Origin of the sequence: Solibacillus sp. FSL W8-0474 (genome assembly GCF_038004065.1) — a bacterium.
In the GTDB taxonomy this organism is placed as follows: Bacteria; Bacillota; Bacilli; order Bacillales_A; family Planococcaceae; genus Solibacillus; species Solibacillus faecavium.
In genome coordinates this window covers 573,527-688,869 of the sequence record NZ_JBBOQJ010000001.1, presented here as the reverse complement: position 1 = coordinate 688,869, position 115,343 = coordinate 573,527, and the positions used below count along the sequence as shown (strand labels likewise).

Annotated in this window: 95 protein-coding genes and 3 pseudogenes (1 of these 98 cut by a window edge); 12 read left to right on the top strand and 86 right to left on the bottom strand. The window is 35.9% G+C overall.

Annotation, left to right across the window (positions count from 1 at the left end):
• From NYE67_RS03420 to NYE67_RS03380, 9 genes are all read right to left on the bottom strand, one after another.
• A protein-coding gene (locus NYE67_RS03420) for an S-layer homology domain-containing protein (protein ID WP_340729183.1) crosses the window boundary here: on the bottom strand, window positions 1–65 show its 5' end (the start). It extends 598 nt beyond the left edge of the window; only the first 65 of its 663 coding nucleotides appear in the window; its start codon is at window positions 63–65; its stop codon lies off the left edge, out of view.
• A gap of 186 nt (window positions 66–251) precedes the next feature.
• Entirely contained in the window at window positions 252–3,170 is a 2,919-nt protein-coding gene (locus NYE67_RS03415) for an Ig-like domain-containing protein (protein ID WP_340729182.1), read from the bottom strand.
• 185 nt (window positions 3,171–3,355) lie between these two features.
• Complete coding sequence (locus NYE67_RS03410; RefSeq protein WP_340729181.1) at window positions 3,356–6,151, bottom strand: S-layer homology domain-containing protein; 2,796 nt, start codon at window positions 6,149–6,151, stop codon at window positions 3,356–3,358.
• A 31-nt stretch (window positions 6,152–6,182) separates the two neighbouring features.
• Window positions 6,183–6,431 carry a hypothetical protein gene (locus NYE67_RS03405; RefSeq protein WP_340729180.1) on the bottom strand — a complete coding sequence of 83 codons (249 nt, stop codon included), beginning with the start codon at window positions 6,429–6,431 and terminating at the stop codon, window positions 6,183–6,185.
• Window positions 6,432–6,575: 144 nt separating this feature from the next.
• A complete protein-coding gene (ltrA, locus tag NYE67_RS03400) occupies window positions 6,576–7,835 on the bottom strand; it encodes a group II intron reverse transcriptase/maturase (RefSeq protein WP_340729179.1) in 1,260 nt (419 codons plus the stop codon).
• A 666-nt stretch (window positions 7,836–8,501) separates the two neighbouring features.
• Window positions 8,502–9,851: an IS1182 family transposase gene (locus NYE67_RS03395; RefSeq protein WP_340729178.1), complete on the bottom strand. Its 1,350-nt coding sequence runs from the start codon at window positions 9,849–9,851 to the stop codon at window positions 8,502–8,504.
• A 251-nt stretch (window positions 9,852–10,102) separates the two neighbouring features.
• On the bottom strand, window positions 10,103–11,311 hold the full coding sequence (locus NYE67_RS03390; protein WP_340729177.1) for an ISL3 family transposase: 1,209 nt from the start codon (window positions 11,309–11,311) through the stop codon (window positions 10,103–10,105).
• A gap of 225 nt (window positions 11,312–11,536) precedes the next feature.
• Entirely contained in the window at window positions 11,537–14,242 is a 2,706-nt protein-coding gene (locus tag NYE67_RS03385; RefSeq protein ID WP_340729176.1) for an S-layer homology domain-containing protein, read from the bottom strand.
• Window positions 14,243–14,625: 383 nt separating this feature from the next.
• Window positions 14,626–16,473 carry an SH3 domain-containing protein gene (locus NYE67_RS03380; RefSeq protein WP_340729175.1) on the bottom strand — a complete coding sequence of 616 codons (1,848 nt, stop codon included), beginning with the start codon at window positions 16,471–16,473 and terminating at the stop codon, window positions 14,626–14,628.
• A gap of 266 nt (window positions 16,474–16,739) precedes the next feature.
• On the opposite strand from NYE67_RS03380, the gene NYE67_RS03375 reads away from it, so the two are divergent.
• From NYE67_RS03375 to NYE67_RS03365, 3 genes are all read left to right on the top strand, one after another.
• Window positions 16,740–17,420, top strand: coding sequence for an amino acid transporter (locus NYE67_RS03375; RefSeq protein ID WP_340729174.1), 681 nt, complete (start codon window positions 16,740–16,742; stop codon window positions 17,418–17,420).
• Window positions 17,421–17,437: 17 nt separating this feature from the next.
• Complete coding sequence (locus tag NYE67_RS03370) at window positions 17,438–18,832, top strand: HlyD family secretion protein (protein ID WP_340729173.1); 1,395 nt, start codon at window positions 17,438–17,440, stop codon at window positions 18,830–18,832.
• A 118-nt stretch (window positions 18,833–18,950) separates the two neighbouring features.
• Window positions 18,951–20,429 (top strand): S-layer homology domain-containing protein, encoded by a 1,479-nt coding sequence (locus tag NYE67_RS03365; protein WP_340729172.1) that lies wholly within the window; start codon window positions 18,951–18,953, stop codon window positions 20,427–20,429.
• Window positions 20,430–20,512: 83 nt separating this feature from the next.
• Here NYE67_RS03365 and NYE67_RS03360 read toward each other — a convergent pair whose 3' ends face one another.
• From NYE67_RS03360 to NYE67_RS03345, 4 genes are all read right to left on the bottom strand, one after another.
• Window positions 20,513–21,760 (bottom strand): hypothetical protein, encoded by a 1,248-nt coding sequence (locus NYE67_RS03360; RefSeq protein WP_340729171.1) that lies wholly within the window; start codon window positions 21,758–21,760, stop codon window positions 20,513–20,515.
• Between the two features lie 88 nt (window positions 21,761–21,848).
• Complete coding sequence (locus NYE67_RS03355; protein WP_340729170.1) at window positions 21,849–22,676, bottom strand: hypothetical protein; 828 nt, start codon at window positions 22,674–22,676, stop codon at window positions 21,849–21,851.
• A 173-nt stretch (window positions 22,677–22,849) separates the two neighbouring features.
• Entirely contained in the window at window positions 22,850–23,755 is a 906-nt protein-coding gene (locus tag NYE67_RS03350) for a helix-turn-helix domain-containing protein (RefSeq protein ID WP_340729169.1), read from the bottom strand.
• A gap of 225 nt (window positions 23,756–23,980) precedes the next feature.
• Window positions 23,981–27,280 (bottom strand): DUF6359 domain-containing protein, encoded by a 3,300-nt coding sequence (locus NYE67_RS03345; protein WP_340729168.1) that lies wholly within the window; start codon window positions 27,278–27,280, stop codon window positions 23,981–23,983.
• 454 nt (window positions 27,281–27,734) lie between these two features.
• On the opposite strand from NYE67_RS03345, the gene NYE67_RS03340 reads away from it, so the two are divergent.
• Both NYE67_RS03340 and NYE67_RS03335 read left to right on the top strand, forming a co-directional pair.
• Window positions 27,735–27,887 carry a hypothetical protein gene (locus NYE67_RS03340; protein WP_340729167.1) on the top strand — a complete coding sequence of 51 codons (153 nt, stop codon included), beginning with the start codon at window positions 27,735–27,737 and terminating at the stop codon, window positions 27,885–27,887.
• Window positions 27,888–28,255: 368 nt separating this feature from the next.
• Window positions 28,256–29,146 (top strand): sulfurtransferase, encoded by an 891-nt coding sequence (locus NYE67_RS03335; protein ID WP_340729166.1) that lies wholly within the window; start codon window positions 28,256–28,258, stop codon window positions 29,144–29,146.
• Window positions 29,147–29,233: 87 nt separating this feature from the next.
• On the opposite strand, the gene NYE67_RS03330 is transcribed toward NYE67_RS03335, so the two are convergent.
• The 4 genes from NYE67_RS03330 to istA (NYE67_RS03315) form a co-directional block, all read right to left on the bottom strand.
• Window positions 29,234–30,097: a polysaccharide deacetylase family protein gene (locus tag NYE67_RS03330; protein ID WP_340729165.1), complete on the bottom strand. Its 864-nt coding sequence runs from the start codon at window positions 30,095–30,097 to the stop codon at window positions 29,234–29,236.
• A 1,612-nt stretch (window positions 30,098–31,709) separates the two neighbouring features.
• Window positions 31,710–34,490: an S-layer homology domain-containing protein gene (locus NYE67_RS03325; RefSeq protein ID WP_340729164.1), complete on the bottom strand. Its 2,781-nt coding sequence runs from the start codon at window positions 34,488–34,490 to the stop codon at window positions 31,710–31,712.
• Window positions 34,491–34,599: 109 nt separating this feature from the next.
• Entirely contained in the window at window positions 34,600–35,322 is a 723-nt protein-coding gene (istB, locus tag NYE67_RS03320; RefSeq protein WP_340729163.1) for an IS21-like element helper ATPase IstB, read from the bottom strand.
• Window positions 35,315–36,745: an IS21 family transposase gene (istA, locus tag NYE67_RS03315; RefSeq protein WP_340729162.1), complete on the bottom strand. Its 1,431-nt coding sequence runs from the start codon at window positions 36,743–36,745 to the stop codon at window positions 35,315–35,317. The genes istB (NYE67_RS03320) and istA (NYE67_RS03315) overlap by 8 nt, the downstream gene beginning before the upstream one ends.
• A gap of 325 nt (window positions 36,746–37,070) precedes the next feature.
• Between istA (NYE67_RS03315) and istA (NYE67_RS03310) the strand changes: the two genes are divergently transcribed.
• Both istA (NYE67_RS03310) and istB (NYE67_RS03305) read left to right on the top strand, forming a co-directional pair.
• A complete protein-coding gene (gene istA / locus NYE67_RS03310; RefSeq protein ID WP_340730878.1) occupies window positions 37,071–38,600 on the top strand; it encodes an IS21 family transposase in 1,530 nt (509 codons plus the stop codon).
• Window positions 38,593–39,354: an IS21-like element helper ATPase IstB gene (istB, locus tag NYE67_RS03305; RefSeq protein WP_340729161.1), complete on the top strand. Its 762-nt coding sequence runs from the start codon at window positions 38,593–38,595 to the stop codon at window positions 39,352–39,354. Before istA (NYE67_RS03310) ends, istB (NYE67_RS03305) begins: the two co-directional genes overlap by 8 nt.
• Before the next feature lie 216 nt (window positions 39,355–39,570).
• On the opposite strand, the gene NYE67_RS03300 is transcribed toward istB (NYE67_RS03305), so the two are convergent.
• The 10 genes and pseudogenes from NYE67_RS03300 to NYE67_RS03255 form a co-directional block, all read right to left on the bottom strand.
• Window positions 39,571–41,265 carry a phospho-sugar mutase gene (locus NYE67_RS03300; protein ID WP_340729160.1) on the bottom strand — a complete coding sequence of 565 codons (1,695 nt, stop codon included), beginning with the start codon at window positions 41,263–41,265 and terminating at the stop codon, window positions 39,571–39,573.
• A 5-nt stretch (window positions 41,266–41,270) separates the two neighbouring features.
• Window positions 41,271–42,545 (bottom strand): glucose-6-phosphate isomerase, encoded by a 1,275-nt coding sequence (locus NYE67_RS03295; protein ID WP_340729158.1) that lies wholly within the window; start codon window positions 42,543–42,545, stop codon window positions 41,271–41,273.
• Window positions 42,546–42,622: 77 nt separating this feature from the next.
• The gene (gene galE, locus NYE67_RS03290) at window positions 42,623–43,609 is read right to left on the bottom strand and encodes a UDP-glucose 4-epimerase GalE (protein WP_340729157.1); all 987 of its coding nucleotides are present in this window, start codon (window positions 43,607–43,609) and stop codon (window positions 42,623–42,625) included.
• The gene (gene galU / locus NYE67_RS03285) at window positions 43,606–44,490 is read right to left on the bottom strand and encodes a UTP--glucose-1-phosphate uridylyltransferase GalU (RefSeq protein ID WP_340729156.1); all 885 of its coding nucleotides are present in this window, start codon (window positions 44,488–44,490) and stop codon (window positions 43,606–43,608) included. The genes galE and galU overlap by 4 nt, the downstream gene beginning before the upstream one ends.
• A 47-nt stretch (window positions 44,491–44,537) precedes the next feature.
• Complete coding sequence (locus NYE67_RS03280; RefSeq protein ID WP_340729155.1) at window positions 44,538–45,917, bottom strand: sugar phosphate nucleotidyltransferase; 1,380 nt, start codon at window positions 45,915–45,917, stop codon at window positions 44,538–44,540.
• Between the two features lie 31 nt (window positions 45,918–45,948).
• Window positions 45,949–47,355: an undecaprenyl-phosphate glucose phosphotransferase gene (locus NYE67_RS03275; protein ID WP_340729154.1), complete on the bottom strand. Its 1,407-nt coding sequence runs from the start codon at window positions 47,353–47,355 to the stop codon at window positions 45,949–45,951.
• Window positions 47,356–47,466: 111 nt separating this feature from the next.
• Entirely contained in the window at window positions 47,467–48,576 is a 1,110-nt protein-coding gene (locus NYE67_RS03270) for a glycosyltransferase (RefSeq protein WP_340729153.1), read from the bottom strand.
• A 2-nt stretch (window positions 48,577–48,578) separates the two neighbouring features.
• Complete coding sequence (locus NYE67_RS03265) at window positions 48,579–49,667, bottom strand: glycosyltransferase family 4 protein (protein WP_340729152.1); 1,089 nt, start codon at window positions 49,665–49,667, stop codon at window positions 48,579–48,581.
• A 5-nt stretch (window positions 49,668–49,672) separates the two neighbouring features.
• Window positions 49,673–50,821 (bottom strand): glycosyltransferase family 4 protein, encoded by a 1,149-nt coding sequence (locus NYE67_RS03260; protein WP_340729150.1) that lies wholly within the window; start codon window positions 50,819–50,821, stop codon window positions 49,673–49,675.
• Window positions 50,822–50,977: 156 nt separating this feature from the next.
• Window positions 50,978–51,319 (bottom strand): annotated as a pseudogene (locus NYE67_RS03255) (transposase); the annotation flags it as partial.
• A 541-nt stretch (window positions 51,320–51,860) separates the two neighbouring features.
• Between NYE67_RS03255 and NYE67_RS20770 the strand changes: the two are divergent.
• Window positions 51,861–52,034, top strand: a pseudogene (locus tag NYE67_RS20770) (transposase); the annotation flags it as partial.
• A gap of 189 nt (window positions 52,035–52,223) precedes the next feature.
• On the opposite strand, the gene NYE67_RS03250 reads toward NYE67_RS20770, so the two are convergent.
• The 12 genes from NYE67_RS03250 to NYE67_RS03195 form a co-directional block, all read right to left on the bottom strand.
• Window positions 52,224–54,722, bottom strand: a complete 2,499-nt coding sequence (locus NYE67_RS03250) for a glycosyltransferase (protein ID WP_340729149.1) — start codon at window positions 54,720–54,722, stop codon at window positions 52,224–52,226.
• 7 nt (window positions 54,723–54,729) lie between these two features.
• On the bottom strand, window positions 54,730–56,019 hold the full coding sequence (locus NYE67_RS03245) for an FkbM family methyltransferase (RefSeq protein WP_340729148.1): 1,290 nt from the start codon (window positions 56,017–56,019) through the stop codon (window positions 54,730–54,732).
• Between the two features lie 16 nt (window positions 56,020–56,035).
• Entirely contained in the window at window positions 56,036–57,325 is a 1,290-nt protein-coding gene (locus tag NYE67_RS03240; RefSeq protein ID WP_340729147.1) for an ABC transporter ATP-binding protein, read from the bottom strand.
• A gap of 1 nt (window position 57,326) precedes the next feature.
• Complete coding sequence (locus NYE67_RS03235) at window positions 57,327–58,103, bottom strand: ABC transporter permease (protein ID WP_340729146.1); 777 nt, start codon at window positions 58,101–58,103, stop codon at window positions 57,327–57,329.
• A gap of 36 nt (window positions 58,104–58,139) precedes the next feature.
• Window positions 58,140–59,090, bottom strand: a complete 951-nt coding sequence (locus NYE67_RS03230; RefSeq protein WP_340729145.1) for a GDP-mannose 4,6-dehydratase — start codon at window positions 59,088–59,090, stop codon at window positions 58,140–58,142.
• A 15-nt stretch (window positions 59,091–59,105) separates the two neighbouring features.
• Complete coding sequence (gene gmd, locus NYE67_RS03225) at window positions 59,106–60,074, bottom strand: GDP-mannose 4,6-dehydratase (protein WP_340729144.1); 969 nt, start codon at window positions 60,072–60,074, stop codon at window positions 59,106–59,108.
• Window positions 60,075–60,120: 46 nt separating this feature from the next.
• Window positions 60,121–61,698 (bottom strand): O-antigen ligase family protein, encoded by a 1,578-nt coding sequence (locus tag NYE67_RS03220; RefSeq protein WP_340729143.1) that lies wholly within the window; start codon window positions 61,696–61,698, stop codon window positions 60,121–60,123.
• Window positions 61,699–61,716: 18 nt separating this feature from the next.
• On the bottom strand, window positions 61,717–62,211 hold the full coding sequence (locus tag NYE67_RS03215; protein WP_340729142.1) for a tetratricopeptide repeat protein: 495 nt from the start codon (window positions 62,209–62,211) through the stop codon (window positions 61,717–61,719).
• A gap of 404 nt (window positions 62,212–62,615) precedes the next feature.
• On the bottom strand, window positions 62,616–66,026 hold the full coding sequence (locus NYE67_RS03210) for an S-layer homology domain-containing protein (protein ID WP_340729141.1): 3,411 nt from the start codon (window positions 66,024–66,026) through the stop codon (window positions 62,616–62,618).
• 695 nt (window positions 66,027–66,721) lie between these two features.
• Entirely contained in the window at window positions 66,722–67,444 is a 723-nt protein-coding gene (locus NYE67_RS03205; protein WP_340729140.1) for a WecB/TagA/CpsF family glycosyltransferase, read from the bottom strand.
• Between the two features lie 80 nt (window positions 67,445–67,524).
• Complete coding sequence (locus NYE67_RS03200; RefSeq protein ID WP_340729139.1) at window positions 67,525–68,793, bottom strand: nucleotide sugar dehydrogenase; 1,269 nt, start codon at window positions 68,791–68,793, stop codon at window positions 67,525–67,527.
• Between the two features lie 885 nt (window positions 68,794–69,678).
• The gene (locus NYE67_RS03195; RefSeq protein ID WP_340729138.1) at window positions 69,679–70,158 is read right to left on the bottom strand and encodes an IDEAL domain-containing protein; all 480 of its coding nucleotides are present in this window, start codon (window positions 70,156–70,158) and stop codon (window positions 69,679–69,681) included.
• Between the two features lie 448 nt (window positions 70,159–70,606).
• Between NYE67_RS03195 and NYE67_RS03190 the strand changes: the two genes are divergently transcribed.
• Together NYE67_RS03190 and NYE67_RS03185 are read left to right on the top strand one after the other, a co-directional pair.
• Window positions 70,607–72,181 (top strand): SWIM zinc finger family protein, encoded by a 1,575-nt coding sequence (locus tag NYE67_RS03190; protein ID WP_340729137.1) that lies wholly within the window; start codon window positions 70,607–70,609, stop codon window positions 72,179–72,181.
• A 51-nt stretch (window positions 72,182–72,232) separates the two neighbouring features.
• Window positions 72,233–74,986, top strand: coding sequence for a DEAD/DEAH box helicase (locus tag NYE67_RS03185; RefSeq protein WP_340729136.1), 2,754 nt, complete (start codon window positions 72,233–72,235; stop codon window positions 74,984–74,986).
• 170 nt (window positions 74,987–75,156) lie between these two features.
• Here NYE67_RS03185 and NYE67_RS03180 read toward each other — a convergent pair whose 3' ends face one another.
• On the bottom strand, window positions 75,157–75,567 hold the full coding sequence (locus NYE67_RS03180; RefSeq protein WP_340729135.1) for a single-stranded DNA-binding protein: 411 nt from the start codon (window positions 75,565–75,567) through the stop codon (window positions 75,157–75,159).
• 256 nt (window positions 75,568–75,823) lie between these two features.
• Here NYE67_RS03180 and NYE67_RS03175 point away from each other — a divergent pair, with 256 nt between their 5' ends.
• Together NYE67_RS03175 and NYE67_RS03170 are read left to right on the top strand one after the other, a co-directional pair.
• Entirely contained in the window at window positions 75,824–76,252 is a 429-nt protein-coding gene (locus NYE67_RS03175; RefSeq protein WP_191700828.1) for a YwpF-like family protein, read from the top strand.
• A gap of 164 nt (window positions 76,253–76,416) precedes the next feature.
• A complete protein-coding gene (locus NYE67_RS03170; protein WP_340729134.1) occupies window positions 76,417–77,391 on the top strand; it encodes a nuclease-related domain-containing protein in 975 nt (324 codons plus the stop codon).
• A gap of 149 nt (window positions 77,392–77,540) precedes the next feature.
• Here the strand turns inward: NYE67_RS03170 and NYE67_RS20765 are convergent.
• The 46 genes and pseudogenes from NYE67_RS20765 to rho form a co-directional block, all read right to left on the bottom strand.
• Window positions 77,541–78,089: pseudogene (locus tag NYE67_RS20765) on the bottom strand (IS66 family transposase); the annotation flags it as partial.
• Between the two features lie 132 nt (window positions 78,090–78,221).
• The gene (locus NYE67_RS03155) at window positions 78,222–79,244 is read right to left on the bottom strand and encodes a tyrosine-type recombinase/integrase (protein ID WP_340729133.1); all 1,023 of its coding nucleotides are present in this window, start codon (window positions 79,242–79,244) and stop codon (window positions 78,222–78,224) included.
• Window positions 79,237–80,217, bottom strand: coding sequence for a tyrosine-type recombinase/integrase (locus NYE67_RS03150; RefSeq protein ID WP_340729132.1), 981 nt, complete (start codon window positions 80,215–80,217; stop codon window positions 79,237–79,239). The genes NYE67_RS03155 and NYE67_RS03150 overlap by 8 nt, the downstream gene beginning before the upstream one ends.
• Window positions 80,207–80,761 carry a tyrosine-type recombinase/integrase gene (locus NYE67_RS03145; RefSeq protein WP_340730876.1) on the bottom strand — a complete coding sequence of 185 codons (555 nt, stop codon included), beginning with the start codon at window positions 80,759–80,761 and terminating at the stop codon, window positions 80,207–80,209. Before NYE67_RS03145 ends, NYE67_RS03150 begins: the two co-directional genes overlap by 11 nt.
• A gap of 122 nt (window positions 80,762–80,883) precedes the next feature.
• On the bottom strand, window positions 80,884–81,441 hold the full coding sequence (locus tag NYE67_RS03140; protein ID WP_340729131.1) for a hypothetical protein: 558 nt from the start codon (window positions 81,439–81,441) through the stop codon (window positions 80,884–80,886).
• Window positions 81,442–81,551: 110 nt separating this feature from the next.
• Entirely contained in the window at window positions 81,552–82,601 is a 1,050-nt protein-coding gene (tnpC, locus tag NYE67_RS03135; RefSeq protein WP_340729130.1) for an IS66 family transposase, read from the bottom strand.
• A gap of 49 nt (window positions 82,602–82,650) precedes the next feature.
• Complete coding sequence (gene tnpB, locus NYE67_RS03130) at window positions 82,651–83,004, bottom strand: IS66 family insertion sequence element accessory protein TnpB (RefSeq protein ID WP_340729129.1); 354 nt, start codon at window positions 83,002–83,004, stop codon at window positions 82,651–82,653.
• Window positions 82,994–83,188 (bottom strand): hypothetical protein, encoded by a 195-nt coding sequence (locus tag NYE67_RS03125; protein ID WP_340729128.1) that lies wholly within the window; start codon window positions 83,186–83,188, stop codon window positions 82,994–82,996. Before NYE67_RS03125 ends, tnpB begins: the two co-directional genes overlap by 11 nt.
• Window positions 83,189–83,360: 172 nt before the next feature.
• A complete protein-coding gene (locus NYE67_RS03120) occupies window positions 83,361–83,558 on the bottom strand; it encodes a hypothetical protein (protein ID WP_340729127.1) in 198 nt (65 codons plus the stop codon).
• Between the two features lie 382 nt (window positions 83,559–83,940).
• On the bottom strand, window positions 83,941–84,303 hold the full coding sequence (locus NYE67_RS03115; RefSeq protein WP_340729126.1) for a hypothetical protein: 363 nt from the start codon (window positions 84,301–84,303) through the stop codon (window positions 83,941–83,943).
• Window positions 84,304–84,415: 112 nt separating this feature from the next.
• Window positions 84,416–84,799: a hypothetical protein gene (locus NYE67_RS03110; protein WP_340729125.1), complete on the bottom strand. Its 384-nt coding sequence runs from the start codon at window positions 84,797–84,799 to the stop codon at window positions 84,416–84,418.
• Between the two features lie 191 nt (window positions 84,800–84,990).
• Complete coding sequence (gene fabZ, locus NYE67_RS03105; protein ID WP_340729124.1) at window positions 84,991–85,428, bottom strand: 3-hydroxyacyl-ACP dehydratase FabZ; 438 nt, start codon at window positions 85,426–85,428, stop codon at window positions 84,991–84,993.
• Window positions 85,429–85,602: 174 nt separating this feature from the next.
• Window positions 85,603–85,896 (bottom strand): DNA-directed RNA polymerase subunit beta, encoded by a 294-nt coding sequence (locus tag NYE67_RS03100; RefSeq protein ID WP_340729123.1) that lies wholly within the window; start codon window positions 85,894–85,896, stop codon window positions 85,603–85,605.
• Window positions 85,897–85,921: 25 nt separating this feature from the next.
• Window positions 85,922–86,761, bottom strand: coding sequence for a flagellar hook-basal body protein (locus NYE67_RS03095; RefSeq protein ID WP_340729122.1), 840 nt, complete (start codon window positions 86,759–86,761; stop codon window positions 85,922–85,924).
• A gap of 66 nt (window positions 86,762–86,827) precedes the next feature.
• Window positions 86,828–87,670: a flagellar hook-basal body protein gene (locus NYE67_RS03090; protein WP_340729121.1), complete on the bottom strand. Its 843-nt coding sequence runs from the start codon at window positions 87,668–87,670 to the stop codon at window positions 86,828–86,830.
• Window positions 87,671–87,741: 71 nt separating this feature from the next.
• Window positions 87,742–88,734 carry a rod shape-determining protein gene (locus NYE67_RS03085; RefSeq protein ID WP_340727316.1) on the bottom strand — a complete coding sequence of 331 codons (993 nt, stop codon included), beginning with the start codon at window positions 88,732–88,734 and terminating at the stop codon, window positions 87,742–87,744.
• Window positions 88,735–88,925: 191 nt separating this feature from the next.
• Window positions 88,926–89,192: a sporulation transcriptional regulator SpoIIID gene (locus NYE67_RS03080; RefSeq protein WP_340729120.1), complete on the bottom strand. Its 267-nt coding sequence runs from the start codon at window positions 89,190–89,192 to the stop codon at window positions 88,926–88,928.
• Between the two features lie 150 nt (window positions 89,193–89,342).
• Entirely contained in the window at window positions 89,343–89,993 is a 651-nt protein-coding gene (locus NYE67_RS03075) for a M23 family metallopeptidase (RefSeq protein ID WP_340729119.1), read from the bottom strand.
• 49 nt (window positions 89,994–90,042) lie between these two features.
• A complete protein-coding gene (gene spoIID / locus NYE67_RS03070) occupies window positions 90,043–90,951 on the bottom strand; it encodes a stage II sporulation protein D (protein ID WP_340729118.1) in 909 nt (302 codons plus the stop codon).
• Between the two features lie 230 nt (window positions 90,952–91,181).
• Window positions 91,182–92,483, bottom strand: a complete 1,302-nt coding sequence (murA, locus tag NYE67_RS03065; RefSeq protein ID WP_191700815.1) for a UDP-N-acetylglucosamine 1-carboxyvinyltransferase — start codon at window positions 92,481–92,483, stop codon at window positions 91,182–91,184.
• A gap of 364 nt (window positions 92,484–92,847) precedes the next feature.
• Window positions 92,848–93,090, bottom strand: coding sequence for a DUF1146 family protein (locus tag NYE67_RS03060; protein WP_340729117.1), 243 nt, complete (start codon window positions 93,088–93,090; stop codon window positions 92,848–92,850).
• A 141-nt stretch (window positions 93,091–93,231) separates the two neighbouring features.
• Window positions 93,232–93,639 (bottom strand): F0F1 ATP synthase subunit epsilon, encoded by a 408-nt coding sequence (locus NYE67_RS03055; protein WP_340729116.1) that lies wholly within the window; start codon window positions 93,637–93,639, stop codon window positions 93,232–93,234.
• Between the two features lie 23 nt (window positions 93,640–93,662).
• Complete coding sequence (gene atpD, locus NYE67_RS03050; RefSeq protein ID WP_191700812.1) at window positions 93,663–95,078, bottom strand: F0F1 ATP synthase subunit beta; 1,416 nt, start codon at window positions 95,076–95,078, stop codon at window positions 93,663–93,665.
• A 48-nt stretch (window positions 95,079–95,126) separates the two neighbouring features.
• On the bottom strand, window positions 95,127–95,984 hold the full coding sequence (gene atpG / locus NYE67_RS03045) for an ATP synthase F1 subunit gamma (protein ID WP_340729115.1): 858 nt from the start codon (window positions 95,982–95,984) through the stop codon (window positions 95,127–95,129).
• 103 nt (window positions 95,985–96,087) lie between these two features.
• Window positions 96,088–97,596: a F0F1 ATP synthase subunit alpha gene (atpA, locus tag NYE67_RS03040; RefSeq protein WP_191700810.1), complete on the bottom strand. Its 1,509-nt coding sequence runs from the start codon at window positions 97,594–97,596 to the stop codon at window positions 96,088–96,090.
• Window positions 97,597–97,625: 29 nt separating this feature from the next.
• Window positions 97,626–98,162, bottom strand: coding sequence for a F0F1 ATP synthase subunit delta (locus NYE67_RS03035; RefSeq protein WP_340729114.1), 537 nt, complete (start codon window positions 98,160–98,162; stop codon window positions 97,626–97,628).
• The gene (gene atpF / locus NYE67_RS03030; protein WP_340729113.1) at window positions 98,159–98,680 is read right to left on the bottom strand and encodes a F0F1 ATP synthase subunit B; all 522 of its coding nucleotides are present in this window, start codon (window positions 98,678–98,680) and stop codon (window positions 98,159–98,161) included. The genes NYE67_RS03035 and atpF overlap by 4 nt, the downstream gene beginning before the upstream one ends.
• A gap of 180 nt (window positions 98,681–98,860) precedes the next feature.
• Window positions 98,861–99,085 (bottom strand): F0F1 ATP synthase subunit C, encoded by a 225-nt coding sequence (atpE, locus tag NYE67_RS03025; RefSeq protein WP_191700807.1) that lies wholly within the window; start codon window positions 99,083–99,085, stop codon window positions 98,861–98,863.
• A 77-nt stretch (window positions 99,086–99,162) separates the two neighbouring features.
• A complete protein-coding gene (gene atpB, locus NYE67_RS03020; protein WP_340729112.1) occupies window positions 99,163–99,903 on the bottom strand; it encodes a F0F1 ATP synthase subunit A in 741 nt (246 codons plus the stop codon).
• Between the two features lie 30 nt (window positions 99,904–99,933).
• A complete protein-coding gene (locus tag NYE67_RS03015) occupies window positions 99,934–100,305 on the bottom strand; it encodes an ATP synthase subunit I (protein WP_340729111.1) in 372 nt (123 codons plus the stop codon).
• A gap of 611 nt (window positions 100,306–100,916) precedes the next feature.
• A complete protein-coding gene (gene wecB / locus NYE67_RS03010) occupies window positions 100,917–102,071 on the bottom strand; it encodes a non-hydrolyzing UDP-N-acetylglucosamine 2-epimerase (protein ID WP_340729109.1) in 1,155 nt (384 codons plus the stop codon).
• A gap of 119 nt (window positions 102,072–102,190) precedes the next feature.
• Entirely contained in the window at window positions 102,191–102,820 is a 630-nt protein-coding gene (gene upp, locus NYE67_RS03005) for a uracil phosphoribosyltransferase (RefSeq protein WP_191700803.1), read from the bottom strand.
• Window positions 102,821–103,121: 301 nt separating this feature from the next.
• A complete protein-coding gene (glyA, locus tag NYE67_RS03000; RefSeq protein WP_340729108.1) occupies window positions 103,122–104,366 on the bottom strand; it encodes a serine hydroxymethyltransferase in 1,245 nt (414 codons plus the stop codon).
• A gap of 76 nt (window positions 104,367–104,442) precedes the next feature.
• A complete protein-coding gene (locus NYE67_RS02995; RefSeq protein ID WP_340729107.1) occupies window positions 104,443–104,988 on the bottom strand; it encodes a TIGR01440 family protein in 546 nt (181 codons plus the stop codon).
• 14 nt (window positions 104,989–105,002) lie between these two features.
• The gene (gene rpiB / locus NYE67_RS02990) at window positions 105,003–105,440 is read right to left on the bottom strand and encodes a ribose 5-phosphate isomerase B (protein WP_340729106.1); all 438 of its coding nucleotides are present in this window, start codon (window positions 105,438–105,440) and stop codon (window positions 105,003–105,005) included.
• 216 nt (window positions 105,441–105,656) lie between these two features.
• A complete protein-coding gene (locus tag NYE67_RS02985; protein WP_340729105.1) occupies window positions 105,657–106,010 on the bottom strand; it encodes a c-type cytochrome in 354 nt (117 codons plus the stop codon).
• A 170-nt stretch (window positions 106,011–106,180) separates the two neighbouring features.
• Window positions 106,181–107,473, bottom strand: coding sequence for a methyl-accepting chemotaxis protein (locus NYE67_RS02980; protein WP_340729103.1), 1,293 nt, complete (start codon window positions 107,471–107,473; stop codon window positions 106,181–106,183).
• A gap of 1 nt (window position 107,474) precedes the next feature.
• Window positions 107,475–107,933, bottom strand: coding sequence for a low molecular weight protein arginine phosphatase (locus tag NYE67_RS02975; RefSeq protein ID WP_445682994.1), 459 nt, complete (start codon window positions 107,931–107,933; stop codon window positions 107,475–107,477).
• 10 nt (window positions 107,934–107,943) lie between these two features.
• Window positions 107,944–108,441 carry a manganese efflux pump gene (locus NYE67_RS02970; protein ID WP_191700798.1) on the bottom strand — a complete coding sequence of 166 codons (498 nt, stop codon included), beginning with the start codon at window positions 108,439–108,441 and terminating at the stop codon, window positions 107,944–107,946.
• 122 nt (window positions 108,442–108,563) lie between these two features.
• Window positions 108,564–109,598 carry an L-threonylcarbamoyladenylate synthase gene (locus NYE67_RS02965; RefSeq protein WP_340729102.1) on the bottom strand — a complete coding sequence of 345 codons (1,035 nt, stop codon included), beginning with the start codon at window positions 109,596–109,598 and terminating at the stop codon, window positions 108,564–108,566.
• Window positions 109,599–109,647: 49 nt separating this feature from the next.
• Window positions 109,648–110,244: a stage II sporulation protein R gene (locus NYE67_RS02960; protein ID WP_340729101.1), complete on the bottom strand. Its 597-nt coding sequence runs from the start codon at window positions 110,242–110,244 to the stop codon at window positions 109,648–109,650.
• Between the two features lie 44 nt (window positions 110,245–110,288).
• A complete protein-coding gene (prmC, locus tag NYE67_RS02955; RefSeq protein WP_340729100.1) occupies window positions 110,289–111,152 on the bottom strand; it encodes a peptide chain release factor N(5)-glutamine methyltransferase in 864 nt (287 codons plus the stop codon).
• A complete protein-coding gene (gene prfA, locus NYE67_RS02950; RefSeq protein WP_340729099.1) occupies window positions 111,139–112,215 on the bottom strand; it encodes a peptide chain release factor 1 in 1,077 nt (358 codons plus the stop codon). Before prfA ends, prmC begins: the two co-directional genes overlap by 14 nt.
• A 208-nt stretch (window positions 112,216–112,423) precedes the next feature.
• Window positions 112,424–112,996 carry a thymidine kinase gene (locus NYE67_RS02945; protein WP_340729098.1) on the bottom strand — a complete coding sequence of 191 codons (573 nt, stop codon included), beginning with the start codon at window positions 112,994–112,996 and terminating at the stop codon, window positions 112,424–112,426.
• Window positions 112,997–113,387: 391 nt separating this feature from the next.
• A complete protein-coding gene (gene rpmE / locus NYE67_RS02940; protein WP_191700793.1) occupies window positions 113,388–113,588 on the bottom strand; it encodes a 50S ribosomal protein L31 in 201 nt (66 codons plus the stop codon).
• Window positions 113,589–113,961: 373 nt separating this feature from the next.
• Window positions 113,962–115,245: a transcription termination factor Rho gene (rho, locus tag NYE67_RS02935; protein WP_191700792.1), complete on the bottom strand. Its 1,284-nt coding sequence runs from the start codon at window positions 115,243–115,245 to the stop codon at window positions 113,962–113,964.
• Window positions 115,246–115,343: the final 98 nt, after the last annotated feature.

Below are 115,343 nucleotides of genomic sequence, written 5' to 3'. Positions count from 1 at the left end.
ATCGGAAGAATTGTAGCGACTATGAAAGCCAGAGTAATAATGGATGTGTAAAATATTCTTTTCATCTCTAATATTTTCCTTTCTATTAAGGCATTAGCGCAATTATACAATACATTTCCCTGTAAATGTATGTTGTATTTCCTTTACTTTTCCCATGTATTAACAATATGGCTAGTACAAAAAAGAAAAACCAATTTTCTATGAGGAAAATGGTTTTTCTAGTTGGGACTTTATCACATTCTATAAAAACATTAATTGCTTAATAAGGATGCTTTTAAATCAATAGTATCAACTACCGAATTACCCGCTTCATCTTTTACAGTTCCCACTGCAGCACCTTTTTTAACAGTTACGGTAGTACCTGCTGTAAGGTTATCCGTTAATGTAACCGTTACTTTATTGCCTGTTGTCGATGAAGCCACTGATGCTATGCCTATTGCTGTACCTGAAGCATTTTCAACTACAAATGAATCAGTACCCAGTCCGCTTACATTTTCGCTAAATGTCAGTTCAATTTGGTTGGCTGATAGGAATGTTGCTGCATTTAGTACTGGGCGAATGTTTTCTTTTAAATTTACTTCTGCTGTTAAAGATGGTTGTGTTGCAACTGAATTTTTCGCCTTTACACCCCTAATAAGTAATTCACGTGGTCCAGATGATGTTGTTTCATTAGGTGCTAGAGTTAAAGTGACTGTATTTAATGCTCCACTTGATACTTGAGCATGCGTTACTCTAGCATTTGGGATAGAATAATTGCTTACTATAGCAGCTGTATTCGCGTCAAGATCGTGATTAAACACTAATCTTACTTGATTGTTAGTTAATGTTGAATCTGTCGTTGATGTTGTGACAGCTGGTGTTTCTAGTACATTATTATTGTTTGCATAATCTGTTGTACGTTGGAAAGTCACAGCCTTATTTCCAGCATTGATACCATATGCACTTTTCAATTCTGTAAATGATAATGTTACATTATAAGTAGCATTATCGGCATCGCCAGCACCTAATAAGTCGTCTAACTTCACACGCAATACTGATCGATTATTATTGTCTCTATAGGCAAGGTTTGTTGCTGTTCCGTTGAATGTATGTGTAACGCCACCTTTTACATAGTTACCTGTGGCAGTTACGCGTGATGCTGTTACTAAATCAACCTCTCTATTTAATGTAATATCCAAATATTCGAAGTTTCCATCTCGCGTTACTGTTGTAGCTGTTACTTCCGGTGCAGCACTATCAATTGTGAATGAATGTGTATTGGCAAATGTATTCGTTTCCCCTGAAATATCTGTAATTGTTCTGCCAGGAGCTGTTCCAATATTGTATACGCCATTCAAATCAGATGTGGCAGTAATCGTAAAGGAACGATTGTCACCAGGAACCTCATCAATAGCAGTAATAGCATTAATAGAAGTACCTAACCGTAATTCTAAATCTGCAATTGCCGGCTTACGGATGCGCTCTGAAAATGTCAGTTTGAACGTTCTAGGCCCTGTTTGTGAAATGCTTGTAAGTGTCGGCTTCACACCATCAGCCCCACCCATTGTAAAACTAGTAGTTAATGGATTCGGTGAACTGAAATTTCCTGCTATATCGCGTAAACCTGCAAATGTTACAGTAATTGGCGTATTGGCAGCTAATGGTTGGCCGTTTACCATAGCATTCGACAAATCAAAATCTGCATACCAGTTTCCTGTTCCAATATCTCCGGTAATACCCGTTACATTCGTTCCATTCGCCAGTCTAAATGTAATACTACTATTACTAAATGAACGTAATGGTTCCGAGAATGTGACGCGTACTGTTTTTGCATCTCTATTGACTGTGCTTATCAATGTAGGCGCAACCGTATCTGTTGCGAAGTTGATTATTTCATCATATGGTGTGACCGATGTCCCTGCCGCATTTTTCACATCTTTTACTTTTACGACATAGCGACCTGATAATGCTGCCACTCCATTTGTTGAAATCGTTAAAGTACGACCATCCTCACTTAATTGCCCCTGTGTAAAAGCAATCGGATTTGAATTATCCACACCTGTTATAGTGATGTAGTTCGCTATTTGTGCTTGTGTTAAGCTAGCTGGGAGATTTACTCTTTGGTTAAATTTAATTTCTACTTGACCGCCATTTAGCGCTTTTGCTGAAGACACTTTCACTTCTGTCACGGTATACGTTACTTTTGCAGAATAATCTTTTCCACCAATTTTAAACGAGACTGTTGTTTCCTCATTTTCAGGCAGGTTGTTTTCCAGCGTAACGTTATGCTCGGAATTATCACTTAATATTACTTTTAAAGTGTTGGCTCCTGTCACCTCAGCAGTTTTTACTGTTAAGTTTGCTTTGTAAGTTACAGTAGCCGTATATTTTTTTCCTGCAATATCAAAAGTAACGGTTGTCTCTTTACCTTCCTCTAGAGCTGTATCTAATTTCACTGTATGAACAGTATCATCTTCAAGCGTAACTCTTAATGTAGAGGCATCTACTACTTCTACTGCTTTGAAATTTGATTCTGGTGCTTCTACTTGCAACAATTTAAATAAGAATGATGAAAACTGACCGCGTGTAGTGAAACCTTTTGGATTAAAGTTTGGTACACCTGTCACATTATAGTAATCCAATACTCTAATAGCTGAGCGAGCCTCTGCTTTCGCCGCATTATAATCGACAACATCTTCTTTAAAATTTTGCTTCTGTACATGCCCTACATAGTCAAAACCATTAATGTTTGTATAGGCACGCACTAAAACAACTGCCATATTTTCACGTGTAATAGAATCGTTTGGTAGTAATCTGCCGTTACTTCCATTAAATACACCATTATCTTTCACTAATGCAGCATACTGTAAAAGCTCATCCTGTGATGTGCTGCGTAAATCGGTAAAACGCATATTTGTTTTATAGTCAGCGGGTACCTTATACCCTTGTGATACTAAGTATTTACCTAATAATTTCACCACGTCTGATCTAGTTAACGTACGATTAGGCTTAAATGTCCCGTCCGGGTATCCTGAAATAATTCCTTGACTGACAAGGGACTCAATGGCTAATTCATGTGTATTTCCTGCTGTATCGGAAAAGCTGGCTGCACTAACTGCTGGAACAATTGCTGAGGCAACTAAAGTGGCCGTTGCGGCTGATGCTACAAATTTTCGGTACTTTTTCTTCATAGTAATTAACCTCCTAGTATTCTAACACAGTAAAATTACTGTAATTTTACTAAAACGCTTACAAAGTATGCGATTCCACTAATTGTTAGAAAATAAACTATTTTTAAATAAGTTAGTTCTAAAGGATTAAAAAATCAAAAAGGGAGCATATCTATCGAAATAGATATGCTCCATATATTAGAAATTTAATATTGATACCAAACAGGGACAGAATAAGGAGTTAACAGTTCTAATTTGTTACCTGATTTATCAGAAATCACTGAGTTATTCGACAAATATACCGTAACACTATCAGTAGTATTTAGCTTAGTTTGAAGTACGACCATATACTCCATATTATTATTATTTATTGGATAAATGGCAATATTGCTTGCAATAGTTCCATTTATATTAATATTAAATGCATTATTATTTACATTTTCAACTGGCTCACTAAATGAAATTAAAAGTGTATGTGTATTCGTATTTACATTTGCATTCGCTGTAATACTTGAAATTGTAGGTGCTATATTTTCTTTAAATCCAACTAACTGTGTATAAGGGGCCATCTGTACAGTTGAGTTAGCTGCACGTAAATTATTAATAATTAAATACTCTGAATAATCTACAGCAATTGTACCTGGTTGTATTTCTAAATACACTTTATTTTGCTCATTAACGCGTACATCCGCACTTTTAATCGGAATGCCTCCAAGACTATAGTTCGAAATATTTCGTGCCAATGCTGGATCTACATTCGTATTGAAAGTTATAACCATTGTATTTTTTGGAATACTGTTATTTAAATTGGGAAACGTTGATGTTTCAACACTTCTTACCGTTAATATTTCCTGTGTCTGTACTGAATCATAACCACGTGTAAATGTGAAATTATTAACATTATTTACGATTTGCCCATGCTCACTACGAACACCAGCAAAATTGGCATTTACCGAAAATATATAATTTGTATAGTTTTTTAAGTCCGTTTCATTTAATAAGTTGCTTAGTTTAACACGAGCTACATTATCTTGCTTTGATGACTTTTGGACATCCGCAATAAAGTTTTCTTTAATAGGGTGCGATAAATTACTTAAAATATAGCTTCCCGTAATTGATACTTTTGATCCGACTGGTGTTTCAATATTACGATCAAATGTAAATTCTAAATACTCTATCCCTTGATCTTTCACTACGTTTGTTGCAATAACTGTCGGTACTGTAGTATCAACGGTAAAATTAAAAGCTGTCGAGAACGTATTTACTTCACCTGATAAATCCGTAATATAATATCCAGGTTTCGTTGAAATTGTTACAGAACCAGTTAAAGCATTTTTCGTTGTGACAATGACACTTTTTGCATCGGAAGTATCTTGTTCAATTTTATCAATTGCATTATTAATATTTCCTTGAACAACAGCAAGTTCATTACTTAAAGGTAGGCGAATTTCTTCAGTAAATGTTAATTTGAATTTTTTCGCACCGAGTTGAGTAACGTTTGCAATCGTAGGTACGATACCATCTTTATTTCCTTTTGTAATTTGTGCTGTTAATGGATTCGGTGACGATAAGTTATTTGTTATATCTAAAATTGTCGGGAATGTTACATGCACCGTTGTTCCAGGATCTAAAATACGTCCATTAGCAGTAGCAGCCGATAAATCAAATGTCACTTCTGTTACATTATCAAGAGATCCTTCTTTTACATTTAATACTGGTGTTCCATTAGCTAATTTATATATTGCTGTCCCATAGGACTTTTTAATTGGTTCACTAAAAATAACCTTTGCTTTCGTCGCAGAAATATTTTCTGATTTTAATACTGCTGGAGCTGTTTTATCCGCCACAAGTGTTGCAATATCATCATATTTTATAAGTTTTTTAGCTGTAGCTGACTCTACACCATCTACAACAACACGATAGCGACCTTCCAGCCCCGTTGTCGCATTAATAGTCACAGTTAATGTACGTTTATCTTCACTTAACTGTCCTTTTAATAATTGAACTTGGCCAAGCCGGTCAATGCCTGTTACTGCAACAAGCTTATTTATAGCCGCTGTATTTATCTCTGTATCCATCTTCACCGGCTGATTAAATGTTATTGCGATTTGTCCACCGTTCGGATTTGTAACAGAAGAGATTTTTAAATCCGGTACTTCAAATTTCACCTTTGTTGTAAAACTTTGTTCTTCCACTTCAAATGTCACTTCAGTTTCAACATTTTCCACTAAAGGAGTTTTTAAGCTTACAATATAAGCTTTGTCATCTGATAACACAACACGCAGTTTATCTACTGCCTGGACTTCCACTGTTTTAATTGTTAGGACCGGTTTTTCTGGCTCAGGCTTCGGTACTTCAATTTGCAGCATATTATATAAGAACGTAGCGAACTGACCACGTTTTGTTGGATCTTTCGGATTAAATGTCTTTTGTTTAGTTACACCATAGTAAGCAAGTGTCTCAATCGACTCCTGATGTTCTACAGTTGTTCGATGTAAATCACTAATATTTGATTTATATTCGGAATCAAGCATTGGTGCTACATAGTCATATTCATTAATTACTTTAAAAGCACGCACTAAAACAGTCGCCATCTGGTCACGACGCAGTTGATCACGATGCATAAGCGCACCATTACTCCCCTGGAATACCCCAACATCTTTTACTAATGCCGCATATTGCAGAAGTTCATCCTGAGATTTTGCCGTTAAATCGGTAAAGCGCATTTTTGTTTTATAATCTTCTGGTACCTTATGACCTAAAGAAACTAAATATTTCCCTAATAATTTTACAACATCTGAACGCGTCAAGTTTTGATTCGGCTTGAATGTGCCATCCGGATACCCTCCGATAATGCCCTGCTCGGATAATGAAGTAATCGCATTTTCATGACCACTACCTTTTATATCTGAAAATGATGCTGCACTAGCTACCGGAACAATTGCTGTAGATGCTAGAACAACAGCTGTTGCTGATGCTAGAAATCTAGTATTTTTCTTCATATGTAACTCCCCCAATAATTAAATGATAGTTTTATATATGTAACAACTTTATTTGATTATGACTAACTTCAGAGATTACTAGATTTGAATGATCAGAGTAAACGGTCTTATCGTTATCCATTAAAACGAACTCTTCCACAACTACTTCTTCATATTTCAAATTTTTAAACAGCGGTATCATTTCTTTACAATGAATTTCCAGGACGTTCATTTTTGATTGAAAATACCCTTGAACTTCCAACAGAAGCCCATTTATTTTCAATTGACTAAAAAAATGCATAATAATCCCTCCATAGTAAATATTGTATAGAATTATACTATATTTTACAAATTTTCTCAATCGAGTAGGAGACTAGCCATTAATTGGCTAGTCGACCTCTCACACCACCGTACGTACGGTTCCGTATACGGCGGTTCAAAAGTTTTATGTTGGATTTATGATTGTAGCGAGGTTCTTCAACTTGAGTTTTAACCAATATTTATTGTTTAATGCTCGATTGACGATTGGATTGTTCGAGGAGCGCCAGTACCCTTTGCGGGTATTGGCCATTTTATAGGCATCATTATGGCTGATTCCTAATCTTTTGAGGTTTCTATATTTTGAGATGGTTCTTTTCCATTCTTTCCATCGACATGCCCTTAATCTTCTTCGAATATGGCCATCTATTTCCTTTGCGTAGGACTGTATGTCGGCAACTTTGAAATAGTTTCCCCATCCTTGAATTAAGTAGTTGATTTTCTGAATGCGCGATTCCATATCAATTGAATAATTACGATTTGTAATATACTTAAGCTTTTCTTCGAATCGCTTCTTGGATTTCTTTGGCACGTATACCCTGATTACACCTCTGGCGTTATAGAAGCTCACACCTAAAAATACACGTGCTATCGGCTTTCCCACTGCTGATTTCTCTTCATTCACTTTTAATTTTAGTTTCTTTTCGATAAATGCTGTAACGCCTTCTTTAACTCGTTCTCCTGCTTTTTCGCTTTTGACATAGATGTTGCAGTCATCTGCGTAACGAACGAATTTATGATTACGTTTCTCCAGTTCTTTATCAAGTTCATGAAGAATAACGTTACTCAATAATGGACTTAAGGGTCCACCTTGCGGTGTACCTTCTTTAGAGTAAATAAAAGTTCCATCTATCATGGTACCAGCGTTTAAGAAACTTCTTATTAGCTTTAATGTGGGTTTACATAAAATATATTTCGCCATGAGTGACATCAGCTTATCATGCTGAACTCTATCGAAGAATTTCTCTAAGTCTATGTCTACGACAAACTTATAACCGTCCTCAATGTAACTTCTTGCTTGTTCAATAGCTTGATGAGCACTTTTATTTGGGCGAAACCCATAACTATAATTACTAAACATTGGGTCTAGTATTGGGGTTAACACTTGTACAACCGCTTGTTGAATGACACGGTCTGTGACCGTAGGAATTCCTAAAAGTCTTTTCCCTCCATCTGGTTTGGGAATTTCGACTCTTCTAACCGGTTGCGGTTTATACTTACCTATTTTAATCATTTCGATAATCTGAGTATTGTTCTCTTTTAAGTATTGGCGGGTTGCCTCTATATCTTTCGCATCGACACCGGCTGCACCTTTATTTTTACGCACCTTCTCAAAAGCTTTGTTTAAATTATCTCTATTTACTATAACGTTGATTAATCCTTCCATATGTTCGCGTGTGGGTAAGGAATGCACATGCAAAATTCCACGCTATTCCTATTCTTAGGGTATTCCGTACCTTTTCTTAGGATAGACTTTTCAGTTCTGTGTCTTCATTCGCATGTAATACCCTTATACACGTTCACTCCTTTCGTTCAGCCCTTCCCATTACTGGTACTATGGCTTCTGCTGACTTCTGACGATTCAGTTGTACATCACTGCACAGGTTCCTCTTCGGGTATTCATCAGATCTCCCGGGGTAAGTCTGCCCACTTTCCTCTCATCTATCTGCCGCATCTATTGATTCATCTTCCGAGGATATTTGGGACTTCAGTTTGTTTGGCAACCTTATCCAGAAAAATCAACCTCATGCGATTCGTATTCCTCAGACCAAGATTTTGCCTACGACTTCCTTCAGATTCCGCGTCGCCACGGACACCCTTGTCTTCAGCTAGTGGTTCGCATATCCTGACGCCCACAGTGAACTTTCATCACCTAGTTGACAAACATGCCCGGCACACCAAAAAAACTCTCTCTATAAAAATAGAGAGAGTTTCAGATTGTCGACAAAAGGCCTCGAGAGTTCGTCTCTCGATGCCTTTTGTCTTTTCTTTCCCCAAATTAATGGATAAGATTTGGGGAACGTATCTCCTCTTCGAGGGAAGATGCCCTCATCTAAGCTCCTTGCCAAGTCCATGTGGCAAGTTTCTTCAAGTTCATGGCAGCAAAAGTAAGCATCGCCTGCATGGACAATTTTTTAAGGCCTCTTAGCGTTGTCCATCGCATACCATGCTTTTCTTTCGCATCCGCAAAGACACGTTCAACCGTCTCTTTTCGTTTTGCATAAATGGATTTAATTTCATGATGATGACGAAGATGTTCGGCTTCTTCTAGATAATCTGCCCAAATATGTCGCTGAATCATTTTCGTATGATTTTTACTTTCCGTACATTGTGCTAGAAATGGGCAATCCGCACAAACCGCTGGATTCGATTTGTATTGGCGATAGCCTTCTTTCGTCGTCGTTGTATAGCGCAACATCTGGTCATTCGGGCAAATATAGCAATCATAGTGCTCATCATAGACATACTCATGTTTACGGAAGAAGCCATCTTTCGTTTTCGGTCTTGTATAAGGAAGAACAGGCAACATTTGATTTTCTAATAAAAAGTTCGTAATCGCAGGTGTTTTATAAGCCGCATCCGCAGCAACAGCCACAGGCTTTTTCACACGATGAATGACCTTTTCAACAAGCGGTTGCAGTATATGACTATCATGTATATTGCCAGGTGTCACAATCGTTCCTAATACAAAGCCACGTTCATCTGTCGCTGCATGAAATGAATAGGCAAATTGTTTTGTTCGTTCGTCCTTCACATAGTAACCACTTTCAGGGTCCGTTGTGCTCTCTTTGATTTCTTTCCATTCTTCCTTTTCAAACTTCTCCGGTGGAAATGGCTTTATTCCGTTCTTTTCACGGTCTATGTTTAGTTCTTCCTGTAGCTTTTCTTCATAAGCACATGTCTCTTTTCGAACCATTTTTTTATCAAATTTTCGTTTATTCGCACTTGCCTTAACATGCGTGGAATCAATAAAGATATGGTCAGCTGATAATAAACCTGCATTAACAATTTCTTTCAAGATGCGATAGAAAATCTGTTCAAATACATCTGTATCCTCAAAACGCCGTGTATAATTTTTGCCAAACGTCGAGAAGTGAGGAACTTCTGTATGAAAACCGAAACCTAAAAACCAGCGATACGCTACATTCGTTTCAATTTCCTTAATCGTTTGGCGCATAGAACTAATACCAAAAACGTATTGAATTATTGTCATTTTAAATAAGACAACAGGATCAATACTTGGTCTACCGAAAGGTGAATATAAGTTTTCAACTAATGGATATACAAACGAAAAGTCAATGGCTGCCTCTAATTTACGTACGAGATGATTTTCTGGAACAAGCTGTTCAATCGTCAACATTTCTAATTGATTACGTTCATTCATTTGGTTATTAGTCATCATATCGGGACACCTCTTTGATTTAGATAAACTATATAAGAAAGGATATATCAAGTTGATTGGAATGGAAGGGGCGACTTCTGCGGGAAAAGCGGGACTGCCGATACACCGCAGGAGCGTAGCGACGAGGAGGATTGGCACCCGCCCGCGAAACGCGTCCCCTGGAATGGAAATCAACGGTTTCATTAGTTAACTTTATTTTAAAACAAAGGTTCTAAGTCAAATGTTGGGGTGAAATCATTTTCAAACCGATTTCATCCCACATGATCACCCAAATTTTTATACTTCAAATTGAATAAAATCTTTACCTTAAAGTGATCGAAACGTCTGAATCCATATGCATTTCGTTTCATCACTTTTGTTTTATTATTAATGCCTTCTAAGAAGCCATTTGAATAACCAAATGTAAAGCTATTTAAAATTTCTGTCTGCCAATTTTTAAATGTCTGAATCGCACGTTTAAATGCAGGAATCCCTGATTCTTCAACTTGTTTGTAGAACTGAATGAGTCCCTCTTTAATCTTTGATACATCGCTTTCTTTTTTTGCCTGATCAAACCATTCACAGTAGGCTTGTTTTAGTTGATACGCTGCTTTTAATAAAGGGGACATCCCTGTATAGCGGGTTAAATAAAATCGATCCGTTTCTTTCAGCTTTTCAGGACGTTTATAGAGTACATGGCGCATTCGCTTGCACTTTTTTCGGTCGTATTCGTGCCATTCCTTTTGAACTTCTCGACGAACCGAATCTAATGCCCAATAAATATAACGGCAGTAATGAAAGCGGTCTGCCACAATAACCGGTCTTCCTAAAGCCTGACGGACCGCGGATTTAAAGGCAGGACTCATATCCATCACCACGATTTCCACTTCACTTCCGTAACGCTTTAAATAATCTTTAATCGTTTCTTTACGGCGATTTGGCAAAATATCGATTGGTTCTTTGGTTTCGGCATTCGCTATAATTAATTGATATTTCCCTGCATCTGTATCGCCTTTATATTCATCAATCGCTATCGCTTTTGGCAATTGAACCCCTTGGACCATTTCTTTTTGAGCGATTTTCTTAAAGCGACGAATCACGGTTGTACTGGAGGTACCCGTAACTTCCGCTGCTTCTTTAAAAGTTTTCGCTTTAATCGCACGAATACTTAACGCCTGATTCGCTTCTTTCGTAAAACGTTGATAACGCTCAATAAAGGATGCTTTTTCAGCGAACCGTTTTCCACATGCGCATACATAACGACGGCGTTTGTAAAATAGGACCGTCATGCGTTCAAACCATTTTAAATGCTTAATTTTTTGAATACGATAATCGTGTACTTTCGTTGTCCATTGTTGGCAGGCAGGACATTGATGTGCCTGACGTGGCAGTTCAACCGAAATCGCCACGCCCGTCTCCAGCTCTTCAATTTTCGTAATGTCTACACCTTTTAATCCTGGGAAATTCATGTTAAAATTCATACAGCACAAATCACCTTTCTATTGCTTGTTTCTCGACAATTCAAGTATATAAAAAAGTGTGAATTTGTGCCTTTTTTTATTGCGAAATTGTTTGAATACCCCAACAAATATTATAGAACCAAAACAAAAAAGACTGTAGGCAAACTCGAATTTCCTCGAGTTTGTCTACAGTCTGAAACTCTCTCTATAAAAATAGAGAGAGTTTTTTTTGAATATTTACTAATATTACTTAGCTTTTACTTCAATGTTTAATTTTTGAGCGTTTTTACGTTCAGCTTTATCTGTAACAGATGCGTTACCGATAACTTTTACAGTTACTGTATCTACTAATGAGAAGTTAACTTCTTTAGAAAGAGTTACACGGATAGTGTTTTCTTTACCAGCAACTGGTGTAGCAGTAGCTAAAGTAGCTTCAGCTACTTGACCATCTACGATTAATGAGAAGTCAGAAGCGAATGAAGTTCCTGGTAGAACTCCTTCATTATATGTTAATTCGATTGTTTCGTTATCAACGATAACAGCAGAAGTTAATTCTGGAGCTTTCGTATCTTGTACAGCAATTGTTTGCTCATAAGCTTTAACAGTTTTTGTACCTGCTAAGTTTTGAACGTTAGAAACTTTCATTACAGCTGTTTTGTTGTCAGCAGTAATTGTACCTTCAGCTAATTTAATTGTTGCTACTTTATTATCAGCATCGATAGTAATTGTTGCACCAGTTAATGCTTTACCGTCTAAAGTATAGTTAGCTAAATCAGTTGCAGAACCTGCTACTGCGCCACCTTTAACAGCTTCTGGGAAGTTAACAGTAATAGTATCATTTGAAGTTGTGATTGCACCTGCAGCCATTTCAAAGTCAGTTGAAGTTTTAGCAGTTCCAAAGTCAAACGTCATGTTGAATGTATCTGATTTGTTAGCAGCTAATGCTAAGTCTGTTACTAATTCTTTGTTGAATGTTACCGCTAATTTACCTTCAACTAAAACTGGAGTAGCAAACTTGAATGTTACTTTCTTAGAACCTTTTTCAACTGAACCAGTTAATGTATCTAGCTTATCATCAACTTTACCTTCAGCGTTTACAACAGTAGCAATATCTTTAAAATCAATTTTATCGTTAGCAGCTAATGCTTCGTTGAATTCTACAACGATTTCTTCTACTTTGCCATCTTCATCAACAATGATGTCATAGCCAGTTGCTACTGGTTTAACAGCGTCTTTTGTTAATGTTACAGATTTTGTAGTAGCAGCAAACTTGTTGCCTAAAGCATCAGTCATAGTTCCGCCTAATACTACAGTGAATGTACGAGAATCTTTGTTAGCGAAAACTGCGTTGTCTTTTAATTCTACTAAGAATTGTTTGTTGTCAGATTTTTCTACAACTGTTGCAGTGTCACTTGTTACTGCACCAAGTAATTCGTCTTTAACAATACCGTTAACTAATGCAGCTTTTACAGAATCAACGTTCATTGCTTTGTCGAAAGTTACTAAAATAGCGTTGTCGCCAGCAGCTTCGATTGTAGCAGTTGGAGCTACAGTATCTACAGTTACTTCAAATGCTTTTGAAGCTTTTACTGATTTGTTACCAGCAGTATCTACAACATTGAATAATTCAACAGTGTGAGTTTTACCAGCTTCAACTGTAACGCCTTCTAAAGTAACAGTTTTACCTTCAACTTTAATTTTACCAGCAGCCACATCTACGCCATTAATTTTTGCAGAACCGATTGTTGATTTTTCAGATAAAGTAACTACTACAGTTTCAGTAACTTTACCTTTTGTTACAGCTTTAACTGAAACGATTGATGGAGCAACTTCATCTTTGTAAGTTACTACAGAAACGAATTTAGCAGTTTTTACCAAACGATCTTTAGCAGTACGGATTGGTTCTACTACTACAGCAGCATCTTTAACGTTGATTGCTTTATCTGAAGTCAATGTTAATGTTTTACCATCTTCAGATAATGCAGCTGTATCTAAAGTTGTACCTTGAATTGATACTTTTTTATTGATATCAGATTTTAATACTGCTTCACTGAATTTAACTTCTACAGTTACGCCGTCAACAATGTTAACTGACATTACTTTTGGAGCTTCAACTTTGAAAGTTACTGTTGCAGTATATTCTTTACCGTCGATTGTGAAAGTTACTTCAGTTGCTTCGTTAGCTTCTAAAGCTTTTTCTAAAGTTACTACGTGAGTAGAATCATCAGATAAAGTTACGTTTAAAGTTTTTGCATCTACAGCTACTACTTCTTTAACTGTTAACTCAACAGATGTGTTGATTGTTTTGTTTAAGAATGAAGCGAATTGTCCACGAGTTACTGTGTTTTTAGGATTGAAGTTTTCAACTACAGAAATACCTAAATCACGTAATGATTGGATAGCTTCACGAGCTTCTGCTTTAGCAGTAGCTAAGTCAGCAACTTTAACGTCTTCGATTTTAGTAGCTAATTCTACTAAAGAAGTTTCGTTGATTGCTTTGAAAGCGCGGTCTAAAACTAGAGCCATGTTTTCACGAGTGATTTTGCCAGAAGCATTTAATGCACCGTTAGAACCGTTGAATACGCCAGTATCAGCTACTAATGCAGCATACTTTACTAATTCTTGGTCTTTAGCGTCTACAGCTACGTCAGTGAAACGAGCTTTAGTAGCGAAGTCAGCTGGGATTTCAATACCTTGTTTTTCTACCCATTTACCTAACATTTTCACAACTTGGCCACGAGTTAATTCTTGGCCTGGCTTGAATGTACCATCTTCAAATCCTTTAATGATACCTGCTTCAACTAATGCTTCAATGTTTACAGCGTGTGAGTTAGTTTCAGCAACGTCCTTGAATGATGCAGCAGAAGCTACAGGAACGATTGCAGATGCTACAAGAGTAGCTGTAGCAGCAGTTGCTACGAATTTAGTATATTTCTTTGGTTGGTTAGCCATAGAATGATTTCCTCCAATAAAACAATTTTTTATCATTTCTAAAAATGTTGTCTCGTATATTACGATAACAATTTTAAGTATATTAGTAAGATTTTTTTATGTCAATGTTATTTTACTAAATATCAACAAAACCTATTAAACATTGGAAAACCAATGTTTTTCATTTATGATTACTAAGTATTATTATTTTCCAATATTTATTTCATGTGGTAATAATTAGTTTTATAGTATAATTATATAAAAATTTAATTCAGTATATAATTGCATTTTTTTGATTTCCATTAAAGTATTTTTATTCCTTATTTTGTTTAATTGAAAATTACTTTGCTTGTAAAGGCACATAAAAAAAGCCGCCTCTATATAATTAGAGACAGCTGCGATTCTTATACTTTATTAACTTTTATTTTCCTGTTGTAAAATAAATATGCCCCGCCAAATAAACTAAATACTAAAGCTATCACAATTACTATAAAGCTCCACGATGCAGCTTTTTCTTTCTCTTCCATCCTTACACTTGCTTCCCCGGTGGCAGCTGAGGCAACAAGTGGTTCTTGTTTTCGATCCAGCCTAATTTCCTCTGGAATTTGCTGCTCTGCGATTAAGCTTTGCAATAGTGGTAATGTATTTTCATAAACTTGATACTTTTTTGTATCGATTAAATCAAGGTTTGAAATAGTGTCAATATATACCCATTTCATTCCGGATTTAAATGGGAGGCGCTTGAACACGACATAACCTTCGTGCAATTGTTCACCCGCAATTAACATATTCTCGTTTGATTCTGTTACGGTTACATCAATAGGCATTTGATAATCAGCAAAACCAAGTACATCATATGCATTTTCGAACTGCTCCACGCTTAATAACTGGCGATAAACATAATTGTCATATACTTCTGCTTCCTCATCTAACGGGAATTGGTAAACCGATTCATCGAGAAAACTCCCATCGGCCGATGCCAATGCATTGAACTCATCCGAATTAATCGTGGTACCATAAAAATCTCGAATTACATTTTCGATTTGCGAACGATCAATATATTGCATATTTGGCTGCAGAGAGTTCTCGTTACCTTTAGGAAATTGACTTGCTCCATACCCTGGCAAACCACATTTCATTCCTTCTTCTACATTTTTTATCATTGTATATACATTACGCGAAACAGCCTTTTCATATGGCATTTCTAGGAATACTGATTGGGCAAGCTTTAATTTCAGCGTTTCTATTTCTCCGGATAGCATTTCGGTATTTTTTTTGGAGGTAGCATTTGATGCTAAGTTCAGCAATTCATTTTTGACCCGATTTAAATCGAATGAAAACTTATTTGAAAGCGATGCTGAATTATAATCATCCCTATAGATTATTTTTGTACCCTTAGCCTTTTCGTACTTCGCAAAAAATTCCTTATACTCTTTTTCTGAAACTCCCCTTGTTTTATCACCATTTGATAAATGGAATTTTTCTAAATAGACCGTTTCATCATATTCATTCTTTTTTTCTCCGCCATAGAAATCTTTTGAGGTTACTTGTTCATGTGTAAAGGTAAGCTCAGAAGGTTTTCCATTACTTGATTGCACAATAAAATAAGTATGCAAATATGTATTAGCAACTATTTCATATGAACTTTTCCCTTCACTTACTTCATAATAATCCGTTATCGCCTGATCATTTAATTCCGATAATTTAAATTTCTTTACGGAGTTTGCCTGTGTATGGTGGAATATATAATAATCTGTCGTATCTTTCAAAACGGTTAAACCATGTTTTAAGTTTTTTTGATATATGACTGTATTACCACTGTAAATCTTTTCAATATATTGTCCATTTGAAGGATCCGCATCAGTAACAATATACAAATCTTCTATACCATCTTGCGTAAAATCATTTACTAATGCATAAACGAGATGCTCTGTCTCCTCGAGCAATTTATAATATATCGAGTAATAAGGAAGTAAGTCTTCTGCAAATGGCGTAATGACTTCATTACGAACCCAGCCAATCCGACCATTATATTCAACTTTCGACCAACTATCCTCCTGACGTATTAGCTTCACTCGCCCGCCCGGCTTCAATACCGCAACTTTCATACCATCCGGATTTGCTGTAGCTGTCATGTTGACCCCTTGCTCAGCAGAAATAATGGCAAACTTTACTTCTTCTGCAGGTACATTGTCTGCAAACCCTAACACACCGAATAAAACTATAATCAACAGCATAAAGCTCTTTTTCATTAAAATTTACCACTCATTCCTTTAATATCCTTACCATGTAATTTTAACAAAAATATAGATTAAAAATGTGGATAATTTATGTTTCTTTCTCGGTTTACTTATTACTTTATACTGCATTAAAAATACTAGTATGTGTCTATCAGTTCATTTTCTTCACAATAAAGACTTATAATGGATTTAGTCAGCTATTAGATTGTAAATATATGTGTAAAACCCTATAACTTAGGGTACTTATCATATGTTATTAAAATTATTGAGGTGAATTTATGTACGAATTCAAATTTTGGCAGCAGCTTTCTCACCCCTCACAACTCATACATAACCTGGAAAGTAGCGAAGATCATAAACTTAAAGGGTATTTAACAAGTGTTTGGGTAATTTTTGGCTTTACGTTACTTTTCTTTATTGTACGCAACTTTTGGGGGATGAACACTGCGGATTTAACCGCTCTACTTGTAAATGGTGAAGGTCATTTATATAGTTTTGCCCGCATTATGTCTTTAATTGGGGCCATTTTAGCAGGCGTTTTATTTTTTGTTTTCCATTATTATGTCATTACATACGTTATTTACTTACTTACGAAAATTCCTTATCGTTGGATTCAAAAAATTCAACTTTATACGTTATTTTTCATTGTCCTTGAGAAAACACTGACAATCATCATTTTTGCAGTTGCTGGTTTTTCCACTCCATTCACATTGTTCTCTTTGGCTCCGGCTATGGCATACGTGTATTATCAAGATTATTTATTGTTTTTCCTTAACCAATTAACACTCGCAACGATTATTACAGTATGGATACAATACATATTTTTATCGAATTGGTTCGAGCGTCCAAAAACCTTACTTTTAAAATTAATATTGATTCAAGTTGTTTTTGCCGCGCTAGTCGCGCTATTTAGCATTCTTCCTGTTTTAACTTGGATTGAAGGGTGGCTTGGTCTGTAATGCGTATAACGAGAAATGTGAAATTGTTCAGTATAATAGCCACATTATTTGTACTGGCAAATGGCTATTTACTATTAAAGGACAACGATATTATTTTAAAGAAATACTACATTAATAATGTTCAATTTGCCGTAGCGGAAAATCATGAAAAAGTTTTCGAAACCGAGGCAGTAGTATCATCTAAGTACGAGCATTTCATCGCAGCACCTGTACAGTCCATTAACGAAGTGCTTGTTTCAGAAGGACAAAGTATTAGTGCACTGAGTGAACTCGCGATTTATAAGCCCGAAGAAGCAGAACGTGAAATCACACGTCTTCAAACTGATCGGGAAGCCTATGCAAATGAATTAGCTGAATTAGAAAGAATTGTTTCCGATTTACAGTATGAAAGTGGTAGTTCTACACCAAGTACTGCTACAGATTCAACAACTCTAGGGGATAATGAAAACTGGAATATCAATTTAACTTTAGAACTTGGCATTGAGCAAAATACACCAACAGCAGAAGGTATCGCAGTTATCCAGCGCTCCATTGCAGAAACCGAGCGCCAGCTTAGTATATTAGATAGTATGATTTCTCAATTAAGCAGTAATAACTCTCTTACTTCTCCAGTTGACGGTGTTGTAAAAGAGATTGTACTCGAGGGCGATTCTATAACCTTTAAAATTCAGTCTCAAGAAAAGAAAGTTGTTGCCTATGTTACATACAAAGATTGGCAGGAAATCGAAATTGGTCAGTCGGCTACAATTACATTTGATGATAAAGATGAATATAGCGTTGAGGGTCATGTATTGGAAAAGCAGCAAATTCCAGCACGTAATTCCATCGCATTTAATGAAATGATCAAAAAGAAAAAAGTCAATCGTGATGAAACAGTTTATGAAGTTAGCATTGAACCTACGGATTTGTTATTGGAAAAACCTATAGGTACTCTAGCTACAGCAAAAATTACAACAGTAGAAGCTAATGATAGTTTCCAAGTACGGGATCATTGGCTTGTTCAATATATGGAAGGTGATGAAGAAAATCTGATCTATACTGTTGGGGACGATGGAAAAACGAAGCTTGAGCCTGTCGATGTCGTATTTAAGCATAAAGCAGAAATCAATCAAAAGGACTTTATGTATGAAGAATCGGTTGAAGAAAACTCTGAAGAGACAAAGATACCTGCTGAACCGCGTATTCAGACGGTTCAACTAAAAGATCCTGACGAAAAAGAAAATGAGCCTACTAAGCACGATTTGGAAAATACAGCCGTCTTCACAGCACCTATTGCCCCAAACCAGATTTTTATAGACGGAGATGAAAAAAACCTGTTTGCGCCGACATTCAGACCTTATCCATTACAAACTTTTGACTGGGACTATGTAGATGTCACATGGAGAGAAACGTTATGGTATTTAATAAAATAGCGAGTGTTTGAGAATAAAGCGAGCGGGTAAAGTCAGAAATAAATAATGACTCCCGCTCTTTTTACGTAAATATAATGCATTCACGAAAATAAATAGAAATAAAAAGGAGTAGAAACGAATGACAAAAAGAATGACAAAAACTTTCCTGGCCGCTACTTTCTTCGCTTCTGCATTATTCATTGCCGGCGATGACGCTTCTGCCAAAAAGGCATTTTATGATGTAGAAAATAGCCGAAATTCCCACACGGAAGCTATTCAATATTTAAATAATCTTGACGTTTATGACTATAAATCCGGCAATCAATTTAATTTTAGCCGACCAGTTTCCCGAGCAGAGGCCTCGAAAATTCTTCATACTATATTGTCAAATGATTCAAGTTTGTCTATTCCGAAAGTACGCTCTTATAATAATCAGTTAAAGGATTTAAGAAATTCAACCACTTTCTCTAAAGAAATTATTTGGGCATATGAAGCAGGTATTTTTGACGGAGATGAATATGGAAACTTCAATCCGGATCAGGCAGTAAAACGTTCACACCTATCAAAAATTTTAGTAGAAAGCTTTAAACTAAAAGGAAAAGATACTTATAGTTTTAGAGATGTTTCAAAATCAAGCTGGTATTACGAGTATGTCAATATTTTGGCAAGTCAAGGGATTACAACAGGTAATGAATCGAATCGTTTTTTACCGAACAATAATGTAACGAGTGCGCAAATGGCTACTTTTTTATATCGTACACTTAACTATAAAAATACTGGACAAGTAGGAGGAAACACTCCTCCCCCACCAGCTGCTGAAAAACCAGATACTGCCACAGAAACATACAATAGCGAATATGACTTTGCTTGGAAACAGACCGGGAAAAATATAGAATTTGAATTAGAAGGCGTTGATAACAATAAAATTGTGGCACGTTATATGACGAAAGAGGGTAAAAGTTTCTTCGGTGCACAAGAGTTAAAAATCGGTACCGCTACAGCTTCACAAGTCAAGGCAAAATACGGAACAAAAAATGCCTCAGTTCGTCGCGGAAACGTTAACTTTAATACCGCATCGTCCAATGAATACAATTTCTATTTGATTGATGATTATTACGTGACATTCTTTTATGATTTGCATAAAAAGAATGTGATCCGTTCGATTTTATATGTACAAAAAGATTATGAAGTGAAAAAGGATGGCTTCTACGGAAGTATTTCCGATACGCAAAAACATTCCGAGCAATTAATGGTCGAACTCATGAATCAAGCACGTGCTGCTGAAGGCGTTCAGCCATTAACCCATTCACCGCAATGGGCCGCAATTGCCCGAAAGCATAGTAAGGACATGATTGATAACAACTATTTCTCTCATACGAGTCTTTCAGGTGCCTCTCCCTATGACCGCATGCTTAGCGGTGGAATGAGTAAAGCCGAACTTAGAACATGGGGCGAAAATATTTCCTATGGTCACTATAATGTAATTTATGCCCATGAAGGCTTTATGAACAGTAAAGGACACCGCGATAACCTATTACAATCCCGCTTCAACCATGCGATTGTAGGGTTGGAGTATAGTAGTCAGAAAGCACCTTACTTTACGATTAATTTTTATTAAATAATATTAGAACACATTTCGCTCATCTTTTCAGTGAAATGTGTTCTTTATTATTTTGAACGAGTTATATAAAATTTTTAAATTTACTCCTCCCACCAGTTAAATTGCTCATACCAATTTAAGATGTTTTCATCATGGGCGTATATTAGTTTTTCAACTGGAAAAAGCTCTTCATGTATTTCTCTCATGATTAACCTTACACTCATTTTGTTGTGAGAGTTTTTATATAGCTCAGTTAACGCTAAAAGAATATGCTTATATTCATCATATAAAGGGATTGTATAAAGTGTTATATCTATATAATCCGACGGTTTTATAAGTGGTAATCTTGCCCACAGTTCAGTAATTAATAGATTAATATAATCATTCTTATACGGAATTGATTTTCTCAAATAATTGGTTGTTTTATGAAATACATAATTATAAAGTTGAACTGCCTCTTCTTTTCTTTCTTGGGCTAGTAACCACTCAGAAGCCATGGTCCCTACAGTATATAAATGGACAATTCGTTTATCCATTTTATAAAGCTCTTTATTTTGTACTCCCCAGCCCTCTGTAGGCTGCTTAATCCGATTAACAGCTAGTTTAAAACTGTCTAATGGTAACTTCTGTTGTGCTAAAATTCCTGCTGTAAGCCATAAAAATTGATAATCATCTAAATTTTTCTGAAGATTATAAGACCAAAAAAATTCATTGTTTTCGACAACTCTTAAATACACCTCCCAAATCTCGCTCCTATTTTTAGAATCTTGTCCCTCAAAATGCAGTAACATTGCGGATAGAAGAGATGCAGGTGTTTGTATATTAATAAAAAATTCAATTGAATCATTTAAATGGTTGGATAGGTACTCTATACATGCCCTTCTTACACTTAGATATTTCTTCTGTTGAGGAAGAGCCTCTATTTTAATATTGCAAAGCACGATTTGTACAATTTCTGTTATTAATTCATTATTTATAACTGATAACTCTTCTAATAAATGCTGAATATTTACTTTTTCATCAACATCAAAATATTCATTTACTAGCAAGGTTGCGAGAAGTTTTATTTCCTCTTTACTTTTTTCATGTTGAAAATGTTGAGAAAAATTGAAAAGGATAATTAACCCTTCTTTTAGATCCTTAAACTGATTTGTTTTTCCAAATGATTGGGCGGATTCATTTGAATTTGAATCAGGATCAGTTTTAATTTCCACTCTTAGTGGATTAAAAATACGTAAAGCCCTTGACGTTGTTACCTTTGACCAAAACTCTATTGGAAAATTAGTTAGAAATTTCTCTCTTTTTTTATTTTGGTAGTAATCTTGTAGTGGCCAGTCTTCTGAAATCATTTAAATCCTCCATGGAAAAATAACTTTATCAAATGAAAGGTTTAAATCTTTATCTTTGCTCTTGAATTGTCATTTTTATCTGTTGCATTTACAGGAATAAGATTTTGTCCTCATATATTAAATGCTTATACCGATCAAATAATTTCACATTTAATTCTTTTACTATGTATGGTAATTTAATAAGCATTTTATTCTGTGTAATCTTTCTTTTTAATTGAAAACCTTGTGCCGAAAATTGTGTATCTGTAATTTCGATTTCCCCACCTACTATTGTCTTTCCAATTCTTTCGTAAAATAATACAGCTATAGAGGCTTCTTTTGGAATAGCTACAACTTTTACCAATCTCAAATAAGGATTCGGGAGTGCAAGTAACATTGCACCGATGAACTCTTTATACATGGATAAATTAAACCCAAGGTACTGTTTAGTTAAAGTATCTATATTAAAAATGTCCTGTTCATTTAATTGCTTTAATATTAATTGATTCTCATCAAAACTTGCCCAAATCCTAAATGCAACAGATCGCTTCGGTAAAATATGTTCCAATGGTGTTCGGGGATTTCTTGTATCTTTTGTTAAAATTTTTTCAATCGAATTTGCTGAATAATTAGAGGGAAGAATTTTTGTTCTATGTAATATTTTTGGATTTCTAAAGTAAGCCAGCCCCTCTTCTGGAGTTCTTGTAAACTTCCTGCTTATATATAATGTTCGATGTTGATCAAGTTTAATATATACAAAGGGTACTCTTTTCCCATTCTTTCTTATCGATTCAATTGCAAGAGAAAATTGTTGCTCATTGGGGCAAAGTTCAATAATAGAGAGTATGTTATGGTATGTATCATGTATCCGGTGGTGTATCCATATTGTAGTAATTTCTGCCCTTGTAAATTCTTGAATTAAAGAATCTAATAACATAACCCGCCTCTTTCTTTTATTGAAATTCACAATGACCATTAATAATATTTAATACTATTTTAGCATCTACCTGTTCAATTAAATAAAATGTCCACTAAAATTGACTTTTTTAATAAAAAAAGTAGGATCTCTAAACCGGAAATACCGGTTAGAAATACTACTTTTCTAGGAAATTATTTTTTTGTTATTTGGAAAGATATCTCTAAATTTTCCTCTGTATTTTTTACAACTTGAAAATTCAAATGTTCTAACAGTGCAATACATTGCTTTTGTTTATTTGTCATATTGAAATATCCTAAGTAAGATAAAATCCTTTCTAAATCCTGTGTAGATTGTTTTTTGTTCGTAACTACATCTAGCACTTCCCGGAAAAACCTCTTCATTGATTGGTAATACATATCATTTTGTAGGACTTCACTCATATTCTCATATTCTATGAAGTAATTTTCAGCAACGGAAAAATTCGTTTCTAGTATATTTTTATTAATGATATTTAAAAGTAGCAGCGCATATTCATTACGATATCTTCTTAAAAGCTGGAAATTAGTAATTACACCTTTACTTCGTTTAAACACAATGTCGATTAAATCTTGGGAAAAGTAATTAATTGAATTGGAAAAAAGCATAATTTCGTAATAACCCCATGAATTACAATTTAATAAATAATTACTTAATTGCTCAAATTCTTCAGCAGCTGGTTCCCCTTTAAGTATTCGCAGCATATTACTTACCATAATTTTGTAATGAAGATATTTAATATTATTCGTTCTCTTATATTCCTTACATAACTTTTCAATCAACAATTTTAATCCTTCAATATCTTTTTTGTAGTATGTGGAAGCTATATCACTGAATAAATGAAACTCTACACTTTCTTCTTTAGTATGTAGGACATAAAACTCATCAAGGGAAATATTTAACCGGTCCAATAATACAAAAAACTTACTTACTGTTGTATCACTCTCGCCTTTCTCAAAATTGCTGCGAGCTTGGCGAGACAAAAGGTCCATATAAAGCGATTGAGAAGGTATTTTTTTGGCCAGCCTTAATTGCTTAATTGTCTCACCAATACTATTCATTTCCATCTCGTTACACCTCATGTCTAACAATTATTTACAATAATTATAACATGAAAAATTTAATACTATATTTAATAAGTATAATATCATTCCAAATATATGGTATTTAATTTCTAGCATTTATGTAAAAAACCAGTATTCACCTAAACCTTAGGGAAATACTGGTTTTCCAAATTGCATTTTAGTAAATCTGAATTTTTATCTGCTATAATATTTCGCAATCTATTACTTAAATTCAATATCCTCTACTGAAGCTCCCTTTGTATACGTAATGTTCGCTCCTGCAGGTAAATTGCGAATTTCTTTTACATTTTTTCCTTCAATAATAATTTTACCTATTTGCGTTCCTTTAAAATCAATAATTGCCTCCTCTTTTTTCGGACTAATTGTGACTGTTTTATCCGCAAATCCTACTCCGTGGAATTCTGCATATTGACTAAATACCGCAACCCCGTTTTTAATATTCGTATTTTCTCCTAATGTAAGAGATATACTAGGACGATTCATGATTAACTTACCTGTTTTATAGTTTTTATAATTGTACTCATTTTCCGGCACGATTGGCTCCGGTGTTTCCTCTTTACCTGCCTTCAAGTCAATTTGAACTAATACAGGATCATGGTCAGACGCACGACCTTGTGCTTCTGTGAAGTTCGCATTAATATGAATCAAATCAATCTCCGTCACATTAGCAAGATTATTCGATACTAAAATATGATCTAGCACTTGGTTATTCCCTTGGAAGTAGTAAGTGAAACGATCTTCCTCCGGCGCTTTATCCACCATGTTCGTTAAAATATCACCCTTTAATGTTTCAATTGCCGGTGTGAATTCAAAGTCATTCATATCACCCGCTACGACAACATTTAAATCTGGATCTTTTGCAAGCCCTTCATTGATGAAATCATTGATTGCCTGTGCAAGCTCAAGGCGTTCCGATACAGAGCCTAAAACTGGTGGCTGTGTTGGTCCCCAAAGTGAATCATCCCCACCTTTAGAGTTTAAATGCGCTCCAATCACGATGATTCGTTCTTCTTGGAATTCAAATTCTGCTGCAATTGGTTTACGTGTATCTTCAAATTTTAATGGATCGACAAAACCTGGGTTCAATGTCAGGCTTCCATCTGCTGTCCATGCGTTTGCTTGATCACCCGTTCCTTTTACACCTTCCACAAGTGAAACACGTGTTGGGTTGTATAAGTACCCTACACGGATATTGCCGCCCGGTGCACCGCCAACTGTATTGTTAATCGGTGTAACGTCAGTCCAATCATAAGAAGGTCCACCTGCTGCTATAATTGCGTTAATTAAACGCATATAACTTTCCGATGCATCAGCATTGCCTGAATCAATTTGACCATCATTATCTTGTACTTCCACTAATGTGATAATATCTGGTGACTTCATATTATGCACAAAGCTTGAGGCAATTTTCCTTACTTTTTCATCTGGCGTATTGTCATTATTGTTCGAGAAATTTTCGATGTTATAAGCAGCGACATTCAGCTTTTCCGTTACTGGTTCAAGATGTGTTACTTCCTGCTGAATATTTGCCTTTGTTACTTCCGGGAATACTTTATTCGTATTCAGTCGGTAGCCATCTGAGAAGTTTTCTACAAATCCGATCAGTGATTCATTAAAACGATCGCCTGATTCATAGTTTTTACCTGCTACACCTTCAAGCATAATTTTCTCCGGGTTATAATCATCGGCAGCAATATTTAAACCACCATTTACGTTAAATGTGTTATTTGTTGTACTCGGTACGACAATCGGAGAATCATTATTGTAGATCGGTCCAATTACTCTCGCGTCAGGGAATGATACGCGCATGTACTCGATTGATTCCCAGAAATCGATACCGTCTTCCTGTGGATCAAAAATTGCAAAACTGTCATTATCGATAATTTTGTTTGGCGGGAATAAGTCCTCTCCTATTACAAGAGGTTCTGGCATTACGGTATTACCTGTTTTTGTAATTGTTGTTGCAGAAATTTGCGTATCTTTTAAACGCGTGTTCCCACCTACTTCAATTACTTCACCAGTTACTTTTACTGTGTCTCCAACCGCCACATTATGTGCCGATTTATTTACTTTAATCGCTGTTGACTTTACGCCATCGAAAGCTGACTCGTCTTCTTGCATGATGAAGCTCGTAGAATCAATAACAAATGTTACGACCCCTTCCACATCATTTACGGAAAAACCTAAATATGGGGATGTATGACTCGCCCCTTGTATATCACTAGTCGTAGCATTCTCAATATCAATAATTTCGTAAACAAACGTTGCAATGGCACTGTTTATTAAACCTTCTTTCACTGCAATCGCTTTAATCGTCATTGGATTATTAACAGTAATTTCACCTGTGTACTTTGTACTTGCTGTAGTTGGCGTTGAGCCATCCACTGTGTAATAAATTGTTGCACCTTCTGTAATTGTAGAAAGCGTTACATTCGTACCCGCTGTTACTCCACCAATATGAGAAGCTTGAATGTCCTGAACTTTTGTTGTATCTTCAATGATTTGGATCGGAAGAAGCTGATGATTGGTAAATTGTCCAACAATTCCCGTAATTTCACCATACGTTTTACCAGTAACCAAACCCGAATTTCTCGTTTTATCATAAATAGCGAATGTACCAGCCGTGTCTGTTCCTGTGAAGTTTTGACCTGAACCAGTAATCGCAACATTTTTTATCGTTACAAGTCTCGATTCATTTTCTTCTGCAATGCCTGCACTTGTCACGATATGTGGCTGTGGTACTACCGATGAAACCGGTGTACCTACGAGCGTAATATTAGTTAATTGTTTTAATCCACTGTACTCGGCAACCTTGCCTTGAACCGTTACAAGGTCTCCCACCTTAGCAGAAAGACTATCTACAGGGTAAATTGCAATTGCTGCCCCATCTTCATCCTGGATATGAGCTGTAGCCGTTTCTAGCTTTGCTGTCACAATACCTGATACAATCACGACGTCCCCGATTGCAGCTTTACGTGCATCGCTAATAGAAATAATTTCTCCAACTGGAGGATCAGTTGGCTCACCAGGACTAGGTGGATTATCTCCAACAAAAGTTATGGCAGATAATGATTTTATTCCTGCATGGTTCCCAAAGTATTTTTCCAACGAACCTGTTAATTTAATTTTAGCCCCTAAATTACTTGGGTTCGATTTTAAACCAAATTCTGCTCTAAATGTAGAAGGTGAAGAGGGTAATTGAATATAAAGCATCTTTGCCACATCGGTCTCACCAGGAATTTGTGCTATCGCAATATTGGTATCGCTTTCTGCTTCTACCACATAAGACGTTTCACTTTTGGCAAACCCTACTATATAACCCTCGACAGTAACATTTGGCTTAACAGCTGTTGCATCAAACAAACTGATGGCTTCATCAACCCCAATGGCCTCTGTCGTTTCCGCATTTACAACTGCCAGATGAGGTACAATCATTGAAATTACTAGTAAAAATGATAATGCAATTTTAGAAATGAAATGATTAATTCCTGGTTTTTTCATTCATTTAGCTCCTTATCGTGTTTTATAGTTTGCTAAAAACTCTCCATATTACTGCAAATGTTAAATATCCTCTCCTTTATTACACGATTCTTATAAATTACTATAGTTAACGAATTTATTTTAACAGGAAAATGATAAATAAATTGTAAGTTAATATGAATTTTTAGAATTATAATAAAAATACATATTTGATACTATTATTCGTCTAAATAAAGCATTACCAAATACCTTCTATTAGTTTAAAATCTTATGTAATTTGAACGGACACCTATATAGAGCAAATTGACAGTGGAATTTTATTGTAAATTAATAAAATTTCTATAATCGGTTAATCTATAGAGAGAAAAGGTGAAGTCATATTCATGATTGGCTTTTTCAAAACTTAATGGAGGTTGAGGTATCAAATATGAGCAAAAATTCTAACAAAATAATTATTGTTAAGAAGGCACATCCTGTGAATAAGTTACAAGCAAATCAGAAGCGTCAGAATTTCTTGCATGAAGAATTTGGTTCTGAATTACACCCCGGTTCAACCAATGATTTTGCAGAAAAACAAAAATCTACAGAAAAAAATCAACCTGTCAGCGAACGCACAGCTTGGAACTAGTTTATATTTGAATACATTCAACACATTAAAGAGAGGGAATCAAGGTTTGTGCCTTGGTTTCTTTTCTTTGTGTAGAGAAGGATGCTCAGAATCAGGTTTCCACATACTCCTTGAAATCTTCTATATTTCTGGCGATTCGTTCTACTTTTCCTTTTATACTTTCTACTTCTATAAAGGAAAGATTAACTTTACACATGAAATGTTCTACTTTTATTAGAAAAGCCCACTTTTGGGTAATTAGTAAGTTCATAGAGTAGGCAATTGATAAACATTCCATACATATCAGATGAACTTACTATATATTTGTGTTAAAGTAAAATTTATACAGAGACAGTTTAATAATAATAGAGAAAAAGGAGTTTTAGAAAATGAGAACTATTCCATATTTAGTAGATGGCGACTGGTTAGAAGCACGTTTAAAAGATCCAAACTTGCGCTTAATTGATGCCTCTACTTTCTTAAAAATTCCAGAAGGCCAAGGTTTCCCAGAATTATGGTCTGGTTTTGAAGCCTATCAGGAAGAACATATCCCAGGAGCTGCTTATGCTGATTTACTAAAGGATTTCACGAATCATGAAGGCGCGGCACCATTTACAATTGCAACTCGGGAACAATTTCTGAAAGCAGTGGAGCCATTAGGAATTACTGATGAAACTTATGTAGTGATCTATGACCGTGGACCATTAGTAAATGTTGATATATTAGCATCCGATTGGTCAGCACGTTTACGCTGGCAGTTAAAATATGAAGGCTTCGATAATGTAGCCGTATTGGACGGTGGATTCCGTAAATGGAAGCTCGACGGACGCCCTACAGAATCCGGTATTTCGGAATATGTACCTGCACCATTTTCTGGAGAACGCCGTGAACATTTAATTGTCACAAAAGAAGAGGTAAAAGCTGCTTTAGGTGATGAAAACATAGTATTAATTAATAGTTTGTCAGAGGCAGATTTCCGTGGCGAAACAACGACATACCCGCGCCCTGGTCATATCCCTGGAAGCAAGCATGCCTTTTTCGGAGCTCACTCTAATCCAGAAACTCGTTTACTTAACGATGATGCTACATTACAAGCAACGTTTGAAAAGTTAGGCGCACTTGATCCAAGCAAAAAAGTTATTACTTACTGTGGTGGCGGAATTGCCGCGACATGGAATGCATTATTGTTGAATAAATTAGGGCAAGAAAATGTGGCGGTGTATGATGGTTCGTTGAATGAATGGGCAAGTGATGAGAGTTGTCCGTTGGTGACGGGATGAATTAAAATATGATGTATTAACAAGTCAGATTAGCTTTGTGAAGAGAAATCTTTGCAGGGCTTTTTCGTTTTATTTATACTAATATAGTTATTTCTTTTTATTTAGAGTTACTTTCTTTAGCACACTTTCAGCAGATACATAACTATTAGTTCCATATCGTTTAATCCGTTCTGAGTTTTCACCAGGATAGTTCATATCTTCTATTATGGAAAAGCTAATTTCATATCCAGCTTCCCTGACTGCTCTTTCTGAAACCTCATCGAACGAGCCATATGGATAAGCAAATGTTTTAGGCTCTTTACCTATATTTTTCGTAATCAACTTATGTGCTAGTGTTAAGTCGTTGACTATGATATTTTCTCTAGTAGTATTAGATATTTTCTTTCCTTGCTTAGTCATATTAGTTATCATAGCTTCAAAACCTTTAGTATTTCCATTGCCCCTCCAGTGAAGATCATGTGTATGGTTACCAATTTCTATATAGCCTGAGGCGCTCATTTCCTTTAACTGTCTCCAATTTGACATTCGACTATGGAACCTTTCACCACTCTCTATATGACTCGTTATGACAAACAAAGTTGCGTTCATATTTAATTCCTTGAGAATTGGAAAAGCATTATCATATACACTCTCATAACCATCATCAATTGTTATCATGAATGAATTCTCCGGTAAGTCAATATCCCCTTGCAGGAACATTACTAACTGGTCAGTAGTAATTGTCGTCCAACCATTATTCTTAAGTAATGTTAGATGCTCTTTAAATAATTTGGGAGTGGTATTTATGCCAGGAAGGCTCGGTTTTTCATCAAATGAATGATACATTAAAATGGGGATGTAGGTAGCATTTTTATTTTCAGCTTGTTTTTCACCTAAATTAAAAAAGGAGAAAAATAGAACGATTATTAGTATACTGATGATTATTTTTCTCATTTTATATTTGAGTCCCATGCTTCTGATAACCAACTAGTTTAATCCGCTTAAATAAGAAACTCCTGACCCTTGGATGATAATAACCCTCCTTCAATACATTACACTTTTCATGCGTGATGCCATAAGCACAATTATCAACTTTTTCAATATAACAATGTGACAGTGGTAACCCTCTCCTCTTCGTATAAGAAAACGATTTTTTAATTTAAATATACTCACTAAATTACCTATTTATGAACAAAAACCTGCATGAGCTTTTCAAAAATAGTTGGTAGCCTATTTACTTTTATCGTAAGATTTAGAATTTTAGCGAGGTATTGATTTTACATCATTATAAATTATAAGGCCGAATAAATTAACCATACTCCGTAAGGCCCTAAATCACCTAATACACGATTGATATTAGCAACTGAAATTCCCCCTATTTTCTCGGTTGCAAAAAATACTCTGAATCGACATCTGGACGTTAATTGTCCATGTAATCTTTTAACAACTCATACAACTTATCAGTCATCGGTATCTTTCTATCTTTATTTCCCTTTCCACCATTGAAAAAGAAATTTCTTATCGAAGTCTATTGTTTCAAGAGTAATGAAAATTTAATAAATATCGTGGTTTTAACTTCACAAATTTTAGGAAGTACTGTTCAATCTCTTTAATGAATGGTTCTGGTAGCTTATTTTCAGCTTTAAGAAATTCAATATCACTTAAACATTGAATAATTTTCATAACGTTTACCTTCTTTCAAATCATTTTATAGTAGATCAACTGCATTTTGTTTTTCTTCTTTAGATGTGTTGATATAATGCTTTACAGTCATATTAATTCCAGCGTAACTTGCTAATTTAGTCACTGTATTTATTTCAAAACCATTTTTTAAGCCATTCTCTCGTTATACAAAAACTGCGTGAATCCTTAATATTAGGATCACGCAGTTTCTATTTTTATTAGTTAATGCTTACTTCAAGCTCTTTTGTTTCACCATTTTCATCACGGAAACGAATTGTTACTTTTGTTATATCTGTTTCAATCAAACTAGCAAATCTTGTTTTATCAAATGCAATATTAATTTTTCCATCCTCAGTAGTTGTTACAGCAATGCTATCTGCACTTGTAATAGTTACTGTGTCAGCAGTTGTACCAGTAATTAACTCAATTGAGTCAATTGTCGTTAATTGCGTAATTTCTGTGTTTGTAAATGCAATATTCACTGTGTCAGCTGTAGTCGTAATTACACCCGCCGTATCATTCGTAGTATTTTCTGGAGTTCCTGTTTCTTCTCCTGGGTTATCTGTATTTTCTTCTGGATTTTCAGTATCTTCATCTGGGAATGCATCTTGTGGTTCACGTGGTTCTGTTAAAGTATTTACTGGACGAACTTCTACATTTTCACCATTATTCGTTACAACTAAATCAAATACGTTCCAGTAAATTTCTGTGCCTTCACCTTCTGGTACTTTGAAAATATGGGCTGGTGCTGTCGCATTTCCTAAGAATACTTGAACTTTTGCACCAGAAGTACGTAATGTATTACTCCCAGAGAAATGATGTACATAGAAACGGTATTCCCCATCTAATAATTGACGAATTGTTGTCGTTTCAGGACCGTAAGAATCTACATCATCCCAATCTAGATCCGCATAAACAATTCCATTTGATGTTGTGCGCTTCTCCCCGTAATAAATATGGAATTTCTCGCCACTGTCGGCCCTTCTAAATGTGAATCTAAATCTCTTGGATCCTTGTCCCAAGAAAGCATAATTTTAATTTCTTGTGAAGCAGCTGCACGGATAGCTGTTTCATGTTGATCCGTTAAAAATACATCCGTAGAAGCATTTGCAATCATGTAAGAAGTTACATAACCAGGTGCTGAAAATTCCCCTGTATAAACGCCTGCCGGTAAATTCACTGAATAGTAACCGTACGCATCTGTTGTTGCAGTTGCTACTACCTCACCTTGTGTAGTACCTGAACCTGCTCGGAATTTAATCGATAAGTTTGGAATACCAACATATTGAATATCTGTAATACGACCTGCAAACCCTGTTTTTACTTCGTATGAAGAAGCTAAATCACCCCCGGTTACTTTGGCATTTTTAGAAGTTACTTTCACTTGAACAGTTTTCCCAGCATTCTCAGCTACATTAAGTGGTGTAAACGAAATACGCTGTTTATTTGCATCATATTCTAAACCTTGTAAGACCACTTCATTACCATCAATGTAGGCTTTCACTTCAAAATCAGCCATAGTTAAACCAGCAATAAAGTTTGTTAATTGTAACAAAATTGCATTTTGTGAAGCTAACGCCGATGTTAATGTTGCCGTTGCATTTGGATCAGAGTAGCTCTCCGTAACTGTTTCACCTGCAATATTTACTGAACTGTATCCGCGATTAATGTCTAATACTAAGTTTTGTGGACGTTGAGATAATGTAGAACCTTCTGCATTAATGTGAGCTTGTTGAATAATGCCTGTACCTAAAACTTCTGCTGCTGCATTTAATACTAAAGTACGAATATCCGTTTGTTCGCTTAAATTAATACGAACATTTGTCGCTCGTGAGTTAATTGTTTCAAATACACCCGTTAATTCAACTTGGAAGCCTTCACCAGCTGTTTGCATTGCTTCAGATACAGTGATGTCTTCAAAGCCAGAAGAACCCTCAGCTAAGTTTTGCTCAACTACTAAAGTTGGTGTTTCTAATTGGACTTCATATACTTGTGTTCTACCTTGTGCAACAATACGAACAGCACCTGAATTTTTATTTACGATTACTGTCGCTAATACTGAGTCAGTAAAGTAAATACTGTTTTTTCCGCCACCTTTAACGATTGTTTGACCCGTTACATTAACACCTTTTAAATGAACATCTCCTTCACCGATGTCTTCACCTAAAATAAGATTACCGTTAATTGTAACATTTTGTAAGTTTACATTTGCTGTATTAATGAATAAGTCCCCAGCAATTACTTGTTTACCTGTTGTTGGACCATATGTACCGGCAGTAGAAATTGTAGAGCCTGTAATTTGCTCCGCCCGATTATCATTATTTGATATTGGGGTGCTTGGTATATAAACGGAATTCGAACCTGAAGTTGTCGGTGCTTCTACCGCATCTCCATTAGCTGTTACGATTTGAGCGATATTTGATTTAATCGAGTCATAGTTTTTAATTACATCAACTACCTTCACACTTACTGGTAGTATAAGTTTATCAATTTTTGTATTCGCACCTAAAGTAATGTTTGAATCTTTTTCAAGAACATTTAATGTTTTAATTTTCCCTTCGATATTAATCGAAGCTTTACTAGCTTTTACCATTGTTAATGTATCCACATTTACAGTACCAGCTACCGTTGTATCATTACGGTTTAATTCAATTGTAGGAGTAGTAACCTGATCTAAAGTAATCGTAGAGCCTTTTGTGCTATTAGCTACAATTGCGCCTAAAGATGCTACTGGCGAAGCTTTAATTGTATCAATAACTAATTTCCCTTGAATTGTTGCATTTGAAATTTTAACAGATGCGCTGTTAAGTACTACGTTACCTGTAATGTTCGCTTGTCCAAAATCTAATACTGCAGGTGCTTCTTCAGAGCTTGCTGCTGTAATTGATAAAGACTTCACTTCTACTATCTCATTGTTTTTTACAATTGCTGTTATTTGAGCACCTTTTAAAGCGGCTGCATTTGATTCAGTGAAAATTGCTTGTGTTGCTGAAGTTGCTTTTAATTCAACTGTTGAAGTTTTAATAGTATTTCCTGCTACTTCATCAATCGTGAATATTGCTTCTTCAGTAGCCTGTACATTTTCTGCACGTACAACAAAAGTCGCTAATTGGCCGCGCGTTACATTTGATGAACCATCAAAAGTAGTAGCTGTTTTACCTGTAGTTACTTTGTTCTCATATAATGCTGCAATAAATTGTGCATAATCTTTACGAACATCCGAAAATGGTGTAGTACCTTCTAATGTTCCTAACTTAAAACCATTAGCAATCATTTTCGCCATATGGTTACGTAAAATTGGTTCACCTTGACGGAATGTATTATCCTCATAACCACTAATAATTCCCACATTTGCTAAAGCTGCAATCGCACCGTAATATTGATGAGTTTCCGGAATATCTTTAAAACCTGGATTTGATACATTTACCGTATCCAATCCTAAGACACCAGCTAAGATTTTTGCTGCTTGACCACGTGTCACCTCAGCATTCGTACGGAAAGTACCATCAGTAAAGCCTTGGATAATCCCCCGTGGTTGTAGATTTAAAATATCATTGTAAAAATAATCAGTCGTCTTTAAATCTTTAAAACTTGCCTCAGCAGTTGCCGGAGCCACTACGGCAACACCTGAAGCTACAAGCGCTGCTGCAAGTGTTGCATTGAAATACTTTTTCTTAGTCACTGTCTCATTTCCCCTTTTTCTCTATTGAAGTACTATAATTGTATTTTGCAAGAGAAAAGTGCAGAGAATTGCAACGAAAAATACAGAGTGTTGCCACCCGATAATTCCCCTATTTTCTCGACAATGCATTTGTTAAACGGAAGCTCTGGCCCGTGTAGGAAATAATGTGGGCGTGATGAATCAAACGATCCACCAGAGCTGCCGTTAAACGTGAATCCGAGAAAATGCGGTTCCACTGACTAAATTCTAAATTTGAAGTGATAATTAAGCTCTTTTGTTCATAGAACTCTGAAATAATTTGAAACAGTAATTCTGCTCCTTCTTTGCCGAAGGGCAAATAACCCATTTCATCTAAAATCATTAAATCAATTTTCTCTAATTTACTTCTAAACTGCTTCAATTTCCCCGTATGTAGGGCTTGCTCTAGCTCCTCAACTAAATGCGATACACGATAAAAACGTACTTCAAATCCATGCTCACAAGCCTTTCGGCCAAGGGCAGAAGCTAAATGTGTTTTACCTGTTCCAGGTGCGCCAACTAAAATGACATTCTCTTTTCTTCGAATAAAATCTAGCTGTTCTAACTCATCTTTCGTTAAATGGCTAGGCAAACAAATATCTTTATGCCACTGGTAGCTTTCTAGCGTTTTTGTATCAATGAAACGAGCTTGTTTCAAGTTACGTGCTATTTTTGCTTGTTCTCTGCCAAGCTGCTCTTTTAATAAAACTTGATACAGATATTCTTCCGGCTCAGTAAAAGGCACTTCTTTAATTGCTTCTGATACATATGCTAATCTCAATTGCTTACAGAGTGTTAAAATATCTTCATTCATGATTTAACACCTCCGTCCCTTTTGGGGATAAGGCATCATATTCTGTCCAATTAACACCGTAAGGATGTTCAGTTTCTTCAGCCTCACGGCCAATATAATTATAAAAATTTTGATCAATATCATTCATATCATGTGTAAGTAAAAGTGTCAGTAATTCATTAATCCGTTGTTTTCTTAACGCAAGTGAAGGAACTGTTAAATACTCTTTAATGCGCGTTGGCAGATAGATTGAGTAACGGGAATGCCCTACAACACGTGGTTTTTTCAACCAATCTTTTAAGATTTCCTTCCATGGAATAAAACGACGTTTCCTCATATAAGGTCGGGCATCAGATAATAAAATTTCTCCGTCATTTGTGATGACTTTATACGAATCCCAGTAGGTCACACAAGAAAGCTGGACGTAGTTCCTTGCTCTTGGCACATGAATCAAATGCCCATCAAGTTTGAATTCATTATATTTATTAAACTTGATTAAAAACTGCTTAAATACCGGATACGGTTTTTCAGGTAATTTGATTAATTGCTTTTGCTCACGCTGCCACAGCTCATCAATCATTACTTCTTTTTTATAATGAACTCGTTGACGATCCTTGAATAATTGTTGTTCTAATTGATTCGTTAAATCTTCAAGATCCTTTATTACCGGAGATAGGCTAAAGAAGTTATAACGAACATAACCTACTTTACCTTCCACATGACCTTTTTCGTTTCCTTTTCGTGGGTTACATACTTGCACTTTAAACCCGTAATATTGTTGGAAATGTCGAAAGGCTTCTGTTAGTTGTGCCTCTGAATCGCCTTTTCTTACCTTTTTCACCGCAGGTGTTAAGTTATCAATTCGAATGCTCAATGGAACACCACCAGCCTGTTTAAATAACACTTGAAGTCCGCCTAAAAAGCACTCTAAATTTTCACCGGGCATCGGTACCGCAAATGCTGTATTACTTGCTGGAAATGACATGACCAATGCGTGAACATCAAGTATTTTGCCATCTTGAACAGCTTCCATAATCCCGAAATCTACTTGAGCTTCTCCTTCTGGATGTTCTAAACGTTCATGACCTTTGTCTATTTCGTCTTCTTGTGCTGCTTTCCATTCTTGAATGAAATTACAAAGTGTTCTATAGGAACCTTTGAAGCCCTTCTTTACTAAATCTTCAAACATTTTCTTATTTGTACGGCGTAACTTTTTCTTAAGTTTTAAATCCTCTTCTAACCAATCAATTACGATTTCTCCCCATTCTTCGTCGTACATCATGCCCGTTTTCAAATGAGTTTTCTCTTGAGGCAATTGATCTCCATCGCCATATTTTTTGGCAGTGCGCCAATTCACTTGCATTGTATTGGCAATTTCGGTAATAGATAGTCCTTTTTCATTTCGTAATGTTTTGATACAATTAACTTCAGACATTGCTAGCATCCTTTCTTACCTCCACTTTTTGGATTCGACACCTAAAAGAGTAGAGGGACTTGGGGTGGCTGGCAAGTCTTTTTTTATGCACAAAAATAGTGCAGGACTCTGTACAAATTCTTTGCACTAGTCTGCACTTTTATTTTGCAATAAACAATAATGGTAAATATAGTTAAATTAATGTAATTCCACCATCTATTAACCTAGTGTAAACGCTAAAATATAATTAACAGTTTTTGCTCATTTCAATTGAACACTTTTTTGCTAAATTAATAGTTTCTAGTAAACTGAAAATATCAGTTTACAGGAGGCTGTACTAATGGAGGAAAAGCTTGTGTTATATATTGAAATACATCAATTGCGTGAACGGAGATTCCGAATTGCACAAATCGCAAGACGATTAAAAATTTCACGTAATACTGTTTATAAATATTTAGAAATGTCATTTGAAGAAGCGGTAAATGAATTTGGTCATACGCAGCGAAAGAAAAAGTTAGATTCTTATCAAGATTGGGTTGTAAATTGGTTACGTGAAAATCCAGACTTAAGTGGTGCGCAAGTATACGATTGGCTACTGGAGGAATTTCCACAGATTGATGTGGGAGAAAGCACTGTTAGACGATATGTAAATGAAATGCGTGAGATTTACCAAATTGAAAAGAAAGTTGAACCGAGAGAGTATGAAGCGGTAGTGGAACAGCCACCAGGTAAACAATTGCAAGTTGACTGGGGACAAACGATTCAAAAAATGACGAATGGTAAAGAGGTAAAACTATATTTTATCGCTTTTGTCTTGGCCCATTCTCGTTACAAATATCTTGTGTGGCAAGATCGTCCATTTACTACGAAAGATACAATTCGCTGTCATGAAAAAGCGTTTCAGTATTATGGTGGTGTAACAGAAGAAATCGTCTATGATCAAGATAATTTAATCGCAGTGAGTGAAAATGCAGGAGATCTTATTTTAACAAAAGAATTTCAGCAGTATGTAAAAGAGCGCAAATTTAACGTTTATCTCTGCCGTAAAGCAGATCCTGAGTCCAAAGGGAAAATTGAAAACGTCGTGAAGTACGTGAAAAATAACTTTGCGAAAAACCGTGTTTATTCAACGCTTGAGGATTGGAATGAAAGGGCTTTGAAATGGTTGGATCGAACAGGCAATTATAAAGTCCATCACACAACAAAAAAGAGACCTTTTGAAGTGTTTCTCCTGGAAAAGCAACACTTGAAAAAAGTCTCCTCACTGCTTTCCTTATCAGAAAGCAACCATACAGAAATTATAACAAGGATTGTGAACAAGGACAATACAGTTCGCTATGCGTCTAATCGATATTCGGTTCCTTTAGGGACGTATACGAAGTACCCACAACTACATTTGATTGTAAATGAGAAAACATTAAGGGTTGTGGAACCACATACTGGAGAAATCCTTGCGGATCATACAGTTAGTTTAGAAAAAGGGAAACTGATCAAAAACGTAAATCATGGACGTGATCGTTCTAAGTCGCTAGATCAGTTACAACAACAGGTGCTCACCCTATTTCCTTATGAAGGAGCAGCACAATATATACAGGATGTCTGTCATACATATGGTCGTTATCGACGTGACCAATTATTACTTTTCCAAAAAGTTGCGAAGGAAAGCCCTGAATGGATTTCTTTAGCGCTTGAAAAATGTATTCAGGAAAAATTGAATAGTGCCAATGAATTTCGTGATGTTGTCGACTATTTGAAGCGTACGAAAAAAGAGCCTGAAATTGAAACAACCGTTGAAGTAACACTTAAACAACCTGTGCCAATCGCAGTGCAAACAAGGGACTTACAAGAATACATTCACCGTATGGGAGGAAAGGGAAATGAGTAAAAGTGTGGCAGATATTCAACAAGCATTTAAACAATTAAGGTTAGCTGAAACGGCGGAGGGGCTTCCAGAGCTTCTTCGCCAAGCAGAACAAGTCTCGTGGACTTACTTAGAATTCATAGAGCAACTAACAACATTGGAGTTAAGAAGACGTGAAGAAAAAAGCATTGAAAAACGATTAACGTGGGCACGCTTCCCTTATCACAGACCGCTGCATATGTTCCATTTAGATGAACAGACAGCGATTACGGAACGTCAAATAAAGCAATTACGTGAATTTCAGTGGCTAGAACAAAGCTACAATTTAATCTTATTAGGACCACCTGGTGCTGGCAAAACTTTATTGGCCGTAGGTCTAGGTATTGAAGCGATTCAAAAAGGATTCCAAGTGTACTTTGTGACAATGGGTGAATTAATCCAATTATTAAAAACAGAGGAATTTACGCATCGCTCTCAAATTCAATTAAAACGCCTAAGGGCTTCTGATATGGTCATTATTGATGATGTCATGTACATGGCTTTAGATCAGCGAGAGGCTACGTTATTTTTCCAACTCGTGCATCAGTTGTATGAGCAAAGTTCCCTAATTCTAACATCGAATCGTAGTCCAGAAGAATGGACGGAGTTAGTGGGTAATCAAGGGATGATGACAGCGATTTTAGATCGCCTGTTACACCGAGTAGAAGTAATTCATATGAACAACGAAAGTCATCGAATGAGCAAAAAATGTTCAATTGGGGTTGACGGTTACACCTAGTTATTATTATAAGCGAAAACTATTAATTATATCCATAATTTTCAATATTAGAAGGTAATATGATATGCAATAGTTAAATATAGTTATTATTAGCATCTATTATATTGTCTTGGATTAGTTTATAGGCTAATCGGATAAAAATAATTTTGAAATGAGCAAAAGGCATAGCTTGTTGTAAGCTATGCCTTTTGCATAATTAAGTTAACCAGTCACCTGTCATATTAAAATGTTTTCTTTTAGCAACGCTAGAATGTTATTTGCTTGCTCTTTTGTTTCTCTAACTACACCAAAATAAAACTTACATTTTGGCTCAGTTCCTGAAGGTCGAATGGCGATCCAAGATTTATCCTCTAGTACAAACTTTAATACATTTTCTTTAGGTAAAAGGATTGGCTCTGTAGTGCCGTCATGTAAAGTTGCAACTCCTGTTAAGTAGTCCTCAACACGTACAACTGCTACCCCAGCAATTTCTTTAGGCGTATTTAACCGGTAGTTATTTAAAATCGCCTTCATCTGCTCTTGTCCGTCTTTACCTTCGAATGTTTTAGACACAAGAGCTTCCTTATAGTAGCCAAACTGTTCATGCAGCTCTTCCAAAGCTTCCAGCAACGTTTTTTCTTTTGTTGAATAATATGCAGCCATTTCTGCAACTTTTAAAGCTACTTGGACCGCATCTTTATCTCGAACAAAGGTCTCAATTAAATAACCATAGCTTTCCTCATAACCAAACAAATATGTATGAGCTTTCGTCATTTCAAACTCTGCCACTTTTTCTGCAATATACTTAAACCCGGTTAACGTATTAACTGTTGTCACATCGTATTGAGCAGCAATAGTAGCACCAAGTTCAGATGTAACAATCGTTTTTAACATAGCACCATCTGCTGGGAGTGTACCGTTCTGTTGTTTTGTTTGCAAAATATAATTTAATAAAAGTGCACCAAGCTGATTGCCTGTAAGAAGCTCATACGAATTACCATTACGTACAGCTACCCCTAAACGATCTGCATCAGGATCGGTTGCGAGTAATAGGTCTGCTCCTACTTGGTTACCTAGCTCGATCGCCATAGAAAAGGCAGCCGCTTCTTCCGGATTAGGATATGAAACAGTAGGGAAAGCACCATCTTGTACAGCTTGCTCCTCAACAATATGTATTTCATTAAATCCGAATTGCTTTAAGCCTTCTACTACGGGAACAAGTCCCGCTCCGTGTAACGGCGTATATACAAGTTTCATATTATAATTAATATCATTATTATTTTTTAAAGTTAATAAATTATTCATGAATTTTTCATCCAGATCTTCCAAAACCCAATGAAACAGCCCCTGTTGTTCTAGCTGGGTCACATCTGCAACTTCAATCGCAAAAATATCACTAATTTGGTTCATATGCTCGATAATCGCATTTGCTCCAGTAGGTACAAGCTGCGCACCGTCCTCACCGTATACCTTGAAGCCATTATATTGCTTCGGATTGTGACTGGCCGTAATGACAACCCCTGCAAAAGCATTCAACTCACGCACTGTAAAAGATAACTGCGGTGTTGGACGTGCCTCTTTATATACATAAGAGGTAATACCATGTATACCTAATACACGAGCTGTCTCCACTGCAAATTCATATGAAAAATGACGTGTGTCGTAAGCAATCGCAACACCTCGCTTTTTCGCTTCTTCTCCATTTGAAGAAATATAGCGTGCCAAGCCCTCTGCTACTCGGCGGATCGTATAGATGTTCATGCGGTTTGTACCAGCGCCGAGAATCCCCCTTACTCCACCCGTACCAAATGATACATACTGGTAGAAACAATCTTCAATTGCTTTATTATCCTCTTCAATTAATAATAGTTCCTCAATTATGTTTCGGGGTAAATTTTGTTTTTTCCACATTTCAAATAATTCAAAACTCATAATTTTTAATTCTCCTTTAAAAGCTCAAGCATTTTACGTTTATATGCCTCAACACCTGGTTGATCAAATGGATTTACTTCTAATAAACATGCACTCATCGCACACGCTTTCATAAAGAAGTAAATTAAATAGCCTAAATGGTACTCATCTAATTTTGGAAGCTCTAATTGAATTATGGGTACGCCACCTTCTGAATGGGCAAGAGCTGTCCCTTGTTTAGAAATAGTATTAATTTCATTGAAAGTACGATTCGACAAATAATTCAAACCATCTTCATTTCGGCTATCAAATGGCACTTGCAGGTCACCCTCTATTTCATGGAAATGAAGTAGCGTTTCAAACATTATTGGACTGCCATCTTGAATAAATTGACCGATTGAATGTAAATCTGTTGAAAAATTAACCGTTGAAGGGTATAACCCCTTTTTTTCCTTTCCTTCACTTTCGCCAAAGAGTTGCTTCCACCACTCGTGGAATTTATTCAATCCTGGTTCAAATGAAGCAAGGAGTTCAATTGAATAGCCCTTTTTATACAACATGTGTCGCATTACAGCATATTTATAAGCATCATTATGGGATAAATCTGATTCTAATAGCTCTTCTGTTGCATGTTTTGCACCAGCCATTAAAGCACGAATATCCACCCCTGCAGCCGCAACTGGTAATAAGCCGACTGGTGTTAATACTGAGTAACGTCCGCCAATAGTTGCTGGAATAACGAATTGGCGATAGCCAGCTTTATCAGCTATCCCTTTTAATATACCTTTTTCAGCATCTGTTGTTACAATAATACGTTCTTTACTCTTTTTCCCATACCTTTCTTCCATATAATGACGCATTACACGAAATGCTAGAGCAGGCTCCATCGTACCGCCTGATTTTGAAATGACATTAATATATACCTGCTTTTTGTCTAAATAAGATAGAAGTTGTTTAATATAAGCCCCACTCATGTTTAAACCAACATATACAACCTCGATACCACCCTTTGTTGAGCCAAAGTATGGCATTATCGCTTCTTGAATGGCACGAGCACCTAAAAAAGAACCACCTACTCCGACTACAACTAGAACATCTGCGCATTCACGAATTTCTGATGCTACACGTTCAATTGAAACTAGTATTTCTTGTTGGTCTTGCAAAGGGGCATTAATCCAACCTGTTAATTCAAATTGTGGAAGTGTATTATGGATAACTTGTACTTGATTTTTATATTTTAAAATGTCACTTTCTTCAAGAGAACAGTTTAGTAATGTTGTTTTTACAATTTCTTTGATCATAGTGTGTAGTCCCCACTTCTGATAATTTCAGATAAAACTATTATGACATATGTAAAAAAGAAAACCAACTCGGAACATTATTCGAGTTGGTTACTATAAACGTTATTTGAATGCCATTTATATGCGCTATTTATTATCCTAAATAAATCCTGATAAGCCTTCCATCCAAACTCATTATAAATCTTTTCAGCATTAGCTACTAGAATGGCTGGATCGCCTTCTCTACTTCCTACATACTGTACATTTGCTTTTTTTCCTGTAACTTTCTGACACATATCAATTACTTGCTTTACAGAATAGCCATTGCCATTTCCTAAATTATAAACTGTGTTTAATTTTTTTCCAGCTAACAATTGATCAAGAACTACTACATGTGCTTTGGCAATATCTGTAACATGAATATAATCTCTAATACATGTACCATCTGGTGTATCGTAATTCGTACCATATACCGAAATAGATTCACGTTGTCCTAATAGATGCTGTAATACTAATGGAATTAAATGAGTCTCTGGTGTATGATATTCTCCTATTAATCCACTCTCATCTGCTCCAGCCGCATTAAAATATCGTAGTATCACATAATTTAAGCCATAGCTCTTTGAAAAATCTTGAATCATTTGCTCCACCATTAACTTAGAATGACCATATGGGTTAATAGGATGAGTTGGCGTCTGTTCATCAATGAACTCTACTTGTGGAATCCCGTATGTAGCCGCAGTTGATGAAAATATAAAATTATTTATACTGTTTTCTTTCATTAACTTTAATAAATTGAATGTAGCCACTACATTATTTTCATAGTATTTAAGGGGGTCTTTTACTGATTCCCCTACTAAACTATATGCAGCAAAGTGCAGCACTGCTTCGATTTGATAACTGTCAAACAGTTGTTGAACGACTTGAGTATCGCCTAAATCTCCTTGAACAAAAATCGCTTTGTCATCGACAGCCCAACGATGCCCAGTACTTAAATTATCTAAAACGACAACATTATGAGACCGAACCAATTCTTTTACAAAATGACTGCCAATATACCCAGCGCCACCGACGACTAAAATCATAAAACATCACCATTTAATTGCTTTGCTTTTTCTAAAATATACTTTTTAACACCTTCGCTTAAATCTTCACGCTCTAATGCAAAGTCAATAGTTGTTTCAATAAATCCTAATTGTTCACCAACATCATAGCGCCGGCCTTCAAATTCATAGGCAAAAACACGCTGAATATTATTTAGAGATTCAATCGCATCTGTCAATTGAATTTCTCCGCCCACACCTTGCTTCTTCTCATCTAAATAACGGAAAATTTCAGGTGTCAAAATATAGCGACCAATGATTGCATAATTTGAAGGTGTATTTTCTAAAGAAGGTTTCTCTACAAATTGATTAACCTGCATTAATCTATCCTCTGTATTAACAGGATCAATAATACCGTAACGATGGACATCTTCATTTGGTACTTTTTGCACTCCGATGATACTGGATAGTGTCTGCTCATATTGATGCATTAGCTGCATTAAGCAAGGTTCTTCACTTTTTACAATATCATCACCTAATAACACAGCAAATGGTTCATCACCAATAAACTTTCTAGCACACCAAATAGCATGTCCTAAACCTAGTGGCTCTTTTTGTCGGATATAGTGAATTTCAACATTCGATGATTCTTGTACTTTCTCAAGCATTTTGAGCTTTCCTTTTTCAATTAAAGTTGTTTCAAGCTCTAATGCATTATCAAAATGGTCCTCGATTGCCCGTTTTCCTTTACCTGTAACAATAATGATATCTTCAATTCCAGCAGCGATTGCCTCTTCTACAATATATTGAATTGTTGGTTTATCAACTATTGGTAACATTTCTTTTGGCATCGCCTTAGTAGCAGGCAAAAATCGTGTACCTAGCCCAGCAGCAGGGATTATTGCTTTTCTTATTTTTTTCATAAACCCTCCATGATACCTTATACCGAAATTAGTAGAATCCTTATATATTATTTACCTACTGATAATTTGCAATGTTCTTCTACTTCTTCCCAAGTCATAAAAATTCGAACAATATCTTCTTCAATCAATTGAGAACCCGTTTGAACCTCAATGAACTCCATATCGGTAATTGCCTTAATACCATGATTTGACTCTACCGGAATGATTAATACATCACCTGGCTTAACATGTCTAATTTTATCATCTAGAGCAAAATGTCCCTCACCTTTAATAATTGTCCAAACTTCGCTACGAGCAAAATGCTTCTGATAGCTTAAGTTACTTCCTGCATTAACACCGATTCGCTTTGTTAATACTTCGTTTCCTTCATCAAATTTGGTATGGTCTAATACCTTATACCAACCCCAACGACGTTCTTCGTACATAGGACGTTGCTCAAAACCATTTAGTATTTCTTTAATCTTTGGACTAGATAACTTATCTGAAACTAAAATTCCATCAGGACTAGCTGAAATAATTGCATCCTTAACACCAATAACAGTAATAGGAATATCTAATTCATTTACTAGATGGGTATTTTTAGATTCTTCACAAACTATCCCCTTACCGATAATTTGACTCCCCATTTCTTCAGTAAGAGTATTCCATGTACCAAGATCTTTCCATGTACCATTATAAGGTAAAGCAATTATATTTTTAGTTTTTTCAACAACAGCATAGTCAAAGCTAATTTTTTCTAATTCTTTATATTGTTCTAATAAACGAAAGTAATCTACTGGTAAATCTTTTTGTTGTAATAAAGAAATAATATAATCTAATTTAAAGGCGAAAACACCACAATTCCATAAAGCATTGTCCTTTAATAATAGTTCTGCTTCAATTTCTGACGGCTTTTCTTTAAAGTTCTTTACTTGGAAATATTGTTGTGATGTGTCAGAGTTCGGAACAATATATCCATATTTACTAGATGGGTAAGTTGGTACCGCACCAATTAATGCTAATTCAGCATTCGATTCATTTAAAGCTAGCTCTAATTCTTTAATTTTTTCAAAAAAGCTTGTTTCAACATATGGATCGACAGGAAGAACAGCCATGACTTCTTCTAAATTAGTTCCTTTTACTGAATACAAATAAGTGGCAGCTAATGCAATTGCCGGAAATGTATCTCTTCTTTCAGGTTCAATAATTAAAGGAACTTGATTACCTAGTTGATTTTGGATCATATCTACCTGTGACTTACTAGTTGCAATAACAGTAGATGCACTTAAATTTGTTTGTTCTAATTGTTCCCAAACGCGTTGAACCATCGATTGTAATTCTTCATTAGAATTGTTAGGCAATACTTTTAAAAATTGTTTTGACCGTGAATCGTTCGATAACGGCCATAATCTTTTACCTGATCCACCTGATAATAATATTAATTCCATTTATTTCAACCTCTTTCGTGATATATTGATTTCAGTATGCATTTTTATTTATAAAGCCATTTACAACAGTTTTGAATATTATTACGATATCAAATGAAAGTGTCCAATTTTCAATATAGTAAATATCATGCTTTATTCTGTCAGATATAGAAGTATCTCCTCTTAACCCACATACTTGAGCCCAGCCTGTAATTCCAGGTCTAATTTGATGCTTGACCATATATTTAGGTATATCCTCTTTAAATTGATCTACGAAAAATGGTCTTTCTGGACGAGGACCTACTACACTCATATCTCCCTTTAAAACATTAAAAAATTGAGGTAATTCATCTAAGCTTGTTTTCCTAATAAAGCTACCAAACTTTGTTTTTCTAGGATCATTTTCTGTTGTCCATTGTGTATTTGAAATAGTTTCAGGCATATGTTTCATTGATCTAAATTTATACATGTAGAACTTTCTTCTATTCAATCCAACTCTCTCTTGTTTAAATAGAATTGGCCCTGGAGAAGTTAGTTTCACTCCTAGCGCAATAAGTATTAATAGAGGTGATACCAGTACAATTGCTATTATCGAGAATAAAATATCAAACGCCCTTTTCAATCCTCTATTTACATAATCGTCTAATGGTACATCGCGTACATTTATAATAGGGAAGTCGCCAAACTTTTCAAAGTTAGGATTCGCAGGAAGCACATCATAAAAATCCGGTATTATCGATACCCTAACCCCCGCTTTTTCACAAATCTTTATTATATCTCCATATTTACTATAAACTGTTAATGGTAAAGCGACAACTACTTCATCTATTAATTTTTTATTTAGTACATCTTCTAAATCTTTAATTTTACCAATAATAGGTTTATATTCACTTTGATTATTGGAGACAGACTTTTTATTGTCATCTAAAAATCCTAAGATTTCAAAACCATACTCCGGATTTTTCTTAACTGTATGATAAAAATCTTTTCCCAATGCACCCGCACCTAAGACAATTAGGAATTGTTTATTAAATCCTTTACTTCTTAACTTCCAAAGACCTTTTTTTATTATAAATCGATACGATACTTGGGAAATTATATTGAAAAGAAAGTAAAGGAATAAAAATACCCTTGAAACATCTACGGTTCTGAAAAGAAATAGTAAGCTTAAAATCATAAACATACTAATAAAATTCACCTGAATAATTTTAAAAATCTCACTGATAAAACTTTTCTTTCTTTTCGGTGTGTATAATGAGACCATCAATCCAGTAGTAATATAAATTATTGAGAACGCAATATTCCATATAAAGTAATCTTCAAATGAAACTTCTGCAGTAATAACACCATCTAATAAATAAAACCGCAAAACCCATGCAATAAAAAAGATAGCTTGGATTACTAAAAAATCTGAAACTATATATAATTTAGTCAATAGAGACTCTCTGCCTCTTATCATGTGTAAACCTCCATATAACTTTAAAACTTTGAAGAACTTATATTACCAATAAGTCTATTATAGACTAAATATATAGTATGTAAATTGGATTATCTACATTAATCTACCATTTTACAGCATAGTTCGATTAATCTCCATACTTGATTCTATAAATTCCAAGATTTTCTGGCTGAAATTTTTCTGGCTGAAATTCTCTGCATGCTGCCTAATTTCTTGAGAACTAAATTTCATCGTTTCAAATTTTTGAATTGCTTCGCATAATGCATCCACCGTTTGCTCATTAAATAATACCCCTGTTTTCTCAGGTAATACTGTATCTAATGCCCCGCCTTTTCCATAGGCGATTACTGGCTTGCCACAGGCCTGTGCTTCTACAGGTGCAATACCGAAATCTTCAAATCCAGGAAATAAAAATGCTTTACTTTTTTGCATATAAACTTTAATTTGCTCATCTGTTTGGTAACCCAATAAAGTAATCGTTGGACCAGAAAGCTGTTTTAACTTTTCAAACTCTTCACCATGACCAATAACGATTAAATTTTTATTTAATTTATTACAAGCCTCAATTGCTAAATCAACTCTTTTATAAGAGACCAAACGACTAACTATAATATAGTAATCATCCGTATCATCCGTTACAGTTTCCGGCTGATAATATTCAACATCAACAGGTGGATGAATAACTGTAGAGGATTTATTGTAAATTTTACTAATCCGTTCTTTTACATTTGTAGAGTTGGCTATATAATAATCTACTCGATTAGAAGAAAGCTGATCGTAAGTTCTTAAATAATGCATCAATATCGGTATAGCTATTCTTTGCATTCTACCAGCTGAAGCTAAATATTCATGATAAAAATCCCATGTATAACGTGGAGGCGTATTACAATAACATATATGTATACTTGAAGAATTTCTTAAAACGCCTTTTGCCCCTATAGAAGTTGTACTACTTAAAATTAAATCGTATTCACTTAAATCTAGGGATTCAAATGCTATTGGAAATAACGGCAAATATCGATTATATTTTTTTTTACTGAATGGTAACTTTTGAATGAATGTTGTACGAATATCCATTTCTTTAAATATAGGATCTATTTTTTCATAATTGACTACAGAAGTATAAATTGGGGCATTAGGAAAGATTTTATGTAAATCTATTACTACTTTTTCCGCGCCCCCCATTCCCGTTAACCAGTCATGGACAATTGCAACTTTCATATCTATAACACCTCTTCGATATTTTTAAATAGTTTATATGCACAAGCTTTCCATGTATATTTTGCACTTTGTATATAGCCTTTAGTAACTAATACTTGCTGTAATTGCTCGTCATCAAGTAGGCGATCTACTTGCTGTGCTATATTTTTAGTATCCGTTGGGTCACAATACAACACTGCATCTTGAAGCACTTCAGGCATAGAAGCTACATTCGAGGCAATAACAGGACATCCGAGCAACATTGCCTCTAAAGGTGGTAATCCAAATCCTTCATAATAGGAAGGGAATACAAAGCATTTAGCATGTCTATATAATGAACGAAGCTGTGCATCTGAGACATATCCTACTAAATGCACATTCTTTTCACGAATAAGACTTGTTTTATTATAAATTGGATTTTTCTTATCACCGACAATAACAATGTCCATCTGGTGGTTCTTTGTTTGCTGCAACGATTCCACTAAGCCATTAAAATTTTTGTTTGGGTTTAAGCTACTAACTGCTAAAATATATTGTTTTGGTATTAGACGTTGAGTTTTTAAAATCGCTTCATCTTCTTCAATATCTTTCAAGTGATCAATACCAATATGAATTGCTTCAATTTGTTCTGGCTTCATTGGATAATATTTCAATAACTCTTCTTTAGAAAAATTAGATACCGTGAAAATTTTTCGTACACGCTTTGGTAAAATATGATGTAATAGTTGGTACCATGTACGAAACGCAAAAGAAAAATTTTGTTTGTTAGCAGAGGCGGATGCATCATGAATTGTTACAACTTGTTCACTGTTGAGAATTGGTGCTGTATTGCACAAATTAATTAACATTCCATCAAAAGTAAAAAATGGGAGCGTAAATTGCTCCCATAGCTGACCATTAAAAGGACCAACCTTTTTAAGTTGGATGTGCTTTAATGACAAATCAGTATTTACTTTTGAAGGAATAAGCAATGTAAATTCATATTTGTTATTTTCTATTTCATTTGCTTCGATTAATAAATCAACCGCTTTTATAACTTCAAGTGCATAGCGTTGCACTCCAGTTAATGTTTGACCTAAAAATCTCCCATTCAAATAAATTTTCTGCTTCACCATTTTCACCCCTGTAATGCTTTTTTATATACTTCAATTGTTAGTTGTGCTGTTTTTTCCCAAGAAAACTTGCTTGCTTGGTTTAAGCCTTTTCTTACAAACTCTTCATGAAGTGGTGTATCCGTACTAATATCATGCATCGCTTTAGTCCACCCATCCACATCATTCGGATCCAATAGTATGCCACCATCTCCCACAACTTCTGGAATACATGATGCATTTGATGCAATGACCGGAATTTCACACTGCATTGCTTCTAAAAGTGGAATGCCAAAGCCTTCATAAAATGATGGGAACGTAAAAGCTGTTGCTCCAGAATAAATAGCAGGTAAATCTTCGTCTGCTATGTACCCTGTAAAAATAACATCATTTTCTAATCCTAGCTCTGTCACAAGCTCAAAAATCGGATTAAACTTCCAGCCTTTTGCTCCAACAACAACTAATTTTTGTTGTGAACCAAACTCATTTTTCAATTTCGCTAAAGCTTCTATTATAATAGGTAGGTTTTTTTTAGGCTCTAGTGTGCCTAAGTATAAAAAATATTTATTTGGTAAGCTATATTTAAGCTTTACTTGCTCAATTGTATCATCCAATTGCTTTTTATAGCGTTCATTTGCTGCAGAATATACAACATGAATTTTGTCTTCTGGATAATCGAAAAATTCTAGAATATCTCGCTTTGTATTTTCTGAAACTGCAATCAATTGATCTGCATGCTTAATTGAATATGGTACCCATCGCATCATGTAATCATAAATATTTTGCTCAACTACATTTGGAAATTTCATAAATGCCAAATCATGGATTGTTATAACCTGCTTTGCATAACGCGTCGGCAATGAGATGAAATTTGTTCCATGGAAAACTAAATTATCACGTTCATTTTTCTTTGAAAATAAATCTATTGGTAAACTATAGAAAAATTTTGAAGGACTTAAACGACGGATTACTTTGTAAGGATATATTTTATTTTTTAAATAAAGTTGTTTATCTGTCAGCTGAATTTCATTTAAACGCTTAAAATTAACTGTCTGATTTGTTATAAGTTGTGTTTCATAAGTTAGATTATTAAATTCTTTTATTAAGTTTTCAGTGTAATTCCCAATACCTGTTTTTTTCCCTAGTAAAGGCTGCGCATCAATTAATATTTTCATTGTAGCACCTTCTATCAATTAATTTCATATACTGTAAAAATTAATAATATTTTATTTCAATTGAATTAATTTCATAAATCGATTTTTTTAAGAACTTAGACTGCTCCGTTGTTAAAACTTACGTTTTTAAAAATTATGCAGCTGCTTGTAATTTATTTAACTGCACGTTATATGATCGACTGCTAACTTGCAGGCATTATAAATAAACGTCACGAGGTTGAAATGCAATTTTGCTTTTCTACCTGTTCGATGACGGATGTTGTTTAACTGAAAGTGCTGTTTTAAATAGGCGTTTACCCGTTCAACTGCGATCCGCTCTTTGTAGAGCTTTTTCCGTAGGTCTGAGCCACCTGCTGGATACGTATATTTTCGAATATCCGTTTCACATTTGATTTTGAACACCTTTTGAGAAAACGAATCATCACGTAATGGACAGGTTTTCCATTCCTTCTGGCGTGTGAATTTAAGGGTCTTGTACTTTACATCAAAGCTATCGTAAGTTGGACCCTTTTATACCTAAGGAATTAGAATTATGAAATTTACTCAATTAGATATTCTATTTAATTTAAAGTTATTGGTTATAATAAACACTGATATTATTTTTTTAATTCATAAATTTCAAAATCATTAAAGCTTGTAATGTAATTTGACTCATTATAATATTTTTTCAAATTATTCAAGCCCTCATTTTTACTAACTATTATTAATTCATTAGACAAAATAAACTACAGGTGCCTGATTATAATTGTCAATAATTTCAGTTAATTATAACGATTCGTCATAATTAGTTTTAGTAGTCATATAAACTGGATTTGATTTAAAGTTCATACCAAATATACATTTCGATGTGAAATTACGAACCGTTGTCATGGTCGTTCCATCGCGGATGTCGCACGTGAAAACGAGCTGCCGTACACAAAGGTCGAACGCTAGTTTTACACGTATGCATCGGATCAATTGGTCGAAGAAACGGTCCAACATATTTGTGTGGATGAGTTAACGATACCAGTTTCACACATATGGTGTCGTTGCGAAAACCGCTAAGACCGTGATTGCACGAGAAGAATTGCTGATCCATACCATCTGTTCGCTCTTCTCAAACAGCATCATGGAGGGGACAAATAATAAAATTAAACTCATCAAAAGACGTGGGTTTGGTTATCGAAACGATGCTCATCTGTTCCTTCGATTACGATTGGAAACAGGGCATTGATTTTGTCATCCCCGGACTTACAGTGATGAACAAAAAATTACTATAAATAACGGAAATACCTAAATTTAATAGTATTTTTTAATGCATTTATATATTAAATATTTCGAGCTTAATATAGAGAAGTAAAACTCACTGCTAATAATTTCTTTTTTTAAGGCTGGCTAAATAAAATAACCAGCCTTAAAAAAATCACTTTAGGTAAGCAAGGGTTTTAGAAATATTAAAAATTTCCAAATTATTTATACCTTTATTATCTTTAATGAAATTTGCAAGTTCATTAATTTGCTCTTCAGTTATAGTTGTCTTCACTTTATAATTTAGACACTCTAAATATTGTTGGATTATAATTTTTAAATCAAGGTTTGTTTTTGAGTATTTACGAGCTTCAATTTCATAATTGTTTATTTCCCCAAAATTGTTTAATAAGCTTTCTATTGCCTGCACAATTTTATTAACTTCTTCTTGTTCAGTTAAATTTTCCGGAGATGGTAGCTTTACAATACATTTGTCTGGAATTTCCGAGAAGCTTCCTAAATTATTTACAATAATACATTTCCCCTTAGCTAATAGCCTCATTAAGCTTCCAGAGGTTTCTCCATTATATGGATATCTTAAATTTAACGCAATATCTGTAGCATCCATATAATTTTCAAATTCATCAAGTTCCGTATATCCAGTAATTGTTACAAATTCCTCTAGCTTATTTTCTTTTAGGAACGTACTTAACGGTTGCTGAAAAGTATCCGTCGGTTTACCAACTAAGCATAATCTTAGATTTTTATTTTTTCCTACTAATTCTTTAAAAGCCATTAATAATGGAATTATTCTTTTTGTATCATGAATAATTCCAAAAGTAGATAAAACAATAGAATTAACATCTATACTTAATTTCTCTTTCGCCTCATCCTTATTTACAAGCGGTTCAATTTTTGCATAATGTGGAATTTTGACTACATCGTGGTTAATGTTTTTTAAGAGTAATTCTTTTTTAGAATAGTCACTATGTACAATTATCTTTTTAGCATAATTTGTAACAAAACCATTCGTAGGCATTTCATATATTTGAGGAGCAACTATATCTGCAGCTAAATCTTGGATATAATTCTCAACAGACTGATTATTATAATCTTCTAATAATACATTTCTATATTTATGGTATTTTGATTTATTATTGTATAAATGATCAACAAGTGCATGTAAATTGAAATCATGTAGAACTACAATTCCACTATAGGTCTTAATGTATTCAAACATGTATTCATGAAAATCACTATTTCCAACTTGATATATTATTTCATCATAACTGTTATTAAATTTCTTATGACTATAAACATTGATATTAAAGTCATTTAAGATTTCTGTAGTGTAATTATCATCTATAAATACATCGACCTCTACATATTTTCCTAAATCTCTTAAAATATCAAAACTATAATCGGAAATACCCGATTCAATTGGTGGGAGAGGTGTGAAATATGCAATTTTTTTAATCTTTTTTAATTTTATCTTTTGATCAAATGTTAAGAATATCTGTAAAGATTTAGCAGCTACTTCATCCCATTGGAATAGTTTTAATCTTTCATAGCCTTTTTCTATTAGCTCTTCTAAGTTTGTTTGTTCTAAGATTTCTACCAAACCGCGAGTTATATCTTTTATATCAAAAGGATCTACCAAAATAGCTGCTCCTGCTGCTATTTCACCTAAACTCGAATTATTAGAAGTTAATACGGGCGTTCCACAAGCCATACCTTCAACTACTGGTAAACCAAATCCCTCATATTTTGATGGAAACGCTACAATATGAGCTAAATTATAAAGTAAAACTAAATGAGCAGTAGGTATAAAGTTAGTTAATATAACCCGATTGAGTACTCCATGCTTTTCAGCTAATTTATAGTATTTTTCTTGTGATACTTCACTTAATTTGCATGCAACGACAAGTTGATAGGTTCCTTTTAGGTGATCTGGCAATTTTGAGAAAGCGATAATTAAATCTCCAATATTTTTTCGATCATCGTCCCCGCCTGTACATATAATAAACGGGTCTACGATATTATAAGCATCTCTTATAGTAGCAATATCATCATGAGTAATTTCTTTTTTTATAAACCATTCATCTGTACCTGCATAAATTACACTAATATTATCGCCATCATATTGGAAATTATTTACTAAATCATTTTTTGCACTTTCAGAAATAGCTAGCAATTTATCCATTTTTAAAACATTTTCAATTTGCTTCATATAAGTACGTTTTATATCTTTATTCGGCAAATAGCGATCTTTAAAAATATATGGAATTATATCATATAATGTTCCTACAGTTTGTACATCCTTAAACCATTCTAAATTATATGAAACTAAACCATCAAATGGAGATGTAAAGTAAAAAACATCTATACCATTTTCTAATAAAAATTTCTTAATTATACTTTCAAATATACTACTAAACCTTTCATCTTTCCCTAAAACTTCTTCTGGGCCAAGATAATAGTAATGCTCCGTTACATTATCTCCATAATTTAGTAACTGTTTCAGATTACAATCCTCATAGAAATTTAGTAGGAAATATTTATTTTTCTTATCTTGTTTTAATAGGCTTTTCAACTGACTAGTGGTATAATTACCAATTCCTCGATTTTTTGAACCTGGTCCTAGTACAGCTAACATATCAATAGCTATATTCATAACTTACTTACACCTCTAGTCGACTTTTATCTATAAATATTGAATTAATACCTGTATAAGCATACTCGTCGTATCCCTTACTATGTAAAAATTCTTTAATGGTATTATTCTTTGAATTAGAATTCAGTGTTTTACTATATTCAATCATCTCCGCCACAATTAACATCGGGCGATAATTATCAAAGTCAATAGTATTTAAAATTTCAAGGTCTTTCCCTTCAATATCAATCGATAAAATAGTTGGTGCTGTTTGTAAATATTTTTCCACAATAGAATTATAAGTAATAGTTTCTACTTCGATTTTATCAACTATCTCTAAATCCGGATTAATCTCACAGAATTTTTCAGCTGCTTCAAAATCAGGAGTACTTAATCCATCACCATTAAGAATATAAAAAGTAACTTTATTCCCTTCTTCTGTATCAACCACATTGTGTAAGATGATATCTTTATTTCTATACAACTTTAATTCAGGTAGTAACTTTTCATTTGCTTCTACTAGTACTCCTTTAGCACCTTTTCTATAGAAATAATACGTATTACTCATTTCTTTTGCATGATTTGCACCAAGATCAACATATGTTACTTCCTCAATGGGAATTCCCAACATTAATAAAATATAGGCTAAAATTCCATCCTCACCAGATTGACTATATGTCATTTTTTCAAAGAAATTTTCTTTGTTGTTTTCTTCATATCCAGTATGAATTAAAATTGAATTATATTTTTCTTCTACCTCTGTCATCTTAGTAGATATTATTCCATTCGATTCATTATTCATTTCTAAGAAAATCTTTTGTTCATGAATTATTTTATTGAAGTTACTTTCAATCAAATTAAGTTTTTCATTAAAGCTTTGTTCTAGTAAGCTCAATCTTTGTTCATAATTTAGTTCAAAAGTATTTTGCTTATTAGCATTTTCAGAACTAATCATTTTTACATTTTCTATTTTAGAATTTAAATCTTCAAGTATACTATATATAGAAATAATGGCTTTGGTACTAGACGTATTAAATGTCGATTGTTGCTGTGTAATTGGATTTAAGTACCACTTTAATAATCTCCTCACTACTTTTTTCCCGAAAATTATAGGTGACCCTAAAACCTTTCTATGAGAAGTGAGATTTTTATGTGCAGGGTTATCTCTATTCAAATCCATAATTGCAAGTTCTTTTTGGAGCTCTAAATTTTTCGCATTAGTATTTTCTTCTACATTTGCAAATATATTAGGGTCCTCACTTATTAGATTCATAATTTTTTTATAGATAACTTCATGTGCTATACTTTCGAATTTCATTTATTTAGCCCCTTGATTAGTTAATTTTCCAATGGTGTTCAATAGAATGTACACCTATTGATTGATCGTTAGAAACAACTGCGAAATCCATATAGTATTTTATAAAATCTAAGGCTCTATGATGTTTGTCAACTACAGCAACATTTAATTTGTATTTGCCTGACAAAAGATTTAATTGAGGTATTTCAAATTTAATTTTTCCTATTTCGTTTATATCAGTTAGATTTAATTTTGCTATCTCAGTATTTGTACCATAGACTTGATATTTATCTATTGTATATATTCCCATACCGAATATATACTCTTCTTGTTTTTTATTTATTTTATAATCTATCTCTATACATACTTTTTCACCGGCTAAGACAGTGTCGGTTTCAATACCACTATTATTAACTATTTTTGCGTTTGTTATTTCTACTTCTTTACTTCCCCACCTAACATCTTCAGGAAATATTTTATTTGAATTCTCTATTTTTTCTTCTATAGTAGCTACTTTTTCAAGTTCTTCCTTAATATGCTGAGATTCAACTTCAGTTTCTTTTTCAAACTCTTTTAGTCTTCTTTCTACAAATTGCTCATTCATGTGCTGATTATATAAATTGATTACGTAATCTGAATTTCCTTGTTCTACAATCTTGCCTTTATTAACCCAAACTACACGGTCACAAATTTTTTCTAAAGTACCTAAATCATGTGCAACAATTACAATTGTAGCTCCACTACTTTTAAATCCTTCAATTTTCTCAAAACATTTTTTTTGGAAGTTTAAATCCCCTACAGATAAAATTTCATCTATTAATAAAATTTCTGGATTTACATTTATTGCAACTGAGAAAGCTAATCTCATATACATTCCTGATGAATATGTTCGAACTGGATTTTCAATAAAATGCTCTAATTCTGAAAACTTAATAATATCATCAATTTTGGCATCAATTTCTTTATTCGATAATCCAAAAATCGATCCATTCATATAGATATTTTCTCTACCAGTAAAGTCTGGATGGAACCCAGCACCTAACTCTATTAAACTAGAAATTCTTCCATTAACTTCTATAGTACCTTCTTCAGGATATAGAATTTTGGATATTAATTTTAATAGTGTGCTTTTTCCACAGCCGTTATGACCAATTAAGCCTACAGTTTCTCCCTTTTTAATATCCAAACTAATACCATTAACAGCTTGAAATAATTCATGATCGTTACTTCTTAAATTTAATAATTTCTCTTTCATTGATAATGGTTTATCTTTAAAGATTTTAAAACTTTTCTTAACATTTTTTATAGATATTGCAATATTACTCATTCTATAAGTCCTCCGCAAAGGTTTTTTCATACGCTTTAAATACAAAATAGCCTATAACTAAAGTAAAAAATCCAACTACTGCTGAATATAAAAGTGCTGAAAAATTTGGTGTTTCTCCAAATAAGAAAATATCTCTAAACCCCTCAATGATAGCTACCATTGGATTTAAAGAAATATATTGTTGCATAATTTCCGGGAATATTGATAACGGGAAAATAATTGGAGTTACATAAAACCAACAAAAGACAACAATTCCAATAATGTGTGCTACGTCTCTAAATTTAACATGCAACGCTGAAAAAATTAATGCTAATCCTAAAGCAAAGATAAACTCGATAAATAAAATAAATGGGAACCATAATAAATTCCACGTTAAATCAATACCCGTAATTATAAGGGCAGGAATTACAATAGCCAAACTGTAAATATAATTCATTAAATTAGTACAAACTGTACTTAAAGGCAGAATTATTCTCGGAAAATATATTTTTGTAACTAAGTTTGAACTATTCAAAACACTTGTAGTCGCATTTTGAACAGAACTTGTAAAAAATATCCACGGTAATAATGCTACAAAAAGGAACATTGGATAATTCTCTTGCTGGATTCTTAGCATATAAGGAAATACTAAGGAATACACTGCCAGCTGTAATAAAGGATTTACAAAAGTCCAAAGAAATCCTAAGAACGACCCTTTATATCTCGACCTTAATTCTCTTTGAACCATGCTTATTAACATATGTCTATAATTAAATATAGATTTAATTTCATTTAGCATAAAAGTTACTTCCACCATTCTTAAAAAGAATTAAAATTAATTATTTTTCAAAAATAAATATATATCTTTCAGACTTTTTTCAATCGAGTATTCCGGAATCCAGCCTAATTGCTCTTTTATTACCTCATTAGAGCCGTAATATTTTTTGAATTCAATAGGTCTAAATTTTGATGCATCTATATTTACTTTAAATCTTTTATTAGAAAATGATAAAAAGTAGTTCAATATATCCGTGATAGAAATTGGTTTTTCACTACAAACATTATAAACTTGTCCTAGTATACCTTTAGTTATAATTAAATGATACGCACGTACAATATCTTTTACATCTGTAAAATCTCTTTCGCTTGATAAGTCACCTACATTAATGGTAGGTGTTGAATCGTTATTTTCCAGTTCAACAACTTGCTTAGCAAAATCAGTAGTAACAAACCCTTCAGACTGCCCTGGACCAATATGATTAAACGGTCTTACATGAACTACATTTAACCCATGTGCTTTATGATATTGTTGAATTAACATTGAAACAGCAGCTTTTGACGCCCCATAAGGACTCATTGGACGTAGAGGTGTTGTTTCTTTAATTGGTAGTTCATTTGCTTCTACTCTTCCATACTCTTCTGAAGATCCAACCGTCAACAACCTCATATTTGGATTTTCTCGCTGATAACGCACACAAGCATCTAATAAAAAGATTGTTTTATTCACATTCGCATAAAATGTTCCTTCTTTATCTTCCCAAGATTTCTTGACGTTACTTTGACCTGCTAAATGAAAAATATAATCAGGCTTTATAGATTGTAATAGATATAAGATACCTTCTTCGCTATTCAAATCATTTTTTATTATTTTCACATTTCCGTTCTTTAAACAAAGCAAGGGGGAATCCTCGCGAGAAGTCCCCCATACCTCTATTCCATATGAAAGTAAATGATCAGCTAAATACTTACCTACAAAGCCTTGAACTCCTGTAATTAGCGCTTTCATTCTTATCACTCTCTCTTACTTAGCAATTTTTTTATACTTCTTTAAGTCTTCGTCTACCATCATTTTAACTAACTGTTCAAACGAAACTTCAAGTTCCCATTTAAGCTCTTTTTTAGCTTTTGAGCAGTCACCTAATAACAAATCTACCTCTGCTGGACGTACAAACTTTTCATCAATTACAACATAATCTTTCCAGTTTAATCCTACATGACTAAATGCGATTTCAACAAACTCTTCTACCGTATGTGTTTCACCTGTTGAGATAACATAGTCCTCGGGTTTATCTTGTTGAAGCATTAACCACATTGCTTTTACATAGTCACCAGCAAAGCCCCAATCACGTTTTGCATCTAAGTTACCTAAACGTAATTCTGTAGCTAAACCTAACTTGATTTTTGCAACCGCATCTGTAATTTTACGAGTAACAAACTCTACACCGCGGCGTGGAGACTCGTGGTTGAATAAAATACCTGAACAAGCATACATATCAAAACTTTCACGATAGTTTACAGTAATCCAATGACCGTATAATTTTGCCACACCATATGGACTACGTGGATAGAATGGTGTTGTTTCTTTTTGTGGAGTTTCTACAACTTTACCATACATTTCTGACGATGATGCTTGATAATACCTTGCATCGGGTTTAGCAATACGCACTGCTTCTAACATATTTGTGACAGCTAAGCCTGTAATATTCCCAGTTAAAATTGGCTGTTCCCATGAAGAACCTACAAATGATTGTGCTGCTAAATTGTATACTTCATCTGGTTGAATTTTTTCGATAATACGAATTAATGAAGATAAGTCTGTAATATCTCCTGATACTAATTCAATTTCCCCTTCAAGGTGTTCAATATTAACCATAATTGGCGTACTAGTTCTTCTTACTAAACCGTATACTTTATAACCTTTTTCTAATAATAGCTCAGCTAAGTATGAACCATCTTGACCTGTAATTCCTGTAATTAATGCTGTTTTCATTTTAAATGCCTCCGAATATATGTGTTTTACTACTTTAGTAAAAATATTACTTTACTATTTCTTCTTTTCTATTCTGTAATCCCATCAAAATACCAATCATAACAAATAATGTTCCTGTCATAGCTGGCGTAGTATCATTAAATAGTGCCTGCACTAAAAACGATAGCCATATAATCCCTAAAACGACACTTGTATTTGATTTTGAATTAAACTTTATAATTCTAATTAAGGTTTCTTTTAAAGTAATTAGAACAAAAATCATAAATAATACTAGTCCTATTATACCTGTACCATAAAGTAAACCAATATAAATATTATGTGGTTTATCAACAATTGTTTCTATTAATAAATTCCCTCTAGCCTCTAATTGATAATGAGGGAAATGATACGTAATTGTATCAATACCGTAGCCAAATAATGGACGCTCTGCGACAAGTTCTAAAGTTTCTTGCCAAATATAAGTGCGCCCTGTACCTGGACTCCATGCTGGTGCTGGTAAAACTGGTAATTCAAATGAATTGTCCGAAGCAGCAACCTTTTCACCAAATAAGGTGAATGAAATATCTTTAGTGCTTATAGGTGAACTTTCTTCAAGTTCCTCTTTAGTATAAGGATTTTCACCTGAGTAAAAGAAACCAATTGATTCTGCCCATACTTTTTCATTTTGTAACGATAGAATATGTAACGAGCCACCCATAACTACTATGAATGATACCAAGACTATAACAGCTTTCTTTATACTATTTGATTTAAAGGCTATCCAAAGAATAAACGGAATTACACTTAAGAAGGTTACAAATCCATTCGTTGATACTGCCATTAACATAATAGCGACCGAAGCACATGCTGTTACTACACCTATTGCACTTTCATACCCCTTTTTAGCCACAACCGCCCACGCTAAATACATCACAGTCATCATGGCAAACATACCGCTCATGTAGTTCCACTGATTTAATGTTCCTAGTAATTGTGAACCTTCACTTATATTAGCACCCTCTGGCAGCATAATTGATACTAACTTTTGCATAACGTCCAATTGTAACAAATCATTACCATAGAAATTTTTCACCATAATAAATAAATTTATAAATACAAAAGGAATCATTGTGTACATTATATAGTTAACGACATTTTTAGGATATGTAATATTCATTGCTACAAAAAATAATACTATATAACAAATCCATAAAATTGCACCTTCTGAACGGTTATATTGTCCGTTTAATGCTACCGAAATATTTGGAGACATAATTGTAGAGACTAGTATCGCTAATACAAATCCCCCTAACGCATAGTTCAAGGATGTTTTCTTAATTTTTCCGTTCATGAAAAATAACTTAGATAAAAAAATTAATAAAATAATAATTGTTATCACTATAATAAATACAGCCTTATAATGTGTGAACAAGTCACCCTTCACCCCGGATGACAATACATCTACGTTAGATATAAGAGGACTAATAAATTCCTCAACATTTGCCATTACGATTAAGGGCATAAAACCAAGTATCACTAATAATAAACGGAAAATCCATTTATCCGCATTAGCACGAGATTGAACATTTTCTTGTTCATCACTGATAGAATCAGATTTATGTAGTTCTTCGTAAAATGAAGCCATTTTATCTTACCTTTCCTCTTACATAGTCTCGATTTGATTCAATATTTCTGTAACTCGTTCTTGATAAGTAGGATAAGATTCAGGAACCCAACCCGATTCACGGCATTTTTCTAATACTATTTTCGCTTCATTGTATTTCCCTGAAAAATAAAGTACTTCTGCAAATTGCAGCATAAACATAGGATCTTCTACCTTATGAGGATTTAGATCTAATGTTTTTTGAAGAAGAATTACAGCTTGTTGAAAATCGCCCTTATTCGCAGAAATTATACCACCCAAATAGTTTATCGCTTCTGTGTTTGGTTTTTTTAATAGTAATTCATTAATTAGTAATATAGCATCATCATTATTTCCTTCTTGATATAATTGATTAGCTTGTTGAAAAATCATATCTTCTGCTGCAAAATCTTTATCTTGTTTACTGGCAAGTACTTTAGCAGAAAGAAAACCAACCGCTATTAATATAATGATACCAAGTAATATATACTTTCGTGTAGATTCAGTAAGCTGCATTGTTCACAATCCTTTATGTAATGAAATTTTGAATGACAGTCTTATTATACACTAATTTGAGCTTCTTTTCCTTAAAATCCTTTAATTTCATGCATTTGATTTTATTGCTTAATTCGCTTTTGAGATTATAGTTAGATTTGTACTGGCCAATAATCTTCTTTAAGTGGTACTTCAACTAAGACTGCCACGCCTATCCCGTTATCTTCAATTTTATTAATCTATGTTTACACTAAACTATTTTATACTAGAAACAAACTTGTATGAATCTACCAAAAAATATTATTGAAACCCTAAAACGCTAAGGACAATTAAAATAAGCTCTACATAGCAATAGCTATGTAGAGCCCACCTTACAATTCAAATATAAAATTATTATAGGATAATACCACTATCCCTATTAATAATTATCTGAAAGTAATTGCTGAAGTAGAAGCTTGACCTTCTTTACCAGCCTTTTCAGTTAATGTTAAAACAGTAGTTGTAGAACCAGCAATTACAACTGGGTCATTCATTGAAATTACTAAAGCCAGTGAAACCAAATCTTGTGCTAATGTTCCACTTGCATCAAAAGTTAAGCCAGATACTGTTGTACCACCAGTATAAGTAATACCATTGACAGTTACTGAATCACTAGTAGTGATGTTTGTAATTGCAGCGGCAGCAAAATCATAATCAATTACAGCAGAACGCACTGCTGTTGCAGGTAGATAGCTAACAGTAGTATTCGAGAATACATCAGTATTAGCACCAGCTGTAGTTAAGTTTACATTCGCACTACCAGTAATAACAACTCGACCGTTTTCAACAGTTGCTGTTGCAAGTCCATTAGCACCAATAACAGCGTTAATTTTAGCCGCGATATTATTAGCAGAATCTGTTGCTAAAACTGTAACAGTTCCTGTATCTGATGAAGTAGTTACAGAATTCGTTGCAGTAATTGTAAAGCTAAAGTCTGGAACGTTAACATTTCCAATTACGCTACTAGTAATCTTAGCTGGTACAGCTAATGTTGGTTGAGATGAAGCCACTCGGACATCAGCGTTTACAGATTTCGTAGTTGGTGCAGTATATGAAGCAAGTGGGTTGTTTGTTGTTACACCAGCACTTGGAATCACCTTGAAGGAAATTGTATCTCCATCTACACTATACGAAATTTGTACATCTCTGCCAACATATGAGTCTAAAACTGCTTCCCATGCTAACTCACCAAATACTTCGTTACCGTTTGCTCCGTAGTATTTAAATGTTTTACCAGCAACACCAGCATATTTAACTGGATTCTTACCAGCAAACCATAGTGAATTAGAGTTTGAACCTGTGTCAGCTTTATTATATTGCACTGCAAATCCAGTATATGGAGATGTTACAGTTGCCGAATTAGTAAATGTAGCTGTAGCTTCTTTTGCAGTAAATGCAAAATCTTTACCATCTTTATATGCAATACCTGTAGCTACCACACGTACAGATGTTGATTTATTTTCTGCAGTAGTAACAAATAAGCTACCACCATTTGCAATTGTAAATGTTTGACTGCGGTTAGGAGAAATTACAGTTGAACCAACTTTAACATCTTCAGCACCATCATTATATACTGTATAAGTTACATTCCCCATTGTGTATCCAGCTGTGAATACTTTACCACTTTGGTTAACTAATTCAGCTTTAAATTCAGCTGTTTCATTTGAATCAAACTTAGTAGCTTTTTTACCAGCTTTATAAGATTTAATTTCTGCACCATCTAAGTATGGAGCTTGGAAGTGTGAAATTGCCGCAATAGTTTTTGGCTCACCTTCGTCTAAAGAACCTTGTTTTGCATCTGCATTATTAATATCAATCCATGCAATCGGTGTTGCATAATCATTTACATTTGCAGCATCAGTTGCAATGATGAATGAAGCTTCACCTTTATCATTTGTTTTTACTGAAATTTGTTTGAATTTATTACCTGTAGATGACACCGGATAGAATTTTTCAGTATCTGGGTTTACAAATCCAGCTTTTGTATTTGTAGCAATAACTCGATCTAAATCTTCGTTAAATGCAACATTTACAGTTTCGTTTTTAGCAACATTACCAGCTTTATCTTTAACAAGAACTTTATATTCACGACCATTAGCTTCACCAGTTGCTGCAACTTCTCCACCATCACGAGTTAACTCGATAGTGTATTCAGCTTGAACTGCTGCAAATTTAACTTTAGCTGCAGTTGTTTGTAAATCAGAAGCATCATATCTGTGATCAGCAGTTACTGTATTGTTAGAGTTTTTAACATCATTAGCTGCAAATACTACAGGAGTAACTTCTGCATTTGTACCTGAAAGTGTGAATGTCGCTTCACCTTTAGAATCAGTTGTGATTCGCGCCGCAGTTGTATTTGTGTTATTGCTTAATTGAGCAACCTTAACACCATTTACTGTTACATTTTGTAATTTATCAGCAGTTACATTCATGTTTTCTAAAACACCAACATTTAATGCTACATTAGCTTCTGCTCTACCAGTCGTTGGGTTTTTGTAAGTAACTTTATAAGTTTTGTTAGCACCGTTGTTAATTGTAGCGCCTTCAGTTACTTCTGTGATTGTTAAGATTTGCTCTACACCCCAGAATACATAGCCAATTGCGAACTTAGAACGGTCACCAGTTGCATATGCAGTTACTGAATCAGTTCCAGCACCATATCGAGTGTACGTGTAAGTTGCAACACCGTCAGCATTAGTGAATGCTTCACCAGTTACCGTTGGGTATACAGCATCGTTGTTGTTACCAGGGATAGAAAATGTTACAGGAATACCAGCTTTTGATTGGCCTTCTGCAACTGTTACTTTTGCTTGTACTGAAACTTGTTGACCAAGTTTACCTTGTACTGAAGAAGTTACCATTTCTACCTTAGTTGGGATTACAGCAGAAACGCCCGTGAATTTACCAACTTCATCACCATTAACTGTTACAGTGTATTCAACACCAGCAGTTTGTGGGGAAGTAGTTAATACTACAGTTTTCTTATCAGTTTGTTTTACAACTTTGTTTGAAACTTCTAATCCTGAAATTTTGAAATCCAACGCTTGAACGTCAGTTACTTCTTCAGCAAATGTCACTTCAACAGTAGTAGCGTTAATTGCTTTAACAGTACCTGTTGTAGCTTCAGCACCTGAGAAGTCAGCTTTGATTACGTTGTTTAAGAATGTAGCGAATTGACCACGAGTTACTGTGTTCTTTGGTAAGAAGTTAGCAACAGTAGTAATATCGTAGAAGTCTAAAACATCGATTGCTGTGCGAGCTTCTGCTTTAGCAGCGTTAATGTCTTTTACTTCACGGTTGAAGTCTTGAGAAGCAACAAACTCTTCAAGGCTTACATCGTTTAATGTGTTTACCATACGTACAAGTACGATAGCCATGTTTTCACGAGTTATAGCATCACCAGCTAATAATTTACCGTTTGAACCAGCGAAAACGCCAGCATCAGCAACTACAGCTGCATATTCTAATAACTCTTTGTTAGTTTTAGAAGATAAATCAGCAAAACGTGGGTTTGAAGTCGCATCAGTTGGAATTGAATGACCTTGAGACACTAAGTATTTACCTAATAATTTAACTACGTCTGAACGAGTTAATTCTTTGTTAGGTTTGAAAGTTCCATCTGGGTAACCCGAGATTACTTGAGCATCAACTAAAGCGTTGATTGCAGCCTCATGCGTGTTACCTGAGATGTCTGTTAATGATGCAGCAGATGCAACTGGTACGATTGCAGATGCTACTAATGTAGCTGTCGCAGCTGTTGCTACGAATTTTTTGTATTTCTTTGGTTGGTTAGCCATTGAAAAATTTCCTCCTCATAAGTGAAAATAATAATTTTAGTTACCCACACGAAAAATGTGCAGAAAAACTAACTACACATAAATTCTAGTAGTATACATTTACTATGTCAATCTTTTTTTACCAATAAAACCAGAATAATACTGTTTCTATTAAGAGAGAAGAATGCACCCGCAAATATATTCAGATAACTCAAAATTTCTTTAATTATGACACACATATACTTAAAAAAACAACATATTCTTTAAAGTTTATTCTCTATCATTATATCTAACTAGCTATTTAAATTGGTATTTACAGGTAATAAGTTCACATTAAAGTAGACAATATTGGATATTAAATACAATGATACCAATGGTTTGGAGATTGTTTTACAATTACAAATATTACTGTAACATTACTTTTGTAATATAATTATTATTTATGTGAACATATTTTTTACTACCTGGCTATTATATTAATAGTACGAATATATAGAACCTATTCGATAAAATTCGACAAAAATAAAAAAAGAAAAAGGCTTTAGCATATAGATGCTAAAGCCTTTTTCTCGGGCTACCAACCGTTTTTTTCCTTGCAGGGAAAAGTATAAATTTAACTATATATTGTAGAGGAAATCTTACTACTGAATTTAGTGTAACACTTAGATTACAAATACACAATCAAATATTACAAACATTACACTATTTTTTTTCCATTACTTGTTCCTTTTAGAATTCCGTGCCACTTCCAACAAAAACAAAGGTAACGCAATTTGACGTTTAATACGATGTGGTTCCTTCATTAAACGGTAAAACCATTCCATACCCACTTTTTGGAAAGCTTCTGGTGCGCGCTTCACAGTCCCTGCGAGTACATCAAATGACCCACCCACGCCTTGATAAATTGTTGGGTGAAGTTGATCTCTGTTTGAATTAATCCAGTTTTCCTGTTTCGGTGATCCCATTGCAACAAATAATAAATCAGGCTTCACTTTATTAATTTTGTCTAGGACCTTTTGATTATCCTTTTCATATCCATCCTGTGTACCAGCAATCTGTATAGTGGGATAAAGCTCTTTTAACTTCTCTGCTGCTTTATCAGCAACACCTGGCTTTCCGCCATATAAAAAAATCGGCTTTTTGCGTTTTGCAGCTTCTTCACATAGGCGGAGCATCATATCAACACCTGTTACACGTGATGTAATTTGTCCTTTTTGTATTTTTGAGGCTAAAATTACACCTATACCATCCGGAATTTGAAACTCAGCATTATTGAGAAGTGTTTTTAACATCGGATCTTCTTTAGCTTTGATTATTTTTTCCGGGTTGATGGCCACGATTAATGATTTTTGTTCTTTTTCAATTTGTTCAAATACGATTGGCAACAAATCATCATAGCTTTCGGTATTCACTTGTATGCCAAGTACGGTTTCTTTCATAATTAACTCTTCCTTTCTCAATATTGCTTCTATAAATACAGCAGGCAGTACGCTATACACGCACTGCCGAATTTACTTTATTAGTTCTTCGCATCTCCAAGTAAGTGGAACTGGAAGCCTGCTTTTTCCCAAACTTCGCGGTTTAAGCAGTTTTTCGTATCAAATACAATTTTGCTTTTTGCATTTAATGTAGCAGGATCAAGCTCACGGAATTCTTTATGATCTGTTAAGAATACTAAAATATCCGACTGCTCTAATGCTTCTTGCATGCTTTGTGTTTGTGTTTCATGCTTGTTTTGCTTAATATGCGGGTCATGTGACACAACTGTTAAACCAAGTTTTTGCAGTTCATCAATTACAATTGTTGATGGGCTTTCACGCATATCATCGACATTTCCTTTAAATGCTAAACCGAAAGCGCCTACTGTTGCACCGGCAATACCGTTTTCATTTAAAATGGCCTGTGTTTTTTGTGCAGTGAAGCTTGGCATAGAGTCATTTGTATTACGTGATAAATGAATAATTTGGGCTTGTTCCCCGCCTAGCTCTACTAAGAACCATGGATCCACTGCGATACAGTGACCACCTACACCTGGTCCTGGGAAATGAACATTTACACGTGGATGGTAGTTCGCAAATTTAATTGCTTCCCAAATATTCACGTCTAATTTCTCTGCCATTTTCGCTAATTCATTGGCAAACGCAATGTTTACATCACGGTAAGTGTTTTCCATAACTTTTACTAGTTCCGCTGTCGTAGCGTCTGTTAAATGGATTTCACCCTTAACAAATGTTTCGTATAGTTCCTTTGTAAGCTCAGCTGATTTTTGAGAAATCCCGCCAACAATACGATCATTGTTAACTAACTCTTCAAAAATACGGCCAGGAATAACGCGCTCTGGAGAATGGGATACAAATAGCTCTGTCCCAATTTCAAGACCAGATTTCACTAATTCCGGCAGCATTACATTTTCAACAGTTTTTGGAGGAACTGTGGATTCTAATATTACTAAATCGCCTTTTTTCACGAAAGGTACGATTGAAGCCGTTGCCTGACGAACATATTCTAAATTCGCTGTATTGTCCGGATTAATCGGTGACGGTACCGCGACAATGTACACATCTGAAGTTACCGGTGTTGTAGATGCAGTTAAAAAACCTTCATCTACTGCCTTATTCAGGCGCTCTTGTAAGCCGTTCTCCTCGATATGTAATTGTTTTTCCTGAATACTTTTCACAGCTGCTGGATTCACATCAACACCGTGTACCTTTACGCCGTGATTTGCAAACATTACCGCCGTTGGTAAGCCGATATATCCTAACCCAACGACACAGATTGATTTTGTCATGATCGTTTCTCCCTTTCACTTTCAAAAAAAGCTATATCTCATTGTTTGATTATTGTTTAATTTGTTCCGCGCATTTCGCCCGCATTCAATTTTATACGGTTTTTAAAATCCCGCTTTATATATGTAACGAAATATTAATCGAATGGTTGCAAATTAATGCTTAGAAAAATAGTCCTGCCTTACAGTATACAACTTTCTCTACGCTGTGTGAAATAGTTTTTCATTTTTGTTGGAGTTGCACATTTAATAAGGAGAGAGTTCGGTTAAGTATTTGTATAGATCCACATTTTCTTATAAACTTCCCCTTTTTGGAGAGATTATACTTATTAGAGGTGACTGGTGTGAATTGAGGTAGATCAACATGCCATTTTTTGTAGTAACTTTAATAATTTTTTCACAACATACTTTATTCGCCACTCTCGAATCGATAATCGACCATTTACATGTGGTATTAGACACTTGGCTACAAATAATGTCCACTTCTCCCTTGATATTCGTCAATCGGAAAAATTTTAGACACTTTTAAGATTTAATCGCCAATTACTTCAGCATATTCGCCACTCTTTGCAATTCCTTCTCTTTTAGCTACTGCACGAAATTTTATTCGCCAAAATATTTGATTTATTCGTCACTTCAGAACTGATAATCGCCTACTCCAATGTGATATTAGACACTTAGAAACAAATAATGTCCACTTCTCCCTTGATATTCGTCAATCGCAAATATTTTAGACACTTTAAAAGATTTAATCGTCACTCACTTCAGCATATTCGTCACTTTTAACTAGAAGCGAATTACCTGCCCTTCACTTCCCCCACTCACCCCAAAAGAAAAAACCCCATTAGCTAAATTAAGCTAACAGGATTTAATATTGATGTAAGTCGATCACGATGCATAGCCTCCAGTTAATTTTGCTTTCTCTGCCATTAAATCATGGAATAATGCTTCGTTGCGTGCTTCTAGGGCATCATCGATTAAGCGTGTTAAATTATGTTCTTCTAAGTTACGTACAATATTTTCAACTTCTTCATTAAATTGGTACTGTTTTTCACTATCCGTTGGTCTTACTTGATTGTTAACTTCCTCGATTAGAGGCATTAAATATTCATGTACGTTGGATACAAGTAAAAGTTGATACAGTGGCAGACGTACAAATCGATTACCGCGCTGGAAGACAAATACTTCTGATAAATTTTCAACTTGCATTGAATTTAAATCAATAATCATTTCTTTGCCCTCAATCGGAATGAAGTGGAAAATTTCCTCTTCTTTTGTGATTGAAAAATATTGATAAGCAAAAACTAAGCGTAATTTTGTACCTGTCATTTTTGTATAGAATGGCTTCATAAATTGAACTTGAATCATGGGAATTCCTCCTTTATTGTAATATTCACGCAATTTATTCGAGTCCTAAGACCTAATTTCAATTATCATATGGATTATTTCACCGAAAAGTTCCTGTTGTTTTACTCATTTCTTATAGTTTCCCCATACTTTCTTTTTTTCAAACTTCCTATACTTAACATTCCTATAAAAAATTTATTCCGTGCTATTCAAATTACCGCTTTGTAGTAATTCGTATTATAATGGAAGGAACGACTTTTTTAACTTCTTACAGCAAAGCCCTTTTTAGGTTATTGATATATTCAGAACGCCCCACCTATTGAGTGGGCGGAATCGCTGTAATTTTTAGCCTTTTTTTGCGGAAGTTAAAGCCTCCAACATTCGAAGTAAGGGTTCTTTACGCTAGCGTACAGCCAATCCGAACAAATAACACCGAGGCGTAATTGATAATTAGGAGGGGAAACCCGTTTTGAGTTTAACGTTTTCTGAAATTGCTCATGCTCATAAAGATTTTATTCAACATACACTACAAACTTTTGAAGATCAGCTTCATCCTTCAGCCGATGATGATGCAGAATTAGTGACTCGCGCTATGTTTTCCATTCGCAACCAGGCAATCAAGCCGCCACATTATTCAACATTTTCTCAAATCTTAGTATGCCAAATACAGGATGTGAATACTGCTGAAGTGACAATTAATTTCCCACATAAGGAAATTAGCTGTAGTTGCCCAAAAAAGGAGCTGTGCCGGCATCAGCTCGCAACTATTTTAAAGCTATCGCAATACTTTATTTCCTTACAGCAATGGCTTTCCAATTGGCGTTCTAAAAAATCAATTCCTTTGCATTCACTGGCAGCAACACGTAGCCCGGAAAACTGGCAAAGGATGGCCGATGAAATACTGAATTATGCGGTAAAAGGTCCCCAGCCGATTGAGCCTTATGCATTGTCTGCGCTAAGCGAAAGTATTCGTTCAAAAATTCAGCGTCATCGTCCGTATGAGCAGGAATGGCAGGAGCTATACCAATTGTTTATGGACGTTGCCATTTTGAAACATTTTCTTTTGCATGCGGTTAAAACAAAAACAGATATGGAACATCATTATTTTCAATTCTTTTTTGAAAATACATTAAGCCGCATTCAACGTTCGATTGATGTATTAAGTAAAACGACGCGCTTATTTGCAACAGAACCGTTTTATGATACCTTACAGCAAAGTGTAAGAGACATTCTCTTCATTGAAAAGGGAGCAAAATCATTCCGCTTGGCACTGTATTTACAATTTTGGACGAAGCTCTTTGATGAAAAGAAACGCATTACCAACGAATTAACGCTTTTGGAACAAAGCTCTGATATCGAAACGGATTTGGATTTAGATGTAGTATTGGCGATTTTCTATATTTTATTAGGTTCTACATCACCTTTAGAGCGTGTAACGGAAATATTGGATGAAGATAATGTAGAAAGCTTTATTGAAGTCGCACAATACGCTCTTCACAAAGGCTATGTCGATGAAGCAGCGATTATTTTGAAAAAGGCGCTTCCTTTATTACAGACGTTCGTACAGGACAATTTGCTCCCGATTCGTCGTCAGAAATTTACACGTAAACTCGATAAATTATATGGACAAATTTCGTTAACCGAAGAAGAAGAGCTGGCATTATACGCTTCTTTTGGACGATATGGCATTGAATCATTTTCCAATTATTTATTGCGCCACAATCGCTTGGATGAATGGGTGGCTCTGCATCAGCTTTATAAGTCCTCCATTCCTTATTTGGAGCAATGTGGCTTAAAAGATGTTGTCGCGCAGTCTCCCGAAACTGCACTTCCTCTTTATCATTACTATGCGATGGAGGAGATTCAGCAAAAGTCACGTCAAAACTATAAACAGGCCGTACGAATTTGGCGTGCCATGAAAAATGCTTCCAAAAAAGCCGGAAAGCTCGACTATTTCACATCATATATCGAGGCCGTACAGCAACAATTCAAGCGTTTGCGTGCGCTACAAGAAGAAATGAACAAAAGCAACTTACTCGGATAAGTTATGTATTTTGCTAATAGGAGGTGACATTGCGTTTTTAGCGCAAATACTATGCATTATTTATTTAATACAAAGCTACCCTTTTTAAAAGTACTTCGCATTAAGCTTACGGAGTTACGTCCTGGTTACTTCCGCGCTACTGCATACAATAAAAATGACTTAATTTTACCGACAGCCAACTGGATCCCGTCGCTATTTTTTAAGTTTGAACAAAATTTCTATGGATTAAGCACTTCGTTGGAAGAACGTGATTTAATCCTATCAGCAGCTCAATTGCTCGATGTTCTATCACCTGCTAACCGCCATCCATTTTTGGACTTTGCTGCTTATGACGAGGAAACCGTTGAGTACTTTAAGACATTGCAAACGACTCTGCCACTATGGAACGCTCCGACACTTTGGCAACAGGCAACAGTGACAGCAGAAGATTTTGCTTTTCCAAATGACTTATTACAATATGCGGTTGAACAAAAGTTGATGGACGCAGGGTTAACTAAAGACGATACATTGGCACTCATTCCTTTTTTCCAAAGTGGTGGCTGGCCGATGCAAACTTCACATGTTTTTGACGGTGTTAAAATGGCACTACGCTTAAGCGAACCAGAAGAAAATGAGGAAGATTGGGTTTTAGAAACCGTCCTTATTAGCCCCAGTTCCGTTAAACATTGGACACCTGCTTCATCAAAACGGAAACTTCTAATTGAAGAGGCTTTGCCGAAAAAATGGAGTACGATTGCAAATAACATCGAAGAGATACAAAAGCAAATAATTGATTTAATTCAATTAAATGCGGAAAGTACGCACTTTATTCATACCCATTTCAATGATCTTGAAGTACGTGATTTTCTGCGTCAGGAACTAGCCAAATTACAGGCATTAGGTTTTGAAGTAATTTTACCAGCATGGCTTAAAGAATTAAGGCAATCTAAAATGCGCGTACGAGTAAGCGCGAATAACCAATCTGCTCGAAGTGTGGCAGGTCTTGACGATATATTAACGTTCAAGTGGCAATTTTCCATGAACGGCGAAGAAATTTCAGCCGAGGCTTTCCAAAAACTTGTGGACGAAAAACGGGAATTTGTTCGTGTCGGTACAGAATGGTTCCGAATCGATGCAGAATGGCTCAATGAAATGCGCGAGCTGATGGAACAGGCGAAAGAAGAAAATTGGACAGTACGCGATTTACTGTTCCGTGAACTCCCTGAAACGCTGACTGCTCCTCTAGAAGACGAAGGAGACTCAGATGCCGAGCGCGATGACCCATTATTTGCATTCGAGATGCAGCAATCGCTTCAATCCTATATTGACCAGCTGCAAAATAAAAAAGGATTACCAAAAGTCAAAGTACCAACTAAGCTCCATGCTGAGTTACGTCCATACCAGCAGGAAGGTTTTGAATGGCTCGTCTTTATGCGTGACCAAAAATTTGGAGCCTGTTTAGCAGATGATATGGGGCTTGGTAAGACTGTACAGCTTATTACGTACATGTTGCATACCGTATCTGTGCTTCAAATAGATAAACCGACATTAATTGTATGCCCAACATCTGTTGTCGGAAACTGGCAAAAAGAGTTGACTCGCTTTGCTCCTGATTTAGAAATCTATACACATTATGGTCCCCGTCGTCTAAAAGGGGAAGACTTAACAAGCTATTTAGCGACGCAACGTCCTCATGTCATTCTTTCGACATATGGAACGGTTACTCAGGATGCGGATGATTTACAGCAAATTGATTGGTCGACAATCGCTTTGGATGAAGCACAAAACATTAAAAATATGCAAACATTGCAATCACGTGCGATCCGTAAATTAAAGGGCGACCATCATATTGCGTTAACCGGAACACCTGTTGAAAACCGCCTTTCAGAGCTTTGGGCCATTTTTGATTTTATTCATAAAGGGTACTTAGGTAGCTTTACGAAGTTTGCGGATAATTTTATTACGCCAATTGAACGCGATGAATCAGAAACTCATAAACGCGTTTTACGGATGAAGATTCGTCCGTTTTTACTGCGTCGTTCAAAACGCGATCCAGATCTTCAGCTAAACTTACCGGAAAAGCAAGAATCACATGAGTTTTGTGCACTTACACCTGAGCAAGCTGCACATTATGAAGGATATATTCAAGATACGCTGGCATCACTTGAACAACTGACAGGTTTTGAGAAAAAAGGGCGTATTTTAAAAATGCTCAATAAATTAAAACAGCTATGTAATCACCCTGCGCTATTTTTAAAAGAGCCATTTGATAGTGCCAATAGTATGGTCAAACGTTCAGTAAAGCTAAAGCGTATTATTGAAATGACGAAGGAAATTATTGATAATGGTGAGCAATGTTTAATTTTCACTCAGTATATCGGAATGGGGAATTTAATCCAGCATTGTTTAACAGAGCTTTATGATGTGGATGTCCCGTTCCTGACCGGGAGCATGCCAAAACAACAACGCGACAATTTAGTCGAACAGTTTCAGGCAGGTGAATTCCCTGTATTTTTACTTTCACTTAAAGCTGGAGGTACCGGGCTTAACTTAACTGCAGCTACACATGTACTCCATGCTGATCGCTGGTGGAATCCAGCAGTAGAAAACCAGGCAACAGACCGTGCTTATCGAATCGGGCAAACACAGTTTGTACAAGTTCATAAGTTTGTTACGATTGGGACAATTGAAGAGAAAATCGATAAAATGATTGCAATGAAATCTACACTGTCCGAAGAATTAATACAATCGAGCAAATGGCTGACTGAGCTTGATGATTCAGAACTAATGGATTTACTCGTTCTCGATACCGGCAATTTAAAATAATAGAAAGAGTCTACTTTTACGCCATGAAGTAGACTCTTTTTTATGCTTACTTCACTACTTATATTCAGTTGTTATAGGATTGTGAGAAAGAATGTACTACTGTGCGGTCAAACAGTAGATTAAAGCTGTTCACCTCCACTATAGAATTTACTTTTAGGAGAGTACATAATTTAAAGTGGTTTTACGAGTTTGCTGTCATGTTCGGGTAGTACGAAATCTGCTGAAATAGAGGGCTGTGATGCAAGTATTTCTGCTTCACCAGGGGTTTTTAATGCATAAAATTGGACTTCCTCAGCATTCACTTCCATCGTATACACCTTTTGATTATCACGATTTGTATAAGTTCTTGATTGTAGACGTCCTTTTATACCGATAAGCGAACCCTTTCCACAATACTTCGTGATCACTTCGGCTATTCTCCCCCATGCAATACATTGTACGAAATCCGCATCGACCTTCCCTTCACTATTTTTGTATGGGCGGTTAACGGCGACTGCGAAACTTGTTTGCACACGACCTTCCGATAATTGTCTGAGTACAACATCTTTCGTCGTTCGTCCAACAAGTCCTACATGATTCATTCTTTGACCTCCCTTCTTTCGGAACTAGCTTTATCATAGCCGACTTGATTCTTTTTTGGCAAAACGGCAAAATGACAATTTCAAGCGAAATGAGCTTCGAAAAATTTAATTTGACCTACTTGGTTACAGACGGATTTTCATGTAAATACTAATAAACAGTAGCTTGAAAGCATTAATTTAAGTATGCTGATTCTTACAGTTTCGCATTTTTTATATGTTATACTTTTACAAAAGACAATTGAGGGGGATTTAATAATTGAAGACATTTAAAATGCTTGGTTTCGATTTATTACTTTCGAATGAAATTAAAAAGATCCCTTTAATTGATGGGATTATTATAAACCAGGAAAACAGCCATCAAATGTGGATTTTAGAGCTTTTTACAGAAGATACATACTATGATTTTTTCCAAAACTATATCACATCAGGCGAAGCTATTGATGCACGTGCCATTATCTCTCTTCCTGACAATGAACCCGCACCATTCGCTGTTGTCGTGCATTCCATTACAAAATTGGACGATAAAATTTCAGTACTTATAAAAGGTCGGTTAAAGGCACAGCGTAAAAAGTACGCGGAGCTATTATTAGGAAAGCTGCTTGAGGACGGTTTACGTAACGATGAACTTCTTGAAGCATTTGAACAAGGGATGCGTAATCGTCCATCGTTAAAAGATAAAAAATGAAAGTACGGTACTTGATGCCGTGCTTTTTTTGTAGAATTGAATATTTGGTATGTACAGATATGTGTAAAAAGCAGTTTCCTTTAGCAAACGATTTGAAAATACGTTTTTGGTATAATTTGTAAATTAATTATACACATCGTATATTTATGGTGGAGGTGAAATCAGTGCAAAAATCAAGGCATTATCTTTATACAGAAACCTTAATAAAACGAATTTTACCAGATGATTGTGAGGTGAGTTTAATTCAGCAGGAGTTTTATCGGTTGGAGGCGGGATTATCGGGTGAAGTGAAGTTAAAACAAACTCTTTCTGACTATTTTTTTAAAACGGATTATCACATTATTTATAATTTTGAATGTATGAATGAAAATGGCTTCTCGCACCAAATTGATGCGATTTTAATTACTCCATTCTTTATATTGATATTTGAAGTAAAACAACTATCTGGCGCATTATTCTACAAACCTGGACAGCATGAATTTTTCCGCATTCATAACGACAAGCGTGAAAATTTCCGGAATCCGCTTGATCAAGTATACCGCCACCAACTATTTTTGGAACAATGTTTGCGAAAATGGGAAATCAATATTCCCGTTTACTTTGCTGTCGTCATTGCAAATTTTCAAGCAACCTTGGATGCATCATTGGACAAATTTCCTATTTTCCATATTAGCGGTGTTCCTAGTTTTATCGAAAATCTTTATCGCACTACATCCAAGACAAATGCGAACATTGATGTTATTTTTGCAAAGCTCAATCAACTTTATAACCCTCTTCCTCCACGCCGCTTCATAACTCCGAATCGGCTACGTAAGGGCGTCCTCTGTAGTCAGTGTAATTTTGAAAACACTATGTATTATCATTATGGATTATTTATTTGTGATTTCTGTCATTTGAAAAGTCGTTCTGCCCTCTTCGAAACATTCTACCACTACCGTACTTTAATTAGCGAAAAAATTACTAATCAACAGTTCCGCGAGTTTTTTGGAATTCAAAGTATCCAAGCAGCTTCAAAACTTTTAGTAAGGCTTGGCCTCGAACGCCATGGTACGAAAAGAGGAACTTATTATATTATTCCCGAAGACATTTTACAGTGGAAAGAAAGAAGACCGCGGCCGCGAAAATCACGCATTAAGTAACTTTAGCGGATGAAAAGTGGAATATTATTTATTTGACGATTATTATTTCTGAAGTGGCGATTATCCGTAAGCCCGAAATATAAAAAAGCGCACCTTTACGGTACGCATGACGAATAGCCCTTCTATCCCCATTTTTTTGGGATAGAGGGCTATTTTGCACAGGTTGCCTGGATAATTCTTGACCAAGGCATATACTGCTTAATGATTTTTGGATTTTGGTAGATATCTTGGTTAGGCAGCTCCGTGAAAAGCTTGACCAAATATTTATAGAAGTCAATGCCGTTTGCCTTAGCTGTTTCGGCAAGACTCAGGCAGATCGCATTGGCTTCGGCTCCTGCTTCACTCGTAGAGAAAAGCCAGTTTTTACGACCGATGACACTCGGCCGAATCGCATTTTCTGCCGGATTATTATCAATTTCAAGTCTGCCGTCCTCTAAAAATGCTTTTAAACCTGCGGCACGGTTCAATGTATATTCTGCCGCTTTTGCCAAGGCATTTTTACCGAAAAACGGGGAAGTTTCAATCCAATAAAAGAATTCTTCCAGAATCGGTTTCGATTCCTTTTGACGCGCCATTTCACGTTTGCGTGGTGACAGGTGCTTGAACTTCCGTTCCAATCGATATAATCGGTCACAGAAATCAACCCCTTTTCTGCCATGCTTACTATCGGCTTTTAGCCAATAGCGACGGACATGCGCCTTATTCGAGAACTCAGATAATGCGCATTATCCGAGAAAACTAATTATCTAAGAAGAAATGCTGTAAGCCTTGGACAGACAGCGTTTCTTCTATTTTTTATTGGATAATCATTTTATAAATCAGTTCGTAAATCAGTTCAAAAAATTGGGATATCTGCTTGGTGTTTGACGATCCTGTATTGTTGAAATGTTATTTGGAAACCACTTTTCATTCCATTCTTTTAAATGCCTGTTCACCGTATTTTGTGAAATTGCCGCATAAATTTCTGTTGATTGCAAAGATGCATGCCCTAAAAAATTTTTTATTACAACTAGTGGTACTCCCGCTTCAAGCATATGACTAGCAGTAGTATGTCTCATAGAATGCGGTGGGTAACTATTAGCTAAAAATAATGTTGGATTTTCTTTTTTAGCAATCCTTATATATTTTTTAAATATGCCTTCTACACAAGATATGGTCATATGTTCATGAGTTTGGCTTGAAAATACATGTCTTTCAGGATTATCGTAGATTTTTCTATATTCAATATATTGTTTGAGTAAGGTAGCACATGTCTTAGCAATCCCAATTTGGCGAACCTTTCCTCCTTTGCCTTTAATATTTACAGAAGCCCCTTTTTGATGAAACCGAAGGTTTCCCACTGTAAGATCACATATTTCCTGTGCACGCGCTCCACTGGCATACATAAGACTGAGTAAAACTTTATCTCTGAGGCCAGTTTCTCTGCCTTCTTTAGGGAGAGATAGAAATATCGTGACCTCTTGCTGAGTTAAAATTGCTCGTTGTTTATTTTGAACTTTCTTCATAGGGATCTTATTTACACTATTCCTAAAAACTGAAGCAGCTGCAAAATCTCTGTTCTGTGCATATGCCGAAAAAGAAGCGATGGCAGATAACCTTTGGTTTTTAGTTGACGCACTACATCCACGTACTTCTTCTATCCATCTGAAAAATTCTGTTAATGTTTTGTAATCAAGATTCTCAAAAGTAATTTGATCGGCAGCTATACTTTTTTCTTCGTAAATAAATTCAATTAATAATCGAAAAGCAAATTTATAAGATTTAATTGTATTAGGGCTTGCACCTATTGAATGGGGAAGGTAGCTATTGAGAAAAGAGGCAAGTTGACTCAAAAAATTTGATTGGTTATTCATAGTAAGTAACCTCAGGAAATGCCTCTAATGTGTAATCTTCAAATAACGCCATCGCCTCTGGATATAATTCATTACTAAACTTTAGGTAATGTTCAGTTTCTTTTAAGCTGTCATGCCCTAAGTATATGGATAAAAAAGGTACAGAATTATCTATAAGATGACCAGATTTTTCTGCTTCTATAAAAGACTTAAATGTAAAGACATGTCGTAGACAATGTAGGCAAGGCCCGCGTTGCCATTTCGCTCTTTCCTTTACGGTTATTTCAGCAGCTTCTAATATGGAATTGAACATATTTCTAGCAGCACTTACCGAAAGTGAAGATTCCTTTATAACCGTAGGAAAAAGTAAAGATTCTGCTTCTCCAATAATCCCCATTGCCATACAGTACCTTTCTAAAATCACCGTCAAAGTCTCATGCATAGGTACTAGTCTTTGTTTATCTCCCTTTGTATATAGCAAAGTAAGAATTCCACCTTCAAGGTCTACATTTTTCATCTGTAAAGAGAGCGTTTCTCCTACCCGTAAACCACATCCATACATGAGGCGAAGCATCATAGGAAATTCAAATTGAATATATGGATTGCGTCGTCTTTTTGAAAAAGGGATATTATCAGATAAATTGAAAACCTTTTTTAATTCTTCGTCTGAAAAAATATAGGGTACATAATCGTCTATAACCTTCGGTATTGGTGGTATAAAAACTTTAATTCCAATTCCACTTAAGTAGTGTAGAAACAGGCGTATAACAATCACTTTATTTGCGATGCTACTACTTTTTCCGGATAAATTTTTAACCCATCCTATTATTGTGCCTTCAGAAATTTCCCTATATCTTAATCTACATTCAGCTAAATAAATATCAAAAGACTTAAGATAGTTACAATCATGAGCATATGCACTCTTACTTAATACTGCTTTTCTCAAGGCTAAAAAATCTTTAAACTCAACTTGAAAGATACTTTTAAATTCCATTAAGATGTAAATCTCCTTTTAAAAACAATTCAAATAAACCAGAAGGTTTAGGTACTACAATTGCATATTCCCTTAAACGCTCTATATCAACTTTTGCATAATTTTTTATTGCATTTTGATCTGTATGTCCAAGTACTTTTCGAACAATATCATATGATACGTTCCCATTAATCATAGAACTAGCAAGTGATGAACGAAATGTATGAGTACCATGTTTTTTACCAGAGATATCTATCCCAGCTTTCTTAAAGTATTTAGTTGTAGAGAATCGAATCGTTGAAGTAGTTATCCCTTGATAAGGAGCGTTTTGTCGAAGAAAAATACGGGTTTCATTATTAATTGATGGTCGTGCATTTGTAATGTAATTTATAAGGGCATTTTTTATTTCAGGCAGTAATGGTAATTCCAATGGCTGCATATTTTTTTCCTGAATTATATAAATGGAATTACTTTCGAAATTTATATCATTAAAAGTCAAACGAACAATGTCACCAGAACGCATCCCAAGTCTCGTAGCTAAAAGTAACATTGCATAATCACGAATCCCTGTTTTACATGTAAGGTCTATTGCATTTTCAAAGCGGAGGATTTCATCCTCCGAGTACGTGACAGGTATTAAAGTCGGACGTGAATAATTTGGGATAAGTGTAGAGTAATCATGTTCAATTATATTTTTTCCTGAAGATATTTAAGAAACATTCGAATAACAGCCCAGGCATCTTTATTATTAAATCTTAGGCAAGCATTAGCTATTTTCGCTGAATTTATTTTACTTATGTCGTTACAACCTAAGTCCGTTAGAGAAATTAAAAAGTCTTCACAGAATCTCTTCTTACTTTTAAGAGTACTTGCACGGTTACCATTTTCTTGACAAAATACTAAGTAGCTTTCAAGCAAAACTTGATAGTGCTTCTGTAGTCTTATCTGAGTATTTGCATACTGCAGAACATATGGTTTGCCTTCGTTATAATCGTTCAACCTACGTATAACGGTGTTAATTGTTTTTTGAAAATACGAGCTTACTTTATGAGTACCAAGATAATTTTTAATGAATTCATCTCCAACTCTAACTTCGTATACAAAGATGGCTTTCTGTTGCATATAAATATTTAGATTTTTTAAGATACGCCTGTAATTATTCAAAGTATCTTTCCCATAAAATTTCGATTCCAACTGTCTTAACAAACCTTGAGTTAATACATCAATAGATTTATTTTCTATCATTTATCCCCTTCCTCTAAAATACTGTGATGTCATTATTACCTGTACCAACAATGATTATTCAATAAAAAATAGAAGAAACGCTGTCTGTCCAAGGCTTACAGCATTTCTTCTTAGATAATTAGTTTTCTCGGATAATGTGCCCAACAGTTAGCGAACGTTATATTGTGGAGCTTGCCATAAGCGGAATACCCGTCGCAAATAATGGTGCCTTTAAAATTGGTTGTCAGTTGATCGAGCACCGTACGGCTCCGAGATAAGGCATGGTGGAAAAGTACAATAACTGGTCCTTCGATAGGCAAGCTGCGACGTACCCAATTGTAAGCAGTCGATTGGGGGGACTTTCCATCGGTGCGGTTTAACACCTGTGCCGTCGTTTCATCACAATGCATGAGCGATTTATAGTTCATTACCGTTTCCATGTACTGATACACAGGATACAGCCACTCTTTGGTTCCACGGATGACCCAATTGGATAAGTTTTTATCGTTGGTAATGAGCCCGCTTCTCGCCCATTCTTTTACCTGGCGATACAGGGGGATGTATTGAACATATTTATCGTAGATAACTTTTGCTAATACACTTGGTCCTGCAAGGCTGCGTAAAAGAATCGGATTGGGAGCTTTCCCGCGTTTGATTTGCGCTTTTTGAGTGATCTCCTTTTTACAGGACCTACACTCATAAGCGGATTCAAAATGCCGAATCCGCTTCATGATAGCTGGAATGAATTTTGCTTCTTCACGTACAAGGGTAGTACCGGCTTCCGTCATTGTCCCTCGGCAACAGTCACATTGAATGTTGTCTGGTCGATGGTAAACTTCTTCGATTTCTACGTGATCGAGGAAAGAATCATTCCGCTTCTTTTTATGTAATTTACGAACAACTGTATATGTAATGCTGTCCGTGCTTTGTTCTTCTGTATGCTCAGATTCGCTAAAAAACGGATCATCTTCAAATAAAGAACCTTGTCCATCGGGTGCCTGGTACTTTGCTTTTTCGGATTTTGAGCCGAATAAAGCTTTCGTCAGCTGACGAATTTGTTCAGAGAGAACTTTATTTTGAGCCAACGATTGGTCAAGTTTCATTGAGAGTTCTTCATTTTGTTTCTTCATATAGGCTAATTGCTCTTCGAGTACTTTGACCAAGCGTCCCTGTTCTTCCATCTCATCATTCACCACGTTTCATTCATTAAATGCTATGGAAATTATAGCACTAAAATAGACTGCGTCTAGCTTTTTTTATCGATTGTGATTGCACGATGGATAAACCTTCTAATAACCAGCGAAGTTCCTGCTGGGTCAGTTGCTGTACTTCATTTTCATTTCGTGGCCACTTCAGACGCCCGTTATCAATTCGCTTATAAAGCAGGGCGAAGCCATCTCCGTCAAAATATAGACATTTATAACGGTCTTTCTGTTTTCCGCAAAATAAAAAGATGGAGTCACTGTATGGATCTAAGTTATAGGAATCCTGAACGAGTGTTGCGAGCCCATCAATCCCATTTCGCATATCCGTTTTCCCGCAGATAATATAGATATTTTCAACGGTTGTAAAATCATGCTTCAAATAGACGCAGCTCCTTTACGATCGTTTGAACAATCGATTCATCGATCCCTTTGTAAAATTGGATTTCCTTCTCCTGTACTTTTATGATACATATTGGCTCATGGAAATCGTTAGTTGGCACATCTTGAATTTCTTCTAACGGCTCTAACTTAACGGGAATGATATTCAGTTTTGGACGAGACAATGAAAAAGACCTCCTAGTAAGTTGATATGTTTATCATACTAGGAGGCTGATCTGTCTTTATATGCGTGGTTTGATTGGGGGCTTACGATTATCCAATGCTAGGTGACGATTACCTCAGTACATTTAACGATTATAGATCTATGAGTGACGAATAACTTGATCAAAGTGGCGATTATTTTTCTATTTGACGATTATCGAGGCTGATGTGGCGAATATTCGATGCTAGGTGGCGAATACCTCTGTACATTTGACGATTATCGATCCATGAGTGACGAATAACTTGATCAAAGTGGCGATTTTTTTCTATTTGACGATTATCGAGGTTGATGTGGCGAATATCCAATGCTATGTGACGAATACCTCTGTACATTTGACGATTATCTATTCATGAGTGACTAATAACTTGATCAAAGTGGCGATTATTTTTTTATTTGACGAATATCATCGCTGATGTGACGAATAACTTGATCAAAGTGACGATTATTTTTCTATTTGACGATTACCATCGCTGAAGTGGCGAATTCCTCAGTACATTTGACGATTATCGATTCATGAGTGACGAATAACTTGATCAAAGTGACGATTTTTTTCTATTTGACGATTACTGAGGCTGAAGTGGCGAATATCCGATGCTAGGTGACGAATACCTCAGTACATTTGACGATTATCGTTTCAAGAGTGGCGAATAAACTCAAAATCTCACTCGAACCTCAAAAAAACCAGCGTCCTAATTGAACGCTGGTTTCCTTTTATTAACGGTTGTCTATCTTGTCTTTATCATTTCGGTCTTTTTGATCCTCAATGATATCTTCTTGGTTAACGGATGGTGCACCTGGTGCAGTTACGCCGTTATCACCATTTGGACCGCTTGAGCCATTCGGTACATTGGTATTGTTGTCCATTGTACTTTCATTTGTTTGCCCGTTTTGTGCATTCGGATCGACTGTGTCAACCGTATCATCAATGACGTCACGTGTATCATCCATTACATCATTGACACCATTTTTAACATCACCTGCTGGTGTATTGTTATTTTGAGCATTGTCGTCGTTGTTACACGCCGCTAAAAATAACGCCGAACCAAGTGAAAGTGCTAACAAAAATGATTTTCGCATAAAAAAATCCCTCCTCTCCGTATGCAATCATTGATCAATCACATCATATCCTCATGTGATCGTTCATAGATTGCCCGGGAAAAGAAGGATCTATCCTACAAAAAAAGTGTGGTTATTTTAATTTATCTTTTAAAAGCTGTTCAACATAAGCGGCTTCTGCTTTACAGTCAAATTTGAAATTTGTTCCTAATTTTTTCTGTAATTTAGCAATGTCTTTCTTTTGCTTTTCTGTTGGCTCTTCATTTAAAATTTTTGCAATGACCTCGTCCATTTTCTTTGCAATTTCTTCATGGAATTCTGTGCTCAGCAAAATGTCGGCCGGTATTTTATCAATCCAAGCTGCACTTTCCTTAAAATACTTTTGCCAGCTTGCCATGTAGTCTTCCATTGAAAACTTTTCTTCGTCCCAGCCAATGCTTGCTAAATAAGCTTCAAACGACGTCGATATTGATCGTGTAATGCTAATTTTTACGCCTGAAGACAATTGTTTATACATCTATTTTAAAACCTCCTACGTTTAAAGCCGAACTTCGCTCATTATATATGAGTGTTTGAAACTTCCATAAAAAAGGGGTAACTTACAATAATCTCGCTATTTGCGATAATTGGGAACTTTTTGTAAAAAGATGTTGAATAATATCTTCAACCTTTATATTTTATAACCTTTGTGTTGTAAATGCAAATCACTTACTTTGGCTGTTCTGGTCCAATAGCAAACAGAATTTCACATTCACATACGAGCTCGCCGTCAACCGTTGCAGTTCCGCGGCCTTTACCCATTTGCCCACGCAATTTTATAAATTCAACTTCCAACTTTAATTGATCGCCCGGTACAACTTGGCGTTTAAAACGACAATTATCTATACCTGTCAGGAAAACTAGTCTGCCTTTAAATTGTGGTGCATTTAATAGAGCAACACCGCCAACTTGTGCCAATGCCTCGACAATTAAAACACCTGGCATAACCGGATAGCCCGGAAAATGTCCATTAAAAAATTCTTCATTTATCGAAACGTTTTTTAAACCTAGTGCACGCTTTCCTTCTTCTATTTCCAGAATGCGATCTACTAATAAAAACGGATAGCGGTGTGGTAATATATTTTGAATTTGTTCTGAGTTTAACAAAATAATCCCCCTCATTTACTCTATAATATTATGTATATAAATGTTACTAAATATGTATGGCTTAATAAAACAACGAAAGTATGGAAGAAAAGCGCATAATTCCTTGCTGCTTTTGTTCCGCATATTCTTTTTCGTTGCAAAGGGATTGTTCGGTAATGATTTTCCCGACAATCCCTACTCTTTCCCATTTATAATATTGAGAAGATGCTGCCATGTATCGCCTTTTAAAACATCTGATGTCGCGCCGTCCCCTATAATACTATAGCCAACAATTAGCCCTGCAATTGTGGCGATGCCAAAGATAAGGATGACAACTATTATACGCAGCCAAATGGGAATTAGACGAAGTCGGACCCAGCGAGTAGGCTGCTGATCCATATTGGGCTCAGAAACTTCTTTTAAGCTACGTCTCGTCTTTTTTGCTGGAGACGCTTGTTCTACAACTCGTCTATTTAACTCTTTTGTCATAAATTTTCTCCCTTTGAAATACTGCTTAGCGAATGCCGTTAATTAGTCCAAGCATTTGGTCTGCAATAGTTACTGCACGTGTATTAAATTGATATGAGCGCTGTGCCTGAATCAGATTGGTCATCTCTTGTGATAAATCTACATTCGACATTTCAAGGGCACCTTTTTGAATACCTACCTGACGATTCGCTCCCTGTAAATCCGTTAGCACTTGTGCTTGTGTAAATCCAAGCTCGTCCAAGTTTTCCGGTAACCCGATATATGTCCCACCCTGTAATTTTTCCATTACTTGTGGTTTTTGCAATGATGAAATGCCTAATTGGAACGTTAAAGTTGTACCATTTTCATAGTTCGCAACTAAAGTACCATCTGAATCCATCGTGAATTGTGTCACATCATCTGGGAATGTAATCGGCTGACCGTTTGCATCTGCTACTTGGTATCCGTCACTGTTCACAAGTGTCACAATTCCAGCTTCTGTAGGAGATACGTAAAAGCTACCATTACGTGTGTATGCAGTACGTACTTCACCTGCATCATTTTGCATCAATACATTAAAGTACTGATTTTTCGTTGTTAAAGCAAAATCCAAATCACGTTCTGTTAATTGGATTGAACCTTGTGCCTGGTTTGATTGGATTTGACCAATTTGTGCCCCAACACCATAACGAATGCCTACAGGCGTATCCCTTACAGTACGGTCATAATCATCATTTTTAAACTGTTGATAAAGCATTTCAGAAAAATTTGCCTGCTGCGCTTTATAACCATGCGTATTACTATTTGCAATATTCGAACTGATTGTATCTAGTTGCTTTTGAACTTGTGACAATGTGTTTGTTGCAGTCACCATTGTACGTAACATTTTCTAGTACCTCCTTAATTATACGAAACTTCGACGGTTAATGAAAATCATTTGCCATTTCCTTATTTAGTTAACGCGTCCAATTTCGTTTACGGCTTTCTCCATGCTCTTATCATATGCCTGCAGTACTTTTTGATTTGCTTCAAATGCGCGATATGCCGTTAAAAGTTCTGTCATTGCTTTTGAAGCATCAACATTTGAACCTTCTAAATACTGTTGTTGCATTGAAAACTGAACATTTGCCTGGCCGTAAGCTGAAGGTAAATCGACACCATCCAATGTGTTAAATAAACCATTCTCTTGTTTCATAAGTACATCTGGATTTTCAGAAAATGCGACACCTAATGTGCCAATCTGTACATCATCTTCGTCAAAAATTGCACCATCCGCACTAATACGAATATTGTCGTTTGCAAATTGCAGACGCTCGCCATTCGAATCCAATACAAATAGCCCTTGAGGATTTACTAGATTTCCTTGTCCGTCCATCGTAAAGTTCCCGTTTCGTGTATAGCTTTCTACACCATCTTCATTTTCCAGACGGAAAAATATTTGAGCTGAATTGCCTGAAGCCTCGTCAATTGGTAACGAACTATTTATTAATGCCACATCTGTCGTTAGGCCTGTAGAGTAAATTTGGCCTTGCGCTTGATTTGGCATAGTTTCTTGTAAATATACGCCAGCATTTAACGCGCCCACTGGATTCAGCTTTTTTAATGCAAAGCCTTTTTCTGTAGGGATTGTTGTCGAATTTACTGCAGACATCAACATATCCGGAAAAGATCGGATTGTTGTTTGGTCTGATTTGAAGCCAGGTGTATTAGCATTGGCCATATTATTTGTCAGAATTTCTGTTTTACGTTGTTGTGCAACCATTCCTGTAGCTACTGTATAAAAACCTTTAAACACCCTTTTCACCTCTAATTATGTTTGTATTTATAATTTATCGGTAAAAATTAAAGAATTATTAGTAATTTAACTTATTTATTTACCGCACGATCAATATTGTCCAGCATAATTCCAGTTCCAATTGCCACACAATCCATTGGGTTTTCTGCAACAAATACAGGTACTTTCAGCTCTTCAATTAACAGCTGGTCAATCCCATGCAATAAAGCACCACCGCCTGTTAAAATAACACCTCGATCGATAATATCTGCCGATAATTCCGGTGGTGTTTTTTCTAGTACATCTTTCGCTGCCTGAACAATCATCCCAATCGATTCACGCAATGCTTGCTCAATCTCTTCTGAATTGATTTCGATTACTCTTGGTAAACCAGTAACCATATCTCGACCGCGAATCTCCATTGTGTCTTTGCGTCCACCAGGGAAAACTGTACCGATTGTTGTTTTAATATTTTCTGCTGTGCGTTCGCCGATCAACAGCTTGTATTCTTTCTTTATGTATTGCAAAATATCATTGTCGAATACATCCCCTGCGACTTTTATAGATTCGCTTGTTACAATATCACCCATAGACAGCACCGCAACATCCGTTGTACCTCCACCGATATCAACGACCATATTGCCACTAGGCTGAAAAATATCCATGCCTGCTCCGATTGCTGCAACTTTAGGTTCTTCTTCCAAGTATACTTTTTTGCCGCCCGATTTCTCTGCTGCTTCCCGAATAGCTTTTTGCTCAACGGATGTAATATTAGTTGGACAGCAAATTAAAATGCGTGGCTTTGAAAGAAAACCTTTTAAGTCTAATTTATTAATAAAATGCTTCAGCATTGCTTCTGTTACATCAAAATCAGCAATTACTCCATCCTTTAATGGACGAATTGCGACGATGTTTCCAGGTGTACGTCCTACCATTTGACGTGCCTCTTCACCGACTGCCAGTACTTTATTTGTCTTTTTATCAATCGCTACTACAGATGGCTCATTTAATACAATCCCTTTACCTTTTAGGTGAATGAGCACATTTGCAGTACCTAAATCTATCCCAATATCTTTAGAAAACATGTTTTGTAATTCTCCTTCCGACCATTTCAACATGCATACGAATCTTTATCTCTGTATCTTAGTCATTTTATCATATACAGTACTTAATTACATCAATATTATGGGAAGGTTTTTCCTTTATAATGGATTTTAATGGAAGAATTGTGGAGTTATAATCACTTAAAAAAGCATTTAGTTGCTATAAAAACAGCCTAAATGCTTTTTTCTTGTTGCTTTGATATCCATTTTTTACGTGTTGCTTCACCACCGCGTAAATGGCGAATTGATTTGTTGTAGGATAATACCTGTTGTACTTGTAGCGCAAGTGATTCATTCACTTGTGTTAGGCGCTCTGTCAAATCTTTGTGTACAGTACTTTTTGAAAATCCCGTCATTTTCGCGAGTGCACGCACGGTTACCCCTGTCTCTACCAACAGTTCACCCAATCGAACGCAGCGTTGCCGAATATGTTCGTGCACGTCCTCTCCCTCTCTATCTCAATTCTAAAGAGCCTTGCTTTCTTAATATTTCACCTTATGTGAGTTGGCTCTTATTTATTCGAGTTAGAATGAAGGAATCGATGAGATCTTGCTAAAAACATTTCTGTATCTAGCCATTTTGTCAGGAAATCAAAAGGATAAATATTTGTTCGGGTTCACTAATACTCCATCTTCAAGAACTTCGAAATGTAAATGGATGCCTGCTGTAGGGTTCCACTCATTTTCTTGAGAAGTAGCGATTGGTTCTCCTTGAGAAACTTTATCTCCTTGTTTTACAAGAATATCTGCCACTGAGTTATAGCGCGTTTGCATACCGTTTGGATGTGTTAGGGTAATCATATTGCCCGTAAACGAATCCATCTTAACTTCAGTTACTTCACCGCTCATTGCAGCTACTACTTCAAAAGGCTCACTATTAATTGCAATTGATACACCTGTTGATGTTGTAAACACTTGATTAAATACTAGTAATGCATTTTCTCGTGTTGCTTCATCTTTTGTGACATCATAAAAATCTTGTAAAACTGTTACTTCACTTAAGTATTGTTCTTTAAATGGATACTTTAATGTTTCCTGAGCTGTAGAAGTTGGAATAATTGTCTCTTCCACTGGTGCAGTTACTTCAGTTAATAATTCTTTTTCTTCCTGACTTTCGTATAAAGCGGTAAAACTAAAAATTACAGCCACAATCATTAATGCCATACTACTGTACGCTACCGGCCAAAACCACTTTTTTTGTGTAAATGGTTTCTGAGAAGGCTTTTGTTTAACTTCTCTCATGTTCATCACCTCAAGTGAAAGTGTAGACAGGAGTTTCAAAAGTTAAACATCATTTTTTACAATAATTTATCAATTTTAAGGTAGTATTTGGATAATAGTGCGCAAGTATTTGTTCAGCCGCTGTTCCGCTATGTGCCATCGCATTGGCACCATACTGGCTCATGCCTACCCCATGCCCGTACCCAAAGGTCGTAATTGTAATACCAGTAGCTGTAGCTGACCATGTAAAACTGCTCGATTTTAAATTTAAAAGTGTTCTAATTTCTCGTCCTGACCAGATTTTTTTGCCGATTTTTATCTGCTCTATACGTTTAGAATCATTGAGCTGAATTTTAGCGTTTTGTAATTCGGATTTAGTGAATTTCTGTTGAAGCATTGTATTTAGTTGCTCAAATGTGTAGTGCGTTTCTTCAGGATCTACTTTCTCGGGTGAAGTGGTAGTTTTTAAATAAGGAATGGAATTACCGCTATAATTTTTGGCGGATTCTGTTTGTTGATAGGACGCAGCATGAAACATTGCCGTAATTAGTTCATCATTGTAGGTGAGGATTTGATTGGCTGTTTGCCGAACCGCTTCTGTAAGCTTTTGTTCATTTTCTGCAAAGGTAGTTTGCCATTTTTGTTCACGTAAATTTTGATCATTGTATACTTGGTGTGCGGTCGTTGTAAGAATTGGTTTTGCTCCATAGTCTGTCTGCCTCAATACGTAAGTGCGCGCAGCAATAGCCTGAGCCTTCAAAGCTTCTAAATGGAAGCTTGCCGGCATCTCTCCTGCAAGTACACCAATCAAATAGTCTTCAATTGGTATTGTTTCATTGTTTGCAGTAATAAGTAATGGACATGACGCTGTTTCTGTTATTGAAACAGTTGTAGTATTGCTTGGTTTTTTAGTCTTAAAAGTAAGAGGGATTAAAAATAACAAAACACAAATGATAAAATAAATTATAATTTTTTTCATGAGACAGTATATGAGAAGGTTGAAGGATTATGAGTTGGTTTATTTAAGAGAAAATTTGATAAGAACATTCTACTTTATATTGTCATTATCTATTTTTGGGGACATATATTTTACGGACTAGGAAGTTTCGTTGATTCCTATATAAACTCTATTACTATAAAAATCTCTGGAAAATTAAAAAGCATTCCGAAAACTTTACTAGTCCTCGAAATGCCTTAAACTATTTATTTTTAAACTGATACGATTGTTTCCTGTAAGATTTCTTCTTCTGTATCGATGCGTTCAATATGTGCACCTAGAGAAGCCAATTTTTTGTGGAAATCTACATAACCTCGGTCTAAATGGTGTAATTTTGTTACTCGTGTTATACCTTCCGACACTAACCCAGTTAATATAAGTGCTGCTGCTGCACGTAAATCTGTAGCTGAAACTTCAGCTCCCTGAAGATTTTTTCCACCTTCAATGAATACAGAGCGTCCTTCGATCTTTGCGTCTGCATTCATTCGACGGAATTCTTCAACATGCATGAAACGGTTTTCAAAAACTGTTTCCGTAATGATGCTTGTTCCGTTCGCTGTTAACATTAAGGCCATCATTTGTGATTGCATATCGGTAGGGAATCCTGGATGTGGCATAGTTTTAATATCCACCGCTTTTAAGGGGTCATTTGAACGTACGCGTACGCCTTCATCTTCCTCAATAACTTCAACGCCCATTTCACGCATTTTTGCGATTAATGCCGTCATATGCTCAGGTACTGCATTTTCAATAAGTACATCACCGCGTGTGATTGCTGCTGCTACCATAAATGTTCCTGCTTCAATACGATCTGGAATAATGTAATGCTCGCAACCTTTTAGTTCCTTAACACCCTCGATGCGTATTGTATCTGTCCCCGCACCGATAACACGACCACCCATCGCGTTAATAAAGTTTGCTAAATCTACTATCTCAGGCTCTTTTGCAGCATTTTCAATAATTGTTGTACCTTTTGCCAGTGCTGCTGCAGTCATAATATTTTCTGTAGCGCCTACACTTGGGAAGTCTAAATAGATCTCTGCGCCTTTTAATTCATCTTTCACCTTTGCTTCCACATAACCATGTCCAAAGGAGATTTCAGCACCCATTGCCTCAAAGCCTTTTAAATGAAGTTCAATAGGACGAGACCCAATAGCACATCCTCCAGGTAATGCAACACGTGCATAGCCGTTTCGTGCCAATAGCGACCCCATCACTAAAATCGATGCGCGCATTTTACTAACAAACTCAAATTGTGCTTCACTTGATAGCTTCATAGAGGCATCTATAATCATTTCATTATTCTCAGCATTAAACTCTACAATTGCATTTAAACTTTTTAATACTTCACCGATCGTTCTAACATCTGCTAGGTTCGGTACGTCTTTAATCATATTTTTATTTTTAGAAGCTAATAGAGAAGCAGCTAAAATTGGTAATACGGCATTTTTTGCACCTTCAACACGTACTGTACCTTTTAGAGTCTGACCCCCAGTAACAATAATTCTCTCCACAATTCGTCCCTCCGAATTCAATTCTCTTATAATAAATGGATAAGTTCAATTTAACTATAATTATTTTAAACTTCATTTGACTTCAATTTTACACACAAAAATCATACTACATTTATTGGCACTGTATTTCAAGCACCCAAATTACTATTTTAAGCTAATTTTTCTGAAAAGGCTATTAAATTATAATACGCAGCGCAACTATTTAATGTGAATAGACAAATTTCCACAGATAAGTACTACCATCTACTAACTACCCAAAACATGTATATTCGCAAACGTCTATATTTCCTAGGAAATTTTATTTCTTGGAGTGAAAAACAAACAATTATTGCTCCCTGCAAGAAATAAAATGGTCACATCCCTTTTAACCGAAAATATAAGGAATAGTTTTAGACCAATCCAAAAAATTTAAAAAGAAGTCTGCTACAGCTGAGCCGATTGCAATACTCATAAATATATAGAAGAGCTGGATCTGAAATGTTTTCCCTTTTTTAAATAATTGTTCAATACGTAAGCCTTGTAATGCATAAAGAGCCATTCCTATAAATATAATATATGCCAAAACATTAATGATTGCCTGTTGACCAGCTTCAACAAATAAATCCATTTTTCTCCACTCCTTTTATACAACGAAAATATGTCTCGCGCAATATTATGGCGAATTACGCTTCTAAATTTTTTGTTACTCGAAAATATGTTACACCTAAAAAAAGCGGGCAGAGAGACCTCTGCCCGCACGTCATCAAATTTAGATGTTACCCTCATGAACGTTGATACGATTCATCGCACGATTTAAAGCTAGTTCCGCACGTTTGAAATCGATGTCATCTTGTTTCTTTTGAAGGCGACCTTCAGCACGCGCTAAAGCTTCTTTAGCACGTGCAATATCGATTGAAGCAGCAACTTCAGCAGAAGGAGCCAAAATCGAAATTTTATCAGGACGAACTTCAATGAAACCACCGCTAATCGCTGCAACTTCTGTCGTGCCATCTGCTTTTTTAAGCTTCACTGCACCAATAGCAAGTGGAGCAACCATAGGAATATGGCCAGCTAAGACACCGATTTCACCTGAAGTCGTTTTAGCGATTACCATCGTAACCTCTGAATCGTATACTGAGCCGTCGGGAGTGACAATATTGACTGTAACTGTCTTCATATTTTTTCCTCCTCGTCAGCTAATTAAACTTGTACGCCCATTTCTTTAGCTTTCGCTACTACTTCATCAATTGAACCAACTAAACGGAAAGCATCTTCTGGTAAGTGATCCCATTTGCCATCAAGGATTTCCTTGAATGAACGAACAGTTTCTTTAACAGGTACATAAGAACCTTTTTGACCAGTGAATTGCTCCGCTACGTGGAAGTTTTGAGATAAGAAGAACTGGATACGACGAGCACGTTCTACAGTTTGTTTATCTTCATCAGATAACTCATCCATACCTAAGATAGCAATGATATCTTGTAACTCACGGTAACGTTGGATTGTACGTTGAACACCCGTCGCGATTGCATAGTGTTCTGGTCCAACGATTTCCGGTGATAATGCACGAGAAGTCGAAGCTAGTGGGTCTACCGCTGGATAGATACCCATCTCAGATAATTTACGCTCAAGGTTAGTTGTTGCATCTAAGTGGGCGAATGTTGTAGCCGGAGCCGGGTCAGTATAGTCATCGGCTGGTACGTAAATCGCTTGGATAGAAGTTACAGAACCTTTTGTAGTAGATGTGATACGCTCTTGTAATTTACCCATTTCTGTAGCAAGTGTTGGTTGGTAACCTACCGCTGAAGGCATACGACCTAATAGGGCAGAAACCTCAGAACCTGCTTGTGTGAAACGGAAAATGTTGTCGATGAATAAAAGTACGTCTGCACCTTGCTCATCACGGAAGAATTCAGCCATTGTTAAACCAGTTAAAGCTACGCGCATACGTGCTCCAGGTGGCTCGTTCATTTGACCGAATACCATTGCAGTTTGTTTAATTACGCCTGAATCTGTCATTTCGAAGAATAAGTCATTACCCTCACGAGTACGCTCACCTACACCTGCGAATACAGAGATACCTGCGTGTTCTTGTGCGATGTTGTTGATTAATTCTTGGATTAATACTGTTTTACCTACACCGGCACCACCGAATAGACCGATTTTACCACCTTTGATGTATGGTGCTAATAAGTCTACTACTTTGATACCTGTTTCAAGGATTTCTACAGTAGTTGATAATTCATCGAATGTTGGAGCTTCGCGGTGAATTGAATCACGACGAACGTCAGCAGGAATTTCTTCACCTAAATCGATAACTTCACCAAGTACGTTAAATACGCGACCTAATGTAGCATCACCAACTGGTACTGAGATTGGTGCTCCTGTGTTTGTTACTTCTGCTCCACGTTGTAAACCATCAGTAGATGACATGGCAATTGTACGAACAGAATCGTCACCTAAGTGAAGCGCTACTTCTAATGCAAGAGTAGTCGGAGCTTCGTTAGGACGTTCAATTTTAACTGTTAATGCGTTATAAATATCTGGTAATTGACCATTAGCAAACTTTACGTCTACTACTGGACCCATTACTTGAAGAACGTGTCCGTTGTTCATTACTTTGTACCCTCCTATCGTATTCTTATACGACGTTGGTGAGTGCGCCTATTCTAAGGCAGCAGCTCCACCAACGATTTCTGTAATTTCTTGTGTAATCGCCGCTTGACGTGCACGGTTATATTGTAGAGAAAGGTCTGCAATAAGATCGTTTGCATTGTCTGTAGCGTTTTTCATGGCTGTCATACGTGCTGAATGTTCACTCGCTTTTCCATCTAATATAGCGCCATAAATTAAGCTTTCCGCATATTGTGGAAGTAATACTTCTAAAATGGCTTCACCTGATGGCTCAAATTCATAAGCAGCATCGCTTGATGAAGGTGCAATATCAGTTAAAGGAAGAACTTTTTTCACAGTCACTTCGTTTTGAATAGCAGATACGAAGTGATTGTAGTACATATAAAGTTCATCATACGTACCGTCAATGAACATACCAACAGCATTACGAGCGATTTCTTTAATATCAGCAAATGATGGTTGGTCTGGAAGACCGATAACATCTGCGATAACATTGTGTCCACGCTTTACAAAGTAATCACGAACAACACGACCTACTGCTAAGATTACGTACTCATCTGTAGATTTGTGACGTTTCATAATAGTATTTTGAACCTCACGTAAAATGCTTGAGTTGTAAGCACCTGCTAACCCGCTATCAGAACCGATAACTAAGTAAGCTGTTTTCTTAACAGGACGAGACGTTAACATTGGATGTCCACTATCTTTAGTACCTGCTGCGATTGCGCCTACTACCTCTTGAATTTTCTCCATATATGGAACGTAAGCCTTAGCGTTTTGCTCTGCACGGCGCAACTTTGAAGAAGAAACCATTTGCATTGCTTTAGTAATTTGTTTCGTAGACTTTGTAGAGTTAATACGACCTTTAATTTCGCGTAAGTTTACCACTGGTATTTCACCACCTTTTGATTTTTATCAAGCTCTTATTAAAAAAGAGTTGTCCAGTTTTTCACGCTTTATAAACATGCGTGAAAAACCGTTCAATTCTTACTTACTCAGATTTAGCGAAAGTCTTTTTGAATGCATTAATTGCTTCAACATACTCTGCATCTGGAGCAAGTTCTTTAGTTGTACGAACATGATCTAAAACATTTGTGTGGTTTGTATCTAACCAGCTTAAGAATTCGTTTTCAAAACGAACGATATCTTGTACTGGAATATCATCTAAGTGACCTTTAGTTAATGCATAAAGGATCGCAACTTGTTTTTCAACTTTAAGTGGTTTGTTTAAGTCTTGTTTTAACACTTCAACTGTACGTTTACCACGCTCTAATTTACCAAGCGTAATTGGATCTAAGTTAGATCCGAACTGAGCGAATGACTCTAATTCACGGAACGCTGCTAAGTCAAGACGTAATGTACCTGCTACTTTTTTCATCGCTTTGATTTGTGCAGAACCACCTACACGTGATACTGATAAACCAGCGTTGATCGCAGGACGTACACCTGAGTTGAATAAGTCAGATTGTAAGAAGATTTGACCATCTGTAATAGAGATTACGTTTGTTGGGATATATGCAGAGATATCGCCCGCTTGCGTTTCTACGAATGGAAGCGCTGTAATCGAACCATTTTTGTAAGTTTCGTTTAACTTCGCAGCACGCTCAAGTAGACGGCTGTGTAAGTAGAATACGTCACCAGGGTAAGCTTCACGACCTGGAGGACGGCGTAGAAGAAGTGAAAGTTCACGGTATGCTGATGCTTGTTTAGTTAAGTCATCATACACGATTAATACGTGCTTACCATCTAACATGAATTCTTCTGCCATAGAAATACCTGCAAATGGAGCAAGGTATAATAATGGAGCTGGTTGTGATGCAGAAGCTGTTACAACGATTGTGTAATCTAATGCACCATGCTTACGGAAAGTTTCAACTACGTTACGTACAGTTGATTCTTTTTGTCCGATTGCTACGTAGATACAAATCATATCTTCGCCTTGTTGGTTTAAAATTGTATCGATTGCTACAGATGTTTTACCAACTTGACGGTCTCCGATGATTAACTCACGTTGACCACGACCGATTGGAACTAAAGCGTCAATCGCTTTAATACCTGTTTGTAATGGCTCATGTACTGATTTACGTGCCATTACACCGAAAGCTGGACTTTCGATTGGACGAGATTTTGTTGTGTTGATTGGACCTAATCCATCCACTGGCATACCAAGTGGGTTTACAACACGGCCAATTAGTGCTTCACCAACTGGTACTTCCATAATACGACCTGTACGACGAACCTCATCGCCTTCTTTGATGCCTAGGTAGTCTCCTAAAATTACGATACCAACGTTACCTTCTTCTAGGTTTTGTGCCATACCCATAACACCGTTAGAGAACTCTAAAAGCTCTCCAGCCATGGCGTTGTCGAGGCCATGAGCACGAGCGATACCGTCACCAACAGTGATAACTGTACCTACTTCGCTTACTTTTAATTCCGATTGATAACCTTCAATCTGCTGTTTAATCAGACTGCTGATTTCTTCAGCTTTGATGCCCATGTATGTTCACCTCTCACATTTCTTAAGATTTAACCAACTAATACTCGTTTTAAGTCCTCTAGCTTAGAAGCTACAGTGCTGTCGAAAATATAGTTGCCGATTTGAACGCGTACGCCACCAATTAATGACGCATCGATAATGTTTGTAATGTTTAGTTGCTCTTTGCCGACTAACTTACTGAAAGAAGCAGAAATTTCTGCTCTCTCCCCTGCCGTTAACTCACGCGTAGAGTAAACTTTTGCATCTGCAGAGCCTTGAGCAGCTGCTGCTAATGCTTGATACTGTTCTGCTACAGCTGATAATTCGTTTAAACGTTTCTTTTCGATTAAGAATTGAATCATATTAATTACGATTGGCTGAGCACCAGTTAAAACTTGTGCAATCAGTTCTTTCTTACGGTCAGTAGAGATTTTAGGAGCAGATAGCAATGCGATAAACTCTTCATTTAAAGCCATTACTTTTGTAAGTTCCTGCAAATCTGCACTTACTTCAGTAAGAACGTTTTGTTTAATTGCTAATTCAAACGTTGCTTGAGCATAGCGATTTGCTACAGTCGATTGACTCATTTCGCTTCGCCTGCCTTCGCAATCGTTTCTTTAATTAATGCGCTATTATCAGCTTCGGAAATTTCTTTCCCAAGAACTTTAGACGCAGCAAGTACTGATAATGAAACGACTTCTTCACGTACAGCAGCGATTGCTTTTTCTTTCTCTGCTTCGATATCACGAACAGCAGATTCTTTTAAACGGTTCGCTTCAGCGCGTGCAGCCACAACGATTTCTTCGCGTGTTGCTTCGCCTTGCTTTTTAGCACCTTCAATAATCGATTGTGCTTCCGTACGAGCTTCTTTAAGAAGGCTCTTTTGTTCTTCTAATAATGCTTGTGTTTCTTTTTTGGCTTTTTCAGCCGCGTCGATACCGTTTGCAACTAACTCTTCACGTTCGCGCATAATACCCATTAAAGGACCCCAAGCGAACTTTTTAAGAAGTAACATTAACCCTGCGAAAATCGCTAACGTTGCGATAGCGTCTCCTAAGTTAAGGCCAGTAGCACCTGCACCAAGTACAAGATAATCTAAAAACACGATTGTTTCACTCCCTTCAAGAGCTTGAATAGAAATCTATATTTTGTATTACTTTTTATTCATTTTAAAATTTATATAAAGAGGGTAATCCTTCTTTATACAAAATTAATGGCGAAGGGTTTCAAAAGAATTCTACTTCGCCACTTAATTTAATAATCTTAATCAATTTTGCCTTTAAGACTATTGGTTCATTACGATGAATGCGATTACTACTGCGATGATCGGTAATGCTTCTACTAAAGCTACCCCGATGAACATTGTAGTTTGTAGAACGCCACGTGCTTCTGGTTGACGAGCGATACCTTCTACTGTTTTTGAAACGATAAGACCGTTACCAATACCTGCACCTAGTGCTGCTAAACCGATTGCGATTGCTGCTGCTAATAAACCTACTGAACCTACCATTTGATAATATCCTCCTTGGATTACGTTGTTTTTTTTTTTTCAAATCGCCGCACTACGTTGAATGCGGAAATTTATAATTAATGGTCTGCACTCACTTTGTGAGCCATATACACCATTGTTAACATAACGAAAATGAAAGCTTGGATAAATCCGATGAAAATCGAGAATCCCATCCATGCCATCATTGGTACGATAGCACCGAAGAAACCAAACACACTTGAAACTGCTAAACCAGTTAGTAATGTTAGTAAAATCTCACCGGCGTAAATGTTACCGTAAAGACGTAGACCAAGAGTTAGCGTATTTGCGAACTCCTCGATAATTTTTAACGGGAACAAGAATGACAATGGCTGGAAGAATGTTTTAGTATAACCACCTGTACCTTGCATTTTCACACCGTAGTAATGAGTTAATACTAAAATCATCGAAGCTAATGTCATTGTTACGACTGGGTCAGCTGTCGGTGATTTCCACCACAAGTAATGAGTACCGTCCGTTGCATGGTATAAAATACCACCCATTGGTAAACCAAGTAAGTTGGATACGGCAATAAACATAATTAATGTAATACCCAGAACGTGGAAACGACCGCCTGTTTTCCAGTCCATGTTACTCTTAATAATATTTTTCACGAAATCCATAATCCATTCCATGAAGTTTTGCATTCCAGTCGGTTTTAACGCGAGTCTTCTTGTTGAAATAACCGCGATTAAAAATACGATGGCTGCTGATACTAAAAGAGTTAACACTGTAGATAAGTTGAAAGTAAGCGTCATAAAGCCTAAATCCAAGTCGAGCTCTGGAGCTGTATGATCCATTTTTGCATTCACCTCTCTTTCAAATGCACCTTAGTGGCTTTTTGTGTGATGTACGATTCTTTCTACTACTAAAAAGATGTACGGAATCATCAGCCCAATGACCGTGCTTATTAAATGAAAATATTGTGGCAACGATATTGCGATTGCGACTGCGGCAACACCTGATCCAAAGCGAAGCGCTGTACCGATAGATGCTACTTTTGTCCCTTCACTAATGGAACGGTCAAATTTTTCCATACGTCGAACTAATATCCAAAAGTTATACGTACCAAAGAACGCACCCAGGGCTATACCAGCAAATACAGAATCATATGGCGAAAATCCCCAGCCTAACGCACAAACAACAAGCAAAAAAAAGAACGCTTTCTTCTGCATTGTAAAAATGTGATGCAAATTTAGCATTGGCAATTAATCTCCTGAATCTTTTTCGAGTAAAGAAAGTGTTCATCGACCATTAAATGAATTAAAATCGTAGTGAATGCACTACAAAATTAGAGGCCGTTACAAGTACTAAATAATTTTTACTATAGACAAATCACATAGTAAACATTCATTTCATACTTCTAAATGTCTCTTAATCTTCACGGACTTAATCCAGACGCAAACGTTGCAAATTGACGAATTTCGTTTCAACCGTCAATCTAGTAGAAACTTGATATAACAAGTGTTTCAACGTCTTCAGACTAAACGAAACCCTTATCATTCTTACCCTTTGTAAGCATACAATAGGGGGTTTTTGATGTCAATTAGTAATGGTGAAAAACTTCACACAGTTAAATTCCTTGTCAAATTGTTGACAAATTTGTGCATTAATGTTCATAATTATTCTCTGCTTTTTTTCACTAAAGCTAAAATTCGCTATCTCATGCATTTTTTCCATTCCCATTCGAAATGAAGCATCACAGAAAAAATTTTTTAGCAATAATAGCGAATTTTGCTATTGACAAAATAGAAACAAGTGTAATCTTCTATATTTCCCTCTTAAAGGTCAAAAATATTGCGCTAGGATAAGTTTATCTAGTTTCTGCATTTTTAATTATATCTTCCAATAGTTGCTTTTGTGCGAACTTCAACAATGCTTCCACAATACGAGCAGATGCAAATCCATCTCCATATGGGTTCGATGCATGAGCCATCGCTTCATATGCTTTATTATTTGTTAATAGTTCTTTCGCCATTGAGTAAATAACTTCCTCATCTGTACCAGCAAGCTTTAATGTACCCGCCGCAATACCTTCCGGACGTTCAGTCGTATCACGTAATACAAGCACTGGCTTCCCTAACGATGGCGCCTCTTCTTGCACTCCACCTGAATCAGTTAAAATCATATAGGATCTGGCTGCAAAGTTATGGAAATCAAACACTTCCAATGGTTCAATTAAGTGAACTCTCGGGTTGTCGCCTAAAATTTCATTTGCAACTTCTCGAACTGCCGGATTCATATGCACTGGATACACCACTTGAATATCTTTATGTTCATTTAATAAACGCATAATGGCACGGAACATATTGCGCATTGGATTGCCTAAGTTTTCACGACGATGTGCCGTCAGTAAAATCATTCGGTCTGTCCCTATCTTTTCAAGTACTGGGTGGGTATAGTTTTCGCTAACAGTAGTTTTCAGCGCATCGATCGCCGTATTACCTGTCACGAAAATTGATTCATCCAGCTTATTTTCTTTTAGTAGGTTTGCTCTAGACTGTTCTGTTGGAGCAAAATGTAAATCTGCCATTACACCCGTCAACTGTCGATTCATCTCTTCGGGATAAGGTGAGTACTTTTGACCTGTACGTAAACCTGCCTCTACATGACCAATTGCAATTTGATTATAAAAAGCAGCTAAACTTCCCACAAATGTTGTCGCAGTATCTCCATGAACTAATACAATATCCGGCTTTGCCTCTTTCATTACACGGTCAAGACCAAGTAATGCATTTGTCGCTACATCGACCAATGTTTGGCGATCCTTCATTATATTTAAATCATAATCTGGTGTAATATTGAACGTTTCCAATACTTGATCAAGCATTTGACGGTGTTGCGCTGTCACAGTTACGATTGATTCAATTTCCTCTGGATGCTTTTCTAACTCCAACACAAGTGGTGCCATTTTAATCGCTTCTGGACGCGTCCCAAAAATCGTCATAACTTTAAACTTTTTCGTCATCATTCTACTCCTTGTCTAATCTAAAGTATTAATTCTTGCAGTGATTCAGCAAGTGTTTGAAACGCTGCCGATTCAAGATAAAACGCCCGTTACTTGTGTACGGGCATTTGTTGTTTTCTTTATTTTGTACCGAATAAGCGATCCCCTGCATCACCTAAACCTGGTACGATATAGCCGTGGTCATCTAGTTTTTCATCTAAAGATGCAATGTAAATATCTACATCCGGGTGTAATTTTTGAATTTCTTCTACACCTTCTGGAGCAGCAATTAAGCACATAAATTTAATGCTTTTAGCGCCACGCTTTTTCAGTGAGTTGATTGCTTCAACAGCTGAACCACCTGTTGCTAACATTGGGTCGACAATAATAAAGTCACGCTCTTCAACATCAGCTGGAAGTTTTGCATAATATTCTACAGGCTTTAACGTCTCTGGATCACGGTAAAGACCAATATGCCCTACTTTTGCAGCAGGAATTAGCTTTAATACTCCGTCTACCATTCCGATACCTGCACGTAAAATTGGTACAATCGCAATTTTCTTACCTGACAGTACTTTTGCCTTTGCTTTTGTAACTGGTGTTTCCACTTCAATTTCTTCTAGTGGTAAATCACGTGTAATTTCAAAAGCCATCAATGTTGCGACTTCATCTACTAACTCGCGGAATTCTTTTGTCCCAGTATCTTTATCTCGAATATAAGTTAACTTATGCTGAATTAATGGGTGGTCAAATACGTATACTTTACTCATATTGACATCTCCTAACTGTTGTTTATCTAAGTTAGTATAACAGAAAATAAAGTTAACGAAAACTCTCACAGGAATGTTTTGAAAAACGTCTTATTTTGTATGGGAGGGTTTATATTTCACAATAATTAAAATGTATATATTCTTCACTAAAATAGCTAGTATATGTCTACTTTCTCTTTCAGCTAGCTTTATCCATAACTTGCCCACCATATAAAAAAATACCCTTCTTAATAATTTACCAGCAGGACATAATAAAAGCCTTTCTAACTACAGATGCGTAGTTGGAAAGGCTGAAATTTAATTAAGCATATAATGGATATTTCGCTGTTAAAGCTTCTACACGTTTACGGGCTTCTTCTTTTACTGCAGCGTCTTCATGATTTTTAAGAACAGATGCCATGATTTTGCCTACTTCAATAACATCCTCTTCTTTAAAGCCACGAGATGTTACAGCAGCTGTACCTACACGAATTCCAGAAGTTACAAATGGAGATTCAGTATCGAATGGAATTGTATTTTTATTTGTTGTAATCGCTACTTCATCTAATACATGCTCCGCAACTTTACCTGTTAAACCTAAAGATTTTACATTTAATAGAAGTAAGTGGTTATCTGTACCGCCTGATACGATTTCAACACCTTCATCCATTAAAGATTTAGCTAATGCTGCTGCATTTAGTTTAATTTGTTTTGCGTACTGTTTAAATTCAGGTTGTAATGCTTCACCGAATGATACTGCTTTTGCAGCGATGACGTGCATTAATGGACCACCTTGAATACCTGGGAATACTGATTTGTTTAATTCTTTTTCCCATTTCGCATCATTTGTTAAAATCATACCGCCACGAGGACCGCGTAACGTTTTGTGTGTTGTTGTTGTTACGAAATCTGCGTATGGTACTGGGTTTTGATGTTCACCCGCAGCAACTAGACCAGCAATATGTGCCATATCTACCATGAAATATGCGCCTACTTCATCAGCAATTTCACGGAATTTTGCGAAGTCAATTTCACGAGGGTAAGCTGAAGCACCTGCAACGATTAATTTCGGCTTAGATTCCAACGCTTTTTGTCTTACATCTTCATAGTCGATGACATTTGTATCTTCTGTTACACCGTACTCTACGAAATTATATAAAATACCAGAGAAGTTAACTGGAGAACCATGCGTTAAGTGACCACCGTGAGATAAGTTCATCCCTAATACTGTATCACCTGGTTTTAAAACTGTATGGTATACTGCCATGTTTGCTTGTGCACCTGAGTGAGGCTGTACGTTAACATATGTAGCACCGAATAATTCTTTTGCACGGTCACGCGCAATATTTTCAACTACGTCTACGTGCTCGCAGCCACCATAGTAACGTTTCCCAGGATAGCCTTCTGCATACTTATTAGTAAGGTATGAGCCTTGCGCTTCCATTACAGCTTCCGATACGAAGTTTTCTGAAGCAATTAACTCAATGTTCGTGTTTTGACGTTTTTTCTCTAATAGAATTGCGTCTAAAATTGCTTTGTCTTGTCCAGCTAAGTTTTCAAATGCCATTATAAAAATCCCCCTAAATTTTGTTCCGAATATATCGGAGTTTCCAATTCAAAATGATGTATGTAACGTTAAAGCGTTACTTATATTGCGCACGTTCTCCACCGATAAGTTTTGGACGTGTTGTCGCTAATGTAATGACAGCATTACCTAAACGTTTTACAGATGTTCGAATAGGTACCGCTACAGCTTTCAAATGCATGCCGATTAAAGTTTGACCGATATCAATGCCATAGTGCGCCTGAATTGATTCCACAACTACAGGTTCAGTCAATTGGGAAAAAGCATAGGCGGACATGGAGCCACCCGCTGTACGCACTGGAATGACCGAAACTGGTTCTAACTGGTACTTTTTAGCCACAGCTGACTCAAGCGTTAAAGCTCGATTAATATGTTCGCAGCCCTGAAAAACTAAATGGATATCGTTTCTTTGTGAGAATTTTGAGAATTCTTTAAATAAAACTTCTGCAACATTGAGTGCGCCGGCTGTACCGATCTTTTCGCCCATTACTTCCGACGTGGAACAGCCAACGACAAAAAGCTGATCTTCAGTAAACTTCACTTGTTGCTCAAATTCAATTAATGCTTGTCTTAAATCATTTTGCAAATCGTGTAAGTCCGTCATTGGATCACTCCTTGTTACCCTTCAATTTCTGAAATCTTTTCTACACGGCGAATATGACGTCCACCTTCGAATTCAGTATTCAACCAAGTTTCAACAATTTCTCTAGCCAATCCTGGGCCTATTACACGCTCACCCATCGCCAATACATTGGAATCATTATGACAGCGTGTTGCTTTTGCAGAAAATACGTCATGTACAAGTGCACAGCGGATGCCTTTAAACTTATTGGCAGCAATTGAAATACCAATACCTGTCCCGCAAATTAGTATTCCGCGGTCGAACTCACCTGCTGCTACTCGTTCTGCTACGGGACGAGCATAGTCTGGATAGTCTACAGAATCGTCCGTTTGTGGACCAAAGTCTTCATAACTTATCGACATTTCGTCCAATAGTGACATAATTTCTTTTCTTAAATTATTTCCACCGTGGTCTGATGAAATCGCAATTTTCATGAAGGTACCTCCTACCTCTTTTTTACTCAATTATATTCACCATCAGTGTACCATTTATTACATCAAAATGACACGTCTTTTCCTCAGAAGTTTCGCATTTTCACTTCAAAACACGAATATTAAACCTATAATATTATTATATTGTTATTTTTTTGGACAATTCGCTTTAAAAGTTTACATAAAAAAGATCACCCTTATAAGAGCGATCTTTCCCAATTATTGTATGGATAATAAATAATCTGCTACTGCCTCTTCTTCACCTGCTGCTGTTCCTGGTGGCATTGCGCCCTTACCATTTTCTAAAATATCGATAATTTCCTCTTTAGATAATGATATGTTAGTTAAGTCCGGCGCCATTGCCCCTGACAAATCTCCCCCGTGACAGTTGATACAGCTGGTATTCACTACTTTTTCCCCTTCTGAAACATCTGACGTAGCTGAGTCATTTGATTCGGTTGATTCAGTAGGTGTCGAATTTGTAGTGTCCGTATCTGTTTCCTCTGCATCCCCACATGCAGCTAAACCAGCTACTACTACACCCATTAATAACCAGTACTTGAGCTTTTTCAAAACGATCCCTCCAGGATTAATTTTTATACGTAATATTCCGTACATACCCTATTCATTTCAACATAAAACGACAAACCCCTTTTATAAGGCACATAGAGTCATAATTTCGACAAATAAGAAACCCCTTATAAACTTGGATATCGTCCAAGTCTATAAAGGGTATTGAGAATCTATTGATTGCGGTCGAATTGCTGAATCATTCGATATAGCTCAGCAGATTGCTGTTTTAAATCGCTCGCCAATGCTTCTACTTGCTTAATAGCATGCGCTTGTTCTGAAGAGGCAGCACTTACTTCCTGCGCACTTGCGGATGTTTGTTCAGCAATTGCGGCTACTTCTTGTGATTGATGCGATGTATGCTCGATATTTTTCATTTGCTGTTCAACCAATTGAGAGATTTGAACAACATCATCTGCCATTTCATACACCGATTTCGTCATACCTTCAACTGCTGTTGTCGTTTCAGATACACGCGAAGACTCGTTGGCAGCAAATGAAACTTGTTCGTTCATTTGTTTTACTACAATAGAAACATTTTGTTGCATCGTCTGAATTAATTTTGTAATTCCTTGAACTGCATTAGCACTTTCATCGGCTAAACCACGTACTTCTTCTGCTACTACCGCAAAGCCTTTACCGTGCTCGCCTGCTCGTGCCGCTTCAATTGAAGCATTTAATGCAAGTAAATTTGTTTGACCCGCAATATCTCCAACTAAGCCGATAATTCGTTCAATTTGCTCTGCATTTTTTTCTAATTCGCGAATATTAACTAATGAATTTTCATTATCTGCTGCAATTTTTTGAATACTATTTACGACTCCGTGAATCGCATCTGTAGTTGACGTTAAATTGGATAAAAGATCTTTCGAACGACTGGCTGTATGCAATGCTTTATTGTTTACTTCAGATGCCAGTGTACGCACTTCTTCGATAGCTTCTACTGTTTCTTGAATCGCAACTGCAGAAGATTCAGCTCCTAATGAAATTTGACTGATATTGCTTGTAATTTGCTCAGCATTATTCGTTACAGATATACTTTCATCTGAAAGCTTTCGAATAGTTTCATCTGTCGTTTTATAATTTCCTTCAATGCCATTAACCATTTTACGCAAATTAACGACCATCGCTTGAAATGCCTCAGCTACAGTCCGGATTTCATCATTTGTTTTCGGCATGTCGACATCTTTTCCAATCTTGCCCTCAGCTACCTGATTTGCACTGCTCTCTAATCGCTGTAACGGACGTACAATTACTAAACTAAATACAGCTGCCAAAGCACAAGACCAAAAGATTCCTAATACATATGTAATGATTTGAAACATGCTTGTACTAGTATTTTCGAAAAACATCGGACGTAAATATTCGATAAATACAAAACTGCATGTATATGTAATAAGCGCTAATATCCCGACAAATAATACGAGCTTCCGACGTAAACTAAATGATTTTCTCTGTGAATCCATGTTAAATTTTTCCCTCCAATTGTAATTTGGTCTCTAGTTTATTAATCGCTTCGTTTAGTTGGTCATATGTCTGCTCATATATTTGCAAGTTGCCTCCAAATGGATCTTGGATATCCGGCCCACCCTCCATCGCTACATATTCTTTTAACGTAAACGTTTTATGTGCAGCTTCTTCAACAAGACTAATGACCATTTCTTTATGTGCCGTCGTCATAGTTAAAATCAAGTCTGCCCACTGTGCATCGTTCTTTGTAAATTGCGAAGAGTGATGGGGTTGAAAAATATCCTTTTGCAATAATATTTCTTCGGCATTTCGGGACATCCCATTCCCCTCGTAGGCATAAATACCCGCAGAACGTACATTTATATTCTCATAATTTTTAGCTTTTAAAATTGCTTCTGCCATAGGACTTCTACATGTGTTTCCTGTACAAATAAAGTAAATATTTATCTTCCTCACACCCTCTAATCTACCATTTTAATAACATAATACTCATTACAATCAGTAATAATCCAGCAATTTTCTTTAATGCGTTATTTCTCAAAATAGTAGTTTTTTGCGCTACTACTAAAGCTGCATAAGACAATAAAAATGTGGATAACCCTGCACTGATAATAAAAACATATTTTTCTAAATTTAGCATACCAAAAGATAGGCTAACTGAAAAGGTATCAATGCTCGCAAATATGGCAATAATCGGTAAAGATATGGCAGGGAAACTTTCATCTTTTTTTGACAGCAGTAATTGCAAACCTACAAAGAATAGTAATATTGTAGAAAGGCTTGTTGCCCAATTATTTAAGTACACGGCTATCCATTCCCCAAAACGGTATCCTATCAATGGGAAAATCATATGTAATAATGCCGTCCATAACGCTAATAACCATTTAGCTTTAACATTTGTAGCAATTAAATAAAGTGCAACGACATCAAACGACATTAATATCCCAGCAACCACTTCCTGCATTTTTTCCCCTCTTCCTCTATGCGCTGTTGTAATTTATGCTTTTCCAATTAAAAATATCCTACCGATTTGCACACAACAAAAAAACCACATCTACAAAATTTTGCAGAATGTGGTCATAAAGATTATTTAAGTGAAAACCAATTGCCGCCAGCTGCTTTTTCCAGGCGGTTCATAATTGCTGTCCCCACCCCGGATTTTGTTGTAGCCGTCGCTAAAATAATTGTTGCATCTGTTTTATCACAAGCGCGCAAAGCATCATACAAAGTTGCACTCATCTGTTCAAGATTATGTGCTTCGCCAAAGGAAAAATAGTAGTCTGCTTTTATATCTTTAAAGCTTTCTGGAGCCAATAGAGCAACTTTATGCTCAGATTTTAATTGTTCCAGTGCATTTTCAATTGTTTCTTTATTTGCATCTATTAAATAAACAGGTGCATTTGGTGCATAGTGGGTATATTTCATCCCCGGTGCTTTCGGTGTCGACTCAATTTTTTGCTGTTCGATGCTTGGCTCATCTACCGGACCGATTACTGCTTCTAGCATTTCTTTCGTTACTCCACCTGGACGTAAAATAACAGGTGTTTCTAACGTAACATCGAGAACGGTTGATTCTACACCGATTCCTGTCATTCCACCATCTAGAATACATGGAATAATGCCCTGCAAATCTTCGAATACATGATCCGCTTTTGTCGGACTTGGCTTTCCACTGCGATTTGCACTTGGCGCAGCTAATGGTGCTTTTAAAGTTTGCAACAGTTTGAGAGCAACCGGATGATCAGGCATACGAATGCCAACTGTATCTAAACCAGCAGTTACGCTCGGTGCCAATATATTTGGTTTTACATGCAAAACAATTGTGAGTGGACCTGGCCAAAAAGCCTCTATGCATATTTTAGCAACTTCAGGAATATATGATGTATAGAGGGATATTTCTTCCGCAGTTCCAATATGTACAATAAGTGGATTATCGGAAGGACGACCTTTTGCATCAAATATTTTTTTCACTGCTTTCTCGTCTGTTGCCACTGCACCCAGCCCGTAAACTGTTTCGGTAGGAAATGCAACAACTTCCCCCTTTTTCAACAAATCCACAGCTTGTGTATAATTTTCTGAATTATCCACAAAATCATCCACAGGTAATTGTAAAGTACGCATCATTTCATCCCCCTGTCTATAAGTATTTCAAAAGATTATCCACAATTTGTTAATAACTAACAGTTACCTGTGTATATTCTTTTATTTTCTGTTGATTACTTTTTTGTTTATTTTTCTTCCACCATTCCGAAATATAAAACGTTGGTCTTTCATTTTTCGCTGGTTCATCCTTTTTACAAAGCGTTGGAAACACTGCACAGAACCAATTTTCCCCTCGCCCTTGACCAATCACAAAATTGACAGAATAATATTTATTTTGTGGATAAAACTGACCTAAATACCATTTCGGTGGCATTAAGTTATCCCCAAAGTTATATGAAACTTTCAATTGTGGGTAAGTTTTCTGAATTTCTTGATAAATCTTTTCCACAATGTGGATATCTTCCGAAAAATCTGATGTTTCCTGCATATAACCTTGAATTGTTTCTACGACCTCATACTTTACCAATTGATCAGCTTTCGTTGAGCTATTTGCAATCACACGGATTTTTAACTGCTCATCGCTTAGCGCCTGCCCTTCCCGTACTCCGTCTACAAAATCAGGTACTATACAAGCTGCACTATATATAAACAACACACTTATTAGTAATTTAGCAATCGCTAAAAATAGATTGGATTCATTTTTAATATCGTAATCATGTAACATTTTCATTCCCCCTTGCAAAACATTGTTTACAAGGAATCTAGTTTTTATTCACTAATCTCACAAAAAATAATTCGATCTTTTTTATTTATATCTTTAACTACTGTTACATGGGCATTTGGAAAGCTCTTTTTGAAAAAGCCAGCTACAGCTTCTCCCTGTGTATAGCCAATTTCAAGTCCGATTAAGGCAGGTGTATTCATAATCTGCGGTAAATTTTCTGCTAGTTTACGATAAAGCAACAGTCCATTTTCCTCGGCAAACAATGCAGAATGCGGTTCATGTGCTACGACTACATCGGACATGTCCTTCATTTCATCAAACGCGATATAAGGAGGATTGGATAATACGATATCCCATTTTTCATTGGCAATCGGTGTTGATAAATCACCCTGCTTAAATGTAATTTGTGCCTGGATTTGCTCTGCATTTTTCTTTGCTGTTTCCAAAGCTGCTTCCGAAATATCCGTTGCTGTTACATCAAGATTCGGGCATTCCTTTTTCATCGTAATGGCGATGGCTCCACTACCTGTTCCGATATCCGCAAATTTAAGTTCTTTTTTTTCACCGAATAGCTTTTGTATCCGCTCTATTGTCCCAACTATTAATTCTTCCGTTTCAGGCCGTGGAATTAAAACCGACTCATCCACATTGAAAGTACGTCCATAAAATTCTTCTACACCTGTAATGTATTGTATAGGGCGTCCTTTAATATGCTCCTGCAAATAAGCGTCAAATTGCTGCTGGTGTTCAACTTCTAACGGCTCATGCATTTTCATCATCAAGCCTGAATAATTTGTCTGTAAAATATGCTGCAATAGTAATCTTGCGGCATTTCCTTCGCGACCGTTTTCCTCTAAAAAAGAAGAAGCCCCATTCAGGGCCTCAAAAATAGTTTTATGCATCTTCATTTAAATTGGCTAAGCGTGTTGCTTGCTCATCTAAAATAAGTGCATCAATGATTTCATCCAACTTACCTTCAACAATTTGATCAAGCTTCTGAATCGTTAAGCCAATTCGGTGATCTGTTACACGGTTTTGTGGATAGTTGTAAGTACGGATACGCTCAGAACGGTCGCCTGTTCCTACTGCTGTCTTACGTGTTGCATCAATTTCCGCCTGTGCTTCTTGACGGTGTTTATCCGCTACACGAGCTACTAAAATTTTCATCGCTTTTTCACGGTTTTTAATTTGTGAACGCTCATCCTGCATCGAAACGACAACCCCAGTTGGTAAGTGGGTCATACGTACAGCGGACATCGTTGTATTTACTGACTGACCACCGGCACCTGATGAAGCGAATGTATCAACGCGAATATCCTTATCATGAATTTCTACATCTTCTACATGTACTTCTGGTAAACAAGCAACTGTTGCAGTTGATGTATGAATACGGCCTTGTGATTCTGTAGCCGGAACACGTTGAACGCGGTGTGCGCCGTTTTCATATTTGAATTTTGAATAAGCACCTTGACCGTTAATCATTAAGATTACTTCTTTATAGCCACCTGCCGGATTTGGTGTTGCTTCCATAATATCCACTTTCCAGCCTTGTGTTTCTGCATAACGTGTATACATACGGAACAAGTCACCAGCAAAAATATTCGCCTCGTCACCGCCCGCAGCTCCGCGGATCTCCATAATTACGTTTTTCGAATCGTTCGGGTCTTTTGGAATTAATAAAATACGCAGACGTTCTTCCAAATCCGGAACTTGTTTATTTAAATCGTTAAACTCTTCCTTCATCATTTCAAGCATTTCTGCATCTTTTTCAATTTCCATTAATTCGCGTGTATCAGCCAGTTGCTCTTTTACTGATTTGTATTCACGATATACGTCTACCATTTCCTGAATATCAGATTGCTCTTTTGAATACTCACGTAATTTGTTCGAATCACTTACGATATCTGGATCGCTCAGTAATTCATTTAATCTTTCATATCGGTCCTCAACCGCCTGTAAACGATCAAACATTTGTATTTCACCTCTAAAGTTTATTTTTAAATTCTTTGTATATCAGCTCGTCATTTCTCGAGTCACGTTAAAATGCACCTTTACTAGTATAAAGAAATTTCACGGTTGTTGCTACCTCTACGGCGAACTTTATTCATATCATTTACACCTTTGTATAAATACATTTAGGATTCCAGTTTTCTTTGAAATATATACTATACACCTGAAGTCATAAAGGTGGGTTTGAATGACATTTGCGACAAACGGGATAATAACTATCATTACCCCCAATTTGGATTTGATCACCTGTACGAACGGGTTTTTTATTTTCATCTACTCTTAAATTCATCGTCGCCTTTTTATGGCAGAACCAGCAAATTGTTTTCATTTCTTCAATTTTATCAGCATAAATCGCCATGTAACGGCTACCTTCAAACAGTTCGTTCTGGAAATCATTTTTTAAGCCGAATCCCATAACAGGTATATTCAACTCATCGACAATTTGAGTCAATTGAAGAACATGCTCTTTTGATAAAAATTGAACTTCATCAACGAGTACACAATATAATTTCCCTTCGTGATTTTTGACGATCTCATAAATATTTGTATCATTAAAAACGGCAATTGCCGGGCGTTTTAAACCAATTCGGCTTGATACCATCCCTACTTCTTCACGTGTATCAATACCTGATGTAAATATAAGAACCGATTTATTTTGTTCTTCATAATTGTGGGCAACTTTTAAAATTTCTATCGATTTCCCGCTGTTCATTGCACCATGTTTATAAAATAATTGAGCCATTATAATTCCTCGTTTCTCCACGTAATTACAGACAAAAACCTTGAGTGATTACTCAAGGTTTTACTTTTTATTTTTCCTCTTTTATCTTAGCTATTTTTTCACGATTCGTCTATTGCAAACGATGCTGTACTATAAGAAAACTTGTGTGAAAGTTTTCTAATATAACTAAATTTTTGCTAATATAATTTTATTTTTTCTAATAAAACTCGGGACTTCTAATAAAATATGTACATTTTCTAATATCCATTTTTCGTTTTCAAATATACTATTCAGGCTTTCTAATAACCAGTTAAAGTATTCTAATAAATACACAATTTTATCTAATATAATTATTTTACTTAATATAAAAATCAAAAACCCATCTCCAACAACGTGGAAATGGGTTAAGGTATTATTTCATACCATATTTTTTGTTGAACTTATCTACACGTCCGTCAGCAGAAGCGAACTTTTGACGACCTGTATAGAATGGGTGACATTCGTTACAGAACTCGATTGAGATCTTTTCTTTAACTGAACCTGTTTCAAAAGAATTACCACAAGAGCAAGTTACTGTTGCTACTTTGTAATCTGGGTGGATACCTTGTTTCATATTCGTTTTCTCCTCTCGCCCTGAACCATCCGGAACAGAGTATTTTCGAACTGCACCTTACATAGCCCGAATATGTCACTACATACGTAATGTGTGGAGGTCAGCTATATATGTGCACGTTTCATACTTAAAGAATTATAGCAACAATTAAAATAGGTTGCAACTATTTTTAATTAATTTATGAAAAGCTTTAAACAATTCGTTGCCTTCACATGAAGATTGATTTCCATTCCGGGTCGGACGCTTTCCGCGGGCACGGCTCGAGCCTATAGTCTCTCCCTCGCGCTAGTCCCGCTGGAGTCGCCTCCCCTCCATTCCAATCAACTTGCTTTAAAATAAGATTATAGTCTTTCAGTAAGTACCTGATGAAAGACTACAATAACCCTTTACCGTTCGTTGCTTTTTTCATATCCGTATCAAGCTTTTCGAAAAATTCTTCGTTTGATTTCGTTGTGCGTATTTTGCGTAAAAACTTCTCGCCGAAATCATGAGAGTCACTAAATGTTTTACGGATTGCCCATAACTTATCCAACTGATCTTTCGGAATAAGAAGTTCTTCTTTACGCGTACCTGAACGGCGAATATCTAATGCAGGGAATATACGACGTTCTGCCAAGCTGCGGTCTAAGTGTAATTCTAAGTTACCCGTTCCTTTAAACTCCTCGTAAATCACTTCATCCATACGGCTACCTGTATCGATAAGAGCAGTCGCCAAAATTGTTAAACTACCACCCTCTTCAATATTACGAGCCGAACCGAAGAAACGTTTTGGACGATGGAATGCTGCTGGGTCAATACCACCTGAAAGTGTACGACCGCTTGGCGGAATGACTAAGTTGTAAGCACGCGCTAAACGTGTGATTGAGTCCATTAAAATAATGACATCACGCTTATGTTCCACTAAACGACGTGCACGTTCTAGTACGATTTCAGCTACTTTTACATGGTTTTCCGGTACTTCATCAAAGGTAGAAGAAACAACATCAGCATTTACTGAACGCTCGATATCCGTTACTTCCTCTGGACGCTCATCAATTAATAATACGATAAGTTCCGCTTCAGGATGATTTGTCGTAATAGCATTGGCAATTTCCTTTAATAAAGATGTCTTACCTGCTTTTGGCGGTGCCACAATTAAACCACGTTGACCAAATCCAACAGGAGCTACTAAATCCATAATTCGTGTTGAAAGTTTTGTAGGTACTGTTTCCAATTTAATATGACGATCCGGGTAAAGTGGCGTTAATGCAGGGAAATGCACTCGCTCTTTAGCTACTTCAGGATCTTCGCCATTTACTGCATCAACTTGCAATAGTCCGTAATAGCGTTCGTTTTCTTTTGGCGGACGAACTTTTCCAGATACTTTATCTCCATTTCGTAAATCAAAACGACGAATTTGCGAAGCTGAAATATAAATGTCCTCTTTCGAAGGGGAATAGTTAATCGGGCGTAAAAATCCGAAGCCATCTGTAGGAATGATTTCTAAAACACCCTCCATGAAAAAGAAGCCTTCCTGTTCAGAGCGTGATTTTAAAATCGCAAAAATAAGTTCCTTTTTATTTAGCTTACTAGCATTCATAACTTTAAATTGCTTCGCTAAAGCATATAGTTCTTTTAATGTCATGCTTTCTAATTGAGCAATGGTTAATGCTGTCATAGGTTTTCTCCAGTCTATTAATAATTTTAAATTTTTGGGCTTTTACATGTAGAAAATTTAGGAATGCGCGTTGGAAGAAGATTCACTTATTTGAAAGA

Bases quoted from the DNA above. Each gene is read 5' to 3' on its own strand.
- ltrA (WP_340729179.1), bottom strand. From the start codon at position 7,835: ATGGAAGGATTAATCAACGTTATAGTAAATAGAGATAATTTAAACAAA.
- atpD (WP_191700812.1), bottom strand. From the start codon at position 95,078: ATGAACAACGGACACGTTCTTCAAGTAATGGGTCCAGTAGTAGACGTA.
- NYE67_RS03350 (WP_340729169.1), bottom strand. From the start codon at position 23,755: ATGAATAGTATTGGTGAGACAATTAAGCAATTAAGGCTGGCCAAAAAA.
- NYE67_RS03280 (WP_340729155.1), bottom strand. From the start codon at position 45,917: ATGGAATTAATATTATTATCAGGTGGATCAGGTAAAAGATTATGGCCG.
- prmC (WP_340729100.1), bottom strand. From the start codon at position 111,152: ATGAAGATGCATAAAACTATTTTTGAGGCCCTGAATGGGGCTTCTTCT.
- NYE67_RS03210 (WP_340729141.1), bottom strand. From the start codon at position 66,026: ATGGCTAACCAACCAAAGAAATACAAAAAATTCGTAGCAACAGCTGCG.
- NYE67_RS03345 (WP_340729168.1), bottom strand. From the start codon at position 27,280: ATGAAAAAACCAGGAATTAATCATTTCATTTCTAAAATTGCATTATCA.
- NYE67_RS03375 (WP_340729174.1), top strand. From the start codon at position 16,740: ATGTACGAATTCAAATTTTGGCAGCAGCTTTCTCACCCCTCACAACTC.
- NYE67_RS03335 (WP_340729166.1), top strand. From the start codon at position 28,256: ATGAGAACTATTCCATATTTAGTAGATGGCGACTGGTTAGAAGCACGT.
- NYE67_RS03360 (WP_340729171.1), bottom strand. From the start codon at position 21,760: ATGATTTCAGAAGACTGGCCACTACAAGATTACTACCAAAATAAAAAA.
- NYE67_RS02965 (WP_340729102.1), bottom strand. From the start codon at position 109,598: ATGCGTACTTTACAATTACCTGTGGATGATTTTGTGGATAATTCAGAA.
- galE (WP_340729157.1), bottom strand. From the start codon at position 43,609: ATGATTTTAGTCGTCGGTGGCGCTGGGTATATTGGCAGTCATTTTGTA.
- NYE67_RS03015 (WP_340729111.1), bottom strand. From the start codon at position 100,305: ATGCTAAATTTGCATCACATTTTTACAATGCAGAAGAAAGCGTTCTTT.
- atpE (WP_191700807.1), bottom strand. From the start codon at position 99,085: ATGGTAGGTTCAGTAGGTTTATTAGCAGCAGCAATCGCAATCGGTTTA.
- atpB (WP_340729112.1), bottom strand. From the start codon at position 99,903: ATGGATCATACAGCTCCAGAGCTCGACTTGGATTTAGGCTTTATGACG.
- atpA (WP_191700810.1), bottom strand. From the start codon at position 97,596: ATGGGCATCAAAGCTGAAGAAATCAGCAGTCTGATTAAACAGCAGATT.
- NYE67_RS03405 (WP_340729180.1), bottom strand. From the start codon at position 6,431: ATGCATTTTTTTAGTCAATTGAAAATAAATGGGCTTCTGTTGGAAGTT.
- NYE67_RS03275 (WP_340729154.1), bottom strand. From the start codon at position 47,355: ATGATAAGAGGCAGAGAGTCTCTATTGACTAAATTATATATAGTTTCA.
- galU (WP_340729156.1), bottom strand. From the start codon at position 44,490: ATGAAAAAAATAAGAAAAGCAATAATCCCTGCTGCTGGGCTAGGTACA.
- NYE67_RS03410 (WP_340729181.1), bottom strand. From the start codon at position 6,151: ATGAAGAAAAATACTAGATTTCTAGCATCAGCAACAGCTGTTGTTCTA.
- NYE67_RS03395 (WP_340729178.1), bottom strand. From the start codon at position 9,851: ATGATGACTAATAACCAAATGAATGAACGTAATCAATTAGAAATGTTG.
- NYE67_RS03075 (WP_340729119.1), bottom strand. From the start codon at position 89,993: ATGAGAGAAGTTAAACAAAAGCCTTCTCAGAAACCATTTACACAAAAA.
- NYE67_RS02960 (WP_340729101.1), bottom strand. From the start codon at position 110,244: ATGTTACATGATTACGATATTAAAAATGAATCCAATCTATTTTTAGCG.
- NYE67_RS03235 (WP_340729146.1), bottom strand. From the start codon at position 58,103: ATGCTAAATGAAATTAAATCTATATTTAATTATAGACATATGTTAATA.
- NYE67_RS03270 (WP_340729153.1), bottom strand. From the start codon at position 48,576: ATGAAAGTTGCAATTGTCCATGACTGGTTAACGGGAATGGGGGGCGCG.
- NYE67_RS03260 (WP_340729150.1), bottom strand. From the start codon at position 50,821: ATGAAAATATTAATTGATGCGCAGCCTTTACTAGGGAAAAAAACAGGT.
- NYE67_RS03330 (WP_340729165.1), bottom strand. From the start codon at position 30,097: ATGGGACTCAAATATAAAATGAGAAAAATAATCATCAGTATACTAATA.
- prfA (WP_340729099.1), bottom strand. From the start codon at position 112,215: ATGTTTGATCGTTTACAGGCGGTTGAGGACCGATATGAAAGATTAAAT.
- NYE67_RS03110 (WP_340729125.1), bottom strand. From the start codon at position 84,799: ATGTATAAACAATTGTCTTCAGGCGTAAAAATTAGCATTACACGATCA.
- wecB (WP_340729109.1), bottom strand. From the start codon at position 102,071: ATGACGAAAAAGTTTAAAGTTATGACGATTTTTGGGACGCGTCCAGAA.
- NYE67_RS03140 (WP_340729131.1), bottom strand. From the start codon at position 81,441: ATGATAGAAAATAAATCTATTGATGTATTAACTCAAGGTTTGTTAAGA.
- rpmE (WP_191700793.1), bottom strand. From the start codon at position 113,588: ATGAAACAAGGTATCCACCCAGATTACAAAGTAGCAACAGTAACTTGC.
- NYE67_RS03215 (WP_340729142.1), bottom strand. From the start codon at position 62,211: ATGCAGCTTACTGAATCTACACGAAAGTATATATTACTTGGTATCATT.
- NYE67_RS03060 (WP_340729117.1), bottom strand. From the start codon at position 93,090: ATGGATTTATTTGTTGAAGCTGGTCAACAGGCAATCATTAATGTTTTG.
- NYE67_RS03195 (WP_340729138.1), bottom strand. From the start codon at position 70,158: ATGATTCAAGTTCAATTTATGAAGCCATTCTATACAAAAATGACAGGT.
- NYE67_RS03100 (WP_340729123.1), bottom strand. From the start codon at position 85,896: ATGACAAAAGAGTTAAATAGACGAGTTGTAGAACAAGCGTCTCCAGCA.
- spoIID (WP_340729118.1), bottom strand. From the start codon at position 90,951: ATGAAAAAAATTATAATTTATTTTATCATTTGTGTTTTGTTATTTTTA.
- NYE67_RS03115 (WP_340729126.1), bottom strand. From the start codon at position 84,303: ATGCGAAAATCATTTTTGTTAGCACTTTCACTTGGTTCGGCGTTATTT.
- NYE67_RS03380 (WP_340729175.1), bottom strand. From the start codon at position 16,473: ATGAAAAAGAGCTTTATGCTGTTGATTATAGTTTTATTCGGTGTGTTA.
- NYE67_RS03155 (WP_340729133.1), bottom strand. From the start codon at position 79,244: ATGAATAACCAATCAAATTTTTTGAGTCAACTTGCCTCTTTTCTCAAT.
- NYE67_RS03120 (WP_340729127.1), bottom strand. From the start codon at position 83,558: ATGTACAGAGGTATTCGTCACATAGCATTGGATATTCGCCACATCAAC.
- gmd (WP_340729144.1), bottom strand. From the start codon at position 60,074: ATGAAAACAGCATTAATTACAGGAATTACAGGTCAAGATGGTTCATAC.
- NYE67_RS03390 (WP_340729177.1), bottom strand. From the start codon at position 11,311: ATGAATTTTAACATGAATTTCCCAGGATTAAAAGGTGTAGACATTACG.
- tnpC (WP_340729130.1), bottom strand. From the start codon at position 82,601: ATGGAAGAACAGGGACGCTTGGTCAAAGTACTCGAAGAGCAATTAGCC.
- NYE67_RS03220 (WP_340729143.1), bottom strand. From the start codon at position 61,698: ATGGCTTCATTTTACGAAGAACTACATAAATCTGATTCTATCAGTGAT.
- istB (WP_340729163.1), bottom strand. From the start codon at position 35,322: ATGAATGAAGATATTTTAACACTCTGTAAGCAATTGAGATTAGCATAT.
- NYE67_RS03295 (WP_340729158.1), bottom strand. From the start codon at position 42,545: ATGATCAAAGAAATTGTAAAAACAACATTACTAAACTGTTCTCTTGAA.
- NYE67_RS02945 (WP_340729098.1), bottom strand. From the start codon at position 112,996: ATGGCTCAATTATTTTATAAACATGGTGCAATGAACAGCGGGAAATCG.
- NYE67_RS02980 (WP_340729103.1), bottom strand. From the start codon at position 107,473: ATGGATTCACAGAGAAAATCATTTAGTTTACGTCGGAAGCTCGTATTA.
- glyA (WP_340729108.1), bottom strand. From the start codon at position 104,366: ATGGCATTTGAAAACTTAGCTGGACAAGACAAAGCAATTTTAGACGCA.
- NYE67_RS02970 (WP_191700798.1), bottom strand. From the start codon at position 108,441: ATGCAGGAAGTGGTTGCTGGGATATTAATGTCGTTTGATGTCGTTGCA.
- NYE67_RS03180 (WP_340729135.1), bottom strand. From the start codon at position 75,567: ATGAATCATGTAGGACTTGTTGGACGAACGACGAAAGATGTTGTACTC.
- NYE67_RS03230 (WP_340729145.1), bottom strand. From the start codon at position 59,090: ATGAAAGCGCTAATTACAGGAGTTCAAGGCTTTGTAGGTAAGTATTTA.
- NYE67_RS03355 (WP_340729170.1), bottom strand. From the start codon at position 22,676: ATGTTATTAGATTCTTTAATTCAAGAATTTACAAGGGCAGAAATTACT.
- NYE67_RS03085 (WP_340727316.1), bottom strand. From the start codon at position 88,734: ATGTTTTCTAAAGATATTGGGATAGATTTAGGTACTGCAAATGTGCTC.
- NYE67_RS02995 (WP_340729107.1), bottom strand. From the start codon at position 104,988: ATGACGGACTTACACGATTTGCAAAATGATTTAAGACAAGCATTAATT.
- NYE67_RS03245 (WP_340729148.1), bottom strand. From the start codon at position 56,019: ATGAAATTCGAAAGTATAGCACATGAAGTTATCTATAAAAAAATTATG.
- istB (WP_340729161.1), top strand. From the start codon at position 38,593: ATGAGTAAAAGTGTGGCAGATATTCAACAAGCATTTAAACAATTAAGG.
- rho (WP_191700792.1), bottom strand. From the start codon at position 115,245: ATGACAGCATTAACCATTGCTCAATTAGAAAGCATGACATTAAAAGAA.
- rpiB (WP_340729106.1), bottom strand. From the start codon at position 105,440: ATGAAAATTGCGATTTCATCAGACCACGGTGGAAATAATTTAAGAAAA.
- NYE67_RS03385 (WP_340729176.1), bottom strand. From the start codon at position 14,242: ATGGCTAACCAACCAAAGAAATATACTAAATTCGTAGCAACTGCTGCT.
- NYE67_RS03205 (WP_340729140.1), bottom strand. From the start codon at position 67,444: ATGAAAGAAACCGTACTTGGCATACAAGTGAATACCGAAAGCTATGAT.
- NYE67_RS03240 (WP_340729147.1), bottom strand. From the start codon at position 57,325: ATGAGTAATATTGCAATATCTATAAAAAATGTTAAGAAAAGTTTTAAA.
- NYE67_RS03415 (WP_340729182.1), bottom strand. From the start codon at position 3,170: ATGAAGAAAAAGTACCGAAAATTTGTAGCATCAGCCGCAACGGCCACT.
- NYE67_RS03300 (WP_340729160.1), bottom strand. From the start codon at position 41,265: ATGAGTTTTGAATTATTTGAAATGTGGAAAAAACAAAATTTACCCCGA.
- NYE67_RS03150 (WP_340729132.1), bottom strand. From the start codon at position 80,217: ATGGAATTTAAAAGTATCTTTCAAGTTGAGTTTAAAGATTTTTTAGCC.
- istA (WP_340729162.1), bottom strand. From the start codon at position 36,745: ATGCTAGCAATGTCTGAAGTTAATTGTATCAAAACATTACGAAATGAA.
- NYE67_RS03200 (WP_340729139.1), bottom strand. From the start codon at position 68,793: ATGACAAAATCAATCTGTGTCGTTGGGTTAGGATATATCGGCTTACCA.
- upp (WP_191700803.1), bottom strand. From the start codon at position 102,820: ATGAGTAAAGTATACGTATTTGACCACCCATTAATTCAGCATAAGTTA.
- NYE67_RS03365 (WP_340729172.1), top strand. From the start codon at position 18,951: ATGACAAAAAGAATGACAAAAACTTTCCTGGCCGCTACTTTCTTCGCT.
- NYE67_RS03095 (WP_340729122.1), bottom strand. From the start codon at position 86,761: ATGTTACGTACAATGGTGACTGCAACAAACACATTGTCACAAGTTCAA.
- NYE67_RS03035 (WP_340729114.1), bottom strand. From the start codon at position 98,162: ATGAGTCAATCGACTGTAGCAAATCGCTATGCTCAAGCAACGTTTGAA.
- NYE67_RS03185 (WP_340729136.1), top strand. From the start codon at position 72,233: ATGCATTATTTATTTAATACAAAGCTACCCTTTTTAAAAGTACTTCGC.
- NYE67_RS03250 (WP_340729149.1), bottom strand. From the start codon at position 54,722: ATGAATATAGCTATTGATATGTTAGCTGTACTAGGACCAGGTTCAAAA.
- NYE67_RS03055 (WP_340729116.1), bottom strand. From the start codon at position 93,639: ATGAAGACAGTTACAGTCAATATTGTCACTCCCGACGGCTCAGTATAC.